Below are 81,868 nucleotides of genomic sequence, written 5' to 3' on the forward strand. Positions count from 1 at the left end.
CAGGATCGATCCCCGCCAGCAGGGCAAAGTTGCCGGTCACCATCAGCCGCTGGATATGGTGGGCGTAACCGTGTTCCAGAGACTGACGAATGGCGTGGCGCACGCAGGCCATCTTGGTTTCTCCATTCCAGAAAAAGCCGGGCAGCGGCCGGTCGGCCCCGAGAAAATTGGCGCGCCGATAGTCGGGCATCTTCTCCCAGTAGAGGGCACGTACAAACTCGCGCCAGCCGAGGATCTGACGGATAAAGCCCTCTACTTGCGCCAGGGTGATGGTGCCCTGATTGGCCTGCCAGTGGGCTTCGGCGGCGCGGATCACCTCGAGCGGGTGGAGCATCTTGCTGTTGAGGGAAAACGACAAGCGGCTGTGAAACAGACTCCAGCCCCGCTCGCTCAGGGCATCCTGATAGCGGCCAAAGTGAGGCAGGCAGTGCGTCAGAAAATGGGCCAGCAGCTCGCGACTCTGGCGTCTTGTGATGGGCCACGGCAGCTTGCTGGCATCCGCCTCGCCGATGGTGCTGACCCCGTGGCGGGTCAGCATGTCATCAATCTCACTCACCTCGTTGGCAAAGGTGAGGGGGGCAGGGATGGGCTGGTTCGCCGGCAATTTGGCGCGGTTCTCGTCATCAAAATTCCAGCGCCCGCCAAGGGGTTGGCCGCGCTCATCGAGCAGCACCCTGTATTGCTTTCGCAGGGCGCGGTAGAAGAACTCCATCCGGCTGTGAGGATAGCGCTGCCAGCCATCACGGGGTGTGAGAAAATGCTCGCTATCCACCTCGGTGGCTGGGATGGCAAGGCCCGCCACCCAGCTTTTCAACTGGCTGGCGAGACGCCACTCGTCCGGGCTCTGCCAGGCAAAGCGGCTGGCCTGATGTGCTGCGAGCTGAGCCTCCAGCAAGCCGGGCAAGTCGGGCCAGCGGGCGCTCTCATCGAGAGTCAGGTAACAGACGCGGTGGCCCGCCTTGCCGAGGGCCGCCGCGAAGGCGCGCATGGCGGCGAAGAAGGCCAGCACCTTCTGGCGATGGTGGCGGCAGTAGTCGGTCTCCTGACGCAGCTCCGCCATCAGATAGCAGACCGCCGGATCCGGGGTGCGAAACCAGCTGTGACCTGCGTCCAGCTGATCGCCGAGAACAAGGCGCAGCTCCATCAGACTCGCTCCCCCTCAGGTTGCTGGCAGCGGTGACGAGCGTGGCGACAGCGCTCACTGCAGTAGCGAACCTCCTCCCAACTGCGCGCCCACTTGCGCCGCCAGCTGAAGGGGCGTTGGCAGACGGGGCAGATCTTCTCGGGCAGATGGGGTTTGCGATGCATGGGTCTTCCTGCTGTGGGCAACGAGGTAGGGTGAACGGGGTCAATTCAACGGGATAACAGCTTAACGAAGCGGGGCGCCTCGTGGATCATCGAGAATCGCGTCGGGTCGAGTGAGTGCGCACTTTGTGAGCGGGCGCACAGCTCGTCGGTGCGCCCCTTGTTTGCAAATTAACCTGCCGTTAACGTGGCGAGGCTGCCCGCTGGCAGCACCCATCAATGGATCTTATTGGCCACCGACTGTTTACAACCGATATGGAGGGGAGTGATGCCAATCATGACAGCTACGCCCCGGGCAGCTAGCCTGCTCGCCCACTGGTATACCCGGGATCCCATTCTCACCTTCGACTTTCCTCACCGCTGATTGGCGGCACCCGCCGTTTGAATTTGTCAGCCGGACGACTCTGATCGCCCCGGCCTCTTTGCCAAACCCTCTTTCAAACACACTGGCCTTGCGCCGGTGAGGAGTCTTTTATGCGTCGTATACCCGAGCCGTTTCGTATCAAGATGGTCGAGCCCATCAAACAGACCACTGGCGCCGAGCGCCGTGCCGCCCTCGAGGCCGCTGGCTGGAACCCCTTCCTGCTGCTGGCCGAAGATGTTTATATTGACCTGCTGACCGACAGTGGCACCGGCGCCATGTCCGACCGTCAGTGGGCCGGCATCATGATGGGGGATGAGGCCTATGCGGGCAGCCGCAACTTCGTCGAGCTGGAGCGCGCGGTGCGCGAGATCTTTGGCTACCAGCATGTGATGCCCACCCACCAGGGGCGCGGGGCGGAGCAGATCCTCTTCCCCGAGCTGGTCAAACGCTGCAAGGGCAAGGCGCCGGTCTTTATCTCCAACTACCACTTCGACACCACCAAGGCCCACGTGGAGTTGGCTGGCGCGCGGGCCATCAACCTGCTCACCCCGAAGGCCCTCGACACCACGGCCCCCTACGCCTGGAAAGGGGATTTCGATCTCGGTCGCCTGACCGACACCATCGAGACCCTGGGAGCCGACAACGTGGCTGGGGTCATCATCACGGTGACCTGCAACAGCGCTGGCGGCCAGCCGGTCTCCATGGCCAATATGGAGGCGGTCTCCGAGCTGGCCCGTCGCCACCAGATTCCGGTGGTGATCGACGCCGCCCGCTTTGCCGAGAACGCCTGGTTTATCAAGGAGCGGGATCCGGCCTATGCCAAGCACAGCATCAAGGAGATAGTGCGCCAGATGTTCGCTCTGGGGGACATCTTCACCATGTCGGCCAAAAAGGACGGACTGGTCAATATCGGCGGGCTCTGTTGCTTTAAAGAGGATCTCGATCTGTTCCGCGCGGTACAGGTGCGCTGCGTGGCGATGGAGGGGTTTGTCACCTATGGCGGCCTTGCGGGGCGGGACATGGCGGCGCTCGCCATCGGCCTGCGGGAGGGGATGGATGAGGAGTATCTCACCTACCGTATCAGTCAGGTGGCTTATCTGGGTGAGCGGCTGGCCGAGGCGGGCATCCCTATCCAGACCCCCACCGGCGGCCATGCGGTCTTTGTCGATGCCAAAAAGCTGCTGCCCCATATTCCAGCCGAGCAGTTCCCGGCTCATGCGCTCGCCTGCGAGCTCTATCTGGAAGGGGGCATGCGCGGGGTGGAGATCGGCTCCCTGCTGCTCGGGCGCGATCCCGCCACTGGCAAGCAGGAGGCGGCGGACTTCGAGTTGCTGCGCCTCACCATTCCGCGCCGGGTCTACACCCGGGATCATATGGACTATGTGGCCGACTGCCTGATCGCGGTGAAAGCGCGGGCCAGCGACATTCGCGGGCTCACCTTTGCCTACGAGCCACCGCTGCTGCGCCACTTTACCGCACGGTTGAAACCGGTCTGATCAGCAACTGGTTAGATGGGGTGATCAACCGCGTCAAACAGTGAAGATCAAGGGCTGCCCCCGGTTACACAGCACAGTAAAAAAGCCCCCGCACCAAGGTGCGGGGGCTTTCGTTTATCGAGGTAAAGCTGGGGTCAGACCGCCTGATACTCCAGCTCGACCGAGCCCAGCGCCTTGAGGGTGGACTGGGCGGAGTCCCGCTGGCTGATCTGGCCGTTTTTGCTCTCCAGCAGCACGGCGCGGCGGATGGTGGCGAGATCTTCACCGTTCAGCACCGCATGGGCACAGGCCATCTGCATCGGCGGCAGGCTGGGGTTGAAGGCGGCGTTCTCGGCGTAGCGGCCCGAGAAGAGGCGACCATCGGCAAACTGCAGCGCCACAGCAGCATAGCCCTGACTGTAGGGGGCATAGCTTTGGCGGGCGGCGGCCAGCGCGGCCTGCCACAGCGGGTCTTCGCTTTCGAGCGTGAGCTCGGCGTGATCCTGCGGGCTCATCAGGGCATCCGTGATGTCGAGATCCGCCGGGCCAAAGGAGTGGGGCAGGAAGGATTGCAGGGCGCTCAGGTCGTCCGGCAGAGAGACTTTCAGGATCTTGGCAGTGCTCAGCTCGTTCATAAACTGACGGCAGTGGCCGCAAGGGGTGTAGTTGACGGTGATTTCAGAGATCCCGGTCTCGCCACCCAGCCAGGCGTTGGAGATGGCGGACTGCTCGGCGTGGACCGAGTGGAACAGACCTTGACCCGAGAACTCCATGTTGGCGCCAAAGTACCAGCTGCCGCTCAGGCCGCAGGCGATGGCACCGACGTAAAATTTGGAGATGGGCGCTACCGAGCAGGCGGCGGCCAGCGGCAACAGGGCTAGACGCAGGGCGCGATCATCGAGTCCTGTGGCGGCTTTCAGGGTGGCGACTTGCTCCGGCGTGAAGCGGGCGTTGAAGTCGGCACTATCCAGCATGGGCTGCACGGCTGCTTTGAGCGGGGCAGAGAGGGTATCGAATGGCTTGGCAAAACGGGGATGCATAGTGTGTCCTCAAAGGCCAATTGGGCGGCCATTGTAGGGAGCAAGCTCGGGTAAATGTGTGAGCAGGCTCACGCCCTGACGGGCAAACGGAGGGGGATGGTAATGGAAACGTTTGTCTTGTGCAAATTGTGCGGCAGGTCGCACCCCGAGAGGCCCACAGGCCTGTCGGGGTGCTCAATCGGTGGTCAATAGGGTGATCAGATCAGCCAGTGATAGATGGCAAACAGCAGCGGGGCGACGGCTGCGGTGAGGATGCCGCACACCACCATGGCCAGTGACGCAAAGGCGCCCTGGGTGATCCCCTTCTCGGCGGAGGTAGCGGTGCCGATGGCGTGGGCACAGGCCCCCATGGCGAGCCCTTGCGCTTCCGGATCGGTCACTTTCAGCAGTTTGAGCAGTGGATAGCCGATCAGGGCGCCGACAATCCCCACTACCACTACCACGGCGGCCGCGATGGCAGGAATGCCGCCGATGGACTGGCTGACGCTCATGGCGAGCGGGGTGGTGATGGATTTGGTAGCCAATGAGGCGAGCAGCGCCGGATCTGTGCCCATAAAATGACCGATCAGCAGGGTTGTGCACACCGAGATCAAGACGGAGGCGAGGGTACAGATTAGGATGGGCTTGAGCTTGGCCTGGATCTGGCGCGCCTGCTGATAGAGCGGCAGCGCCAGCGCCACCACGGCGGGCTCCAGCAGCATGGTGATGGGGCTGCTGCCGCGCTCGTACTGCTCAAGGGGCAGATCGAGCCAGAGTAGTAGTCCAATGATCACCGCGGTCGGCACCAGCACCGGATTGATGATGGGCCAGGGCAGGCGGCGATAGAGGGCGCGGGTAGCGAAATAGAGCGCCAGGGTCAGAGGAATGGCTAGCCAGAAGATCATCTGTTCATCCCCTGGTAGAGCCGACCGACGGTGGCGAGGATCAGCACGATCCCGAGCACGATGCAGAGCATGATGACGCCGAAGGATTGGCGCAGGGGCTCAAGCCAGGCCACCAGTCCGACCGCAACCGGCACGAACAGCACGCCCATATGGCGCAGCAGCAAGCCTGCGCCCAACTCGACCCAGTGCAGCTTGATCAGTTGCAGGGAGAGCAGCACAAACAGCAGCAGCATGCCGATGATGCTGCCGGGAAAGGCGAATGGCAAGATGGCTGCCACGGTTTTGCCTGCCAGCAGGCAGGCGACGATGACCATAAAGTCACGAAGGTAAAGCAAGGCGCGTTGCGTGATCACGTGAGCCTCATCGACTGGGAAGAAAAATCGCAGTTTACCAGAGAGGCCGGGTCGCGGCATTAAAACAATAACAACTGAAATCAGTTCATTTGAAGCTGATTTGTATGGCGATGATCCGTTGAACAATCTTTTGAACATCGTCTGATAGAACCCTTTTCGAACTACAAGGAGTAGTGATGACATCCCTCTTGTCCCGCGTTCGCCAGTTGGCGAACGATAACGCGTTGCCACCCCATCTGCTGCAAACCCGTCAGTGGGAAGGGCCTCTGTGCCGGGTGCGACTCGACAACACCGGCGCTGATGCCACCCCGGTTGAGCGCTGGGTGCTGTTTGACGGCAAGCTTGGCCTGCCGGTGGAGAGCGCCATCTATGGCGAAGGATTCCAGATGCTGGCCCAGACCATGGGTAGCTGGCAATCACCGCAACATGTCGGCCGTTGCCCCGATGCCACCGTCTATCGCATCACCGATGACAACGGCTACCACACCATTCACAACCTGCTGCTGGTGGAGCATAACAAGGGGTGGCTGCTGCTCGCCTTTGCCAGCTGCCACCGTTTGGGCGGGGAGTTTCGCCTCTATCCAGATGGTCGCTTGCAGATCCTGATGAACTGCGAAGGGCGGGAACTTGCGGCCGGTGAGCACTGGCAGAGCGAGGCACTGATCTGCCTCGAAGGGGCGGAGCGCGAGGATCTGCTGGCCGAACTGGCACAGCTGATCGAGGCCGAGCACGGCTCGCTGATCGGCAAGGTGAGTGATCGTCCGAGCGGCTGGTGCTCCTGGTATCACTACTACGCGGATGTCAGTGCCGCCGATATTTGTGAAAACCTGCAGGTGCGTGCCAAGCGCTTCCCTGCCCTGCGTTATGTGCAGATCGACGACGGCTATCAGGCCAAAATGGGCGACTGGCTCACCCCGTCGGCCAAGTTTGAACAGGGGGTGGCATCACTGGCTGCGGAGATCAAACAGGCTGGCTGTGAGCCCGCTCTCTGGGTCGCTCCCTTTATTGCCGAGCCCGGTTCGCAGGTATTTCAGGATCACCCCGACTGGTTTGTGAAGGGGGATGACGGCCTGCCGCTCCCCTCCGAGCGGGTCACCTATGGCGGTTGGCGCTGCACCCCCTGGTATGTGCTGGATGGCACCCACCCCGAGGTGCAGGCGCACCTCGAGCGGGTGTTCCGTACCCTGCGCGAGCAGTGGGACATCCACTACTTCAAGCTCGATGCCAACTTCTGGGGCGCTATCCATGGTGGTCGATTCCACGATCCGGCCGCCACCCGGGTTGAAGCCTATCGGCGCGGCATGGCGGCCATCCTGCGTGGTGCAGGTGAAGGTGCTTTCCTGCTCGGTTGCAACGCCCCTATCTGGCCAAGCCTTGGGCTGGTGCACGGTATGCGGGTGAGTGACGATGTGGAGCGCAACGGCCACCGCTATCGCCAGATTGCCCGCGAGGCCTTCTGCCGCGCCTGGCAGAACGACAAGCTCTGGGCCCTCGACCCCGACTGCATCTGTCTGCGGGATCTGCCGAGCCAGCAGGCCAGCAAGGCTGAATACCGCTTCCATCTGGCTGCGCTGGTGGCGAGCGGCGGCATGATGCTGGCGGGTGATCGACTGCAAGATCTCGATGAGGAGCAGGCGGCGCAACTGCACAAGCTGCTGGAGCTCTGCGCGGCCCGGGCACCCTCTGCCCGTTTCGAGTCGATGGACTTTGCTTGCGGCGAAGTAAGCCTGCCAGAGGGAGGCACTCTGCTCTGCCTGTTCAACTGGGAGGGGCAACCACAAGAGTTTCTGCTGCCGGAAGGGGGAGCTGATTTTTGGCACGGGCAGGCTGTCGGCACGGCCGTGACCCTGCAAGGGGGCGAGGGGCGGGTGATCCACTACACCTGATCACTGCGTCACTACAAACAATTCAGGCTCCATCACGGAGCCTGAATTGTTTTCAATCACTAGCGTTAGTAACGCCACTCAAAGCCGATGGCGTATTTGGCGGAGCCATAGCCCGGGATGTCGCTGCCGGAGGCGATCGCCTTGAGGGTCAGCAATGGGGTGAGAGGAACCCCCAGACCGAAGCCGATGGCCAGCTGATCATTGGGGTTCCCCATCAGATCGACTCGCATCACCCGATAGAGGGACATATCCTCGCTCAGGTGTGTATACGCCTGTGACGCACGGTTATAGGCCTGACCAAATACTTCCAGCTGAAAACCTGACTGGGCACTGATGGCCAGCGGCACCCCGACAAACTTGTAGAGATGGGAACCGTTGAAGTAGCTGTTGGTGATCTGGGGAGTGAAGTCAGTCTGCTGGTAGAGGGTGCTGAAGTTGTGTTCGACGATGCGATAGGTCTGCTCCGGCAGGCGAGCAAGATAGTCCGGCACATCGAACCGGTATGCGGCGTTTGCTACCAGCGGCAGCAGGGTCAGTAATCCGAGCAATGCGTGGTGACGAGGCATCAGCAAATGGCTTCCGTTCGGCCAAACAGATCTCTTGCGTTTGGGACATTCGCCCTGAGTGTTGCAAGATATTGGTTTTTGGGGAAATCCCCTTCGTCATTATGACCTGAAGAAGGGGATGGGCGGGAAGGATTTATTGTGAAACTACTCACAACTCATAAATCTTCCAGATAGCGATAGAGACTCTTGAGAATCGCAAAGTTCCGTTCGTTACTCTGGTTCTGCTCTGCCAGCGCCTCGATACGGGGCACATAGTCCGGCAGACGGCGGCTGAAGTAGTCGCTGCAGTGCAGGCGCCAGCGCTTCTGCTCCGCTTCGCTCAAGGTGTGTGGCCAGTTGCGGGCGCGGTAACGAAACAGCATCTCCGGCAGCCGCGGATCGGTAAAGGCAAATTCCCGCTCACCCAGCAGATCCGCGGGGGTGGCGCGCACCAGATCCATTGTGGACTTGTCGCCGTGGCCAAAGAATCCGGCGTAGAGCTGGGTATCGGGGTCGCTGTCATTGCTGCCGGCAAACTCCTGATTGAACACCTCCACCAGTTTTTCCCGCACCTCGGGGTGGGCGCGCAGCAGATCCAGGCTCTTGCGGCACTGCTCCCGATCGATGCCCAGCTCATCGGCCCGCTCCGGTGTCAGGGTGGCGGCCGGTGCCAGCACCGGGCACTTGTTGATGTGCACCAGTTTGACCGGAATACCCGCCAGATCCCCCAGCTCCTCTTTCTTGGTGTAGAGCCGCTCGCGGATCTCCTCGCTGTTGAGTTCGATAAGCGGGGTAGGGTCGCGGGTGAGGTCCACCATGATCACCGCATTCTGGTTGGTGGGATGCCAGGCGAGCGGCGAAACCCAGCTCACGCACCCCTGCCAGGGGGAGAACATGCCGGAAACGTGCACCAGCGGCTTCATGGTCACCACGTCAATCAGCGCCTTCACCTTGTTCTTGTTGCGCAGCTCAAACAGGTAACCAAACAGCTTGGGTTGGGCTTTTTTTACCAGCTTGGCCATCTCGATGGTGGCCAGCACGTCCGAGAGCGCATCGTGGGCATTGGCGTGCGCCACGCCGTTGGCGACCGTCAGCTTCTCCAGCCTAAAACTCGGCTTGCCCTCATCGTCAAAGGCCCACTCTATCCCCTCCGGCCGCAGGGCATAGCAGGCCCGCAGCATATCGAGGATATCCCAGCGGGAGTTGCCGTTTTGCCAGCTGTAGGCATAGGGGTCATAGAAGTTGCGATAGAGGGTGTAGCGGGTCACTTCATCATCGAAGCGGATGCTGTTGTAGCCCAGCACACAGGTATTCGGAGTGGCGAACTGTTCATGGATCTGGCGAATGAAATCCGCTTCGCACAGCCCATCCTTCATCGCCTTTTGTGGCGTGATACCGGTAATGAGGCACGCCTCCGGATCCGGTAGATAGTCCGCCGGCGGCTTGCAATAAATCACCAGCGGCTCGCCAATGAGGTTGAAATCCGCATCGGTACGGATACCGGCAAACTGCGACGGTCTGTCCTTGGCGGGGCTGATGCCGAAGGTCTCGTAATCGTGGAAGTAGAATGTGGGCTCGTTGCCGGCGTGTGCTGTTTTGCTCATGTTGCTCGAGATGAGGTATCCGATGACGGCGGCTAGCGCCTGGGTGGGTGGTGCCATGCACCACAATTGCGTGCATGGTAAACCATAGCGCAGGCAGAACGAAGGGCGAGCCGCGCAGGTGGTGGTTTATTGGGCGGAACATTGCTTGATGCCTGACAAGTCGTGGTTGTGGGGGCTGTCTTACAAAATAATTAAATCCGCACTCTTGAGCTTGAAGGCACAGCCTTGCTGGATGAGCTCCTCCCGGTTGGCCAGCACCAGCGGGTAGAGCAGGGGATGTTGTTGGTGTTCGCCGTTATAGCTCACCTGCATGCGTTCCAATGCGTAATGTACTAAGGGGATCCGTTGGCTGAGCAATAGCTGGTTCCCGGTCATGGCATAGTCTCTGGCAATGATGGCCTGCTGTCCCTCGCTGAGGCCTGGATTCGGAACGACTACAGCGGTCACTTGGGTGTTCCACTCCAGATCTTGATCCCGGCCGTGAGGGGAGGCATCCAGCAGATCCGGTTCGCCCCGAAAACGACTCATCACAAAGTCCAGATATTCCCCTTTCTTCTCGCAGTAGGCACGTACGTGCCAGCGGATCCCGTCATAGACCAGAGTGTGAGGCACGATATTGCGGCCACTCTGCTCCTCTGAACTGAGGGATACGTAATCGACATCGACCCGCAGTTGGCCGCGCGCCGCTTGCACCAAGCCACGCACGATTTTCGGGTCGATATGGCGGTTTGGCACATCCAGGATCTCGATGTGGCCGTAGCGCAGATCCATCAGCGGCAGTGTCAACAGGCCCGCTTCATGTTGGCGCTGGTGCTGCTTTTCACGGTGTAGCAGCATCAGGTACTCATCCACTTTTCCCTCACTAAAGCGCGGGACAAAGTGTTCTGTGGGTTTGTATCCCTTCAGGCTTCTGTCATAGACCAGCCCTTCCGGTGAGTAGTGGGTCAGGTAGTGGTTGATATCCCGCGACGCCTGTTGGCGGCCGATATTGAAGGCGGTCATCAGATGGTTGGTGGTCAGCCGTCCCTCCCACTGCAAGACGATCTCCAGCAGACGAAAACGAAGGGTTTGATCCCAGGTGAGCTCTTTGGGTGCCATACGTGCTCCAAAATGCGACATGTTTATGTAACCAGTATCGGCATGAGTATACAGGCTACATATAATGAGTCCATCGAAATGAGCGCCAAAGGGGAATGCCATGAACGGGAAGCTGGATAGTGCGTACAGCCATCACGCCGCGTGCCGGATGCAGCAGCGCGGTATTGCTCCCGAGCTGGTAGAGCTGCTGCTGAGCATCGGACGTTCTTCTTATCACCAGGGACGCGAACTGGTTTATCTCGATCGCAAAGGCGTGACGATGCTGCAAGCCGAGTACGGAGTGCCAGCGGAATGCTGCCAGCGGCTGCGCGTTCACTATCTGGTACTGCAAGGCGGTGAGATTGTCACCGTCGGTCATAAAACCACCCACTTCAAACGCGATCGTCACTGAGGCGCTATGAACTCAAGTCTGTTATCAGGTCAGGCGGCCATGCCCCTGATCAAGGGGATATATTGCCTACTGCCAGCCGAGCGAGCTAGGGAGCTGACCGTTCTGCTTGCCAAAGGCACGTGTCACCAAGAGGGTGAGACTTCACCACTGGCGGTGGTGGTGGCATTGGCTATCCATGTCGAACAACATAGGCTGGATTGCACGTCACAGCCCATCTATCTGGGGCGTGAGCAACTGATGGTCGGTGCTGCTGATTTGCTGGGGGAGGATGCCTGCTTTGAAGATCAGGATGCGTTTCGTCTGTTGGCGCTGCTACTCGACAAATTGCTGCGAGGAGTGCGTGGCAGTCGCCAGGCCAAGCTGGATGGACTAACGGTAAGCGTCATGGAGCAGCGGGCGCTGGCAGCCACATCTCCGAATAGCGGCGCCGTGGTGCGCGGCAGCTGGCGGCGCAAGTCACGCAATCAGCTGGGCCATGCCAGCTGGCTGGATGTAGTGGAGGCAGCCCTCTGGTGCTTCTGGCATGGTGACGATTTGGCAAGCGGCGAAGTGCTACTCGGTGTGCTGCTGGGCAGGGATGAGCGGGTGCGGTTGGTCTATGGTCTGTTAACCGGGGCTTTCTATCTGTCAGATCGGACGGATTGAAGCCGCGGGGCCATCGCAGCCCGCCATCTTGCGACTGATTAACCAGCCAGCTCAACCACCGGATAACAGGCATCTCCCCACAGGGTATCGGGATGGGTCATCATCAACTCGATGATCACCGGCACCAGTTTGCCGAGCAGGTTGGCGCAATCCTTCAGTTGTTTGCGATTGACCGAGCTGTTCCAGGTCGCACCGCCATGAATTAACTGGTTGCGCAGGGTATAGAGGCGGTTAAACACCACGCCCAGCAACTGTGGGGTGTTGCTGCTGGCGAGGGCCTGGGTTGCCATCTTCTTGCCTTGTGCCAGCCGCTCCTTCCACTGAGCTTCGCTGATCTTGCCGCTGTGATAATCCCAGAAGCCTTGCAGCACAAACGGGGTGTCCAGCAGCATGCGGATACTGCCAGAGAACTCTTGCCAGACGAGTTGCTCGATCTGCTTATGCTCATCTAGGTCACACAGTTTCTCCAGAAAGCCTTTGAAGGTCTCCTGTTCCGAGAGGCGACGATCGTCATCGATTTCAGTGGCATAGGCCGCATTGAACGCAATCCAAAGAAAGATAAAGCGGCCATCTTCATCCTCGGCCATTTCGGCGCGTTGCAGCCAGCTTAATGCACGATGAACTCGTAGGTTGAGGTTGCTGGGGGCGTGTTTACGCAGTGTGCGGTGACGGGTTTTCAACTGTTCAAAATTCAACGATGGACTCCTTTTCAATCAGGATCGGATGAATAGTGTGCACCTGTGACATCAAGGTCACCTGCGATAGGTGATCGGGGTATCAGCATGGCGTTCTGGTCGTGGTGATGGTCACTTGCCAATCACATCTCTGATCTTTGCCATGGCCAGTTCCAACACCGACGCTGGCGAGCGTTCAAGTGGCGCATGATGACACTCGGGACAGGACTCAAACCAGCTGTGGCCACGCACCATCACGTCGCTCTTGGGAGCAACCGTCTTGTGCCAGCCGCACTCTGGGCAGCGAAAAGTGGAGGGGGGTGGTGCAATTGGCATGATATTCCTCAAACAAAGTTCCATTTCGGTCCACCTTATCACAGCGATGGGGCGATGAGTGCCGCGGGTCTCACAGATCTCTACTGGAATGTGGCCCCTGATTAACAACCCCTTGCGTACTATGACCACAGGTGTCTGGCGCCGAGTGTGTGGCCCCGTTTCAGTGGTGTACATGCAAAGAGAGCCGCCAGCTGTTTGTACTGGTTTTGTGACCTGTCAGCTTTATTTGGCAACTACCGGCATGACCCATCGCGTTTTAACAGATAGTTAGAGCAAGCACCGTCTATTATTTCGCGCCATGTGCTGTCGGTACGGTGCAAGGGAGGCGAGCTCCTCGGGGGCTGAAATCGTTCGTGGAGGTAACATGTCATCACTCACATCTGCCAAGCCGGGTGCCACTGCCGATTTACTGGCCGGGATCACCGCTGCTGCCGTGGTCCTACCCAAGGCGATGGCCTATGCCACCGTGGCGGGTTTGCCGGTGGCGATTGGTCTGTATACGGCGTTTGTTCCCATGGTGCTTTATGCGCTGCTGGGCTCTTCCAGAGTACTCAGCGTCAGCTCGACCAGTACGCTGGCCATCCTCACCGCGACCCAGTTGGGAATCGTGGTGCCGGATGGTGATCCCGACCGGCTGCTGACCGTCACGGCAACCCTGACCATGCTGGTCGGGATATTGCTGATGCTGGCGGCGGTGTTGCGGTTGGGGTTTGTCGCCAACTTTATCTCTTTGCCTGTGCTGGTCGGTTTCAAGGGGGGGATTGGGTTGGTGATCATTCTGGATCAGCTACCCAAATTGTTCGGCGTGCATATCCATAAAGAGAATTTTTTTGCCGATGTTTACCATCTGTTGCAGGCCTTGCCCCAGACCTCATGGTTGACGCTGGCCATCGCCCTGGTGACGTTGGTGCTGCTGGTGTTCATGGAGTGGCGTTTCCCGCACTCACCCGCGCCCTTGCTGGGGGTTGCCATCGGTATCGCGCTGGTATGGGGATTGGGCTTGAACGAGCAGGGGGTGTCGATTGTCGGCACTATTCCTACCGGCCTGCCCGCGTTGCAATTGCCTGATCTGGCGCTGGTACTGCAACTGTTGCCCGGCGCCGCCGGGATAGCCTTGATGAGCTTTACCGAAACCATTGCTGCGGGCCGAGCCTTTGTCGGGGAGGGAGAGCCGGAGCTCAACCCGAACCGGGAGCTGGTTGCCACCGGGCTTGCCAATCTGGGTGGCGCATTTTGTGGCAGTATGCCCGCCGGAGGGGGGACGTCCCAGACGGCCGTGGTACGCTCTGTGGGCGGTGTCAGCCAGCGGGCGTCTGTCGTGACGGCGACGATGGCATTGGCCACCATGCTGTTTCTGGCACCGCTGCTCTCCTGGCTGCCGCACGCCACGCTGGCCGTGGTGGTGATCGTCTATTCGGTGGGGCTGATCCAGCCGGGTGAATTTCGCAAGATCGGCCAGATCAGAATGATGGAGTTTCGCTGGGCGATCATCGCCTGCCTGGGGGTGCTGATTTTTGGCACCTTGCAGGGCATTGTGGTGGCCATCCTGGCCTCGCTGCTGGGCTTGGCGAGTCAGACGGCCCAGCCCCGGGTCTATGTGATCGGGCGCAAACCCGGAGAGGATGTCTTGCGCCCCTTGTCGGAGCGTCATCCCGATGATGAGACCTTTGCTGGGCTGCTCATCCTTCGTCCGGAGGGGCGCCTCTTTTTCATCAATGTGCAGCATGTCGCGGCCCGGATCCGGCAGTTGATCGCACAGTATCAGCCCCGGGTGGTGGTACTGGACATGAGCCGCGTCACTGATGTGGAGTATTCGGCCCTGATGATGCTGGTGGAGGGGGATCAGCATGCGCGGCTCAAGGGGGGGGAGCTCTGGCTGGCAGGGCTCAATCCCGAGGTGCTGGAAAATGTCCGCCGCTGTGGTCTGGCTCGGCAGTTGGGGGAGACGCGTCTGCTATTTAATGCCAGAGCGGCGATCCGTCAGTATCAGCAGCAATGGTCAGGGGAGCAGGGGGAGCGTTAGCTCCCCCGACGGGCTCAGAATAGTTCCGGAATATAGCGAAATGGATGATCGGCCGGTTGTATCTTGCCGATCTTGCGCTTTGGCAGCTTGATGGGCGCGCTTGGCAACGTCTCATAAGGGACGTGGGCAAGCAGGTGAGAGATGATATTGAGCCGCACCCGCTTCTTGTCTTCAGAGCGGGCAACAAACCAGGGCGCCCAAGCGGTGTCGGTGGCCGCAAACATGGCATCTCGTGCCTGGGTGTAGTCATCCCAGCGATCAAACGACTTGATGTCCATGGGGGAGAGTTTCCAGATCTTGCGTCCATCATCGATCCGGTCTCGCAGGCGACGTTCCTGTTCGGCAGGGCTGACCTCCAGCCAGTATTTGAGCAAAATGATGCCCGAATCGACCATGGCCCGTTCGACCAGCGGGGTGCCAGCCAGGAACTTGTCGCTGGCTTCCGGGCTGCAGAATCCCATCACGCGTTCAACACCGGCCCGGTTGTACCAGCTGCGATCGAAGATCACGATCTCCCCCGCGGCCGGCAGATGGGGAATGTAACGCTGAAAATAGAGCTGGCTCTTCTCCCGCTCGGTGGGGGCGGGCAGCGCGATCACCCGGAACACCCTGGGGCTGACCCGTTCGGTGATCGCCTTGATGGTTCCCCCCTTGCCTGCGCCATCACGGCCCTCAAAGACGATGCAGACCTTGAGCCCCTTGTGTACCACCCACTGCTGCAGTTTCACCAGCTCGACATGCAGGCGTTGCAACTCCTTCTCGTATGCCTTGTTGCCAAGCGGTTCCTTGTCTGTGCTCGGATCCGATGGCGTTGATTTTGATTTCTTGTGGCTCATGATAGTCATCCCTGGTGAGTTGTCGTTGCCGCCTGTTGTCGGGCAGCTTGCGCTAACCCGTTGTTCAGCATGCTTTTAACAGTAGTTGAGCACGCGTTCCAACGCGATGTATTGATGGCCGGTTATGGTGGTGGCACGCAGCGTTGTCAGCTGGCTGCCGGAGCCTGCGATCCCTCTACCCGCTGTTGCCCATGCCTTCTGGTTATAAGGGGTATAACAAGCGCGTGACAGCACGAGCCTTTAGACTGCACACCTCAAAACAACAATTTTTCAGATGGTGCAGTTATGGTGATTACTCAGGGTCCACAGTTCAACGGCAAGGCATCCAAGCGGATGCACGTGATGGCCAAACCGATCGGGGCCGTGTGTAACATCGACTGCACTTACTGCTACTACCTCAGCAAGCAGGATCTGTTGCAATACAAGAAGGGGTGCTCTCCCGAGATGGACGAGCAGACCCTTGAGACCTATATCCGCCAATATATCGAGGGGCAGAATACCCCCGAGATCATCTTTTCCTGGCAGGGGGGCGAGCCGACCCTGCTCGGGCTCGACTATTTTCGCAAGGTGGTCGAGTTGCAGCGCAAATACCAGCCGCAAGGGGTGGTGATCGCCAACGATCTGCAGACCAATGGCATCCTGCTCAACGACGAGTGGTGCGAGTTTCTGGCGGCCAACAACTTCCTCATTGGCCTGAGCATCGATGGCCCCGAGCTGCTGCACAACGCCTACCGGGTCAACCGCGCCGGCCGTGGCACCTTCAAGCAGGTGATGGCGGCGGTGGCGTTGCTGCATAAATACAAGGTGAAATTTGCCACCCTGACTTGCGTCAACAACCTCACCAGCAAGAATGCGCTGGAGGTCTATCGCTTCCTGCGTGACGAGGTGAAGTCGCCCCAGATGCAGTTTATTCCCATCGTCGAGCAGAAGAGCTTTCGCACCACCGCGCCCCAGACCTGGCAGCAGCAGGAGCAGCTCCGGCAGGGGGACAAGCGCCTCAATCCGTGGCACAAGAACTCGGTAGTCGAGCCCTGGTGCGTCTCGGCCGAAGGGTGGGGGGATTTTCTCATCACCATTTTCAACGAGTGGGCAGAGCGGGATCTGGGTCGGGTCTTCGTGCAATATTTCGAGGCGTGTGTCGAGACCTGGATGGGACGCAAGAACCCCCTCTGTACCCTGGGGGAGATCTGCGGCAAGGGGCTGGCAATGGAGCCCAACGGCGATGTGTTTGCCTGCGACCACTATGTCTATCCCAAGTACAAGATCGGCAATATCTACCATCAGCCGCTCAGCGAGCTGGCCTACTCCCCCGATCAGCAAGCGTTCGGCTTTGCCAAGTCACGCAGTCTGACCCGTCAGTGCCAGCAGTGTGACTACCAGTTTGCCTGCTATGGCGAGTGCCCGAAGAACCGCTTTATCCGCACTGACGAGGGGGAGGCGGGTCTGAACTACCTCTGCGCGGGATGGCACAAGTTCTTCAACCACATCGATCAGTCGATGGCCTATATCCTGCGCCGTGCCGGTTATCCGGTGGCACATGGCAAATACCGCGATGCGGTGATCAACAAGCCGCTGGCGAAATAAGGGGTGAATATGTTGAAGATGCGTGATGGCCGTCGTCCGTTGACCGGGGCGCTGCGCCCCCTGTGGTTGGCCCTTGGGCTGGTCTGTGCGGGTCATGTGCTGGCGGCCGAGCCGTCGGCTGCGGTGGTGCAGACGCCCCCGGTGGTCGCACAATCTGCGGCGGTACCCTCGGCAGCACAGATCTCGGCAGCGCAGATCCAGCAGTGGGCCTATAACGCCCAGGATATCTCCCTGCCTGCGGTGGAGCGGGCTGATGCCCTGCGCCAGCTGGCTGCTTACCCGAACCAGAACAGTCTGGTGGCGGTGGCCAGAAGCCTGCGTGATGAGAATGCATTGGTGCGCGAAGCGGCGGTGATTGCCGCCGACCCTTATCAGTTTTCGCACCGCTGGCGGCTGCTCTCGCCGCTGCTCACAGACAGCAGCGCCGAGGTGCGCCGCGCGGTCACCATCAATCTGGCCCGTGACTATGGTGCCATGGATGAGGGCCAGCTGCGCGCCATGCGCCAGCCGCTGGCGGAGGTAAGCGATTATCTCGCCAAACAGCAGGATCCGGCGTTGAAACAGTTGCAGGCGGATCTCTATCGCTGGACCCGCCAATGGGCCAAGGCGCACGCGATCTACGAACAGTTGCTTGCCAATCAGCCCGACAATCCCCAGCTCTGGCTTGGCCTCTCTGACAACTTGCGGGCTCAGCAACGGGATACCGAGGCGCTGGCTGTGCTCGACAAAGGGCTCACCGCGCTGCCGGAGAATGCCAGCCTCCATTACGCCAAGGCGCTGACGCAAGTCCGGCTCGGCGATAAAACAGCGGCTGCGGCGACCATGGAGCAGGCGGCGGAGCTCGCTGGCACTAACAGCTACTTCTGGTATCTCAACGGGGTGATGCAAGAGCCGCTGGATCTCGACAAGGCCACCGGTTCGTTCGAGTTGGCCTACCGGATCTCAGGTGCGCCGGAGCAGCTCTATGCGGTGTGCGATATCTATCTGCGCCACGCTCACCCCAAGAGCGATGACTGCATGAGCGAACTTGGCAAGATAGCGCCCCCCGAAGTGCTGGCCGAGCTTAACGGCAAGCGCGCGAGCCAAGCGGGCAATCCTTCGGTTTTTGCTGGCCAATAACGGCGGCGCTCTCTTTTACTGCACAGGTCAGATGATGAACAACACGCCATTCAAACTTGCGATTCCCTTGCTGGCCACCACCCTGCTGGTGGCGGGCTGTACCCTCTGGCACCATGCCAACAAGCCGATCCATCCGCTGCAGCAGAAGATTGAAGCGGACATGGTGCTGGTGGAAGGAGGCCGTTTCGAGATGGGTTCAGAGGAACCGGGCGCCAAACCCGCTGACGGGCCGGTACACACGGTGGCGGTCAACAGTTTCTACATGGCCAAATTCGAGGTGACCCAGGCCCTGTTCGAAGCGGTGATGGGGCCCTCCATCAGTTACTTCCAGTCACCCAGCGTACCGGTCAACAACCTCAGCTGGCAGCAGGCCAATCTGTTTGTGACGCGGCTTAACGCGTTGACCGGCGGCACTTACCGTCTGCCCACCGAGGCGGAGTGGGAGTATGCCGCCAGGGGGGGCAAGCTCAGTCGGGGTTATCGTTACAGCGGCTCCGATCAGATTGACGAGGTGGCCTGGTACAGCGGCAACGCCAAGAACCGCGCTTATCCGGTGGGGCTGAAAAAGCCCAACGAGCTGGGGATCTACGACATGACCGGCAATGTGGGGGAGTTTGTGGCCGATGCCTTTGAAGAGACCTTCTACCGCCACAGCCCGCAAGATAACCCGAACAACGCCCAGGAGAGCAAGATCCACCTCGCCCATAAGTCGGTACGAGGGGGCAGCTACTCCTACGAGGCCGAGCTTTGCGAGAACTACCGGCGCGATTTTGCCAGCCAGTCGGTGATGATGGCTGACATGGGGCTGCGCCTGGTGCGTGATGCCCGCTAGGGCTGATCGATGGAGGGGGTCAGCCCCAGCTCGCTGACCACCTCGAACAGCTGCTGGCGCAACCAGCGGTGGCCCGCCTCGGCCGTCCGGCTCGGGTGCCAGATGGCCGACAGACTGAATACCGACTCATCAAACGGAAAGGGGAGTACCCGCACGTCATAGATGCCGGCAAAGGTCTCTATGGTTGAGTGGGGCAATACTCCGATGATCTCGCTACGCGCAATGATGGGCAGCATCTCCATGGCGCTCGGTACCCGTACCACGATATTTCGATTGGCCATTTGCGGCAGGTGTTCGGCGGTGATCATGCTGCCCCGTACCTGCCACTGGGCCAGCGCCACATGCTCCTCGGTAAAATACGCCTCCACCGTCAGATCGCTGCCCAGTCGCGGGTGGTCGCTGGCACACACCACCTTCACCTGCTCGGCATAGAGCACCTCGCTCTTGAGCATGCTGCGCCCGCTCTGGGTCATGTCAATGATGAGGTCATAGCGCTGCATCCGCAGATCGCTCTCCATATCTTCGGTAAAGAGGGGATGAACCTCCAGCGCGATGCCGGGAGCCTGCTGGCGGATCTTGCACAGCAGGGCCGGGATCAGCCGGGCGCTGACCAGGGTGATGCAGGCAATGGAGAAGACCCGCTGGGAGGTGTGCGGGTTGAAGGCTCGGGAGGTAGAGAGGGTCGAGCTGAAGTTCTTCAGCGCTGCCGCCATGGCCGGATAGATGTCGATGGCAAAGGAGGTGGGCTCCATCCCCGCGACCTTGCGATGAAACAGGGGATCGTCGTAGATCTCCCGCAGCCGCTTGAGGGCCTTGCTGACGGCGGGCTGACTGATCTCCATGCGCGTTGCCGCCCGCGAGAGGCTGCGCTCTTCATAGATGGCGACAAAGATCGGGATGAGATTCAGCTCGGTACTGCGGATATCAAGCAAAGGGGGCCTCGTTACATGTCCGTGGGATCGATCACGCGGCCGCAAAGGTTGCTTGGTAGCAAGGGAGAGAAAGCGTGCCACACCAATCACTTGGCGCGGCCCGCTGGCCGGTATCCAGTTCCGGCAGTGTAATGAAGAGCGCCTGCAGGTACAACCACAGAAGGGGTTGCGGTTATCCCTCTTTCTTGCCGCTATTGCTGGTGGCCGAGTTGCTGGCTGAGTTGCTGACGGATGCGTGGCTGGCAGAGTGATCGCCGGTCGTCGTGCAGCCATCCGGCTTTGCCAGGCTTGGCAGGGCCGCTCGCCAGCCAATATAGCGGCGCAGCCGCGCGCCACGCAGGCCTTTGGGCAGTTGCAGGTGCGCCAGCAGGCGCCACCCCATCTTGAGCGAGTCAGCCCGATCGAGCGTCCCTTGCTGGAAGGCGGCCTGCTGCTGTTGCCACGCCGGATCGCGGCTGACGCGGCCCAGCTCCAGCTCCCCGCGTCTGGCACGCAGATAGCGATAGGCCAGCACCCGTACCGTTCCCCACTGCCTGCACCAGATGGCGGCGCCGTATTGCCAGCCGAGCGGACGAGGGCGATGGCGGTAGTAGCGGGCGATGGCCAACAGCATCAGCACCAGCAGGGTCAGCGCGCCCACCCCCGCAGCCAGCCCGGGCCCATAGGCCGCCAGCCAAGAGGCGGGCGTGTGGCGCACCCGCAAGGTCTGGCCGGGGAGTGTCAGGGTCTCCAGTTGGCGGGTCTGGCTGTTCCACCATCTCAGCTCCAGCGCGGGCAGGGTCAATTCACCGCCGCGCTGCACGATATAGGTGGTCTGATCTTCGCGCGACGAGAGGTACTCCCCCCGCTCCTGGGTGTCGTCTAGCCGGGCTTGCGCCGGATAGGCCTGCACCCACTCATCGTTATCGATCACCGGGATCAGCGGCGGGATCAGCACCGAGAGGGTATCTTGCCCGTTGGCGGTGACGGTGCGGGTGATGGCATCCCCCACCCGCAGCTCGCCGTCGGCCTGGTCATCTGCAGAGTTCTGCCAACGTTGGCTCAGGGTGAGGTTGCTGGCACTCAGCCAGTGACCGCCGACCGTCAGGGTAGGGTCGGGCAGGGCGGCGGCAAAGCGTTGGGGCCGGGTGGTGAGGGTGAGCGGCTGCGATCCCCCATCAGGCTGGGCGACTGTGACGCGCACCGCAATGGCCGGGATCTCGAACTGGCCGGATTGCTGGGGATAGAGAGTCAGCTCCCAGCGCTGGTGCGACCAGGTTTCGCCATCCTGGCGCTGGGTGAAGTTGGTCGCCAGCTCGCTGCGCTGTTTGACCATGACCCCGGGCAGCTCGAACTGGCCGATGCGGGTGCCGGCGGTAAACCAGCGGTTGGTCGCCAGCTCCAGATAGAGGGTGATCTGCTGGTTGACGGCATAGGGGGCGTTGTTTTCTCCCTGATCATCTTTCAGCCAGCTCTTGAGGGTCACCTGAGCCGCTGGCGCGCGCTCGTGTGCGGCGACAGTCGCGGGCAGCAGCATGGCCCCGAGCAACAGGGTGATGGCGATCTGCGTTCGGTAGTTAGTGCGCATGGGCAGGCTCCTCGTGGCTGGCGACCCGCGGTTGACGTGATCGCTGTTGCTGCTCCTGCAACTGCAGGCGGAATTTGGCCTGCAGGAAGTCGCCCGGGTCAGATTCGACCCGGCGCAGCCATTTTTCGGCCTGGGCCGGATTGGCCAGGATCTGATCTGCCGTCAGGGTTTCCCGCTCCATCAGGGCGGCAGGGACTTTCTCCTCAGCCCCCTCGGCGGTGCGCGGTTCATCTTCGGGCAGTTCACGGGAGTGATCCGGGCCGTCCGGGGTGCCGGTCTGGCTCTGGCTGGCACGATTGATCTCGTCGACGATCCCGCACATCACCCGATAGTTGTTGGCGGCCGCATTGCGCACCACGGGGTCGCTCGCCTCATCCGCCAGTTGCCGGAACAGGCTGCGGGCGGCCAGATATTCGCGCTGTCTGGCGAGGGCGTTGCCGGCATAGAGCAGCGCCTGTTCGGAGTCGGCTTGCAGGAAGGCAGACTGGGCCAGCGCAAACTCGGCGCCATAGTAGTAGGCCACCCCTTTGTAGAAGGGATCCGCATAGTGTTTCGCCGCTTCCAGATAGTCGCCCTGCTGGAAGTACCACTGCCCCTGTTGATCCGGGGTCAGCCAGAGATCGAGCCACTGCTGCTTCAGCCCCTGCGCCCAGTGGTTGCTGGTTGGCGCTTGCGGCTCGGGCGAAGCCAGCGAGAAGGTGGTGGCTTGCACTGGTGTAGTCTGCAACAGGGAGAGACCGACCGCCGCCACCAGACTCCACTGCACCAGCCAGCCCTTGCGAAACCACAGCAGTAGCAGGGCGACCACCGGAAACAGCAGATAGTAGCCCATGTCCTGCCAGGGCATCAGGGAGTCGCTGTGGATCTGAAAGTGGCGAGCCACTGCGCGGTTGATGTCCGCTACGTCCCCAGTATCGACCGTCATGGTAAACAGGGTGCCATCGCTGTCGCTGGCCAGCTGCCGCAGGGAGGCGAGCTCCAGCGGGCTCTTGCCGCGTTGCGCCGGATCGCCGGCAGCCAGGATCAGCAGCTGGTGGGATTGGCCACGGAAATAGTCGGCCAGCGGGGCGATGGCGGACGGGCTGATGCCATCGCTGATCAGCAACACGGTGCTGCCTCGCTCATCGGCCAGCAGGTCGGTGAGCAGGGGGATCACCTGCTCGGTATGCTTGCCCGCTTTGGGCATGATCTCGGGGCGAATGGCGGCGAGAAAGGGGGCAAACACGGTGGTGTCGCGGGTCAGCGGCATGGCGGTGTGGGCCGAGCCGGCAAACACAACCAGACCGCTGCGTCCGCCGCCGCGGGTCGCCAGCAGGTCGTTGATCTTTTGCTTGGCCCGTGCCAGCCGGTTGGGGGCGATATCCTCTTCCAGCATCGAGTCGCTGTTATCGAGCAGGATCAGCAGCGCCCCCTGATCTTCGCCAAAGGGGGAGGGCTCGCGGCTCCAGGTCGGGCCGGTGCAGATCAGGATGGCGAGCCCCATCAACAGCGCTAGCGCCTTGAGGGGGAGATTCTTTTTCCAGCCGGTTTCACCCAGCGTCAGCGCCTTGCGCAGATGTGCAGGCAGGCGCCGTTGCCAGTTGCCCGCCTCGTCCATGCGCCAGCGCAGCACCATGATGGCGATGAGGGGCAGATAGGCCAGCAGCCACCAGGGACGCAGCAAGTGGGCATTCAACCAGAGTTGTTGCCAGAACAGGGTGTCAATCATGGGTGTCTCCTTGACGAGCAGGGCGCAGGCGATAACGCCTGAGGGTCAACAGGGAAAAGAGACCGAGATAAAGGCCGACGCTGGCGGCGATCAGGTAGTGGTGCAGGCTTTCGCGGGTCTGAAAGCGGGTGCTTTCGTAGCGTTGTGGCTCCAGCTCACCGATCACCTGATAGGCGCGCGTCAGTTGTGCCTGATCGAGGGCCTGAAACAGCTGGCCACCGGTCAGGGTCGCCAACTGCTGCAGGGTGTCGAGATCGAGGGCCTGTTCGCCGACGGTGGCCGGATCCCCCATGGCGATGGTGTGCAACCGCACCCCGTTGACCGCCGCCACCCGGGCCGCATCGCGGGGACTGACAAAACTGCCGGTGTCGTTGCCATCGGTGAGGATGATGACGACCTTCTCCCGTTTGCTGGCCATCTGGGCATTTGGCTCATTGCGATCACTTTGGCGAAACACCTTGATCGCCAGCCCGATGGCGTCCCCCAGATGGGTGCTCTGACCCGCCATGGCGACATCGGTCTCCTGCAACAGGGCTTGCCAGGTATCGAGATCGGCGGTAAACGGCGCCTGGATAAAGGCGGCATCGCCAAACAGGATCAGCCCGAGTCGATCCCCCTCGCGTGTTGCCGCAAATTGTTCAAGCACCCCTTTGGCGGCGTCCAGTCTGCTGATCGGCTTGCCGGGATCGGGGGAAAAATCGGTCTCGGCCATGGAGCCGGAGAGATCCAGCACGATCATCACATCCCGCCCGAACCGCTCGCGCACTTGCGGTGGGCCATAGATGGTGGGCTTGGCCAGCGCCACTACCGCCAGCAACCAGACGGTGATCAGGGCGACCCGTTGCCACCAGCTGGGGGTGAGCTGGGTTGCCCCCTCTTGCGGCGGCTCATCCAGCAGCTCTATCAGCAGAGTGAAGAAGGGCACCTTGATGGCACTCTGCCGGGTGCGATAGGCCGGGATCAGGCGAAACACCAGCAGGGGCAGGGGCAGCAGCCAGAAGCAGTGGGGATGGGCAAACTCGAGACCGGCATCAAGCATGGCGGGCCTCCGCCGCCCGCGAGGCGGTGTGAACGGGGGGCTGGTGATGGGCAAGCCAGTCGCTGCACAGGGAAACCAGACAGAGCTGATCACTGACGCTCAATACAACCTGATCACACACCAGCGATACCAGCCAGCGCTCCCCCAACTCGGTGGCGAAGCGGGGCTGCCGATCGGGCAGGGCGTTGTCGAGGGTCTGCAGCAGGGCCATGCCAAACAGTTTGGCGTGCCGGGGATCAAGGTGGGTCAACACCGCCTTGATGATATGAAATAGCCCCAGACTGGCCCCGGCATCAGACCAGTTGAGGGCGCGCAGGGCCGCCAGTGCTTCACGGCGATAGCGCTGTTGCCACCAGCGCTGCACCCTGTGATAGAGCCAGAGCAGCGCCAGCGCGCCCAGGAGCAGGGCAAGCAGCAGCCAGCCTGCGGTTTGCGGTTGCCAGTTGATGGCGTCAGGCACGGTCACATCCTGCAATTCGCGCAGCATATAGGTGCCGGGTAGCTTGTGGATCGTCACTGAGTTCCTCCCAAGGCGGTGATGAGATGGGCGAGGTGGTGGCCACTGGTGTCGAGGCAGATGAGTGGCAAGCCCTTGAGCGCCATCAAGCGTACCAGTTGATCTTTTTTAAGCTGTTGCTGGCGAGCCAGCCCCTGATCCAGCATGGGTAGCTGATGGGGAGCGATATTGAGCTGGTACTGACCATCCCCGACCACCCAGGGGGCATTGGCGGTGGTGCTTGTCGAGAGCGTGGCTTCGAGGGGATCGGCAATATGGAGGGCCAGCACATCGTTGTGCTGCTGCAAGTAGTTGAGGCGGGTCAGCTCGGCCTCGGTGACGCCTGCCCAGTCGCTGAGAAAGATCAGGGTGGCATTTTTCAACTTGAGGCGACCCAGCATCGCCAGCAGCGAGCCCAGCCCGCCTGCCTCGCTGTCATGGCTGGTCACCGAGAGGGCATGATTGGCGGCGCATAGCTGGCGCAACCTCGCCAGCCAGTGGCCACGGGATCGCTGGCCACGCAGCCACTCCACGCCGTCGCAACGCAGAATGGCGAGTCCGACCCGATCGTTTTCTTTCAGTACCTGCCAGCCCAGCAGGGCGGCCGCTTCGGCGGCCACCACCGACTTCATCACCTCCACCGAGGAGAAGAACATGCTGCTGCGCTGATCGACACAGAGGATCACATGGCGATCTTTCTCTTTGCTGTAGCTGCGCACATGGGGGCGACCGGTACGCAAGGTCACTTTCCAGTCCAGGGTGCGAATGTCATCCCCCTGCTGGTAGTGGCGCAGCTCCTCGAAGTTGAGGCCCCGGCCGCGAAAACGGGACTGATGGCGGCCGCACAGCACACTGCCGCTATTGAGCCGTGGCAACAGAGAAAACTGGCCGACCAGTCCCTGCAGCCGCACCAGTGTCAGGTAATCACAATGAATGCGCGGGTCGCCACCGGGCGGTTGCCCGCCATGGGTCAGCCCGTCATGAGATAAGGTGCGAGGATTCATGGCGTCACTTATCCGATGACAACGTGATCGAGCAGCGCCATCACCACCTGTTGGTGATCCACCCCTTGTGCCAGCGCGTCATAACTGAGGGTAAAGCGGTGGCCCAGTACGCTGGGCACCATGGCGCGCACATCGTCGGGCAGCACGTGATTGCGCCCTTGCAGCCAGGCGTAGGCGCGGGCGCACTTGTCGAGCGCAATGGAGGCGCGGGGGCTGGCGCCGACCGCAAGCCACTGCGCCAGATCGGCGTCCGGATAGCGGTCGGGATGGCGGGTCGCCATCACCAGCGCGATGATGTAGTGCTCCACCAGCGGCGAGATGGTCATGGCCGAGAGCTCGGCCCGGGCCTGCAGGATCAGCTCGGGGGAGAGGGGGGCGAAGCGTGCGCCCTGCTGGCGGTTGCCACGCTCTTCGGCCCGCACCAGCCGAATGATCGCCAGTTCTGCCTCGTCGTCGGGATAGGCCACCGACACCTTGAGGGCGAAGCGGTCCATCTGGGCTTCCGGCAGCGGGTAGGTGCCCTCCTGCTCGATGGGGTTCTGGGTGGCCAGCACCATAAAGAGTTCCGGTAGGCGGTGGCTCTTGTCACCGACGGTGACGGTGCCCTCGGCCATCGCTTCGAGCAGCGCGGCCTGCACCTTGGCCGGTGCGCGGTTCACCTCGTCGGCCAGTACGATGCTGTTGAAGATGGGGCCTTGCTGGAAGCGCAACTGGTGGGCTCCCTCGTGCTCCTGATACATCTCGGTGCCGGTCACATCGGAGGGGAGCAGATCGGGGGTGAACTGAATGCGGCCAAAGCTGGCGTTGAGCGCCTCGGCCAGCGCCTTGACCGAGCGGGTCTTGGCGGTACCGGGCAGACCTTCGAGCAGCACATGGCTATTGGTCAGCAGGCCGATGACCAGGGCGCGGATCACATGGGACTGGCCGACCACGCTTTGACCAACCTGTTCGATGAGTTGAGAGATCTGTTGTTGCAAGGGGTTCATAGCGGTTTCCACTGAGTGCATATAACGAGGCAAAGCGAGGGGGCTGGCAGGGGCGCCAACCGGTTTTCACTTTCCGCACGGTTCGGGGGAGCGGTGCGGAAAGTGAAAACGCCCATCAATAAATTGATGGGCGTTGGCGTCAGCACCTTACTTGATGGTGGCGACTTTTTGCTTGAGTGCGTCCAGCTCTGCCAGCTTGCCCTGCAGCATCAGGCTCTGGGAGCTGATGTTGGCCGGGTTCATCTGGAAGCTCTGTTGCATCGGGTAGCCTGGCAGGGTGTCGAAGAACCCTTTCAGGATGCCCTGTACCGGTACGAACAGCCACATGTTGTCAGCCATCCAGCGCATGTACATGCCTGACTCGTGCGGTGCCTTCTCGAACGGGTCGGCACGCAGGTTGATGATTTGCGGCCAGTTCGGGATCTCGCGGGTGGCATCGGAGATGTTGCCCTGCATGGTGGCGAAGTTCAGCTTGAAGTCATTCCAGCGCACGGCGTTCAGCTCGCCGTTGGCAGAGAAGTAGAGCATGGAGTTGCGCGGTGCAGTCTCGGTTTTACCAGACAGGTACGGCATGAAGTTGTAGCCGTCCAGGTGGACGCGCCACTCTTTGCCGTTGGCCTTGTAGCCTTTGGCCAGCTTCTCTTTCACGTCAGGTACGCCGGCGGCGGCCAGCAGGGTCGGCATCCAGTCCTGGTGCGCCATCATGGCGTTGACCTTGGTGCCCGGCTTGATCACGCCCGGCCAGCGAACCAGCTGGGGCACCCGCATTCCGCCTTCCCAGGTGGTGCCCTTCTCGCCGTAGAACGGGGTGGTACCGCCATCCGGCCAGCTGCCGGTTTCGGCGCCGTTGTCGGTGGTGTAGATCACGATGGTGTTGTTGGCGACACCCAGCTCGTCCAGCTTGTTGAGCAGGATACCTACGTGGTCATCATGCTCCAGCATGCCATCGGCATAGATGCTGATGCCGGATTTGCCCTGATACTTCTCTTGCAGGCGGGTCCAGACGTGCATACGGGTGGCGTTGTGCCAGATGAAGAAGGGCTTCTTGGCCTTGACCGCTTTCTCCATGAAGGCCAGGGAGGATTCGAGGAACTCCTCGTCAGCATGCTCCATGCGCTTGCGGGTCATGGGGCCGGTATCTTCAATCTTGCCGTCGGCAGAGGACTTGATCACGCCACGCGGACCGTACTTCTTCTTGAACTCCGGATCTTTCGGGTAGTAGTAAGTTTCCGGCTCCTCTTCCGCGTTCAGGTGGTAGAGGTTACCGAAAAATTCGTCGAAGCCGTGCTTGGTCGGCAGGTGCTGATCGCGGTCACCCAGGTGGTTCTTGCCGAACTGAGCGGTCATGTAACCCTGCTCCTTGAGCAGATCACCGATGGTGGGAGTCCACTCCGCAATACCTTGGGTAGAGCCCGGCATGCCGATGGTCAACAGACCGGTACGGAACGGCTCTTCACCGGTGATAAAGGCGGCGCGACCGGCGGTACAGGATTGCTGACCGTAATGATCGGTAAAGACCGCACCTTCGCTGGCGATACGGTCCAGGTTCGGGGTCTGGTAGCCCATCATGCCCTGGTTGTAGGCGCTGATGTTCCAGTAGCCGATGTCATCACCCATGATCGCAAGAATGTTGGGTTTGGCGGCGGCTGCGGCACTCCCGGCAGTGGCCATTAATGCAAGGCTCATTGCTATTTTGTTTAAATTAATGGCCATTATTGGCTCAACTCCTAATCTGATGTGAATGTTTACACAAAGCGGTCTGATGAAAACCGGGAATACCTATCGACAGGGCTGAAATATCAGCCATCACCAATAACATAGGCAGGCGTGGTGTTATCTCGAGGCTCACCTTAACCGGAAAATAGCGGGGCGAAATCCGTCGCGGATGACCCATCAGTTTCCACAAAACAGCGTTCAACAGTTTCACTCTATTGAGCGGTTATCTCCCTGTCGCCTTATAGCGAATATAACTGCTGGTTATCCGGTGTGTTTTTAGCCAATTCGGGTGCGCTACCCCATACAACACAAGGGGCACGGGCGGTGTGGGGCTCTGTCGTCAACAGGGGACTGCTTGATGGCCGGGGTGACGGGGCTCACATCTCGGGTAATAACGCGGTATTCAAGCCAGGGGAAATAAACAGCAATGTTTATTGGGTATATTGCCAGGGCGACTCTTTAATTTAAATTAAGTGACTCTTAAGCAAAATAGGGTGGTGGTTTATTAAGCTCGCCCGTGTTTTTAAATGTGAGTCAGTTAGCCATCGAACAGGTTGCCAGGCACTTTCATTATTTAACTGAAAAATAATGGACAGATTGAGAATGCGGTTTATCGCAAGCCGTGCGCTTCAGTGTGAGTGCGAGTTTGTGAGTGTTGGGGCCGATATCCGCCGAAAAGGGTGAGGCAAAGGCGCGTGCCATTGACTAAATTGATAGACAGTAAGGAGCAAAACGACTCCAACCTTCAACTATCACATCCCATGGGATACGGATCATGGACAGAGTACAACGCGCAGCCCCCTTTTCGTTGCAAGTGGATCTCAGGCAGGTGGTTTATGCCCTGTCAGCCTCACTGGATCTGGTGGGCATTGGCGATGTGGCCCACGGTAAGCGCGTCGGGATCATGGCCGCCGAGTGCAGCCGGTTTCTGGGGATGAGTGAGGCCGAGCGCTGTCTGCTGTTCGAGCTCGGGGTGTTGCACGATATCGGTGTCTCCTCGACCACTACCCATCACCATCTGGTCAGCGAGTTCGATTGGGAGTCCTCCCAGCGCCACTGCGAGGTGGGGTATCAGCTGCTCAAGGATTTCCGTTTGCTGGTCCCGCTGGCGCTCCCTATCCGTTATCACCATACCCACTGGCACCTGTTGCGCGAGATGACGGAGCTGGATCCCCAGGTAGCCCGCCAGGCCAACCTGATTTTTCTGGTGGATCGCTGTGATGCGCTGGCTGCCCCTCATTACGCGGACGGCTCGCTGTTGATGCACACCGACGAGATCCGCGCACGGCTGCAGGATTGTCGTGACGAGTTCTTTGCCCCAGAGCTGGTGGATGCATTCCTCAAGGCATCCTGCTCGGAGGCATTCTGGTTGCAGTTGGAGGCTCGATCCATCAATGACTACATGTTGGAGATGTTGCAGGTGCGGGAGCCCTGTCTGACCTCGAACGGGGAGCTGAAAGCGCTGGCGCGGATCTTCTCCGGCATCGTCGATGCCAAGAGCCCCTTTACCATGACTCACTCTCTCGGGGTGAGTCGCTTGTCTCGTGCGTTGGCGGAACAGATGGGGGTGGGGGCCATCCACTGCGACATGCTGGAGATCGCCGGGTTATTGCACGATCTGGGCAAGCTCAGGGTGCCGGACGAGATCCTCGACAAGCCTGCCAGCCTGACGAAAGAGGAGCGTGCCGTCATCAAGGCCCACAGCTTCGAGACTTACCAGATCCTGCGCCACATCGAGGGTTTTGAAGAGATTGCCTGCTGGGCGGCCTATCACCATGAGGAGCCGGACGGGGAGGGCTATCCGTTCCATCTGCCAGCATCCGCCATGGCGCCGGAAGCGCGTATTTTGCGGGTGGCCGATATCTTTCAGGCGATGGTGCAGGACCGACCTTACCGACGCGGGTTGCCAGCTCGTGATGCGTTGGCCTTTTTGCAACAACTGGCGGATCAGGGTCGGGTCGATCCCGCCGTGGTGGCGGTGCTGACTGACCACCTGCCGCAGATGATGATGGCGGCGATCCCGACTCGCGAGGAGGCGCATGCAATAAGTTGAGGGAGGCTTGGTCACTGAACCATCTTGCAGTGAGCCAGCTATGCTTGGAACAAGCCGTGCAGAATGCCGTATCGGTATGCAGAAGAGAGCTTGAATGACCATTAGGGGACAGATATGGAATCGCTAAAAGCCAAGGACTATATGCAGAGCAGACCCATCACCTTCACAGCCGACATGATGGTGCAATCTGCGGTCGAAAAATTTCTGAACAGCCATCAGCTGGGGGGCCCGGTGGTGGATGAGAAGGGCCATCTGATCGGCTGGATCTCCGAGCAGGATTGCATCGCCGTGATGCTCAAGGAGGCCTACCACTGCGAGCAGGTGGCACAGGTCAAGGATGTGATGCGCAAAGAGGTGCTGACGGTGAGGCCCGATACCAGCATTTTGACCCTGGCAGAGATGATGATGGGGCAAAAGCCGAAGATTTATCCGGTGGTAGAGGAGGGGCGCCTGCTCGGGGTCATCAATCGCCACAACGTGATGCAGGCCATTCACGCCCAGCTCACCACCTGTTTTGTCCACAACACTCACGGTTGATCCTCTTTTCCTCTCTTCCAAGGCAAGCTGCGGCTTGCCTTGATTATTTGGGAAACCGCACACTTTTCATGTTATGCCATCTTACAAAGAATGTTTTTCCATGTATGAGGATCGGCCAATCACGCTGCATTCCCATGCCTTGCACTACGTTAAGGCTTGCACCGTCCCCACTCGCTCTTTAGGATCGCTCCCAGCTTATCGATATGGCCCCTCTGGGCACCAATTAAGGAATTCGTACCTTGTCTCTCTCTATCGAGGCGCTGCGCCGCCGTCTCTCTGCCTGCATGAATCTCGACGCCCGCCGCCTCTCCAGCCGTCTGCACGGGGTCAAGAAGCTGCCTGAAGGCAAACAGGCCGCCGTGCTGGAGACCATCGCCGCCGATCTGGATGCCGCGCAAGCGCGTTACCAGTCCCGTCTGGCCGGTGTGCCCAGGGTCACCTATCCGGACAACCTGCCGGTCAGCCAGAAGCAGGCGGAGATCGCCAAGGCGATCAGTGAACATCAGGTGGTGATCATCGCGGGTGAAACCGGCTCGGGCAAAACCACCCAGATCCCCAAGATCTGTCTGGCGCTGGGGCGAGGGGTGAAGGGCTTTATCGGCCACACCCAGCCGCGTCGTCTGGCGGCCCGCACCGTGGCGGCCCGTATTGCCGAGGAGATGGAGTCCGAACTCGGCTACTACGTGGGTTACAAGGTGCGCTTTACCGATCAGGTGAGCGAGCAGACCCACATCAAGCTGATGACTGACGGTATTCTGCTGGCGGAGATCCAGAACGACCGGATGCTCACCCAGTACGACACCATCATCATCGACGAGGCGCACGAACGCAGCCTCAACATCGACTTTATTCTGGGCTATCTCAAGCAGCTGCTGCCAAAGCGCCCCGATCTCAAGGTGATCATCACCTCGGCCACCATCGACCCCCAGCGTTTCTCCCGCCATTTCAACAAGGCGCCGGTGATCGAGGTCTCCGGCCGTACTTATCCGGTAGAGGTGCGCTATCGTCCGCTGTTTGCTGATAAAAAGAGCGGTGACAAGAGTGAGGCGCTGGAGGAGCGCGACGAGCTGCAGGGGATCTTCGATGCGGTGGAGGAGCTGGCCCGTGAAGGGTTGGGGGATATCCTTATCTTCATGAACGGCGAGCGGGAGATCCGCGACACCGCCGATGCCCTGCGCAAGCTGAACCTGCGCGATACCGAGGTGCTGCCGCTCTACGCCAGACTCTCCAACGCCGAGCAGAACAAGGTGTTCCAGCAACACGCAGGTCGGCGCATCGTGCTGGCCACCAACGTGGCGGAGACCTCGCTGACGGTGCCGGGCATTCGTTACGTCATCGATCCGGGTACCGCCCGTATCAGCCGCTACTCCTGGCGCACCAAGGTGCAGCGCCTGCCCATCGAGCCGGTCTCTCAGGCCAGTGCCAACCAGCGTAAAGGGCGTTGCGGCCGGGTGGCGGACGGTATCTGTATCCGCCTCTACTCGGAGGAGGATTTCAACAACCGCCCGGCCTTTACCGACCCCGAGATCCTGCGTACCAACCTGGCGTCCGTCATCCTGCAGATGCTGGCGCTCGGCCTTGGCAATATGGAGGCGTTCCCGTTCGTCGAGCCGCCGGAGTCGCGCCATATCAAGGATGGCCTGACCCTGTTGAAAGAGCTGGAGGCGGTCAAAGAGCTGCCCGGCACCCGGGATCAGGAGCCGAAACTGCAGTTGACCGAAACCGGTCGCCAGCTCTCGCGCATCCCCCTTGATCCACGGCTTGCCAAGATGGTGATCACGGCGGCGCAAACCGGCTGCCTGAGCGAGGTGATGGTGATCACTGCGGGCCTCAGTATTCAGGATCCCCGCGAGCGGCCCATGGAGAAAAAGCAGGCCGCCGACGAGCAACACAGACGCTTTGAAGACAAGGATTCCGACTTCCTCGCCTTCGTCAATCTGTGGAACTACTTGAAAGAGCAGCAGGATCTCCTTGGCAGCAACCCGTTCCGCCGCATGTGCCAGAAGGAGTTCCTCTCCTACCTGCGGGTGCGCGAATGGCAGGACATTCATTTCCAGCTGCGCCAGACGGTCAAAGAGCTGGGTTTTAAAGCCAACCATGAACCGGCGGATTTCAAGACGGTACATTGCGCGCTGCTGACCGGCCTCTTGAGCCACATCGGCAACAAGGATCTGGAAAAGCCGGAGTTCCTTGGCGCCCGCAACGGCCGCTTCCACCTGTTCCCTGCGTCGGGTCTGTTCAAGAAGCCGCCCAAGTGGGTGATGGCCGCAGAATTGGTGGAGACCTCGCGCCTCTACGCCCGCATCAACGCCCGGATTGAACCCGAGTGGGTTGAGCCGCTGGCGGGCCATCTCATCAAGCTGCACCATAGCGACCCCCACTGGTCGAAGAAAAATGGCGCCGTGATGGCCAAGGAGAAGGTGACGCTTTATGGCCTGACGCTGGTCAATGAGCGCACCATCAACTTCAGCCGCCTCGATCCGGCGCTATGCCGCGAGCTGTTTATTCGCCGCGCGCTGGTGGAGGGGGATTTCGAGACCCGCCACCGTTTCTTCAGCGATAACCGCAAGCTGTTGGCCGAGGTGGAAGCGCTGGAGCACAAATCCCGTCGTCGCGACATTCTGGTGGATGACGAGGACTTGTTCCGCTTCTACGATGCCCGTTTGCCGGAGGAGGTGATCTCCGCCCGCCATTTCGATAAGTGGTGGAAAGAGGCGCAAAAGCAGGATCCAGAGCTACTCAACTTCGAAAAAGAGATGCTGATGAAGGGGGATGCCGCCCACATCAGCGATCTCGACTATCCCAACTTCTGGCAGCAGGGGCGACTCAAGCTTAAGCTGAGCTACCAGTTTGAACCGGGGGAGGCGGCCGATGGCGTAACCCTGCATATTCCGCTGCCGCTCCTGAATCAGGTGGAGGTGAAGGGGTTCGAATGGCTGATCCCCGGGCTGCGCCATGAGTTGTTGGTGGCCCTCATTAAGTCGATGCCAAAGCCGATGCGCAAGAACTTCGTGCCGGCGCCGAACTACGCCGACGCGCTGCTCGCTATCCTCAATCCCGAGCAGGGGCCACTGCTGGACGAGATGGAGCGCCAACTGCGCCGCATGACCGGTGTCACTGTACCTCGCGAATCCTGGGACTGGGCTGCGGTGCCCGATCACCTGAAACTCACCTTCCGGGTGGTCGATGACAAACACAAAAAGGTGGCGGAAGGGAAAGACCTGGAGGCGCTGAAAGAATCCCTGCGCGGCAAGGTGCAGGAGACCCTCTCCCAGGTGGCTGACGACGATATCGAGCAGTCCGGCCTCACCCTGTGGAGCTTTGGCGAGCTGCCGCAGGAGTACAGTCAGAAGCGCGGTGGTTTTGAAGTGAAAGCCTATCCGGCGCTGGTGGATGAGAAAGATTCGGTCTCCATCCAGTTGGTAGAAAGCCCGGTGGCCCAGCAACAGCTGATGTGGGCCGGGCAGCGCCGACTGGTGCTGCTCAATGTGCCATCTCCCATTAAATACCTGCAGGATAAGTTGCCCAACAAGGCCAAGCTGGGGCTCTATTTCAACCCGTTTGGCAAGGTGGCGGAGTTGATTGACGACTGCATCGCCTGCGGCTGTGACAAGTTGATTGAGCAGCACGGCGGCATGGCTTGGGACGAGGCCGGTTTCGAGGCGCTCAAGGAGTACGTTCGCGCCGAGCTCAACGATGCGGTGGTGGAGGTGGCCAAGCAGGTGGAAGCCGTACTGACCCTCTCCCATGAGATCAAGAAGCGGCTCAAGGGCAAGATGCAGCTCGACACCGCCTTTGCCATGTCGGATATCCAACTGCAGCTGAGCAATTTGATCCACAAGGGCTTCGTCACCGAGACCGGTTGGCAGCGACTGCCAGACTTGCTGCGCTACCTGCGTGCCATCGAGCGGCGCCTCGAGAAGCTGGCCATCGATCCCAATCGGGATCGGGTCTACATGCTCAAGGTGCAGAGTGTGGAGTCCGAGTACAAGGCGCTGCTCGCCAAGATCCCCAAATCCCAGCTGATCCCGGCCGAAGTAGCCAACATCCGCTGGATGATCGAGGAGCTGCGGGTGTCGTTCTTTGCCCAGAATCTGGGGACTCCGTATCCGGTCTCCGATAAACGGGTGCTTAACGCCATCGCTCAGTGCTAAGCTGCTATCTAACTGTTTTAACAGCACGATAGAGCGTGATGAGAAGGGGTTGCCAGTCAGTTGGCTCCCTTCAAACCGCAAGTCAGGGAGGCAAGGATGCTGGGGATCTGGTTGAGTGTGGCGCAGGTGGTGATCAGCGGTTACCAACCCATCGCGGAACAAACCTGGGTGCAGTTGAACCCGGAATATTACCCGCTGGCGCGTACTCCGCCTGCGATGTTTGTGGCCTGGCGTGGCAATCAGTTTCCGCCGCTGGCCCAGAAGCAGAAGCAGGGTCGCTGGCAGATCCTCTTTCCCGCCCGGCTGGTCCCCCCTTTCGATCTGTTCGAGGGGGAGGCGCAGCTCTCCAAAACTTATCTGGCAAGGCTGCGGCGCATCGACGAGATGGCTTACGGGGTAGCCCCGGGCCAGGCGGTTGCGGTGGGTGCAATCGTGCAGCAGGGCAGTGGTTTCCCTGATTATAGCGCGCAATCCATCGCGCCTTTTATCGCCGAGTTCCGTACTCCCCAAGACGCGTTCGGTGGTGTCGATATTCCCACCGACACCGACGAGAGCGAACCTCTGCTGGCTCAGCTAGGCGTGACGTTTCGCACCGCGGGGATGACTGGCGCAGATGCGTTGATTGGGGGGGGAATGGCGCTCGCCACCAGCACGGCTAGTTTATCCGCTGGCAGTGACGCCATGCTCACCCTCTCGGATCCGGCAGCCGGCGGTCCACAAACCGTGTGTCATCAGGTCGCGGCAGGGGAGACCCTGTGGCGCATTGCCAATCAGCTCTCCAGTGCCCAGGGGGTCGATACTTACAGCTATTTGCTGGCGCTGGTGGCGGAGAATCAACCGCGGCTTGGCAAGAGCATTCGGGTCAGAACGGGGGAGGGTCTCTACTGCCCGCGCGCCGAGACCCTGGCGCAGTTTGATGCCCTGAGCCCGGCCCAGCGTCAGCAGCAATTTGCCCGGCTGGAGCAGGGGCGCTAAATGCAAAGTCGGTACCTTGTATCCGAATTTGGCCCGTGGTAGTATTCGCGCTCGTTTTGCGAGGTGCTGACCGGTCGCAGTTAGCACCATAAATTCATCCAAAAGAGATACACACTATGTCTTTCGTATTCCAAGCTGAAGTCCGTTCTGACCTGGGGAAAGGTGCGAGCCGCCGCCTGCGTCAAGCTGACCAAGTTCCTGCCATCGTTTACGGTGCAGGCAAAGAAGCCCTGTCCATCACTGTTGACCACAAGAAAATGGTTCTGGCTCAAGAGAAGCCGGAATTCTATGAGTCCGTACTGACTCTGGTTATCAACGGTGAAGAAGTTAACGTAAAAGTGAAAGCTATCCAGCGTCACCCGGTACGTTACAAGCTGATCCACCTGGACTTCGTTCGCGTTTAATAGCGAACCGTCAGGTTGAAGAAAAGCCACTCTCAGGAGTGGCTTTTTGCTATCTGGCATCTGGTGAGAGGGCTGAAAGGGCTACCTGATCCGCCACCGCAAGCCGGTTATCCCAGCTGGCTCAACGCCTGTTGACAGCGTTGCTCGGCGGCATCCAGCTCCAGCAGCACCATCCTGATATCTTCCATCTGCTGTTGCAGTGTCTCCCGTTTCTCCTCAACCAGTCCCAGCATGGTCTGTAACTGGGTGCGGCTGCTCTTGTCTGCATCATAGAGATCAAACAGCTCGCGGATCTCGGCGAGGCTGAACCCGAGCCGCTTGCCGCGCAGGGTAAGCTTGAGGCGAACCCGATCCTGCTTGCTGTAAATGCGGGTCTGCCCCTCTCTGGCAGGGTTGAGCAACCCCTGATCCTCGTAGAAACGGATACTGCGCGTCGTAATATCAAATTCCCGGGCCAGCTCACTGATGCTGAAGCGCCGTCCTTCATCCTTGTTGTTCATACAGACTTCTTGGCGAACTAAATCCTGTCTGCACCTTACCTAAACGTAAACTGCACTGCAACTCTTGTTCCATCGCGTCAGAACCCCTATGTTATGGCCATGTAACAAACAGAGGCAGGCAAATGGATATTGCAATTGTGGCGGCGAAACGGACTCCCATGGGGGCATTTCAGGGGGCATTGGCTGAGGTAACTGCGCCTGAGTTGGGAGCCTGTGCCATCGAGGCGGCACTGCAGCAAAGCGGGCTGCGTCCGGAGCAGGTCGATGAAGTGTTTATGGGCAATGTGCTGGCGGCGGGGGTGGGGCAAGCGCCCGCCAGGCAGGCGCTGTTGAAAGCGGGGCTGCCAGATAGTGTGCCCGCTACCACGATCAACAAGGTGTGCGGCTCCGGCATGAAGGCGGTGATGCTGGCTGCAGATACCATTCGTCTGGGGGATAACCGGGTGGTGGTGGCGGGGGGGATGGAAAGCATGAGTCGTGCCCCCTATCTGCTGGATAATGCCCGCAGCGGCTTTCGGATGGGGCATCAAAAGGTGCTGGATCACCTCTTCCTCGATGGTTTGCAAGATGCCTATGATGGCCAGCTGATGGGGATACATGCCCAGCGCAGCGCCGATCAGGCCGGTTTGACCCGCACTGCCATGGATGAGTTTGCCCTTGCGTCGTTGCAGCGTGTCCGCGATGCACAGCAAGCAGGCGCGTTTGCATCCGAGCTGGCACGTGTCTATCGCGGTGATCGCTTGTTGCTGGCAGAGGACGAACAACCGGGCAAGGGCAGACCGGAGAAGATCCCGACCCTGAAGCCTGCGTTTGGCAAGGATGGCACCATAACGGCGGCCAATTCGAGCTCCATCTCGGACGGCGCGGCTACGCTGATATTGATGGATGGCGCCACGGCGCAAGCCTGGCAGGTACCTGTGCTGGCACGGATCGTCGGTTATCAGAGCCATGCGGCATTGCCCGCCGAATTTACCACCGCGCCCATTGGCGCCATTTCACGGCTGCTGGCGCGTCTGGCATGGTCGGTTGAGGAGGTGGATCTGTTCGAGATCAACGAGGCCTTCGCCATGGTCACCATGCTCGCCATGAGCGGGATCGGCATCCCTCATCACAAGGTCAATGTGCATGGCGGGGCCTGTGCGCTCGGTCATCCGCTGGGGGCGAGTGGCGCGCGCATTCTGGTGACGCTGATCGCCGCGCTGCGGCAACGGGGTTTGCGGCGGGGCGTGGCCGCGCTCTGTATCGGAGGTGGGGAGGCGGCCGCCATCGCGGTCGAGGTGAATGACGAGACGAATTAGTCGGTGGCTTCCATCGCCAGCAGCTGTTCGTTGACCCAGGTGGTGGCGGCCAGATAGAGGTGACTCACCTTATCCTCGTTGAGCCCTAACTTTGCGGTTCTGGCCGTGACTCTTGACCAGTTGGCATTTTCGTAATCTTCACAAAACGCGAGGTAGAAACCGAGATTGCCTTTGCGTTCCAGCAGCGCCAGCCGAATATCCTCGATAAGGGGGATAGTGCCCAGCAGCTTGTCCATCGGCTGCTCCATCAGCACATCCAGCAGTGAGAAGAGACCGGTGATAAAGGCCTGTTGTGCCTGTTGGGTCGGGGCGTGAGCATGGGCCAGTAGTTCACAGAATCGGGCTCGGATCATCGACATCTGGTAGAGCTCGGCGCTCTTGCCCTTGCCTGCACTGGTTGCCGCCACCAGCGAGACAAAACGCTTTAGCTGGGTGTTGCCCAGATAAATGGCTGCCTGGCGAAATGACGAAATAGGGTTGGTATGGCCTTTGAGGTGGTTGACGTAGCGCAGCAGCTTGAGGGAGAGGGAGATATCCTGCCCAAGTAGCTGTTCAATCTTGTTGATATCAGGTTCTGTCTCGTTGACCACATTGAGCAACTGCATCACCACGACTTGCGCCGGCTCCATGGTCGCTTGCTTGACCATCTCGGGGCGACTGAAGAAAAAGCCCTGGAACAGCTGGATCCCCAGTTGTTTGACCCGTTCGAACTCCGCCTTGTCCTCCACTTTTTCCGCCAGATAGGTGAGCCCCAGCGCTTTATGCCGCTGGATAAACACCTTGATCTGCAGCAGGGAGGTGGCGCGCAGATCAAACTTGATGATGTGGATAAAGGGGAGGAAGCGTTCCCAATCCGGTGACATGGTGAAGTCATCGAGTGCCAGCTGATAACCCAGCGTGTGCAACTGCTTCACCTTTTCCAGCAGGGCATCATCCGGTGGGGAATCTTCCAGAATTTCGATCACCACTTTCTCGGGCGGCAGGCACTCTGCCAATCCCTCCAGCAGCAGTGAGTGGGGGAAATTGATAAAGCAGGGGCGGCCCCCCAACAGCTGATCGATATTCTGTTGCAGGAACTGTTCGACAACTAGGCGTGATGTCGCCTGCTGGGAGGAGATACTCGGGAAGACATTATTCAGACTATCGCGAAAGAGCAGCTCATAGGCATGGGTATTGAGGTCTCTGTCGAGGATCGGCTGTCTTGCTACGTAGGAATACATGCCTTGCTCCAGTATGGGTACTGGGTTGATTTTATGGTGTTGCAGAACACTATGCCAGTATTCACCTTATTGAGTAAGGCAATAATTGGCATAGCGTTTTCTGCAGGGGAGGAAGTTAGAAGAAATAGCTCAATTGTGCACCAGCCAGCCAGGCATCCCCTTCGGAAGTGCCCTGGAAGGTGGAGGTCGTTAGCGGATTGCCCGGTTGCAGCTCCATTTTTTCAGTGACATCCACCTTTTTGCCATCGATCAGGGTCAGCCCCAGATCCACGGTCAGGTTGGGCGTGAACTGATACCCCATCCCCAGACTGTACCAGAGCCGGTCGGCATCCGGGATGGAGATGGTTCGACGATCGGCTGGTACCGGGCTGGCGTCATAGGCCACACCGGAGCGCAGTTGCCACTGGGGAGTGACCTGATAGGTCATACCGACGGCATAGCGCCAGCTATCTTCCCAGTGCTCATCCTTGATATGCATTGAGCCTTGGTGATCCAGCTCTGCTTCCAGTTGCACAAATTTACTCCAGTTGGTCCAGTTCAGGCTGCCATGGAGTGCGAGTTTGTCGGTCAACTGATGGAAGAGAGCCAATTCAGCGGTTGCAGGCAATGGTAAATCAAGGCGTCCTGTATCCTCGTATGGGGTCAAGCCGTTTGCTCCTTGAGCATTACCTTCGAGCGTCAGTGTTGTATCGTGGCGATATGACAGCCCTATCCGTGTATTCTGCGATGGAGTTAGCAGCACCCCCGCGTTCCAGCCTAAAGCCCATCCTTCGCCTTCCAGATGTTTCACTATCTTATGTTGGCCGACATTAAATACACCGCCGACTTCACCTTCGCCCTGAATAGCAGAGATCCCGGCACCGATTGACCACATCTCATTAATGCGATAAGCGAGTGAGGTGCCCAGATCCATGGTCTTGATATCTGAGACATTGCCAAAGTGGCCAGCGCTGTAGTTATCCGGCATCTTGACGCCAAGACCGTAGTAAGAGGTTGCAGAGAAGCCGAGGCGCCACTGCTCATTGAGTGGAATGATGAGATAGGCATTGGGTACCCAGGCCGCGGCTGCAATATCGTATGCTGTAGCATCAGCATGAGTCAGTAAACCGGCCGTTTTTCCTTCGATATTGACGTCAGGACTGACATAGATGGCGCCGCCAGAGAGCGACATCTGATCGAAGCGAGTCATGGCAGCCGCATTGCGGGAGAGCACGCTGGCGTTATCCGCGATGGCGGCCTCACCGGCAAAGGCGCGTCCCAGGCCTGTAGCGGACTGTTCAGCCAGCTGGAACCCGGCGGCATGGGTCTGACCCGCGATCACCAGCAGAGCGATCGCGGACGGTTTGATGATGGGATGCATGACAAAATCCTTGCTGTTACCCGAAGGTTAAATAGGTCATATGAATGGAGGCAGGATTTTATATGGTATGACCAGCAAGGCAACGGACATGGTGGGTCTCAGGACAAAACAAGATTTAATGCTGGGGAGAAGCACTCTAATAGTTTGATTAAAAAAGAAAAATAAACACGTGTGTGCTACATCTGTGCGCTGAAATGGATTTTATGGACAAAAAAAAGAGCGCCTGGTGGCGCTCTTTCCATTCTATCAATAATCAGAACTTCATGTTGAACTGGGCAGAGGCCAGGAAGGCGTTGCCGTGGGAAGTACCTTGCCAGCGGTTCAAACTGTCGTGGTTTGGCAGCCCTTCATTGACATCTACTTCTTTGCCGTCCAGATAGGCCATACCAAAGTCAACGCTCATATCGGTATTGATATGGTAGGTAGCACCAGCGCTATACCAGACACGGTCTGAGTCGGGGATACTCAGGCTGCGATACTCGGCTTCGATAGGGCTGTTGTCATAGGCAAAGCCCAGACGTGCTTCCCAAGCTGGATTGATATACCAGGTACCGCCGATGGAGTAGCGAGTGGAGTCTTTAAATTTCTCGGGTTTATTGAGACACACGCCCGGTTGGCCTGGGGTATTACAGCCTGAGCTGGTCGCCTTTAATTCTTGGAACGCACTCCAGTCAGTCCAGTTGACAGAGTAGTGAACGGCGAATTGCTGATTCAAACGGTGATAACCGGCAAACTCGGCCTGAGCAGGGAGATCCAGTTTCAGATTGCCATCAACAGTGCGGTTCCCTGAAGTGAGTCCCTGGAAGTCACCATCAAAGCTCATATCGACCTGTGAACGGTAGGTCAGTGCAAAGCGATGGTTTTCATTGACTTCGTACAGGGTGCCAACGTTCCAGCCAAAGCCCCAAGTATCCCCCTTAAGATGAGCGACATTGGTATCTTTGGGCAACGCTGTGCCAGTGTAACCCGCAAAACGGTTAAGTTCTGCGGCACCGTAAACGGCGTTGATACCGGCACCGACACTGAAGTGCTCATTGATGCGATAGGCGATGTTCGGGTTGATATTAAAAGTCACCAACTCGGTATCGCCAGCCCCAACACCTGCCGAGAAGGTCTTGGAGTATTCGGTGGAGAGACCGTAGTTGGAGAAGAGGCCAATACCCCAAGCCCACTGGTCATTCAGTGGCTGAATAAAGTAAGAGGCGGGGACGAAGGCTGCCGGAGCAATACCTGACTCGCTTGCATCGGTTAATTTGGCAAGTTTGTTCCCGTTTGCATCAACCCGATTTATTGCACCATCTACATCCACATCCGGTTTGATGTAGGTGCCGGAGACAGAGACCGCCATCTTGTCGAAGGTGGTCATGGCTGCAGGGTTACGGGCCAGTACGGAGGCGTTGTCGGCGATAGCCGCTTCACCGGCATAGGCGCGACCCAGACCGGAAGCCGAGTGCTCGTTCAACTGGAATGCCGCAGCATGGACTTGACCGGTGGCCAGCGCGATGGTGGCGGCAATCAGGCTCTTCTTGAAAATAGTTGTCGTCATGGTTTTCTCTCTTGTAGGCAGATTTTTTTGCCGATATTGGCTGCACGTTCAATGCAAACCCCGACAAAATCCGTTTTTATTTCAGCTTCTTCCCAATCAATTCTGGCGTGATTCTATGGATCTGGTAGGAGGTAAGAAATCAGACCAGTGACAGCAGAATACATAAAAGTGATCGATGTGTTAATCATTTGTTTTAACTTGCTGTTTAATTCATCAGTTTCATAGGGTAACGGCGGATTATTGACCTGGATTGCCGATCCAGGTCACAAAAATAATTTTGCCGATTTTTCGATATTTTGAGGCAAATGGGCGACAACGCGGGGGAAACGGTGGGAAACAGGCAGCCGCTCGTGACGGCTGCCAGTCATTCAGGTCTGGTCAGGCTTTGTTAAATGGCCCACTGCAGCTGTGACTGTAGTGCGCTGGCAACGGGTGCAAGTGGCTCTTTCATCTCACCAATCAGCACCATATTGGCCCCTTTTAGCCGGACTATCTCCCCTTTGAGGGTGCCATCTTCAAAGTTGGCCTGTTGCAGGGTTAGCGGGACATGTTTGGGCACGATAAAGAGGGTGACTGGCCCCATCTCTCCCTTGATCACCATATGCAAGGCTGGCCCCTGATAAAACGAGCAGTGATTGACATAGGTCACCTTCAGTCCATCCATCTCCTTCAGGGTTGCTCCGTACATCTCCAGCTTGGCATTGATGCTCTGTAAATTGACCCGTTCCTCGATACCCTGGATAAAGGGCGCTTCGCCATAGACGTGGGCCATGGCCACTTGTGCGAGGGAAAGAGCCGTGGGCGTCGTCTCTGGCAGCGAGATCCAGCGGGTGCTCATCCCCAGCAGGAAGGCGACCGATGCGGCCAGGGCGATCTGGCGCCAGGATGTCGAGGCCCGGATCTTGACTGGCGCCGTACCAAGGGGTCGGGATGGCGGCATATCATCTTGCGTGTCACTGTCTTGCTGCATGGCTTGCCTGAGCAGGATCCGCTCGGCCAGTCCGGCGGGGACCTCTACCTGCATGGCACGCTTGAGGCTTCTGTCGAACTGTTTCATCTCGTCGAGGTAGTTCCGATTGGCCTGGCTGGCTTCAGCGGCTTTGAGAAAGTCCGGTTGTTGATCGTTGGGCTGGATCATGGCGTTGCGGCGAAATTCGAGTTCATCCATGTCCGTGTCCTCTTGCTTGGTTCTTCTGCTCCATCGCCTCCTTGATCTGGTTGCGGGCGCGAAACAGTCGGGTCATGACGGTGTTCTTGTTGAGGCCGAGCATCTCGGCGATCTCTTCACCACTGAATCCTGCCACGACTTGCAGTAGCAATGGCTCCTGATACTCCTCCGGCAGCCGGGCGATGTGACGGTGCAACCACTCGTTCTCCATCTCCTGTTCGCTGTGCAGAACATCATGCTGGGGCTGAGGGTGATCGTCGAGATCCACCAGCTCCAGCTGTTTGCGTTCGAAGCGGCGGGCATTCTCCCGTCTGAGGATGGTGATGAGCCACCCCTTGGCCGCCTTGTCATTTTGCAGGGTATCGATCGCCTTCCATGCACGCAGGAAGGTCTCTTGCACCAGATCTTCCGCCACGTTGGGATCCCGGGCCAGCCAGTAGGCATAGCGGTAGAGATCGCCATGCAGCGCATGAACCAGTGCTTCAAATTTGGTTTGTTTGTCAGCCATAAGGTCAGAGACCGGCGAAGTGGCCGGATCATTTCCACCAATATGCTGCTGAGCACGTTTTTTTCTAAAAAACAGCAGTGCCATAGGGCAATCCTTGTCAGGGGGTGTGGCGGCGGGAGTGAGAACTCCCGTGCGCCAGCAGGTAAATCAGGTGCGCAATACCGGCGCTTTCATCGGCCCTGAGGGTACGCGCCAGAGTGCGCCACTCGATGGGCTGGCCAGAAGAGGGCCGGGCAAAACAGGCTCGCTCGAGTTCACCGAGCGCGTTGCCGACCCGATTATGCCCAGCGCCAGGCAACTGGCCTGATTGATAACAGGGGACTTGCCAGCGCAAACTCGCCCACTGGATCAGCGCCTTGCGACTGGCATCTGGCTGATGTTGGCCAAGGGCGCGCTGCAGTCGATAGAAGGCGCGCCAGCGGGGTCCGTGGCGCCATAGCGCACGCAGTGCCAGGGCCAGTACGACCCACCAAAGGCTCTCTCGCAGCGCCATCTGCGGGCGCTGATCATCAGGTTGCGAACGTGTCGCTGCCTTAAACGTCAGCGTGATGGTGGGCAGACTGGCCTGCTCAATCCGGCCACTTTGGGTATTAAACCAAGGAAGGTCAATGGGGGGCAGCTGATAGTCGCCGCTCTGCTCCGCGACCAGGGTCTGGCGCCATTGTCGCTCAAACAGCAGCTTGCCATCGCGGTAACGCTCCTGCTGTTGCTCGCCATCGGGATGGGCCTGCACGCCGCTTGGCAGTTGATGGGCCATCAGGGGGGTAAGCTGGATCTGGCCGCTGTCACCATTTTCCATGGTCAGAGTGAGGATCCGGATCAGCGGTTCACCCACTTCGCCCGTGGTGGCCGGTTCAAGCCGTTGGCTCAGGGTCAGCCGGGTGGCAACCGGCGTGGCGGGGGCCTTGTCCACCCTCACCTCGAGTGGTGCCGCGCGGGCCGAGAGTCGTTGCGCCTTGCCCCCTTGCTGCGTGAGCTGCCCCTGCAAGCGGGGCGAGTCGAGGTGCCAAAGACCCGGCGTTTTGGCCTGAACGAGCCAGCTGCGGGTCAGCTGGCCGGGCAGCCCTGCTTGCGCAGGGGAGATCCACTCGTCGCTACCGAGGCGACGGATGGTGAAGTGGGCAGAGCTGAGCTCGCTCAGGGCCGGGTTTTGCATACTGGTAGGGAGCCACAGGGTCAGCCGGTAGATCACCGGCTGGCCGGGATAGAGCGGGCCCTGATGATCAAGGCTGGCCTGCATCTCGAGTGGCGAGGGGGCTGCGGGCTGCGGCAGCACCGCTGTACTTGCCTGTCGTATCGGCAGGGTGAGCGAGGGGGTGAACTCATTTCCCAGCTTGAGCGGGGCAATCACCACCTCTGTATTCGTGGGTGAGTCGCTCTGGTGCAGCGGGATCTGCCAGCGAGTCAGTTGTTGTACCGGGGTCGTGACCCGGCTCATGGTCACTCTGCCCACCGCAAACTGGCGCAGTAGGGGGGTGATTTCCAGCTCGCTACTCTGGCGCTCGCCATCCGCTTCGATGATCAGCAGCCAATCGCTGGGGTCGGCCCCCGGCAGCAACTCTGCGCGAGGAGGCAAGGCCCAGCAAAGTGGACTCGCCAGTGCGAGCAACAGTCCCCATCCTGCCCGCGTCACCAGGGCTCCTCCACCTTGATTAGATCCCTGCGCAGTGCCTCTTTGCGCAGTCGCTGCTCCAGCAGCAACACCGGGGGAGAGGGGGGCAGGGGCATTGCCGTAGCCTGCTGATCAGCCGATGGTTCGGGCTGCTTGCTGTTGCTGGTATCGGGAGCGGCCGCCGCACCGCCTTGTAACAGAGAGAGGTTATAGAGCGCATCTTCATGGCTGGGCTCCAGCGCCAGAGCGGCCAGATAGGCCTCCTTGGCTGCGGCAAACTCCCCCAGTTGCAGCAGGGCATTGCCGCGGTTGTAGTGGGCGGTGGCGCTTGCCGCTTCCTGATAGGCTGCGATGGCTTGCCGGTAGGCACCGGCCCGATACCAGGCGTTGCCACGCCAGACCGGATCGTTGAAGGTGCGGGCGGCCCGCTCAAAATCCCCCTGTTGATAAGCCTGCATCGCTTGCAGATCCCCCCTCTCTGCCGCTTGCAGATCTTGCGGTGCAAGCAGCTGCGCTCCCACCATCAGCGCCACCATCAGCCGGGCGCCGACTCTGGCCAGCAAGGCCAGCGGTAATAAAGGGATCAGCAACCAAGGGCCAAGATCCAGTGGCGCCGGGGTGAGGGCCGAGGTAGTGGTGGGCAGCGGCGCAAAGCGAGGGACGTCGCTGCCAAGCCACTGCAGCTCACCGCCGAGGCGATTGGCCAGGGCGGCAATGGCCTGACTATCGGGGGCAGGCAACTGCGCAGGCATACGGGTGGCAAACCCCAACTCATTTGCAGGGATAGCGGGCATGGTGGCTGGTTTGCCGCTGCTGGCGAGCAGGATATCGAGGCGGGCCGACAGTGTGTCACGGCAGAGAAGGCGCTGCTGGCAGGGCCACAGCGCAGCGATTTGGGTCATCTGGTTCGTGGTGAGGTCGTCGGTGATCAGCAGCAGACGCGCCTGTTCACCGGGTGCAATCTGCTTCATGGCAAGCTCAACGGCCCGTGCCGGGTTGCTGCCCTGCAGGGGCATGATATCGGGGCGCAAGTCGGGCAGCAGCAGCGAAAGGGCCTGATGATCCCGGGTGGGCGGCATGGCGAGGTAGGCATCGCCCGCGTAGAGGATCAGCGCGATGCGCTCGCCCTTGGCGCGGCTCAGCAGTTGCTGCAACTGCCATCTGACCCGGGTCGCCCGATCCGGTTTGAGGTCGCTGGCGGTCATCGAGCGTGACAAGTCCAGCAGCCAGATATCGAGCGGCGCCGCAGGCTGCTGTTGCAGCTCGCCGCGCAGTGCCGGCCCGCTCAGGGCCAAAATCACGGGCAGGGTTGCCAGCCAGAGCCAGGGGCGCTGAGGGCGGGATGCGGGCAGCAGATAAGCCTGCATCGCAGGCGCGAGCAGCGGGGGCTGGCGACGATGGCGCCACCCTTGCCAGAGCCAGGGGATGAGTGCGATCAGCCATAGGGGGCGGAGCAAGATCAGCTCCATCTGCGCGCGCCTCGTGCCAGCCAGCTACGCACCTTGCGAAACTCCAGCCTGCCGTGCCCTGATGGCAGGAGCAGCAAACCACAAAGCAGTGCCAACGGCCAGGGGTAGAGCTCGATCACCGGCTGGTAGTGGGCAACCGGCATGGGGGCCGGTTCCAGGGTATTGAGGGTCGCGTTGATGGCATCGAGATCGCTTTGGGTTCGCGCCCTGAAATAGCGCCCCTGGCCTGTCTGGGCGAGCTTTTGCAGGAGCGGCTCGTCCAGTTCGCTGCTGGGATCGGCCTGACCGCTGCCCGCCTCATCGTAGGGTTGGATAAAGGTATCGGGATCGGCCCCGACCCCCAGCGTATAGATCCGTATTCCCTGCGCCGCGGCGAGTTTGGCCTCCTGCAGCGGGTCGGCGTTGCCTGCGGTATTGCGGCCATCGGTGACCAGCAGCAGGGCGGTGGGGCGACCTGGATCCCCATGCTGACGTGCCAGCTGGATCGCCTCACCCAGAGCGGTGGTACGGCCGACCAGATCAAAGTCGAGTTCATCGCTCAGGGTCAACAGCGCCGGGATCTCCTGAGTGAGGGGAGAGAGCAGGTAGGCGTGATCGGCAAAGACGATAAGGCCCACCCTGTCTCCGGCCCGTTTGGCGATCAGCGCCTTGATCTGCTGGCGCACTGCCGTCAGCCGTGCTTGCTGCTCACCGTTGTCGAGCATATCCGGAGTACGCATGCTGTCTGACAGATCAACCGCCAGCAGCAGATCCCGACTCCCTTCATATTGGATCACCGGTTCTCCCCACCACTGGGGGCGGCAGAGGGCGAGGATAAGGGCACCCCAGAGCAGCATGGCGCGCCAGAGCGGCAATCCGGCGTGGGGACGCAGCAGCGCAAACCCGGGGTGAGCCAGATAGCCGTGGCGCAGGGGCGGCAAGCCGAAGCGCACCAGCAAGGGCAGCACCAGCGCCAGCGCAAACCAGGGCCAGGCCAGGATCATGAATGCCTCCGCGCCGCTTCGCGCCCCGAGCGGGGGGAGAGCTGCAAGAAGAGGGTTTGACCCCAGCGCCGATAATCTTGCCGCAGTTGCTCGCACTGCTCGCTGCTCGGGTTCTGGCTGCCATAGAGCCAACCGCTCCAGTGAGGGGCGAACTGGCTGAAATCGCTGCCGCCGTGACGATCGACAAAGGCGAGCCACGCCTCTCCTTGCAGCTGGCGCGCCTCGGGCCAGCGTTGCAACGCTTCATGACGCAGGGCTTCCTGTATGCGTGCCACCAGTAGCGCCGGATCCCCCTCCAGCTGACGGCACCAGCGGCGGTAACGTACCACCCTGCGGGCAATTAGGGCGATCAGTAATAGAAGGAAGCCGGTGATCAGCAGCCACAATAGTGCCTGTACTCGGGGATCCAGACCCTGTTCAATCAGATCAGGCCCCGGGTGGATGTCGCGCATCAGGGCGGTCAGCGGCGGGGTAATGGCCTCGGAGGCGGGGCTGGCGCTGTCGAGCTCGGCGGGCGTGATCATCCCTGATGACATAACCCCTCCTGCCACTGTTGTTGCAGCGTCTGGCTGTTATCGAGCAGGTAGAGGCGCTGCACCAGCGGTAGCAACTGCTGCTTGCTGTGGGCCAGCTGCTGCTCGGCGGCTTGCCGGTAGCGGCGGGAGAAACCGGCATGGCCTCCATCCAGCCAGCCCTGATAGTGTTGCCCGGGCCGATCGATGGCCACCGGCAGTTGGCCGCCTCGGGGAAGGGCTGCCTCGAGGGGATCGCGGATCTGCCAATAGTGAATATCGTGGCGCCGCGAGAGCAGCTGCAACTGCTGGCAGAGCGCCGATTCGCAGGGCCTGTGATCGGTGATGATCGTCAACTTGGCTCCGTGAGGTAGCTTCAGGCCGGACAAGGTGTCGCCCAGCGAGTGAGAGAGCGCACGTCGTGCCAGCCCTTGCTGGTAGTGATGGCAGAGGGATTCGAGCAGGGGCAGCACGCTGCCGCGCTGGTGTTGGGGAATAAGCCCGTGGCAGATCAGAGTGTTGTGTTGCTTCATTCCTTGCCAGATCAGGGCTGCCGCCAGCTCGCACCCCAGGCGCGCTTTGAGCTGCAGCGTAGAGCCGAAATACATGGCGGGAGAGAGATCGAGCAGCAGCCAGTGCGCCTGATCGAGCTCCTCGCTATAGAGGCGGGTAAAGGGACGACCGAGGCGTGCCGTCACTCGCCAGTCGATATGGCGTACCTCGTCACCAGCCTGATAGGCGCGCAGCTCGCGAAACGTGAGTCCGGGAGAGCGGCCAGGTTTGCCGCGTTCGCTATTGCTTCGGCCTAAGTTAGGTGGCTTCTTGGCCTTGGCCCAGAGCCGGATATTGAGCAGCCGTGGCAGTGACAGGGCGATGTCGGGATGCAGACCGGGTTCTAGGGACATGGCACCTGATCCAGCAGTTGGGCGATCAGGATATCATTATCCAGATTGTCGGCCAGTGCCTGATAGCTGGGAATAAGGCGGTGGCGCAGCACCGGATAGGCTTGCAGCTGGATATCTTCCGGCAGCACATAATCACGTCCGGCGAGCCAGGCTCGGGCGCGGGCGGAGCGAGCCAGCCCCAGCGTAGCCCGAGGGCTGGCCCCCACGGCAATCAATGGCTCAAGGGCAGGGCAAAGGCCACTACCCGGCCGGGTGGCGCAGACCAGCTCCACCAGATAGTGCTCCAGTCGGCTTTGCATGGTCACCGCCAGCACCTCGCTGCGGGCACGCTGCAAGGTGGTCTGACTCAGGGTCACTGGTGCCGCGCCCAGCTGTTCGCCGCTGGCGTTGAGCTGCAAGATGGCGAGCTCCATAGTGGGGCTTGGGTAATCCACCATCAGCTTGAGCAGAAAGCGGTCTAGCTGGGCCTCCGGCAGGGGATAGGTTCCCTCCTGCTCGATAGGATTCTGGGTGGCGGCGACCATAAAGAGAGGTGGCAGCCGCCAGCTCTTTTTGCCCACGGTGATCTGGTGTTCGGCCATGGCTTCCAGCAGCGCTGATTGCACCTTGGCCGGCGCTCGGTTGATCTCGTCTGCCAGCACCAGATGGTTGAAGAGGGGGCCTGGCTGGAAAACAAAACTGGCATCCTGCGGGTGAAACACCTCGCTACCGGTGAGATCGGCGGGGAGCAGATCGGGGGTAAACTGGATACGGGCAAAGCGTCCCTCGACGGCGCCAGCGAGCGCCTTGACGGCGCGGGTTTTGGCCAGCCCGGGGGCCCCTTCGATTAACACATGTCCTTCACATAACAGGGCAATCAGGAGCCCTTCTATTAGCTCATCCTGCCCCAAGATCTGACTGCCAAGATAGTCCCTAAGCGCGCTGAACTCGGCCGCTGCCATGCGATAAACCCGTTGTTTTTATGGAAGTTGATCTTTTTATACTCCAGTTGCTCCCCAAGGGCGAGCAAAGGGGGCTTGCCGTGCTTAATTTAGTTTCAATCAGCTGTATGAAACTTGTGATTGAATTGTTAATATGTGGCGCAATGAGGTCAGACCTCTGCCTTTTAAACCAAGGAGCCAGGATGAAACAGCCATTGAAACTGACGACTCGCCAGGGCGAACGGATTGCCGTCGTGGCGGGGCTGCGTACCCCTTTTGCCAAGCAGGCAACCGCCTTTCATGGCGTCCCTGCAGTCGATCTCGGCAAACTGGTGGTGAGCGAGATGCTTGCCCGTACCGATCTCGATCCCAAGCTTATCGACCAGCTGGTGTTTGGCCAGGTGGTTCAGATGCCGGAAGCCCCCAACATTGCCCGCGAGATCGTGCTCGGTACTGGCATGAGCGTCAATACCGATGCCTATAGCGTCTCCCGCGCTTGCGCCACCAGTTTTCAGGCGGTGGCCAACGTCACCGAATCCATCATGGCCGGTACCGTAGACATCGCCATCGCCGGTGGTGCGGACTCATCCTCCGTGCTGCCCATCGGGGTGAGCAAGACGCTGGCCCGCGCTCTGGTGGATCTCAACAAGGCGCGCAATCTGCAGCAGCGCTTCAATATTCTGCGGACATTGAGGGTCAAGGATCTGCTGCCGGTACCGCCTGCTGTGGCGGAATATTCGACCGGTCTCTCCATGGGACAGACCGCCGAGCAGATGGCCAAGAGTCACCAGATCAGCCGCGAGGCGCAAGATGCGCTGGCTCATCGCTCCCACACCCTGGCCGCGCAGGCTTGGGCTGATGGCAAGCTCAGCGGTGAGGTGTTTACCGCCCATGTACCGCCTTACAAGTCACCGCTGGAGCGGGACAACAATATCCGTGAAAGCTCGGATCTCGCGAGCTACGCCAAGCTCAAACCGGTGTTTGACCGGGTTCATGGCACAGTCACTGCAGCCAACGCCACGCCGCTGACCGATGGCGCCGCTGCCGTGTTGCTGATGCGGGAAGGTCGGGCGAAAGAGCTGGGCCTCGAGCCGCTTGGTTATATCCGCAGCTTCGCCTTCTCGGCCATTGATGTCTGGCAAGACATGCTGATGGGGCCCTCCTATGCCACGCCGCTGGCGCTGGACAGAGCTGGTATCACGCTCAGCGATCTGACCTTGATCGACATGCACGAAGCCTTTGCCGCCCAGACCCTGGCCAACCTCAAGATGTTTGCAAGCGCCGAGTTTGCCCGTGACAAGCTGGGTCGCGAACAGGCCATCGGCGAGGTAGACATGGACAAGTTCAACGTCCTCGGCGGTTCGCTGGCCTACGGCCACCCCTTTGCCGCGACCGGTGCGCGGATGATCACCCAGACCCTGCACGAGTTGCGTCGTCGCGGTGGGGGATTGGGGCTCAATACCGCCTGTGCGGCGGGTGGATTGGGCGTGGCTATGGTGTTGGAGGTTGAATGATGAGCGCTAAGACTTTTTCCCTGGATGTTCGCAAAGATGGCATCGGCATCCTCACCATGGATGTGCCGGGCGAGAGCATGAATACCCTCAAGGCTGCCTTTGTGGAGGAGATCCGCACCGTGCTGGCCGAGGTCAAACGCAACAAGGATCTGATCGGTCTGGTGATCACCTCCGGCAAGAAGGACTCCTTCATCGCCGGTGCCGATATCACCATGCTGGCCGCCTGCACCAGTGCCAAGGATGCCGAGACCCTGTCGCGGGAAGGGCAGGAGATCTTTGCCGAGATCGAGGGGCTGACCATTCCGGTGATCGCAGCCATTCACGGCCCCTGCCTCGGTGGCGGGCTGGAGCTGGCATTGGCCTGTCATGGCCGAGTGGTGACCGAGCACGGCAAAACTGTGCTGGGATTGCCAGAAGTGCAGCTCGGTCTGCTGCCGGGCTCTGGCGGTACCCAGCGTCTGCCGCGCCTCATCGGGGTGGCCAAGGCGCTGGATCTGATGCTGACCGGCAAGCAGGTGCGGGCCAAACAAGCCAAGAAATTGGGGCTGGTGGACGATGTGGTGCCGCCTTCCATCCTGTTGGATGCTGCCATCAAGCTGGCCAAGAAGGGCAAACCGCGCCATCAGTTGAAACGGGATCTGCAGGGCAAGGTGCTGGAGACCAACAAGCTGGGTCGCAAGGTGCTGTTCGATCAGGCCAGCAAGGGGGTGAAAGCCAAGACCCGTGGCAACTACCCGGCGCCGGAGCGGATCCTCGAGGTGGTGCGCATCGGTGTAGAGGAGGGGATGAAGGCCGGTCTGGCCGCCGAGTCCCGCCACTTTGGCGAGCTGGTGATGACGGCAGAGTCTGCTGCTCTGCGCTCCATCTTCTTTGCCACCACCGAGATGAAGAAAGAGGTCACCTATCAGGGGGCTGAGCCGCGCAAGGTGGCCCATGCCGCCGTGCTGGGCGGTGGTCTGATGGGCGGCGGCATCGCGTTCGTCACCGCCACCAAGGCGGGCGTACCGGTGCGGATCAAGGATGTAGCCAGCAGTGGCATCGGTAATGCCATGCGCTACAGCTACGACATTCTGGCCAAGAAGCTCAAGCGCCGTCACATCCTGCGCAGCGAGCTGGAAAAGCAGATGAGCCTGCTGACCGGTACCCTCGACTACTCCGGTTTCCACCGGGTCGACATGGTAGTGGAGGCTGTGTTTGAAGATCTCAATCTCAAACACCAGATGGTGAAGGACGTGGAGCGTGAGTGCGGTGAGCACACCGTGTTTGCCTCCAACACCTCATCACTGCCCATCAACCAGATTGCGGCAGAGGCGGCGCATCCGGAGCGGATCGTGGGGCTGCACTACTTCAGCCCGGTGGACAAGATGCCGCTGGCGGAGATCATCCCCCACGCTGGCACCAGTGCCGAGACGGTCGCCACCACGCTGGCTTTTGCCCGAGCCCAGGGCAAAACGCCCATCGTGGTGAAGGATGAAGCCGGTTTCTACGTCAACCGCATTCTCGCGCCCTACATGAATGAAGCGGCGCGATTGGTGCTGGAAGGGGAGCCGGTGGAGGTGCTGGACAGCGCACTGCTGGACTTTGGTTTCCCGGTTGGTCCCATCACCTTGCTCGATGAGGTGGGGATCGATGTGGGTGCCAAGATATCCCCCATTCTCGAGAAAGAGCTGGGTGGCGAGCAATTCCAGGCGCCCAAGGCGTTCGACAAGCTGCTGCAAAACGATCGCAAGGGACGCAAGAACGGCAAGGGCTTCTATCTCTACGGCAAGGCGGCACCGCGCAACAAGCTGACCGGCAAAGAGGGCAAGAAAACGGTGGACGAGAGCGTCTATGGCGTGCTCGGCATCAAGCCTTCCGCCAAGCTGGCCCGTCAGGAGATCGCCGAGCGCTGCGTACTGCTGATGCTCAACGAAGCGGCCATGGCGCTGGATAGCGGTGTGGTGGCCTCGGCCCGTGATGGCGATATCGGGGCCATCTTCGGCATCGGCTTCCCGCCTTTCCTCGGCGGCCCGTTCCGCTACATGGACACGCTCGGGATCGATTATCTGGTTGGCCGTCTGGAGTATTACCAGAAGCGCCACGGCGACCGGTTTGCCCCCTGTGCCCGCCTCAAGGCGATGGCCGCAGAGCAGCAGACTTTCTACTGATTGTTTCCCATTATGCCAATTTCAACAGGCCCGTATTGTAAGGTGCGGGCCTGTTGCTATCGAGGGGTTGGAGATCCCGTTGCACGATATGAGCGAAATACGGAGTGGCAGTTACACAGAATTATTTACAGGCTCGAGTCAGTGGCTGCGCCGCTACCGTTGTAAACTGTGTCTGCGCACCAGCACCGTTCTGACCAAAATGCCTCTGGCCCGGTTGCGCAAAGCGCAATGCTGGGAAGACTATGCGCAAGCCATCATCGAAGGACTGCCACGTCCGCCAAGGCATCGTGGTGGCAAGGGGCAACCCCGTGGAACCGGGCAGGCCACCATGCGGATTTTCAGCTGGAGAAGATAAATGCCGAGACGGTCATCGCGGTCTTGAAGCCGCTGGTGTTACCGGATGCGGTGCTGTGTAGCGATGGTGAGGGTGTTCGTCAAGGCGAACGGGTGGTTGGTGCATATCACATCCAGCACGTGAATGGGTGTCACCATCGGCAGAAAGAGTGAATAGTGCGTTACGGGAGGGGGCGTAAATATCAAAACGTGTTTGCATGAGGTGCTGGGGCACCCCATGCAACACGTAAATTGGGACATAGCCTTTTTATTGTGCGCGAGTTGCCAGCCTGTGGCGGCGTCAGTTCTTCTGAATATCCAGTCGGATGGCGCCGACCTGTTTGCAGCAGCAGGGGAGGCACTCCCCCTGGGCGACAAATGCCAGCGGCACCGAAGGATAGTGCACCTTGCCGGCCATCAGCGGCGTGCGGCAGGCGCCGCAATAGCCGCTGCGACACTGGAACTCCACATGATGACCGTGGCGCTCCAGGGTCTCCAGCACGCTTTCACCGGGATGGGCGTGCAGCACGGCACCATCCCGGGTATGTACCCGTGGTGCCACGACCGCCTGCTGTTCGGCAGCTGCGTACGGGGCAGGGGTCAGCGTGTTGGTGGCATCACTCACAGCTCGAAATCACCCAACTCATTGGTATTCACTTCACTGTCGATCTGGCCGATCAGCATATCAGGTCGCTGACTCACAGCTCGAAATCACCCAGGTCGTCAGCATTGACTTCGCTGTCGATCTGACCGACCAGATAGGAGCTTACCTCTACCTCTTGCGGGGCGACCTGTACGTTGTCGGAGGAGAGCCAGGTGTTGATCCAGGGGATAGGGTTCTGCTTGGTGCCGGCAAAGGCGGGTTGCAGGCCGACCGCGCTCATGCGCAGGTTGGTGATGTACTCAACGTACTGGCAGAGAATGTCCTTGTTCAGGCCGATCATGGAGCCGTCCCGGAACAGGTACTCGGCCCACTCTTTCTCCTGAATGGCTGCTTCCTTGAAGATCTCGAAGCAGGCCTGTTCGCACTCGGCGGCGATCTCGGCCATCTCCGGGTCATCTTGGCCGGTACGCATCAGGTTCAGCATGTGCTGCGTCCCGGTCAGGTGCAGCGCTTCATCGCGGGCGATCATCTTGATGATCTTGGCGTTGCCTTCCATCAGCTCGCGCTCGGCGAAGGCAAAGGAGCAGGCGAAGCTGACGTAGAAGCGGATTGCTTCCAGCGCGTTGACGCTCATCAGGCACAGATAAAGCTTCTTCTTCAGCCCGCGCAATGTGATGGTTACTTCGCGGCCTGCGACAGTATGGGTGCCTTCACCATGCAGGTTGTAGAGCGCGGTCGATTCGATCAGATCGTCGTAGTAGTGGCTGATGGAACCGGCACGCTTCAAGATCTGCTCGTTGGTCACGATATCGTCAAACACCTGGGCCGGTGAGTTGACGATATTGCGGATGATGTGGGTGTAGGAGCGAGAGTGGATGGTCTCGGAGAAGGCCCAGGTCTCAATCCAGGTTTCCAGCTCAGGAATAGAGACCAGCGGCAGCAGCGCCACGTTCGGGCTGCGGCCCTGGATGGAGTCCAGCAGGGTCTGGTACTTCAGGTTGGAGATGAAGATGTGCTGCTCGTGGGGCGGCAGGGCCTGATAGTCGATGCGATCGTGGGAGACATCCACCTCTTCCGGGCGCCAGAAGAAGGAGAGCTGCTTTTCGATCAGGCGCTCGAACACTTCGTGCTTTTGTTGATCATAACGGGCTACGTTGACCGATTGGCCAAAAAACATCGGCTCTTTGAGCTGGTCGTTTTGGGTTTGGCAGAAAGTTGAATAGGCCATGGTTACCAGAATATGTGAATAGAGAAAACAGGAGAGCGGGAGCTTCATGCTCCCGCCCGGTTATCAGAACTTGCCGTGACTTAGATTTTGCAAGCCCCGCCAGCGCAACCGTCATCTTGCAGATCGGTCTGGGCATCGTCTGCACCATCACGGGTGTTGTGATAGTACAGGGTCTTGAGGCCGTATTTGTAGGCGGTCAGCAAGTCCTTCAGCAGCTGTTTCATCGGCACCTTGTTGCCTTCGAAACGGGCCGGATCGTAGTTGGTGTTGGCAGAAATAGCCTGATCCACAAACTTCTGCATGATACCGACCAGCTGCAGGTAGCCGTCAACGCTCGGTTGCTTCCAAAGCAATTCGTATTGATCTTTCAGGCGATCATACTCGGGCACCACCTGTTTGAGAATGCCGTCTTTGGAGGCCTTGACCGACACCAGGCCGCGCGGCGGCTCGATGCCGTTGGTGGCGTTGGAGATCTGGCTGGAGGTCTCGCTCGGCATCAGGGCGGTCAGGGTGGAGTTGCGCAAGCCCACGGACTTGATCTCTTCACGCAGGCTTTCCCAATCCAGATGCAGCGGCTCATTGCACAGTACATCCAGATCCTTTTTATAGGTATCGATGGGCAAAATGCCCTGGGCGTAGGTGGTCTCGCCAAACAGCGGGCAGGGGCCGAACTCGCGAGCCAGCTGCACGGAGGCTTTCAGCAGGTAGTACTGAATGGCCTCGAAGGTGCGGTGAGTCAGGGCCAGACCGGAGCCGTCAGAGTAACGGGCGCCGTTTTTGGCCAGGTAGTAGGCGTAGTTGATGACGCCGATCCCCAGGGTGCGACGACCCATGCTGCCCCTCTTGGCGGCGGCAATCGGGTAGTCCTGATAGTCGAGCAGGGCGTCGAGGGCACGCACGGCCAGATCGGCCATCTCTTCCAGATCTTCCAGCTTCTCGATGGCACCCAGGTTGAAGGCAGAGAGGGTGCACAGGGCGATTTCGCCACTCTCGTCGTCGATGTTGTTGAGCGGCTTGGTCGGCAGCGCAATTTCTAGGCAGAGGTTGGACTGGCGCACCGGCGCCACGCTCGGGTCGAACGGACTGTGGGTGTTGCAGTGATCGACGTTCTGGATGTAGATGCGACCGGTACCGGCACGCTCCTGCATCATCAGGGAGAAGAGGTCTACCGCTTTCAGGGTCTTCTTGCGAATGGCAGGATCCTGCTCGTACTTGACGTAGAGCGCTTCGAACTTGTCCTGATCCGCGAAGAAGGCATCGTACAGACCCGGCGCATCGGACGGGGAGAACAATGTAATGTCACCGCCCTTGATGAGTCGCTGATACATCAGCTTGTTGATCTGCACGCCGTAGTCCATGTGACGAACCCGGTTCTCTTCCACGCCGCGGTTGTTCTTCAGCACCAGCAGGCTTTCCACTTCGGTGTGCCACAGCGGGTAGAACAGGGTGGCCGCACCGCCGCGCACGCCGCCCTGGGAGCAGCACTTCACCGCAGTCTGGAAGTATTTGTAGAAGGGGATGCAACCGGTGTGGAACGCTTCGCCGCCACGGATGGGGCTGCCCAGACCACGGATGCGACCGGCGTTGATGCCGATACCGGCGCGTTGGGACACGTAACGCACGATAGAGCTGGCGGTGGCGTTGATGGAGTCCAGGCTGTCATCGCACTCGATCAGTACGCAGGAGCTGAACTGGCGGGTCGGGGTACGCACGCCGCTCATGATCGGGGTCGGCAGCGAGATCTTGAAGGTCGAGACCGCATCATAGAAGCGCTTGATGTAGTCCAGACGGGTATCTTTCGGATACTTGGAGAAGAGGCAGGCCGCAACCAGCATATAGAGGAACTGCGGGCTCTCGTAGATCTCGCCGGTGACGCGGTTCTGCACCAGATATTTGCCTTCCAACTGCTTGACTGCCGCGTAGGAGAAATCCATATCGCGCCAGTGATCCAGATGGGTGTTCAGCGCTTCGAATTCGGCCTGGGTGTAGTCTTCCAGCAGGTGCTTGTCGTACTTGCCCATGTCCACCAGACGAGCCACGTGCTGGTAGAGGTGGGGCGGTTCGAACTGACCATAGGCCTTCTTGCGCAGGTGGAAGATGGCCAGACGGGCTGCCATGTACTGGTAGTCCGGGGTCTGCTCGGAGATGAGATCAGCCGTCGCCTTGATGATGGTTTCGTGAATGTCGGCGGTACGGATACCGTCATAGAACTGGATGTGGGATTTGAGCTCTACCTGGGAGACCGACACGTTGTCGAGCCCTTCGGCGGCCCAGTCCAGCACGCGGTGAATTTTATCCAGATCGATGGGTTCTTTGTGTCCGTTACGCTTCGTCACAAACAAGTTCATTGGCTGATGACCTTCAGTTGATTCCCGAAAAACCATCGCACAACGGCACCACCCTGGCCCCGGCGGGGTGCGGGAGTTGGGTAGAGATTGTGCGATGAATCACAAGATGTAGTGTTATTTTAAGTTCGAGCTACAAGATAGTGAGGTCGGCCCGCCATTGCAATGTGTGGATAAGTGACGAGCTGTGGATAAATTGTGAGTCTTGCCCCATCAGTTAGTGACCGCTCACAGTGAGCGGGTTTTCATTCGTCCGCTCCGCTAAATGCAAGTCTCCCGATCGAAGATGGAAAATTTAAATAACTTTTTTGCTTGCGAAACGGGGGGCTTTTTACTAGCAAACGGCGGCTGATTATCCCTTATGCAACAAGGGTCAAAAGCTGTCCAGTTGTCGCAGCCGCGCGGTCAGCGGGCCAAGGGCTTTACATCAGACGATGGTGGTTTGTGGCCTCTATGTGGCGGCTGCGAGCTTGTCAAATGGGTATCCAATAGGCGTTAAGCTGCCTTTATTATCCATGAATGGACGCGTGATGGCGGCGCAGGTTGTGAGAGCGTATGAGAGCGTCAAGAAAGAGGTTCAAGGGGGCAGGGAGTCTCTCTCCGCCCCGTTATTGCACGTTACACGGTCAGGCTGCGCGTCACACCTTGGCCGTCAGCTCGTAGCGCAGCCAATGGTGCAGGGCCTGCACGGTATCGAACTGCAGATCGGCGCCCCACTCGGCGGGATCCTCGTTATCGCTCAGATAGCCCCAGCCAGCGACCGCAGTGCGCATGCCCGCATTGCGGCCGGCTTCGATGTCCCGCACATGATCCCCCACATAGAGGCAGTGAGCTGCCTCGACCCCCAGCTGGTCGCAGGCAAAATACATGGGGGCGGGGTCGGGTTTGCGTACCGGCAGGGTGTCGGCGCTGACGGTGACGCCGCAGCTGGCAAGCTGTGGCAGGGCTGCCAGCAGCGGCTCGGTGAGAAAGGCCGGCTTGTTGGTGACGATGCCCCAGGGGAGCTGTTTCTCGTCGAGCCACTCGATGAGATCCACCATTCCCTCATAGGGGCGGGTACCGACGCAGAGATTGGCCGCGTAGTAGTCGAGCAGGGCATTGCGCAGGCGCGTGGCACCCAGCTCTTCAAGCAGTTCGTTGCCGAGCCCTGCTTTGAGCAGCCCGAGCGCGCCGTGGGAGGTGGTCTGACGAATGATGTCGTCAGAGAGCGGCGCAAAGCCTTCGCTTACCAGCACATGGTTGACGGCGGCGCCGAGATCCGGGGCCGTGTCGAGCAGGGTGCCATCCAGATCGAACAGCACGCAGCGCAGGGGCACAGGGTGAGAGGCGCTCATCAACCGTGCTCCGGGCGGACAAACTCCACCATATAGTTGACGTCGACATTCTTGCCGAGCTTGAACTGGTTGGTGAGGGGGGCATAGTGGACGCCGCTCATGTCCCGCACCAGCAGGCCCGCCGCTTCACCCATGCGACACAGTTCGGCCGGGGTGATGAACTTTTTGTGGTCGTGGGTACCCTTGGGCACCATCTTCATCAGGTATTCGGCCCCGAGGATCATCATCAGATAGGCCTTCGGGTTGCGGTTGATGGTGGAGACAAACACCCGGCCTCCCGGGCGAACCAGGGTCGCGATGGCGCGCAGCACGGAGGCCGGGTCCGGCACATGCTCCAGCATCTCCATGCAGGTGACCACGTCATACTGGCCTTGCGCCTCGGCGGCATGTGCTTCGGCGGTGATCTGGCGATATTCGAGCTCGACACCCTGCTCCAGAGCGTGCAGGCGGGCGACCCCGAGCGGCTCCTTGCCCATGTCGATGCCGGTTACCCTGGCGCCACGGCGCGCCATGCTCTCGGAGAGGATGCCACCACCACACCCGATATCGAGCATGCGCTTGCCAAACAGACCGCCACTTTTGTCGGTGATCCAGTCAAGGCGTACCGGATTGATTTGATGCAGGGGTTTGAATTCACCTTCCATGTCCCACCAGCGGGAGGCGATGGCGTCAAACTTGGCGATTTCTGTCAGATCGACATTGGCGTCACTGTGCATTTTTCGAAGATCCTGTGGCCGGGCGCCCGGTTATGAGTCATGGGCGCAATCTATTGTCCTGGCGGGCATTATAACGGACGGACTTTGTCACACCAGCCCGATCTGATACCCGATTTGTGGCTTAAGGTATTTGGCTCAGTGTGTTACCATGTCGCGCTGTTTAAGCCAAAGAACAACTAATTAGGGATAAGGCTTTCTATGAGCGATCTGGCCAGAGAGATCACGCCGGTCAACATCGAAGAAGAGCTCAAGAGTTCCTATCTTGATTACGCCATGAGCGTGATCGTAGGACGAGCTCTGCCGGATGTGCGTGATGGCTTGAAACCGGTTCACCGCCGCGTTCTGTTTGCAATGAACGAGTTGGGGAACGACTGGAACAAGCCCTATAAAAAATCGGCCCGTGTGGTCGGTGACGTAATCGGTAAATATCACCCGCACGGCGATAGCGCTGTGTATGACACCATTGTCCGGATGGCGCAGGATTTCTCCATGCGTTACATGCTGGTCGATGGTCAGGGCAACTTCGGTTCAGTCGACGGCGACAGCGCCGCGGCCATGCGTTATACCGAAGTGCGGATGGCCCGCATCTCCCACGAGTTGCTGGCTGATCTGGACAAAGAGACCGTGGACTGGGTGCCGAACTATGATGGCACCGAGATGATCCCGGCTGTCATGCCCACCAAGGTTCCCAACCTTTTGATCAACGGCTCCTCCGGTATTGCGGTGGGCATGGCGACCAACATTCCGCCTCACAACCTCACCGAGATAGTCAACGGCTGTCTGGCGTTGATTGAGAATGGCGACCTCACCATCGACGAGTTGATGACCTATATCACCGGGCCTGATTTCCCCACCGGCGGCATCATCAACGGTCGTTCTGGCATCGTGCAGGCTTACCGCACCGGTCGTGGCTCCGTCTATGTGCGCGCCAAGGCCGAAGTGGAAGTGGACGACAAGACCAGTCGCGAGACCATCATCGTTCACGAACTGCCTTATCAGGTGAACAAGGCGCGGTTGATCGAGAAGATCGCCGAACTGGTCAAAGAGAAGAAGATCGAGGGCATCAGTGCCCTGCGCGATGAGTCTGATAAAGACGGCATGCGCATTGTTATCGAGATCAAACGTGGCGAGTCTGGCGAGATTGTGCTGAACAATCTCTACAAGCACACCCAGCTGCAAACCACGTTTGGCATCAACATGGTGGCGCTCGATAACAACCAGCCCAAGGTGATGAACCTTAAAGAGATCCTGGATGCGTTCCTGCTGCACCGCCGTGAAGTGGTGACTCGCCGGACCGTGTTCGAACTGCGCAAGGCGCGGGATCGGGCCCATATCCTTGAAGGTCTGGCGGTTGCGCTGGCCAACATCGATCCCATCATCGAGCTGATCCGTCACAGCGCGACCCCTGCCGATGCAAAAGCGGGCCTGGTTGCCAAGGGCTGGGAACTCGGCAACGTGGCGTCCATGCTGGAGAAAGCGGGCGACGACGCAGCGCGGCCAGAGTGGCTGGAGCCACAGTTCGGTATTCGTGAAGGTCAATACTTCCTGACCGAACAGCAAGCCCAGGCCATCCTTGACCTGCGTCTGCACAAGCTGACCGGCCTCGAGCACGAGAAGATCCTGGAAGAGTACCAATCTCTGCTGGATCTGATTGCCGAGCTGCTGCACATCCTGGCGAGCCCGACTCGTCTGATGGAAGTGATCCGCGATGAGCTGCTGGCCGTGCGCGAGCAGTATGGCGACGAGCGTCGCACCGAGATCAGCATGTCCAGTGCCGAGATCAACATCGAAGATCTGATCACCCCGGAAGACGTGGTGGTTACCCTGTCTCACCAGGGCTATGTGAAGTATCAGCCGCTCTCCGACTACGAGGCCCAGCGCCGCGGTGGTCGTGGCAAGTCGGCCACCCGGATCAAGGAAGAAGACTTTGTGGAGCGTCTGCTGGTGGCCAACACCCACGACACCATTCTGTGCTTCTCCACCCGCGGCAAGGTCTACTGGCTCAAGGTTTACCAGCTGCCGGAAGCGTCCCGTGGCGCCCGTGGTCGTCCGATCATCAACCTGCTGCCGCTGGAAGAGGGTGAGCGTATCACCGCCATCCTGCCGGTGAAGGAGTATGATGCCGAGAAGTATGTGTTCTTCGCCACCGCCAACGGTACCGTGAAGAAGACCAGCCTCTCTGACTTCAGCCGTCCGCTCTCCTCCGGTATTCGTGCCATCAACCTCAAAGAGGGTGATGAGCTGATCGGGGTGGATATCACCGATGGCAGCAACGAGATCATGCTCTTCTCCGACGCGGGCAAGGTCGTTCGCTTCGCGGAAGGCAGCGGTCGCGCTGATGCGGAAGTCAGTGATGACGTTGAAACCGACGACGATGCTGGCAATGACGATGATGGCAGCGACAACGGCGAAGGCACCGAAAGCAAAGGCACCTTCAAGGGCGTGCGTCCGATGGGTCGTACCGCAGCCGGTGTGCGCGGCATCAAGCTGGGCGCCGGTGACAAGGTGGTTTCCCTCATCGTTCCGCGCGGCGAAGGTGCCATCCTCACCGCCACCGAGAACGGTTACGGCAAACGTACCGCACTCGACGAGTACCCGACCAAGAGCCGTGGTACCCAGGGCGTTATCTCCATCAAGGTGGATGAGCGCAATGGCAAGGTGATCGATGCGATCCAGGTCGAAGATACCGACCAGATCATGCTGATCACCAACGGCGGCACTCTGGTGCGTACCCGTGTTGCCGAGGTGAGCGTCATTGGCCGTAACACCGGCGGTGTCCGTCTGATCCGTACCGGTGAAGACGAGACCGTGGTTGGCCTGCAGCGCATCGCCGAGAGCGACGAAGACGAGAACGACGCTCTGGCCGTGGACGGTGAGGTATCTGAAGGTACCGATACCGCGACCGGCACTGATGCGGTCGATGCAGGGGACGCGGGCGACGAGTAATCGTCTCCTGAGTCACTTGCCTCAGCAAAAAGAGCGACCCTGGTGGTCGCTCTTTTTATTTGTCTGTTTTTTATGGCGGTCAGCTGACCGCTCGGCAGGATGCTGGCGGGATCACTCCTGCAGCCACATTCTGGCGCTGCGGGCGGGCATGGCGACCCGCACCCACTGGCTCTGCACGTTGACCACTGCGCCTTGGTCGAGCACGTCCCGATAATTGCGATACCAGTTCATCTCGAACTTGGCGGTGTCGAGCCAGTACTCCTGCTCGTCGTCGCACTTGTTGATACCGACCAGTCCCTGTTTGCCCCGTTTGAACAGCACGAAACAGTCGCCGCTGCCGACCAGCTGCATCGATTGACCCTGCACCGCATTGTGGAAGCGGATCATTCCCTTGAGATCGGTGCGCTGGTAGTAATCCTGCCAGCGCAAGCCGTCCTTGGCCTGGGTCTCGCCGTGATCCGAATAGACCAGCGGTGAGCCACCATCGCGCCCGAGCAGGTAGGCATAGGCCAGCTTCTCGTCTGTCTGGCTTAAGATCTGATAGCAGAAGCCATCGTTGGTGGGGATGTCGTGGGTCACGGCAAAGGTGACGGCGCGACTGCCCGGCAGCGCCTGACCATAGGCCCCCGGATCCGCCAGCAGGTTCATGCTGCCGCCATACCCCAGCGCCCCGCGCAGGGAGGCAAACAGCGGAAAGTCATAGGCACCTTGGCCGCTGCTGTCGAGGTAGGGTTTGAGGAAGCGCTCGTAATCGGTGCTGCCGGCGCCGCCGGTGGTGATCACCTCGCCAAACACATGCATCCCCTGTTTGATCTCGGGGGTGAACACGGCATTGATCTGGTAATCGCTCATGTGTTTGACCGCATCGACCCGAAAGCCCTTGATCCCCATTCCCTTGAGCGCCTTGAGATAGGCCTGCTGCTGGCTCACCACCCAGTTGTTGGGATCGAGATCCGGTAGCCCCTTGTCACCGGCGCCGCCACACAGGCGCCAGTACTGGACGTGGCCCGGATCGCTCCAGTCACTGATGCACCCTTCGGGATGAAAATCGGCGGCGGCCAGCAGGTTTTGTCCCAGATCGCCAAACAGCTTCTGGCGCTCGAAATAGGCCGGGTTGGCAGCATACTGACCGAGCAGTTCGCTACCGGGGTAGTTGAGGTCCTGGCGCTTCCAGCTCTCGTTGGCCATGTGGTTGAGCACCACATCAGCATAGACGGCGATACCGCGCGCCTTCATGGCGGCGAGCAGTTGCTCGAGCTCCTGCTTGTTGCCAAGGGGGAGTCGACAAGGCGCAGATCCTGCGGCTGGTAACGGGCCCACCACTCGTTGCCCGAGGACTTCAGCGGCGGTGAGATGAGTACCTGTTTGTAACCGGCCGACTTGATAAGGTCGGCTTTGGCCGTCACTTCACTGTACTTCCAGTTGAAGGCGTGCAGTATGACGTCGGCGTGCGCCAAGGGAGCGATCAGCATGCCTGCGATCGCCCATATTCCCGCTGTGTGTTTCATTATTGTGTCCCTGTTCTTATAGATGCCTGAATGGGCAAGCCAGCTTTGGCGGGAACAAGGTGGGCTGCAATCCATAATCTGCAGATTTGTGACCGCTTTCAGGGTGATTTCGCCGAATACGTGAGCTGTTTCGGCTTTTCCCCGCCACGGCCCGTTGTCTGTTTACAAGTGATTTTTTTGTCATTTCCCTGTCATCCCCAGCCGCTATCCTGCCGGGCGAGTGGTGCGCTGTTGCCATCACCTTCACCGTCAGGAGCTGCATATGACCAGTTGGATCACGTGGGACATTTGGTGGAGCCGGGTATGGGGCGAGTCAGAGGTGCCGCAGTATGGCGAGGATGAACACGAAGTGGCCCATGAACCCTCGCGACTGCCGGTTGAAATGGTGCAACAGGGGCGGGATCAGCGAGCAGGCTAAGGCGCTGACCCTGTCTTTAGCGGATAGCGCGTTCTTGTCGCGACATGGCCACTCCTTTGGAAGATTCGGAAAAGCGCGATTCCCACAGGATATGTCGCGGCAATCCTTCCTCTCGACCTCTTGGCAGGCAAGGGCTATTCACCCGATATATGCAGGACGTGAGAGGGAGGATTAGAAGAGTGACAGCTGCTCCCCGGGCCGGATAAACCCATCCAGCCTGAGCTGAATATGGCGTTTGCCAAGCCCAAGGCGCTTGCTGATGAGGCGAAAGCGCTGGGCCAGCAGATCGGCAAAATGTCCCTCGCCGCGCATGCGGGTGCCGAAGGCGGTACTGTTGAGCCCGCCACCGCGGCTGGCCCTCAGTTGATTCAAAATAGCCTCCTTCTGGCCCGGATAGTGGGTATCGAGCCAGTCACCAAATAGCGGTGCCAGCTCGTGGGGCAGCCGCAACAGGATGTAATCGGCGCAGCTGGCGCCCGCCTCGGCGGCCGATTTGATGATCTGCTCCAGCTCCGGCTCATTGAGCCGCGGGATCATGGGGGCGGCCAGTACCCCTACCTGCACGCCAGCGCTGGCCAGCTTTTCGATCACTTTCAAGCGCCCTGCGCCCGTGCTGGCGCGGGGCTCCAGCTGTCGCCGCAGGGTTTCGTTCAAGGTCGTCACCGACACCATCACCTGACACAGTCCCTCGCTGGCCAGCTCGGTCAACAGATCGAGGTCGCGCAAGATCATGGCGCTCTTGGTAATGAGCCCGACCGGATGGCGGTGGGCCAGCATCACTTCCAGCAACTGCTGGGTGAGGCGATAGCGCTGCTCGATGGGTTGATAGGGGTCGGTATTGGCGCCAATGAAGATGGTCTGTGGCTGATAGGTTGGTTTGGCAAACTCCCGGCGCAACAGGTCGGCTGCATTACGTTTGGCAAACAGCTTGCTCTCGAAATCGAGGCCGGGGGAGAGCTCCAGATAAGCGTGGCTGGGTCTGGCATAGCAGTAGATACAGCCATGTTCACACCCTTGATAGGGGTTGATAGAGCGACCAAACGGGACATCCGGCGAGCTGTTGTAGCTGATGATGCTGCGTGCATCGATCTCCCGTACCTCGGTGCCGGGCACAGAGGGGGTGAAAGCGGCATCCCAATCGGACGATTGCCAGCCATCGTCGACCGCTTCGACAAGGGGACCGCTAAAACGGTGATCGATATTGTGAGGGCTGCCTCGTCCTGCCATGGTGCGCACCAATACTGGTTATACATACAGTTATTTTGCAGGTGCTCCAGATAAATGACAACTACTGCTCATCAAGCCGGTACAAAAAGGGTTGTCGCAGGGTTCTCTTGCTTGATCGCGGCGCTACATTTCGTTTACATAGATGAAATGAGAACTGGATCACGGAAATCATCATGAGCCCCACCACTTCCCGTTGGCTATTTATCGGTCTGCTTGCCCTGGTTATCTGGCGTCTGCTCCCGCTCTCCACCGAGCAGGAGATGGCTGCTGCCAACCGTGCCTGGCGTACCGGTCACTTCGATGAGGCGACCCGGATCTGGTCACCACTGGCGGCGCAGGGGCAACCCCGGGCACAGGCGCTGATGGGCTGGAGTCATGAGGTGGGGCAGGGGAGTGAGCAGGATATCAGCCAGGCCATCAGCTTCTATCGCCAGGCGGCACAGGCAGGGGATCCCTTCGGTCAATATCGGCTGGCGGATGTCTATTTGCGCGGAGCCGGTGTGAAGCGGGATCTACGCCAAGCCTTTCACTGGATGGAGCTTGCGGCACGTAATGGCGATGTCCCGGCCATGCTGAAAGTCGGCGTACTTCATCTGATGGGGGTCAGCGGCAGGGTCGATCTGCCTCAGGCGAAACAGTGGCTCTATCAGGCGGCACAAAAGGGCAACAAGCTGTCGCTTCAGGTGCTGCAGGAGCTGGCGCTGGCCGAGGAGGGCAGCAGTGGCTTTGACTTCAACTGGCAATCCCTGCTTGGCGAATAGTCGGCAAGCGACTCATTTGGCTGTAGAAAATATCTGCAAATCCGATACAGCACGTCTGACTTCATGGTAGCATGGGGCCGTTTTGGCTTGGTTTGTCACGTTAGACATGCGGTTTACGTGTCAGGCCGTCTTCGCAAAGTGCTGTGGAGAACCAGAACATCACCCATTTCGAATTGATTTTCCATCCCGCATGTGACCTTTGGTAGGGGTCACCACTGTATAAGGAAACACATAATGCCAATCATTACTCTGCCTGACGGCAGCCAACGTCAATTTGCCCACTCTGTTTCCGTCATGGATGTGGCCGCGGACATCGGTCCCGGTCTCGCCAAGGCGTGCATTGCCGGTCGGGTAAACGGTGAACTGGTGGATGCGTGCGAGCTGATCGAAGCCGATGCTGCGCTGGCCATCATCACCGCCAAAGACGAAGAAGGTCTGGACATCCTGCGCCACTCCTGCGCCCACTTGCTGGGTCATGCTATCAAGCAACTCTGGCCCCAGACCAAGATGGCCATCGGTCCTGTCATCGACAACGGTTTTTACTACGACGTTGATCTTGACCGCACCCTGACCGATGAAGATCTGGCTGCCCTGGAAGAGCGCATGCTGGCGCTGGTAGCCAAGGATTACGACGTCATCAAGAAGAAAGTCTCCTGGCAAGAAGCGCGCGATGTATTCGATGCGCGCGGCGAGTCTTACAAAGTCGAAATCCTGGATCAGAACATTGCCCGTGATGACCAGCCAGGTCTCTATCATCACGAAGAGTACATCGACATGTGTCGCGGCCCGCACGTGCCCAACATGCGTCACTGTCACCACTTCAAGTTGTTGAAAATGTCCGGCGCCTACTGGCGTGGCGACTCCAACAACAAGATGCTGCAGCGTATTTACGGTACAGCCTGGGCTGACAAGAAGCAGCTCAAGGCCTATCTGCAGCGTCTGGAAGAGGCCGCCAAGCGCGACCACCGCAAGATCGGCAAGCAGCTCGACCTGTATCACATGCAGGAAGAAGCGCCCGGTATGGTGTTCTGGCACAACGATGGCTGGACTATCTTCCGCGAGCTGGAAACCTTTATCCGCGGCAAGCTCAAAGAGTACGACTATCAGGAAGTGAAAGGTCCGTTCATGATGGATCGCGTCCTGTGGGAGCGTTCAGGTCACTGGGAAAAATACGCCCAGGCCATGTTCACCACCCAGTCCGAAAACCGCGAGTACGCCATCAAGCCGATGAACTGCCCGGGTCACGTCCAGATCTTCAACCAGGGTCTGAAGTCCTACCGTGATTTGCCGCTGCGTATGGCCGAGTTTGGCTCCTGCCACCGCAACGAGCCGTCCGGTTCCCTGCACGGTCTGATGCGGGTGCGCGGCTTCACTCAGGATGACGCTCACATCTTCTGTACCGAAGAGCAGATCATGGAAGAGGTCTCCGGCTGTATTCGTATGGTCTATGACGTCTACGGTACCTTTGGCTTCGAGAACATCGTGGTTAAGCTCTCCACTCGTCCCGAGCAGCGTATCGGTTCCGACGAGATGTGGGATCGTGCCGAGAAAGCACTGGCCGAAGCGCTGGAGCTCAATGGTCTGAAGTACGATCTGCAGCCGGGTGAAGGGGCGTTCTACGGTCCCAAGATTGAATTTACCCTGCACGATTGCCTTGATCGTGCGTGGCAATGTGGTACCGTGCAGCTCGACTTTGCCCTGCCTGGTCGCTTGGGTGCCACTTACGTGGGTGAAAACAACGAGCGTCATGTCCCAGTGATTATCCACCGGGCCATCTTGGGTTCTATCGAGCGTTTCATCGGTATTCTGACAGAAGAGTACGCCGGTCTGTTCCCGACCTGGTTGGCGCCGACTCAGGCTGTGGTCATGAATATCACGGATAATCAGGCCGATTATGCGCTGAAAGTAGCCAAAGCATTGAATGATGCGGGCATTCGCGCAAAAGCGGACTTGAGAAATGAGAAGATTGGCTTTAAAATCCGCGAGCATACTTTGAAACGAGTACCTTTCATGCTGGTCTGCGGCGATAAAGAAGTTGAAGCCGGTAAGATTGCAGTACGGACTCGTAAAGGGGCTGACCTGGGCACTTATCCTGTTGAAGAGTTCATCGCTCTGTTGACCCAGGAAGTTCAGACCCGCGGACAAAAGAAAGTGGAGGAATAAGCTATAAAAGGCGGAAAAAAACTGGGCAAGCAACCGCAAGCCCGCGCTCACCGGATCAATGAAGAGATCCGTCTGAAAGAAGTTCGTCTGACTGGTCTGGATGGTGAAGCCATCGGCATCACCACCATTCAGGATGCTCTGAACTTGGCCGCAGAGGCCGGAGTTGATCTGGTCGAGATCAGTCCAAATGCTGAGCCGCCCGTTTGCCGGATCATGGATTACGGCAAATTCCTCTACGAAAAGAGCAAAACAACCAAAGAACAGAAGAAAAAGCAGAAAGTCGTCCAGGTCAAGGAAATCAAATTCCGTCCTGGCACTGACGAAGGCGACTATCAGGTAAAACTACGCAACCTGGTTCGCTTTCTGGAAGACGGGGACAAGGCTAAGGTCACCCTGCGCTTCCGTGGTCGTGAAATGGCCCACCAGGATCTTGGTATCAAGGTTCTGGAGCGCGTCAAGAACGATCTGGAAGAGTTGGCCGTAGTCGAGTCGTTCCCGAAAGTCGAAGGCCGTCAAGCTGTGATGGTCCTCGCACCTAAGAAGAAATCTTAAGGCCCACAAGAAATTGACTCATGGGGCTCGCCCCATGAGTTGGTTCGCCTTGCGATTTTGTTGTCACTCACAATGCGGAGTATGAAATGCCGAAGATGAAAACCAACCGGGGTGCTGCAAAGCGCTTCAAAAAGACTGGCTCGGGTCGCTTCAAGTGCAAGCACAACCACCTGCGTCACATCCTGACCAAGAAGAGCAGCAAGCGTAAGCGTCAGCTGGGACCGAAATTCATGGTTTCTGCTGCCGACCACAAACGTGTTGTCGCTTGTCTGCCGTACGCATAAGGGGGGATGTGAAAAATGCCAAGAGTTAAACGTGGTGTGACTGCTCGAGCTCGTCACAAGAAAGTAATGAAAGCCGCCAAAGGTTACTACGGCGCCCGTTCCCGTGTTTACCGCGTAGCGGTACAAGCGGTAACCAAAGCTGGTCAGTATGCCTACCGTGACCGTCGCCAGAAAAAGCGTCAGTTCCGTCAGCTGTGGATTGCGCGTATCAACGCTGCAGCCCGTCAGAACGGTCTGTCCTACAGCCGTCTGATCAACGGTCTGAAAAAGGCTTCTATCGAGATCGATCGCAAGATCCTGTCCGATATCGCCGTTCACGACAAAATGGCTTTCACCGCCCTGGTTGAAAAAGCTAAAGCAGCTCTGGTTTAATCCAGTCCTGTTATAAACGCTAAAAGGAGGCTCAGGCCTCCTTTTTTGTATCTGTCATTCACGGTTTTGCATCACTTTCCCCTTTCTCCCGTCCACATTCTGTTCACTGTTTTACACGCGCTACAGATTTCTCCACACAAGGCGACATGTGCGAGATGGCTAGTTCTATAAATGGCACATATGCCAACAAACTAGATGCCTGTTCCACTATTTCAAGAGTGGCGGTGAGCCGATGAGACTCGCTTGATATAACAAAATGATTTGTAGGGAGAAAAGCCCACCTTAACTATGGTCAGCGAAGGGGCTTTTTTTGTATTATTCCCCTCTTGACCTTATTTAGCCTAAAGGCTCCTGTACCGGGAGTGGTGACGAGGAAGACATGCAACAGCTTGAAGAAGTAGTCGGCCAAGCCAGAGCCGAAATTGAGGGCGTGAGCGATATCGCTACCCTCGACGAAATCCGGGTCAAATATCTGGGTAAAAAAGGCTTTTTTACCGAGCAGATGAAGGGCCTAGGTGCCTTGTCTGCCGAAGAGCGTCCCGCCGCGGGCGCCGTGATCAACCAGGCCAAACAGCAGGTTCAGGATGCGCTGAACGAGCGTCGTGAAGCGCTCGAAGTCGCCGTGCTGAACCAGAAGCTGGCCGCAGAGACCATCGACGTCAGCCTGCCGGGCCGCCGGATCGAGAATGGCGGTCTGCATCCGGTGACCCGCACCATTGAACGCATCGAGCGCCTGTTTGGCGAGATGGGCTTCAAGGTTGCCCGTGGTCCCGAGATTGAAGATGGCTTCCACAACTTCGATGCGCTGAATATTCCGGCTCACCATCCGGCGCGTACCGATCACGATACCTTCTACTTCAATCCTGATCTGATGCTGCGTACCCACACCTCCGGTGTGCAGATCCGCACCATGCAGCAGCAACAGCCGCCGATCCGCATCATTGCTCCGGGCCGCGTCTATCGTAACGACTACGACATGACCCACACCCCGATGTTCCATCAGGTTGAAGGTCTGTTGGTTGACGAGCATGCCAGCTTTACCGAGCTGAAGGGCATTCTGCACGACTTCCTGCGCAACTACTTCGAGGAAGACCTGACCATTCGCTTCCGTCCTTCCTACTTCCCGTTTACCGAGCCGAGCGCCGAAGTGGACGTGATGGGCAAGAACGGCAAGTGGCTGGAAGTGCTGGGTTGCGGCATGGTGCACCCGAACGTACTGCGTTCGGTTGGTATCGATCCGGAAAAATACTCCGGCTTTGCCTTCGGCATGGGCGTTGAGCGCCTGACCATGCTGCGTTACGGGGTCAACGACCTGCGTGCCTTCTTCGAAAACGACCTGCGCTTCCTCAAGCAGTTCAAGTAAGGGCGAGAGAACATGAAATTCAGTAAATCCTGGGTGATGGAGTGGGTCCGCACCGAGTTGAGTGACAATGCACTGGCCGAGCAGATCACCATGGCCGGTCTGGAAGTGGACGCCGTGGAAGCGGTGGCTGGCCAGTTCAACAATGTGGTGGTGGGTGAAGTGGTCGAGTGTGCCCAGCATCCGGACGCCGACAAGCTGCGGGTGACCAAGGTCAACGTGGGCGAAGCCGAGCTGCTGGACATCGTCTGTGGCGCACCGAACTGCCGTCAGGGCTTGAAAGTGTGCGTGGCCAAAGTAGGGGCGACCCTGCCGGGTGATTTCACCATCAAGAAAGCCAAGCTGCGTGGCCAGCCGTCTCACGGCATGCTCTGCTCTTTCAGTGAGCTGGGTATCGATGTCGAAGCCGATGGCATCATCGAGCTGCCGGCCGATGCCCCCATCGGCACCGATATTCGTGACTACCTCAATCTGAACGACGTCTCTATCGACGTGGATCTGACCCCGAACCGTGCCGATTGCCTCGGTATCGCCGGTCTGGCCCGTGAGATCGGCGTGCTCAACAGCGTGGACGTGGTCGAGCCGACCTGGGCGCCAGCTATTGCGACCATCGATGCTACCTTCCCGATCCGGGTTGAAGCGCCAGCCGATTGCCCCCGTTATCTGGGTCGCGTCATCAAGGGGCTGAACCTGCAGGCCCAGAGCCCGCTCTGGATGCAAGAGAAGCTGCGCCGTGGCGGCATTCGCTCCATCGACGCCATCGTCGATATCACCAACTACCTGCTGCTGGAATTCGGTCAGCCGATGCATGCCTTCGATCTGGCTACCCTGGAAGGGGAACTGGTGGTGCGTCGTGCCCACGCTGATGAGCCGATGACCCTGCTCGACGGCAACGAAGTGAAGCTCAAAGAGACTACTTTGGTGATTGCCGATGCCAAAGGCCCTGCCTGCATGGCCGGTATCTTCGGTGGCAATCGCACCGGTGTTTCCGAGACCACTACCGACATCCTGCTGGAGTGTGCCTTCTTTGCGCCACTCTCCATCACCGGTCGTGCCCGCGCTTACGGTCTGCACACCGACTCCTCTCACCGTTTCGAGCGCGGGGTTGATCCCGAGCTGCAAGCCAAGGTGATGGACAGAGCCACTCGTCTGCTGCTGGATATCTGTGGCGGCGAAGCCGGTCCGGTCATCGAAGTCAAATCCGATGCCCATCTGCCGAAAGCGGCACCCATCAAGCTGCGTCGTAGCAAGCTCGACAAGGTGATCGGTATCAGCGTGGCTGACGCTCTGGTGGTCGAGATCCTGACTCGCCTCGGCATGCAGGTCACTGTGGATGCTGACGGCTGGACTGCGCTGGCACCCTCCTGGCGTTTTGATATCGCCATCGAGGAAGACCTCATTGAGGAAGTGGCCCGCATCTACGGCTACAACAACATCCCGAACCTCAAACCCGCCGCCTCTCTGGCGATGGTTGAGCAGGCAGAAGGGCAGGTGACCCTGAAGCGCGTGCGCGACCTGCTGGTTGACCGCGGTTTCCAGGAAGCGATCACCTACAGCTTCGTCGATCCCAAGACCCAGCAAACCCTGTTCCCGCAGAGCGATGCCATCGTGCTGCCTAACCCGATTTCGGTCGAGATGTCCGCCATGCGTGTCTCTCTGTTCCCGGGTTTGGTGCAAGCCGTCGTCTACAACCAGAACCGTCAGCAGCCGCGCGTGCGTCTGTTCGAGCAGGGTCTGCGTTTCATCAAGGACGAAAGCGCCGAGAACGGCATCCGTCAGGAGCCGATGCTGGCCGGTATCATCACTGGCAACCAGAGCGACGAGCACTGGGACATCAAGACCCGCGCAGCCGACTTCTTTGATTTGAAAGGGGATCTGGAAGCGGTGCTGGACTTGACCGCCGAAGGGGCCACCTTTACCTTCGAGCGTACCGAGCACAGCGCCCTGCACCCGGGCCAGAGCGCAGCCATCCTGCGTAATGGCGAGGTCATCGGCCACATCGGCGTGATCCACCCGAGCCTCGAGAAGAAGCTTGGCCTCAAGAGCCGCGCGGTGATGTTTGAGCTGGAGCTGGACAAGCTGACCCCGGCCAAGATGCCGGTGGCTGCCGAAGTTTCCAAGTTCCCGGCGAACCGTCGTGACATCGCCGTCGTGGTCGATCGTCAGGTTCTGGCAGGTGATGTGCTTGCGGTAATTAAAAAAGTTGGCGGAAATCAGGTAGTTGGAATAAACTTGTTTGACGTATACCAGGGTGCTGGTATGGCAGAGGACAAGAAGAGCCTGGCCATCAGTCTTGTATTGCAAGATACCCAGCGCACCCTGGAGGAGAAAGAGATTGCCGAGACCGTAGACAATGTCGTGCGGGCCCTTGGTGAAGAGTTGAATGCATCCTTGAGGGATTGATCTATGGCGCTTACCAAAGCCGACATTGCAGAGCACCTGTTCACCCAACTCGGGATGAGCAAGCGTGAAGCCAAAGATATGGTGGAAGCCTTCTTTGAGGAAATCCGACAGGCGCTAGAGCGTGGTGAACAAGTCAAGATTTCAGGCTTCGGTAACTTTGACCTTCGTGAGAAGAATCAGCGTCCCGGACGTAACCCCAAGACGGGCGAGGATATTCCTATCAGCGCCCGTCGCGTGGTGACCTTCCGGCCTGGCCAGAAGCTCAAGGCCAGGGTAGAAAATGTTGAACCCAACGAGTGATAAAAAGCCAGGCAGATGCCTGGCTTTTGTTTTCAGATGACAAAATTTCCCCTTCTGCTTCTGACCAGTGTGCTGGTCATGCCGTTACAAGCCCAGCCGCCGCAGTCCACGAGATTGCAGACCACAGTGCTGCCGCTGGCACCGGCGACCCAGGCCTATGTCGACTCCATCACCCAGCTGGAGATCTGTTATCCCGCCACCCTTCCGCCCCCTTATTTGTTAGCGGGGGGAGGGCTGCTCAAGGATCGGATCGCCAAGCTGGCCGCCGTGCTGCCAGTCCCGCTCAAGGTACATGAACTGCCCGACTGGCAAGCGGTGCGCGATGCGCTGCTGCAAGGCCACTGTGACATAGTTCCTCATGTCGGTCCGATCTCGACCGTGTTGCCCGATATGCTGGTCAGCCGGGCGATGATGGAGACGGATGCCGCCATTCTTTACCGTGGTGATCTCGAACATGCGACCTTTCTGGTTCCGGCTGCTACCAGCTCCGGCAGGATGCTCAGGGCGCTCTACCCGAATGCGGTGATCAGGCAACTGCCGAAGGGGGAGGATCTCTATTCGGCGCTGGAGAGCGGCAAAGGGAATGCCTATCTGGGTGACTACCTGCAATTGCGCTATTTGATGCGTGAATTTCCCGCCGATGGCTTGCGGCTGCGCCGGTTGCTGGGGGATGAGCGGGTGGTCAGTTATCGCTTGATGATGCGTGGCGAACCGGAGCTGGCCCGCCTGATCGATACCGCTATCCGCTACATGCCTGCCGGCAGCCTCTATGCCGATCTGGGTCGCTATCTCGATCAGGGGTCGCTCTATGTCAACCAGCTGCACTTCAGCGATACCGAGCAGGCCTGGCTCTCTGGCCGGGGTCGCACCGTCCGTCTGGTGGTCAATCCCGAGTTGATGCCCTATAGCGGCGTCAATGAGCTGGGGGAGGCGAAAGGGTGGAGTGCGGATGTGCTGCGCTGGGTCACCCAGGAGACCGGCCTGAAATACCAGTTGGTGGCTGCCGCCAGCAAGGCCGAGGCGATAGAAAAGCTGCGCCGCGGTGAGGCTGACATGATGGCCGGTTTACCGGAATCCCCCGCACTGACGGACGAATTTATCTTCAGCCGGACGATCTCCATCAACCGGTTTGCCTTGATCAGCAAGCGCAAGGTGGTCGCCGATCACATCACCCAGCTCAAGCGCCAGCGCATTCTGGTGCCGGAATCCCTCTACGATCCCTCCCTGCTCGCCCTGCTCGGTGATCAGGAGTGGCTTCGCACCGACGGCCTCGAGCAGGGGCTGGCGGCGATCAAACAGGGCAAGGCTGACGCCATGCTGAGCGAGCTTTATCAGCTGCAATATCCCCAGCGCACCAACCTGCTGGAAGGGCTCGATATCGAGGAGCTGGAGGATCGCTTCGGCTTGGGTTTTGCCATCAACAAAGACCAGACCGAGCTGGCCGGGGTGATGGATCGCAACCTGATGGCCCTGACCAGCACCCAGATCGACGAGCTGAACCAGCGCTGGCGCCGCTTGCTCGTCGTGCAGCAGCCCGGCGTGAGCTACGCCGCCTGGTTTGGCTCCATCGCCATGGCACTGCTGATCAGCGGTATTGTCATCGGCGGGATCTGGCGCTCTCGCCAGCAACTGGCACGGGAGGTGGCCCAGCGTCACGCCGCCGAGCAGGCGCTGGCCATCGAGAGTGAGCTGCGCGAAACCATGTTTCAGGCGCTGCCAGTGCCCGTCTATCTGCGCAACAGTGAGGGCAAGGTGATCAAATCCAACAAGCAGGGGCGACGTCTGGCCCTGCGCTACTCGCAGCAACTGATGTTGCCGCCGGTACAGCCCCAGAAGAGCGAAGGGGAGATGGTGCTGGGGGATCAGGTCTTCGCCTATGCCCAGCATCCGCTGCGGCTGGACAAGCAGGCGCCCGCCACCGATCTCATCGCCCTGTCGGATATCAGCGTGCTGCGTGAGCAGGCCCGTTTCCTGCGTCAGGCAGAGCGCCGTCTGCGCGCCCTGACCAATACCGTGCCCGGCGTGGTGCTGCAGTTTATGTTCGAGCGGGGGCGGGTGGGGGCCATCGAGTTTATCAGCCGCGGCTGTTACGAGCTGCTGGGGCTGGCGAGCCAGCAGATCCGCCGTGAGCCGAAACGGGTGCTCGCTATGCTGGAGCGCGAGGATCGCAGCCGGGTGCGGCGCGAGATGTTCGCCATGTTGCAGGCAGGCAAACCCTTCGCGTTCACCCTGCGTTACCACCATCCCACCAAGGGCGTGCGCTGGTTGCAGCTCTATGGCCGTGGCCGCAGTCAGCCGCAGGGGTGGCGGATCTATGCGGTGATGCAGGATGCCACCGCCCGGGTCGAGCAGGATCAGGCACTGCAACAATCTCATGGGCAGGCGCAGCAGGCGGTGCAGGCCAAGGGCCGTTTTCTGGCCGCCATCAGTCACGAGATCCGCACGCCGATGAATGCCATTCTCGGCCTGCTGGAGTGGTTGGCCACGACGCCGTTGTCACAGGAACAAGGGTCTGCACTGGCACGGGTACGGCAGGCGGGGGACGAGTTGCTCGGCCTGCTCAACGATGTGCTCGATTTTAGCCGCAATGAAAGCCGTCAACTCTCCCTCTCGCCCCAGCCTACCGATTTTGCCGAGCTGTGCGAGCACGTGGCAGCGGTGCACTGGACCAAGGCGCGGGCCAAGGGATTGCAACTGCGCTTGCAGCTGGATCCGGCGCTGCCTGCCTTGCAGACCCTCGACCCTCACCGGGTACGGCAAGTGCTTCACAATCTGCTCTCCAATGCCATCAAGTTCAGCCAGCGTGGGGAGGTGGTGCTGTGGGCCGAACTGGCAGACGCGACCCTGCGCTTCGGGGTCGATGATCAGGGACCGGGGATCACCGCCAGGATGCGCCCCACGCTTTTTATGCCGTTCGAACAGTTTGCCGTTGAAGGGCAACTGCGGGCACCAGGCACCGGCCTTGGTCTGGCGATCTGCAAGCAGCTGATCGAGCAGATGGGAGGCCTTATCGATGTCGAGGGGCGCATCGGTGGCGGCAGCCGCTTCTTCTGCGAGTTACCCCTCAAACGGGTGACGCAGGAGCCGGAGTGGCAGCCCAGGGTGCGGCAACTGGCGCTCTCTTTACCGCACGATGAGGCACAGGCGCTTTCACCCTGGCTCAGCCGTTTGGGGATCGCCACCGTCAGCAACGCCGTGGATACGCTGCAAGCGGAGGTGGACGAACAGGGCCTCTACTATTGGGCGTGGCAGGGGGAGTCCTGGGTACCCGGCACCATCATTACCCTGCTGCAACCGCGATTAACCCCTGAACAGCCGGTCGCCGGTACCCAGCCCGGGCTTGGCATGCGGGTCCTGTTGGTGGAAGATCACGATGTCAATCGCGAGCTGATCAGCCTGCAACTGGGGCAACTTGGTGCCAGCGTCATCACTGCAGCCAACGGGCAGTTGGCGCTGGATCTGCTGGCGCAGCACGAGGTGGACTTTGTATTGACCGATCTGCAGATGCCGGTGATGAACGGCGCCGAGCTGTGCAGAGCGTTGCGCCAATCTGACCGTTGGGCCCGTCTGCCGGTTTATGTGATCACCGCGGATCTCAGTGAACAGGCTGCCAATGAACTGCAATCCTGTGGTTGCGATGGCCATCTGGACAAGCCGGTCGCCCTCAAGGAGCTGGCAACCTTGCTGCGTCACATTGCCAGAGCTGGGGGCAATGCCGTTGCCCCGACACCGGTTGTCTCGCTGCTGACCGATGAACTGGCCGCCCTTTATCTTAAGGCGACCCGTGATGATTTGGCCGAACTTGATCGCTGTTGCACAGAAGAAGATGAAGTTGGCGTGAATGCTGCTTTACACAAGTTGAAGGGGGCCGCCAGAATGGTAGGGGCGACTGCGTTGGTGGCGGTCATTGAAGAGTGGCAGCAAGCGCCCCATCCGGCGCTGCAAGCCAGATTGAACCGGGCATTGGATGAGTTCAGCCAGCAGTTTTCAAAGAGGGCTCAAGATGATCATCACTGATGAAGAATTACTGGCGTTGCTCGATGCAGAAGAGCACGAGGCGGCAGGATTTTGCCCCATCGTGCTCTATGCCCTCGATGGCGTCTCTCATGCGCTGGCCAGCGCCACGACACTACCCTCCTATGTGACGCTGCACCGCACCCAACCGGATGCCTGCTGGCAGTGGGAAGGGCTGTTTGCGGCCGGCGCCATCGCGCTTTACGATCCCGCCGCTCATCAGCAGGCGGACTATTTTCCCCAAATGCAGTCGCATCAGGGCATTTATGCCATCGGCGAGGATTGGTTGGGAGGGCTCGCGGCCAGTTACCGTGACTGGTGCTGCTGGCTGGCGGCCAACAAGATAGTGCTGCTCGAGGATCACCCGTTTCAGGGGATGCAGTTGCAGCAAACCATCGCCGCGCTGGGGCTATCTTGCCAGTGGGTACAGGATGAGGCGGCCTGCCTTGCCGCACTGGCGGCGGGCGATACTCGCCTGCTGGTGTGCGATCTCAGTCTGGTGGAGCAGGATGCCATCAGTCTGCTGATGAGCCAGCCCAGGTTGCAGCAAGAGGGGTTGCCCATCGTGCTGCTCTCCGCCCATGAGCAGACGCTGATCGACGGTGCCCGTCGCCTGCTGCACGATGCCGGTTTCAATATTCTGGCGGCGCTGGCCAAGCCCCTCGACTGCGATGCGTTGCTCAGGTTGCTGCGCCGACTCTATCTGGGGCCGTTGCGTCAGCAGCGCTTGAGTGGTCAGCGCCGCACTATTCGTAGCTGGCAGGGGGAGGTGCAGGGCCAGCTTGGTCTGCTCTCCAGCCCCGCGACCTCACATCCGGTCTGGCTGGCGGTGACGGGCTTGCCCAGCCGCTGGGATGCCCTCAAGGAGTGGCTGGCGGAGCAGTCGCGTGCGCCATCAGAATTGACCTTGCTGATCCACCGGCGTGATCACCTGCTCGGCAATGCCGATCGCTTCGCACTGGTGCTGCAAGCCAGTCTGGCGGGGAGCAAGCTGGCGCTGTTGCTCGACAACAGCCAGCATCTGCCCTTCGATCTGCTGGAGCGTCTGCCGCTGCAAGCCTTGCTGCTGGGGCAGGGGATCCTGCCGGAGATGGAGTCCTTGACCGGCGACTCCCTGCTGGGACGCTTTATGGCCCGGGTTCGGGAGTTGGGGATCGCCGTCTATCTGGATGACCCTTACAACCTGCTCGATGTCGACCTGTGGCGAGAGCGCGGTATGACGGGGCGCTGGTAAGCCATGGCGCGCTACCTCTGCTGGCCCATGCATCGGGAGCGCCTTGGCAAAGGGCTGGAGGGCTGGCCTCATCCGGTTTCCCGGGCTGCGCTGCCATTGGCGATGCAGGTATCAGGGGTGCCTTGCTTGCTGCGCGAGCTGCACGGTGTGGCGCCAGCCCGCATACTGGCGGCCTATGATGCGCTTAGCGAAGAGAGCATCTATCTGCGCTTTATGCGCCCGAAACGGGCGCCGCTACCGGAGCAGGTCGCGCAATTTCTCAATTACCATCCCGAACATCAGATCTCGCTGCTGCTGACCGATCTGGCCGGTGAGCCGCTGGCGCAGGCCCAATCGATCCGCCGCCGTCTTCATCCCGATCGGGCGGAGTTCTCCTGCATCGTGGCGGATCACTTCCAGCACAAGGGGGCGGGGCGGCGCATTCTGCTGGCGCTGGCATTGCTGGCCAGGGCGGACGGGATCCGCGAGTGGACGGCGGAAGTGCTGGCCCAGAACCGGCCCATGCTGACCCTGCTCAAGCGCCTTGGCTTGCCGCTGACGCTGGTGACCGGGCGGGAGATGGTCTTTGTCAGGCTGGATCTGTCGGTACTGGACGCCTGGTTGTCAGTGCCGCCAGCGGCGCCGCTTAAGACCAAGGGCGAATAGTGACACTTTTTTCCCTGTGCTAAGGTCACATTTATTGTGCGGGGATAGACGGAGCAGCTTATGGCGCAGTCATATAAACATATCGTGATCCTGACCGGAGCGGGGATATCGGCGGAATCCGGCATCAAGACCTTTCGTGCCTGCGATGGTTTGTGGGAAGAGCACAGGGTTGAGGATGTAGCGACCCCCGAGGGGTATGCCCGGGATCCCGATCTGGTGCTGCGTTTTTACAACTCCCGCCGCAAACAGCTGCAAAAACCCCAGGTTCACCCCAATCCGGCCCACTATGCATTGGCTCGCCTCGAGCGTCTCTTGCCCAGTTCGGTCACCCTGGTGACCCAGAACATCGACAATCTGCACGAGAGCGCGGGCAGCAAGAACCTCATCCATATGCACGGCGAGCTGCTCAAGGCCCGCTGCCCCGAGTCCGGTCAGGTGATCGAGTGGCGTGGCGATCTCCATCAGGACGAGCTCTGCTCCTGCTGCCAGTTTCCCCAGCCGATGCGCCCCCATGTGGTCTGGTTTGGCGAGATGCCGCTCGGGCTGGATCGGATCTACAGCGCGCTGGCCCAGTGCGATCTCTTTATCTCCATCGGCACCTCGGGGGCTGTCTATCCGGCCGCCGGTTTTGTCCATGAGGCGGGCCTCAATGGGGCGCACACCATCGAGCTCAATCTCGAGCCGAGTGAGGTGGGCAGCCAGTTTGACGAGAAACGCTATGGTCCCGCCTCCCTGCTGGTTCCCGCCTATGTCGATGAGTTGCTGGAGACGTGCGGCATTCATCAGCCCCGGCAGGTCGAGGGGCACAACTGGATGGAGATGCGTGAACGCTAGGCGCTAGGGATAGCAGAAAAGCAAAAGGCGACTCGGGGAGTTAATGCCGATCAGTTAAGG

The 81,868-nt window shown here is 59.7% G+C and carries 67 protein-coding genes and 2 pseudogenes (1 of these 69 running past the window's edge); 31 read left to right on the forward strand and 38 right to left on the reverse strand.

Annotation, left to right across the window (positions count from 1 at the left end; genetic code table 11):
• Both BN1115_RS17995 and BN1115_RS21940 read right to left on the reverse strand, forming a co-directional pair.
• Positions 1 to 1,144 carry the 5' portion of a cryptochrome/photolyase family protein gene (locus BN1115_RS17995; RefSeq protein WP_042658231.1) on the reverse strand. The gene continues 377 nt to the left of window position 1, outside the view, so the window shows 1,144 of its 1,521 coding nt (coding positions 1-1,144); its start codon is at positions 1,142 to 1,144; its stop codon lies beyond the left edge, outside the window.
• A complete protein-coding gene (locus BN1115_RS21940) occupies positions 1,144 to 1,308 on the reverse strand; it encodes a DUF2256 domain-containing protein (protein WP_082034892.1) in 165 nt (54 codons plus the stop codon). The genes BN1115_RS17995 and BN1115_RS21940 overlap by 1 nt, the downstream gene beginning before the upstream one ends.
• A gap of 471 nt (positions 1,309 to 1,779) precedes the next feature.
• Between BN1115_RS21940 and BN1115_RS18000 the strand changes: the two genes are divergently transcribed.
• Positions 1,780 to 3,165 carry a tryptophanase gene (locus BN1115_RS18000; RefSeq protein WP_042658232.1) on the forward strand — a complete coding sequence of 462 codons (1,386 nt, stop codon included), beginning with the start codon at positions 1,780 to 1,782 and terminating at the stop codon, positions 3,163 to 3,165.
• A gap of 134 nt (positions 3,166 to 3,299) precedes the next feature.
• Here the strand turns inward: BN1115_RS18000 and cdd are convergent, their stop codons facing one another.
• The 3 genes from cdd to BN1115_RS18015 form a co-directional block, all read right to left on the reverse strand.
• Positions 3,300 to 4,184 (reverse strand): cytidine deaminase, encoded by an 885-nt coding sequence (gene cdd, locus BN1115_RS18005; RefSeq protein WP_042658233.1) that lies wholly within the window; start codon positions 4,182 to 4,184, stop codon positions 3,300 to 3,302.
• Positions 4,185 to 4,381: 197 nt separating this feature from the next.
• Complete coding sequence (locus BN1115_RS18010; RefSeq protein ID WP_042658234.1) at positions 4,382 to 5,068, reverse strand: LrgB family protein; 687 nt, start codon at positions 5,066 to 5,068, stop codon at positions 4,382 to 4,384.
• Complete coding sequence (locus BN1115_RS18015; RefSeq protein ID WP_042658278.1) at positions 5,065 to 5,421, reverse strand: CidA/LrgA family protein; 357 nt, start codon at positions 5,419 to 5,421, stop codon at positions 5,065 to 5,067. Before BN1115_RS18015 ends, BN1115_RS18010 begins: the two co-directional genes overlap by 4 nt.
• Positions 5,422 to 5,597: 176 nt before the next feature.
• On the opposite strand from BN1115_RS18015, the gene BN1115_RS18020 reads away from it, so the two are divergent.
• Complete coding sequence (locus BN1115_RS18020) at positions 5,598 to 7,307, forward strand: glycoside hydrolase family 36 protein (protein ID WP_042658235.1); 1,710 nt, start codon at positions 5,598 to 5,600, stop codon at positions 7,305 to 7,307.
• A 65-nt stretch (positions 7,308 to 7,372) separates the two neighbouring features.
• On the opposite strand, the gene BN1115_RS18025 is transcribed toward BN1115_RS18020, so the two are convergent.
• The 3 genes from BN1115_RS18025 to BN1115_RS18035 all read right to left on the reverse strand — a co-directional run bounded on the left by BN1115_RS18025 (position 7,373) and on the right by BN1115_RS18035 (position 10,554).
• On the reverse strand, positions 7,373 to 7,873 hold the full coding sequence (locus BN1115_RS18025) for a hypothetical protein (protein WP_042658279.1): 501 nt from the start codon (positions 7,871 to 7,873) through the stop codon (positions 7,373 to 7,375).
• Between the two features lie 155 nt (positions 7,874 to 8,028).
• Complete coding sequence (gene sbcB, locus BN1115_RS18030; protein ID WP_042658280.1) at positions 8,029 to 9,456, reverse strand: exodeoxyribonuclease I; 1,428 nt, start codon at positions 9,454 to 9,456, stop codon at positions 8,029 to 8,031.
• Positions 9,457 to 9,636: 180 nt separating this feature from the next.
• Positions 9,637 to 10,554, reverse strand: a complete 918-nt coding sequence (locus tag BN1115_RS18035; protein WP_042658236.1) for a BrxR family helix-turn-helix transcriptional regulator — start codon at positions 10,552 to 10,554, stop codon at positions 9,637 to 9,639.
• Between the two features lie 100 nt (positions 10,555 to 10,654).
• Here BN1115_RS18035 and BN1115_RS18040 point away from each other — a divergent pair, with 100 nt between their 5' ends.
• Together BN1115_RS18040 and BN1115_RS22830 are read left to right on the forward strand one after the other, a co-directional pair.
• Entirely contained in the window at positions 10,655 to 10,945 is a 291-nt protein-coding gene (locus BN1115_RS18040; protein ID WP_029303229.1) for a DUF4258 domain-containing protein, read from the forward strand.
• 6 nt (positions 10,946 to 10,951) lie between these two features.
• Entirely contained in the window at positions 10,952 to 11,590 is a 639-nt protein-coding gene (locus tag BN1115_RS22830; RefSeq protein WP_225628386.1) for an ADP-ribosylglycohydrolase, read from the forward strand.
• Between the two features lie 38 nt (positions 11,591 to 11,628).
• Here BN1115_RS22830 and BN1115_RS18050 read toward each other — a convergent pair whose 3' ends face one another.
• The gene (locus BN1115_RS18050) at positions 11,629 to 12,285 is read right to left on the reverse strand and encodes a HEPN domain-containing protein (RefSeq protein WP_042658237.1); all 657 of its coding nucleotides are present in this window, start codon (positions 12,283 to 12,285) and stop codon (positions 11,629 to 11,631) included.
• 111 nt (positions 12,286 to 12,396) lie between these two features.
• A complete protein-coding gene (locus BN1115_RS21945; RefSeq protein WP_075113642.1) occupies positions 12,397 to 12,600 on the reverse strand; it encodes a hypothetical protein in 204 nt (67 codons plus the stop codon).
• 364 nt (positions 12,601 to 12,964) lie between these two features.
• Here BN1115_RS21945 and BN1115_RS18055 point away from each other — a divergent pair, with 364 nt between their 5' ends.
• On the forward strand, positions 12,965 to 14,623 hold the full coding sequence (locus BN1115_RS18055) for a SulP family inorganic anion transporter (RefSeq protein ID WP_042658238.1): 1,659 nt from the start codon (positions 12,965 to 12,967) through the stop codon (positions 14,621 to 14,623).
• Between the two features lie 14 nt (positions 14,624 to 14,637).
• Here the strand turns inward: BN1115_RS18055 and ppk2 are convergent, their stop codons facing one another.
• Positions 14,638 to 15,459, reverse strand: coding sequence for a polyphosphate kinase 2 (gene ppk2, locus BN1115_RS18060; RefSeq protein WP_042658239.1), 822 nt, complete (start codon positions 15,457 to 15,459; stop codon positions 14,638 to 14,640).
• A gap of 285 nt (positions 15,460 to 15,744) precedes the next feature.
• Between ppk2 and BN1115_RS18065 the strand changes: the two genes are divergently transcribed.
• The 3 genes from BN1115_RS18065 to BN1115_RS18075 are packed head-to-tail and all read left to right on the forward strand — an operon-like array spanning position 15,745 to position 18,994.
• The gene (locus tag BN1115_RS18065; protein ID WP_042658240.1) at positions 15,745 to 17,043 is read left to right on the forward strand and encodes an anaerobic sulfatase maturase; all 1,299 of its coding nucleotides are present in this window, start codon (positions 15,745 to 15,747) and stop codon (positions 17,041 to 17,043) included.
• A 9-nt stretch (positions 17,044 to 17,052) separates the two neighbouring features.
• On the forward strand, positions 17,053 to 18,162 hold the full coding sequence (locus BN1115_RS18070; RefSeq protein WP_042658241.1) for a tetratricopeptide repeat protein: 1,110 nt from the start codon (positions 17,053 to 17,055) through the stop codon (positions 18,160 to 18,162).
• A 34-nt stretch (positions 18,163 to 18,196) separates the two neighbouring features.
• Complete coding sequence (locus BN1115_RS18075) at positions 18,197 to 18,994, forward strand: formylglycine-generating enzyme family protein (protein ID WP_128821523.1); 798 nt, start codon at positions 18,197 to 18,199, stop codon at positions 18,992 to 18,994.
• On the opposite strand, the gene BN1115_RS18080 is transcribed toward BN1115_RS18075, so the two are convergent.
• The 8 genes from BN1115_RS18080 to BN1115_RS18115 all read right to left on the reverse strand — a co-directional run bounded on the left by BN1115_RS18080 (position 18,991) and on the right by BN1115_RS18115 (position 28,412).
• Entirely contained in the window at positions 18,991 to 19,926 is a 936-nt protein-coding gene (locus BN1115_RS18080) for a LysR family transcriptional regulator (RefSeq protein ID WP_042658242.1), read from the reverse strand. The two genes, BN1115_RS18075 and BN1115_RS18080, sit on opposite strands and share 4 nt — an antisense overlap.
• A gap of 172 nt (positions 19,927 to 20,098) precedes the next feature.
• Positions 20,099 to 21,493, reverse strand: a complete 1,395-nt coding sequence (locus BN1115_RS18085; protein ID WP_042658243.1) for a BatD family protein — start codon at positions 21,491 to 21,493, stop codon at positions 20,099 to 20,101.
• Positions 21,483 to 23,201 (reverse strand): VWA domain-containing protein, encoded by a 1,719-nt coding sequence (locus tag BN1115_RS18090; protein ID WP_042658244.1) that lies wholly within the window; start codon positions 23,199 to 23,201, stop codon positions 21,483 to 21,485. The genes BN1115_RS18085 and BN1115_RS18090 overlap by 11 nt, the downstream gene beginning before the upstream one ends.
• Entirely contained in the window at positions 23,194 to 24,240 is a 1,047-nt protein-coding gene (locus tag BN1115_RS18095; RefSeq protein WP_042658245.1) for a vWA domain-containing protein, read from the reverse strand. Before BN1115_RS18095 ends, BN1115_RS18090 begins: the two co-directional genes overlap by 8 nt.
• The gene (locus BN1115_RS18100) at positions 24,233 to 24,757 is read right to left on the reverse strand and encodes a DUF4381 domain-containing protein (RefSeq protein WP_244152296.1); all 525 of its coding nucleotides are present in this window, start codon (positions 24,755 to 24,757) and stop codon (positions 24,233 to 24,235) included. Before BN1115_RS18100 ends, BN1115_RS18095 begins: the two co-directional genes overlap by 8 nt.
• Positions 24,754 to 25,740, reverse strand: a complete 987-nt coding sequence (locus tag BN1115_RS18105; RefSeq protein WP_042658246.1) for a DUF58 domain-containing protein — start codon at positions 25,738 to 25,740, stop codon at positions 24,754 to 24,756. Before BN1115_RS18105 ends, BN1115_RS18100 begins: the two co-directional genes overlap by 4 nt.
• Positions 25,741 to 25,748: 8 nt before the next feature.
• Complete coding sequence (locus tag BN1115_RS18110; RefSeq protein ID WP_042658247.1) at positions 25,749 to 26,726, reverse strand: AAA family ATPase; 978 nt, start codon at positions 26,724 to 26,726, stop codon at positions 25,749 to 25,751.
• 147 nt (positions 26,727 to 26,873) lie between these two features.
• On the reverse strand, positions 26,874 to 28,412 hold the full coding sequence (locus tag BN1115_RS18115) for an arylsulfatase (RefSeq protein WP_231554892.1): 1,539 nt from the start codon (positions 28,410 to 28,412) through the stop codon (positions 26,874 to 26,876).
• Between the two features lie 805 nt (positions 28,413 to 29,217).
• Here BN1115_RS18115 and BN1115_RS18120 point away from each other — a divergent pair.
• The 5 genes from BN1115_RS18120 (at position 29,218) to rplY (ending at position 36,565) form a co-directional block, all read left to right on the forward strand.
• The gene (locus tag BN1115_RS18120) at positions 29,218 to 30,495 is read left to right on the forward strand and encodes an HD-GYP domain-containing protein (RefSeq protein ID WP_042658248.1); all 1,278 of its coding nucleotides are present in this window, start codon (positions 29,218 to 29,220) and stop codon (positions 30,493 to 30,495) included.
• A 114-nt stretch (positions 30,496 to 30,609) separates the two neighbouring features.
• A complete protein-coding gene (locus tag BN1115_RS18125; RefSeq protein ID WP_042060467.1) occupies positions 30,610 to 31,032 on the forward strand; it encodes a CBS domain-containing protein in 423 nt (140 codons plus the stop codon).
• Between the two features lie 239 nt (positions 31,033 to 31,271).
• Complete coding sequence (gene hrpA, locus BN1115_RS18130) at positions 31,272 to 35,186, forward strand: ATP-dependent RNA helicase HrpA (protein WP_042658249.1); 3,915 nt, start codon at positions 31,272 to 31,274, stop codon at positions 35,184 to 35,186.
• A 96-nt stretch (positions 35,187 to 35,282) separates the two neighbouring features.
• On the forward strand, positions 35,283 to 36,161 hold the full coding sequence (locus BN1115_RS18135; protein WP_042658250.1) for a hypothetical protein: 879 nt from the start codon (positions 35,283 to 35,285) through the stop codon (positions 36,159 to 36,161).
• 116 nt (positions 36,162 to 36,277) lie between these two features.
• Entirely contained in the window at positions 36,278 to 36,565 is a 288-nt protein-coding gene (gene rplY, locus BN1115_RS18140; protein ID WP_033136429.1) for a 50S ribosomal protein L25, read from the forward strand.
• Positions 36,566 to 36,672: 107 nt separating this feature from the next.
• Here rplY and BN1115_RS18145 read toward each other — a convergent pair whose 3' ends face one another.
• Positions 36,673 to 37,065 carry a MerR family transcriptional regulator gene (locus BN1115_RS18145; protein WP_005360322.1) on the reverse strand — a complete coding sequence of 131 codons (393 nt, stop codon included), beginning with the start codon at positions 37,063 to 37,065 and terminating at the stop codon, positions 36,673 to 36,675.
• A gap of 122 nt (positions 37,066 to 37,187) precedes the next feature.
• Between BN1115_RS18145 and BN1115_RS18150 the strand changes: the two genes are divergently transcribed.
• Positions 37,188 to 38,363 (forward strand): thiolase family protein, encoded by a 1,176-nt coding sequence (locus BN1115_RS18150; protein WP_042658251.1) that lies wholly within the window; start codon positions 37,188 to 37,190, stop codon positions 38,361 to 38,363.
• Here the strand turns inward: BN1115_RS18150 and BN1115_RS18155 are convergent.
• The 11 genes from BN1115_RS18155 to BN1115_RS18205 all read right to left on the reverse strand — a co-directional run bounded on the left by BN1115_RS18155 (position 38,360) and on the right by BN1115_RS18205 (position 50,587).
• Complete coding sequence (locus BN1115_RS18155) at positions 38,360 to 39,583, reverse strand: EAL and HDOD domain-containing protein (RefSeq protein WP_042658252.1); 1,224 nt, start codon at positions 39,581 to 39,583, stop codon at positions 38,360 to 38,362. The two genes, BN1115_RS18150 and BN1115_RS18155, sit on opposite strands and share 4 nt — an antisense overlap.
• A gap of 115 nt (positions 39,584 to 39,698) precedes the next feature.
• Positions 39,699 to 40,943, reverse strand: a complete 1,245-nt coding sequence (locus BN1115_RS18160; protein ID WP_042658253.1) for an OmpP1/FadL family transporter — start codon at positions 40,941 to 40,943, stop codon at positions 39,699 to 39,701.
• Between the two features lie 253 nt (positions 40,944 to 41,196).
• The gene (locus BN1115_RS18165; protein ID WP_042658254.1) at positions 41,197 to 42,489 is read right to left on the reverse strand and encodes an outer membrane protein transport protein; all 1,293 of its coding nucleotides are present in this window, start codon (positions 42,487 to 42,489) and stop codon (positions 41,197 to 41,199) included.
• 388 nt (positions 42,490 to 42,877) lie between these two features.
• On the reverse strand, positions 42,878 to 43,657 hold the full coding sequence (locus BN1115_RS18170; protein WP_042658255.1) for a DUF3379 domain-containing protein: 780 nt from the start codon (positions 43,655 to 43,657) through the stop codon (positions 42,878 to 42,880).
• Positions 43,650 to 44,249, reverse strand: coding sequence for a sigma-70 family RNA polymerase sigma factor (locus BN1115_RS18175; RefSeq protein WP_042658256.1), 600 nt, complete (start codon positions 44,247 to 44,249; stop codon positions 43,650 to 43,652). Before BN1115_RS18175 ends, BN1115_RS18170 begins: the two co-directional genes overlap by 8 nt.
• Positions 44,250 to 44,262: 13 nt before the next feature.
• Positions 44,263 to 45,774 carry a BatD family protein gene (locus tag BN1115_RS18180; protein ID WP_042658257.1) on the reverse strand — a complete coding sequence of 504 codons (1,512 nt, stop codon included), beginning with the start codon at positions 45,772 to 45,774 and terminating at the stop codon, positions 44,263 to 44,265.
• A gap of 20 nt (positions 45,775 to 45,794) precedes the next feature.
• On the reverse strand, positions 45,795 to 47,246 hold the full coding sequence (locus BN1115_RS18185; protein WP_042658258.1) for a VWA domain-containing protein: 1,452 nt from the start codon (positions 47,244 to 47,246) through the stop codon (positions 45,795 to 45,797).
• Complete coding sequence (locus tag BN1115_RS18190; RefSeq protein ID WP_042658259.1) at positions 47,237 to 48,229, reverse strand: VWA domain-containing protein; 993 nt, start codon at positions 48,227 to 48,229, stop codon at positions 47,237 to 47,239. The genes BN1115_RS18185 and BN1115_RS18190 overlap by 10 nt, the downstream gene beginning before the upstream one ends.
• On the reverse strand, positions 48,226 to 48,765 hold the full coding sequence (locus BN1115_RS18195; RefSeq protein ID WP_042658260.1) for a DUF4381 domain-containing protein: 540 nt from the start codon (positions 48,763 to 48,765) through the stop codon (positions 48,226 to 48,228). Before BN1115_RS18195 ends, BN1115_RS18190 begins: the two co-directional genes overlap by 4 nt.
• Positions 48,750 to 49,646 carry a DUF58 domain-containing protein gene (locus tag BN1115_RS18200; RefSeq protein WP_042658261.1) on the reverse strand — a complete coding sequence of 299 codons (897 nt, stop codon included), beginning with the start codon at positions 49,644 to 49,646 and terminating at the stop codon, positions 48,750 to 48,752. Before BN1115_RS18200 ends, BN1115_RS18195 begins: the two co-directional genes overlap by 16 nt.
• A complete protein-coding gene (locus BN1115_RS18205; protein ID WP_042658262.1) occupies positions 49,637 to 50,587 on the reverse strand; it encodes an AAA family ATPase in 951 nt (316 codons plus the stop codon). The genes BN1115_RS18200 and BN1115_RS18205 overlap by 10 nt, the downstream gene beginning before the upstream one ends.
• Positions 50,588 to 50,769: 182 nt before the next feature.
• Here BN1115_RS18205 and fadI point away from each other — a divergent pair, with 182 nt between their 5' ends.
• The 3 genes and pseudogenes from fadI to BN1115_RS21950 all read left to right on the forward strand — a co-directional run.
• Positions 50,770 to 52,080, forward strand: a complete 1,311-nt coding sequence (gene fadI, locus BN1115_RS18210) for an acetyl-CoA C-acyltransferase FadI (RefSeq protein WP_042658263.1) — start codon at positions 50,770 to 50,772, stop codon at positions 52,078 to 52,080.
• Positions 52,080 to 54,227: a fatty acid oxidation complex subunit alpha FadJ gene (fadJ, locus tag BN1115_RS18215; RefSeq protein WP_042658283.1), complete on the forward strand. Its 2,148-nt coding sequence runs from the start codon at positions 52,080 to 52,082 to the stop codon at positions 54,225 to 54,227. Before fadI ends, fadJ begins: the two co-directional genes overlap by 1 nt.
• Positions 54,181 to 54,810 (forward strand): annotated as a pseudogene (locus BN1115_RS21950) (IS1595 family transposase); the annotation flags it as partial. The gene fadJ and the pseudogene BN1115_RS21950, both read left to right, overlap by 47 nt.
• Before the next feature lie 51 nt (positions 54,811 to 54,861).
• Here BN1115_RS21950 and yfaE read toward each other — a convergent pair.
• The 5 genes from yfaE to ubiG form a co-directional block, all read right to left on the reverse strand.
• A complete protein-coding gene (yfaE, locus tag BN1115_RS18220; protein ID WP_042658264.1) occupies positions 54,862 to 55,185 on the reverse strand; it encodes a class I ribonucleotide reductase maintenance protein YfaE in 324 nt (107 codons plus the stop codon).
• Positions 55,186 to 55,258: 73 nt separating this feature from the next.
• Positions 55,259 to 56,392: a class Ia ribonucleoside-diphosphate reductase subunit beta gene (gene nrdB, locus BN1115_RS18225; protein WP_042061736.1), complete on the reverse strand. Its 1,134-nt coding sequence runs from the start codon at positions 56,390 to 56,392 to the stop codon at positions 55,259 to 55,261.
• 80 nt (positions 56,393 to 56,472) lie between these two features.
• On the reverse strand, positions 56,473 to 58,740 hold the full coding sequence (nrdA, locus tag BN1115_RS18230; RefSeq protein ID WP_042658265.1) for a class 1a ribonucleoside-diphosphate reductase subunit alpha: 2,268 nt from the start codon (positions 58,738 to 58,740) through the stop codon (positions 56,473 to 56,475).
• Between the two features lie 635 nt (positions 58,741 to 59,375).
• Positions 59,376 to 60,071 carry an HAD family hydrolase gene (locus tag BN1115_RS18235; protein ID WP_042658266.1) on the reverse strand — a complete coding sequence of 232 codons (696 nt, stop codon included), beginning with the start codon at positions 60,069 to 60,071 and terminating at the stop codon, positions 59,376 to 59,378.
• Positions 60,071 to 60,787, reverse strand: a complete 717-nt coding sequence (gene ubiG / locus BN1115_RS18240) for a bifunctional 2-polyprenyl-6-hydroxyphenol methylase/3-demethylubiquinol 3-O-methyltransferase UbiG (RefSeq protein WP_042658267.1) — start codon at positions 60,785 to 60,787, stop codon at positions 60,071 to 60,073. The genes BN1115_RS18235 and ubiG overlap by 1 nt, the downstream gene beginning before the upstream one ends.
• A 198-nt stretch (positions 60,788 to 60,985) precedes the next feature.
• Between ubiG and gyrA the strand changes: the two genes are divergently transcribed.
• Positions 60,986 to 63,733, forward strand: coding sequence for a DNA topoisomerase (ATP-hydrolyzing) subunit A (gene gyrA / locus BN1115_RS18245; RefSeq protein ID WP_042658268.1), 2,748 nt, complete (start codon positions 60,986 to 60,988; stop codon positions 63,731 to 63,733).
• Positions 63,734 to 63,844: 111 nt separating this feature from the next.
• Here the strand turns inward: gyrA and BN1115_RS18250 are convergent.
• A pseudogene (locus BN1115_RS18250) lies at positions 63,845 to 65,205 on the reverse strand (alpha-amylase family protein).
• Between the two features lie 298 nt (positions 65,206 to 65,503).
• Between BN1115_RS18250 and BN1115_RS22595 the strand changes: the two are divergent.
• Positions 65,504 to 65,659, forward strand: a complete 156-nt coding sequence (locus BN1115_RS22595; RefSeq protein ID WP_167335568.1) for a hypothetical protein — start codon at positions 65,504 to 65,506, stop codon at positions 65,657 to 65,659.
• Positions 65,660 to 65,830: 171 nt separating this feature from the next.
• On the opposite strand, the gene BN1115_RS18255 is transcribed toward BN1115_RS22595, so the two are convergent.
• Positions 65,831 to 66,886: a PA0069 family radical SAM protein gene (locus BN1115_RS18255; protein WP_042658284.1), complete on the reverse strand. Its 1,056-nt coding sequence runs from the start codon at positions 66,884 to 66,886 to the stop codon at positions 65,831 to 65,833.
• Positions 66,887 to 67,059: 173 nt separating this feature from the next.
• Here BN1115_RS18255 and BN1115_RS18260 point away from each other — a divergent pair, with 173 nt between their 5' ends.
• The 12 genes from BN1115_RS18260 to cobB all read left to right on the forward strand — a co-directional run bounded on the left by BN1115_RS18260 (position 67,060) and on the right by cobB (position 81,808).
• Positions 67,060 to 67,647: a tetratricopeptide repeat protein gene (locus BN1115_RS18260; RefSeq protein WP_042658269.1), complete on the forward strand. Its 588-nt coding sequence runs from the start codon at positions 67,060 to 67,062 to the stop codon at positions 67,645 to 67,647.
• Between the two features lie 234 nt (positions 67,648 to 67,881).
• A complete protein-coding gene (thrS, locus tag BN1115_RS18265; protein ID WP_042658270.1) occupies positions 67,882 to 69,810 on the forward strand; it encodes a threonine--tRNA ligase in 1,929 nt (642 codons plus the stop codon).
• 21 nt (positions 69,811 to 69,831) lie between these two features.
• Complete coding sequence (infC, locus tag BN1115_RS18270; RefSeq protein ID WP_205422431.1) at positions 69,832 to 70,362, forward strand: translation initiation factor IF-3; 531 nt, start codon at positions 69,832 to 69,834, stop codon at positions 70,360 to 70,362.
• A gap of 86 nt (positions 70,363 to 70,448) precedes the next feature.
• Positions 70,449 to 70,646, forward strand: coding sequence for a 50S ribosomal protein L35 (gene rpmI, locus BN1115_RS18275; protein ID WP_005336688.1), 198 nt, complete (start codon positions 70,449 to 70,451; stop codon positions 70,644 to 70,646).
• A 15-nt stretch (positions 70,647 to 70,661) separates the two neighbouring features.
• A complete protein-coding gene (gene rplT / locus BN1115_RS18280) occupies positions 70,662 to 71,018 on the forward strand; it encodes a 50S ribosomal protein L20 (RefSeq protein WP_005336687.1) in 357 nt (118 codons plus the stop codon).
• 379 nt (positions 71,019 to 71,397) lie between these two features.
• On the forward strand, positions 71,398 to 72,381 hold the full coding sequence (pheS, locus tag BN1115_RS18285; protein ID WP_005351972.1) for a phenylalanine--tRNA ligase subunit alpha: 984 nt from the start codon (positions 71,398 to 71,400) through the stop codon (positions 72,379 to 72,381).
• 12 nt (positions 72,382 to 72,393) lie between these two features.
• Positions 72,394 to 74,781: a phenylalanine--tRNA ligase subunit beta gene (pheT, locus tag BN1115_RS18290; RefSeq protein WP_042658271.1), complete on the forward strand. Its 2,388-nt coding sequence runs from the start codon at positions 72,394 to 72,396 to the stop codon at positions 74,779 to 74,781.
• A gap of 3 nt (positions 74,782 to 74,784) precedes the next feature.
• Positions 74,785 to 75,081 (forward strand): integration host factor subunit alpha, encoded by a 297-nt coding sequence (gene ihfA / locus BN1115_RS18295; RefSeq protein WP_005300715.1) that lies wholly within the window; start codon positions 74,785 to 74,787, stop codon positions 75,079 to 75,081.
• A gap of 15 nt (positions 75,082 to 75,096) precedes the next feature.
• On the forward strand, positions 75,097 to 79,098 hold the full coding sequence (locus tag BN1115_RS18300) for a response regulator (protein ID WP_042658272.1): 4,002 nt from the start codon (positions 75,097 to 75,099) through the stop codon (positions 79,096 to 79,098).
• Positions 79,085 to 80,329: a response regulator gene (locus BN1115_RS18305; RefSeq protein ID WP_042658273.1), complete on the forward strand. Its 1,245-nt coding sequence runs from the start codon at positions 79,085 to 79,087 to the stop codon at positions 80,327 to 80,329. Before BN1115_RS18300 ends, BN1115_RS18305 begins: the two co-directional genes overlap by 14 nt.
• 3 nt (positions 80,330 to 80,332) lie before the next feature.
• Positions 80,333 to 80,974 (forward strand): GNAT family N-acetyltransferase, encoded by a 642-nt coding sequence (locus BN1115_RS18310; protein ID WP_042658274.1) that lies wholly within the window; start codon positions 80,333 to 80,335, stop codon positions 80,972 to 80,974.
• Positions 80,975 to 81,034: 60 nt separating this feature from the next.
• Entirely contained in the window at positions 81,035 to 81,808 is a 774-nt protein-coding gene (cobB, locus tag BN1115_RS18315) for a Sir2 family NAD+-dependent deacetylase (protein ID WP_042658275.1), read from the forward strand.
• Positions 81,809 to 81,868 lie beyond the last annotated feature (60 nt).

This window comes from Aeromonas allosaccharophila, assembly GCF_000819685.1.
Taxonomy (GTDB): Bacteria; Pseudomonadota; Gammaproteobacteria; order Enterobacterales; family Aeromonadaceae; genus Aeromonas; species Aeromonas allosaccharophila.

What these genes read in the sequence shown, in the direction of transcription:
- BN1115_RS21940 (WP_082034892.1), bottom strand. Translation starts at nt 1,308, where the DNA reads ATGCATCGCAAACCCCATCTGCCCGAGAAGATCTGCCCCGTCTGCCAA.
- BN1115_RS18000 (WP_042658232.1), top strand. Translation starts at nt 1,780, where the DNA reads ATGCGTCGTATACCCGAGCCGTTTCGTATCAAGATGGTCGAGCCCATC.
- cdd (WP_042658233.1), bottom strand. Translation starts at nt 4,184, where the DNA reads ATGCATCCCCGTTTTGCCAAGCCATTCGATACCCTCTCTGCCCCGCTC.
- BN1115_RS18010 (WP_042658234.1), bottom strand. Translation starts at nt 5,068, where the DNA reads ATGATCTTCTGGCTAGCCATTCCTCTGACCCTGGCGCTCTATTTCGCT.
- BN1115_RS18020 (WP_042658235.1), top strand. Translation starts at nt 5,598, where the DNA reads ATGACATCCCTCTTGTCCCGCGTTCGCCAGTTGGCGAACGATAACGCG.
- BN1115_RS18025 (WP_042658279.1), bottom strand. Translation starts at nt 7,873, where the DNA reads ATGCCTCGTCACCACGCATTGCTCGGATTACTGACCCTGCTGCCGCTG.
- sbcB (WP_042658280.1), bottom strand. Translation starts at nt 9,456, where the DNA reads ATGAGCAAAACAGCACACGCCGGCAACGAGCCCACATTCTACTTCCAC.
- BN1115_RS18035 (WP_042658236.1), bottom strand. Translation starts at nt 10,554, where the DNA reads ATGGCACCCAAAGAGCTCACCTGGGATCAAACCCTTCGTTTTCGTCTG.
- BN1115_RS18040 (WP_029303229.1), top strand. Translation starts at nt 10,655, where the DNA reads ATGAACGGGAAGCTGGATAGTGCGTACAGCCATCACGCCGCGTGCCGG.
- BN1115_RS22830 (WP_225628386.1), top strand. Translation starts at nt 10,952, where the DNA reads ATGAACTCAAGTCTGTTATCAGGTCAGGCGGCCATGCCCCTGATCAAG.
- BN1115_RS21945 (WP_075113642.1), bottom strand. Translation starts at nt 12,600, where the DNA reads ATGCCAATTGCACCACCCCCCTCCACTTTTCGCTGCCCAGAGTGCGGC.
- BN1115_RS18055 (WP_042658238.1), top strand. Translation starts at nt 12,965, where the DNA reads ATGTCATCACTCACATCTGCCAAGCCGGGTGCCACTGCCGATTTACTG.
- ppk2 (WP_042658239.1), bottom strand. Translation starts at nt 15,459, where the DNA reads ATGAGCCACAAGAAATCAAAATCAACGCCATCGGATCCGAGCACAGAC.
- BN1115_RS18065 (WP_042658240.1), top strand. Translation starts at nt 15,745, where the DNA reads ATGGTGATTACTCAGGGTCCACAGTTCAACGGCAAGGCATCCAAGCGG.
- BN1115_RS18070 (WP_042658241.1), top strand. Translation starts at nt 17,053, where the DNA reads ATGTTGAAGATGCGTGATGGCCGTCGTCCGTTGACCGGGGCGCTGCGC.
- BN1115_RS18075 (WP_128821523.1), top strand. Translation starts at nt 18,197, where the DNA reads ATGAACAACACGCCATTCAAACTTGCGATTCCCTTGCTGGCCACCACC.
- BN1115_RS18085 (WP_042658243.1), bottom strand. Translation starts at nt 21,493, where the DNA reads ATGCGCACTAACTACCGAACGCAGATCGCCATCACCCTGTTGCTCGGG.
- BN1115_RS18090 (WP_042658244.1), bottom strand. Translation starts at nt 23,201, where the DNA reads ATGATTGACACCCTGTTCTGGCAACAACTCTGGTTGAATGCCCACTTG.
- BN1115_RS18095 (WP_042658245.1), bottom strand. Translation starts at nt 24,240, where the DNA reads ATGCTTGATGCCGGTCTCGAGTTTGCCCATCCCCACTGCTTCTGGCTG.
- BN1115_RS18105 (WP_042658246.1), bottom strand. Translation starts at nt 25,740, where the DNA reads ATGAATCCTCGCACCTTATCTCATGACGGGCTGACCCATGGCGGGCAA.
- BN1115_RS18110 (WP_042658247.1), bottom strand. Translation starts at nt 26,726, where the DNA reads ATGAACCCCTTGCAACAACAGATCTCTCAACTCATCGAACAGGTTGGT.
- BN1115_RS18115 (WP_231554892.1), bottom strand. Translation starts at nt 28,412, where the DNA reads ATGAGCCTTGCATTAATGGCCACTGCCGGGAGTGCCGCAGCCGCCGCC.
- BN1115_RS18120 (WP_042658248.1), top strand. Translation starts at nt 29,218, where the DNA reads ATGGACAGAGTACAACGCGCAGCCCCCTTTTCGTTGCAAGTGGATCTC.
- BN1115_RS18125 (WP_042060467.1), top strand. Translation starts at nt 30,610, where the DNA reads ATGGAATCGCTAAAAGCCAAGGACTATATGCAGAGCAGACCCATCACC.
- BN1115_RS18135 (WP_042658250.1), top strand. Translation starts at nt 35,283, where the DNA reads ATGCTGGGGATCTGGTTGAGTGTGGCGCAGGTGGTGATCAGCGGTTAC.
- rplY (WP_033136429.1), top strand. Translation starts at nt 36,278, where the DNA reads ATGTCTTTCGTATTCCAAGCTGAAGTCCGTTCTGACCTGGGGAAAGGT.
- BN1115_RS18145 (WP_005360322.1), bottom strand. Translation starts at nt 37,065, where the DNA reads ATGAACAACAAGGATGAAGGACGGCGCTTCAGCATCAGTGAGCTGGCC.
- BN1115_RS18150 (WP_042658251.1), top strand. Translation starts at nt 37,188, where the DNA reads ATGGATATTGCAATTGTGGCGGCGAAACGGACTCCCATGGGGGCATTT.
- BN1115_RS18155 (WP_042658252.1), bottom strand. Translation starts at nt 39,583, where the DNA reads ATGTATTCCTACGTAGCAAGACAGCCGATCCTCGACAGAGACCTCAAT.
- BN1115_RS18160 (WP_042658253.1), bottom strand. Translation starts at nt 40,943, where the DNA reads ATGCATCCCATCATCAAACCGTCCGCGATCGCTCTGCTGGTGATCGCG.
- BN1115_RS18165 (WP_042658254.1), bottom strand. Translation starts at nt 42,489, where the DNA reads ATGACGACAACTATTTTCAAGAAGAGCCTGATTGCCGCCACCATCGCG.
- BN1115_RS18170 (WP_042658255.1), bottom strand. Translation starts at nt 43,657, where the DNA reads ATGGATGAACTCGAATTTCGCCGCAACGCCATGATCCAGCCCAACGAT.
- BN1115_RS18175 (WP_042658256.1), bottom strand. Translation starts at nt 44,249, where the DNA reads ATGGCACTGCTGTTTTTTAGAAAAAAACGTGCTCAGCAGCATATTGGT.
- BN1115_RS18185 (WP_042658258.1), bottom strand. Translation starts at nt 47,246, where the DNA reads ATGGAGCTGATCTTGCTCCGCCCCCTATGGCTGATCGCACTCATCCCC.
- BN1115_RS18190 (WP_042658259.1), bottom strand. Translation starts at nt 48,229, where the DNA reads ATGATCCTGGCCTGGCCCTGGTTTGCGCTGGCGCTGGTGCTGCCCTTG.
- BN1115_RS18195 (WP_042658260.1), bottom strand. Translation starts at nt 48,765, where the DNA reads ATGTCATCAGGGATGATCACGCCCGCCGAGCTCGACAGCGCCAGCCCC.
- BN1115_RS18200 (WP_042658261.1), bottom strand. Translation starts at nt 49,646, where the DNA reads ATGTCCCTAGAACCCGGTCTGCATCCCGACATCGCCCTGTCACTGCCA.
- BN1115_RS18205 (WP_042658262.1), bottom strand. Translation starts at nt 50,587, where the DNA reads ATGGCAGCGGCCGAGTTCAGCGCGCTTAGGGACTATCTTGGCAGTCAG.
- fadI (WP_042658263.1), top strand. Translation starts at nt 50,770, where the DNA reads ATGAAACAGCCATTGAAACTGACGACTCGCCAGGGCGAACGGATTGCC.
- fadJ (WP_042658283.1), top strand. Translation starts at nt 52,080, where the DNA reads ATGAGCGCTAAGACTTTTTCCCTGGATGTTCGCAAAGATGGCATCGGC.
- nrdB (WP_042061736.1), bottom strand. Translation starts at nt 56,392, where the DNA reads ATGGCCTATTCAACTTTCTGCCAAACCCAAAACGACCAGCTCAAAGAG.
- nrdA (WP_042658265.1), bottom strand. Translation starts at nt 58,740, where the DNA reads ATGAACTTGTTTGTGACGAAGCGTAACGGACACAAAGAACCCATCGAT.
- BN1115_RS18235 (WP_042658266.1), bottom strand. Translation starts at nt 60,071, where the DNA reads ATGAGCGCCTCTCACCCTGTGCCCCTGCGCTGCGTGCTGTTCGATCTG.
- ubiG (WP_042658267.1), bottom strand. Translation starts at nt 60,787, where the DNA reads ATGCACAGTGACGCCAATGTCGATCTGACAGAAATCGCCAAGTTTGAC.
- gyrA (WP_042658268.1), top strand. Translation starts at nt 60,986, where the DNA reads ATGAGCGATCTGGCCAGAGAGATCACGCCGGTCAACATCGAAGAAGAG.
- BN1115_RS22595 (WP_167335568.1), top strand. Translation starts at nt 65,504, where the DNA reads ATGACCAGTTGGATCACGTGGGACATTTGGTGGAGCCGGGTATGGGGC.
- BN1115_RS18255 (WP_042658284.1), bottom strand. Translation starts at nt 66,886, where the DNA reads ATGGCAGGACGAGGCAGCCCTCACAATATCGATCACCGTTTTAGCGGT.
- BN1115_RS18260 (WP_042658269.1), top strand. Translation starts at nt 67,060, where the DNA reads ATGAGCCCCACCACTTCCCGTTGGCTATTTATCGGTCTGCTTGCCCTG.
- thrS (WP_042658270.1), top strand. Translation starts at nt 67,882, where the DNA reads ATGCCAATCATTACTCTGCCTGACGGCAGCCAACGTCAATTTGCCCAC.
- rpmI (WP_005336688.1), top strand. Translation starts at nt 70,449, where the DNA reads ATGCCGAAGATGAAAACCAACCGGGGTGCTGCAAAGCGCTTCAAAAAG.
- rplT (WP_005336687.1), top strand. Translation starts at nt 70,662, where the DNA reads ATGCCAAGAGTTAAACGTGGTGTGACTGCTCGAGCTCGTCACAAGAAA.
- pheS (WP_005351972.1), top strand. Translation starts at nt 71,398, where the DNA reads ATGCAACAGCTTGAAGAAGTAGTCGGCCAAGCCAGAGCCGAAATTGAG.
- pheT (WP_042658271.1), top strand. Translation starts at nt 72,394, where the DNA reads ATGAAATTCAGTAAATCCTGGGTGATGGAGTGGGTCCGCACCGAGTTG.
- ihfA (WP_005300715.1), top strand. Translation starts at nt 74,785, where the DNA reads ATGGCGCTTACCAAAGCCGACATTGCAGAGCACCTGTTCACCCAACTC.
- BN1115_RS18300 (WP_042658272.1), top strand. Translation starts at nt 75,097, where the DNA reads ATGCCTGGCTTTTGTTTTCAGATGACAAAATTTCCCCTTCTGCTTCTG.
- BN1115_RS18305 (WP_042658273.1), top strand. Translation starts at nt 79,085, where the DNA reads ATGATCATCACTGATGAAGAATTACTGGCGTTGCTCGATGCAGAAGAG.
- BN1115_RS18310 (WP_042658274.1), top strand. Translation starts at nt 80,333, where the DNA reads ATGGCGCGCTACCTCTGCTGGCCCATGCATCGGGAGCGCCTTGGCAAA.
- cobB (WP_042658275.1), top strand. Translation starts at nt 81,035, where the DNA reads ATGGCGCAGTCATATAAACATATCGTGATCCTGACCGGAGCGGGGATA.